Source organism: Anaplasma capra (assembly GCF_025628805.1).
GTDB classification, from domain to species: Bacteria; Pseudomonadota; Alphaproteobacteria; order Rickettsiales; family Anaplasmataceae; genus Anaplasma; species Anaplasma capra.
Genome location: NZ_JAOTBG010000003.1, coordinates 1 through 103246 on the forward strand (window position 1 = coordinate 1; position 103246 = coordinate 103246).

82 protein-coding genes, 6 tRNA genes and 1 pseudogene are annotated in these 103246 nt (G+C 46.0%); 37 read left to right on the top strand and 52 right to left on the bottom strand.

Going from position 1 to position 103246, the window contains the following annotated elements; all coding sequences use genetic code 11:
* Positions 1-53: 4Fe-4S binding protein (locus OC187_RS04535; protein ID WP_396124692.1), on the bottom strand; the 53-nt coding region annotated here is incomplete at its 3' end.
* 315 nt (positions 54-368) lie between these two features.
* On the opposite strand from OC187_RS04535, the gene OC187_RS01105 reads away from it, so the two are divergent.
* The 4 genes from OC187_RS01105 (at position 369) to OC187_RS01120 (ending at position 13364) form a co-directional block, all read left to right on the top strand.
* On the top strand, positions 369-1139 hold the full coding sequence (locus OC187_RS01105) for a hypothetical protein (protein WP_262998072.1): 771 nt from the start codon (positions 369-371) through the stop codon (positions 1137-1139).
* Positions 1140-1810: 671 nt separating this feature from the next.
* Complete coding sequence (locus OC187_RS01110) at positions 1811-8713, top strand: hypothetical protein (protein WP_263008502.1); 6903 nt, start codon at positions 1811-1813, stop codon at positions 8711-8713.
* Between the two features lie 123 nt (positions 8714-8836).
* On the top strand, positions 8837-10699 hold the full coding sequence (locus OC187_RS01115) for a hypothetical protein (RefSeq protein WP_262998070.1): 1863 nt from the start codon (positions 8837-8839) through the stop codon (positions 10697-10699).
* Between the two features lie 535 nt (positions 10700-11234).
* Positions 11235-13364, top strand: coding sequence for a hypothetical protein (locus OC187_RS01120; protein ID WP_262998069.1), 2130 nt, complete (start codon positions 11235-11237; stop codon positions 13362-13364).
* Here OC187_RS01120 and thiL read toward each other — a convergent pair.
* Positions 13333-14430 (bottom strand): thiamine-phosphate kinase, encoded by a 1098-nt coding sequence (thiL, locus tag OC187_RS01125; protein ID WP_262998068.1) that lies wholly within the window; start codon positions 14428-14430, stop codon positions 13333-13335. The two genes, OC187_RS01120 and thiL, sit on opposite strands and share 32 nt — an antisense overlap.
* A 137-nt stretch (positions 14431-14567) precedes the next feature.
* Between thiL and OC187_RS01130 the strand changes: the two genes are divergently transcribed.
* From OC187_RS01130 to OC187_RS01145, 4 genes are all read left to right on the top strand, one after another.
* Complete coding sequence (locus OC187_RS01130) at positions 14568-15437, top strand: YihY/virulence factor BrkB family protein (RefSeq protein ID WP_262998067.1); 870 nt, start codon at positions 14568-14570, stop codon at positions 15435-15437.
* 159 nt (positions 15438-15596) lie between these two features.
* Complete coding sequence (bioA, locus tag OC187_RS01135; RefSeq protein WP_262998066.1) at positions 15597-16862, top strand: adenosylmethionine--8-amino-7-oxononanoate transaminase; 1266 nt, start codon at positions 15597-15599, stop codon at positions 16860-16862.
* A gap of 209 nt (positions 16863-17071) precedes the next feature.
* Positions 17072-17163 (top strand) — tRNA-Ser (locus OC187_RS01140).
* A 97-nt stretch (positions 17164-17260) separates the two neighbouring features.
* Positions 17261-17587, top strand: coding sequence for a DUF721 domain-containing protein (locus tag OC187_RS01145; protein ID WP_263008503.1), 327 nt, complete (start codon positions 17261-17263; stop codon positions 17585-17587).
* A 95-nt stretch (positions 17588-17682) separates the two neighbouring features.
* Here OC187_RS01145 and rsmA read toward each other — a convergent pair whose 3' ends face one another.
* Positions 17683-18489, bottom strand: a complete 807-nt coding sequence (gene rsmA, locus OC187_RS01150; RefSeq protein ID WP_262998064.1) for a 16S rRNA (adenine(1518)-N(6)/adenine(1519)-N(6))-dimethyltransferase RsmA — start codon at positions 18487-18489, stop codon at positions 17683-17685.
* A 118-nt stretch (positions 18490-18607) separates the two neighbouring features.
* Here rsmA and OC187_RS01155 point away from each other — a divergent pair.
* From OC187_RS01155 to tsaD, 4 genes are all read left to right on the top strand, one after another.
* A tRNA-Thr gene (locus OC187_RS01155) sits at positions 18608-18681 on the top strand.
* 22 nt (positions 18682-18703) lie between these two features.
* On the top strand, positions 18704-19423 hold the full coding sequence (locus OC187_RS01160) for a triosephosphate isomerase (RefSeq protein ID WP_263008504.1): 720 nt from the start codon (positions 18704-18706) through the stop codon (positions 19421-19423).
* 6 nt (positions 19424-19429) lie between these two features.
* Positions 19430-20428 carry a TAXI family TRAP transporter solute-binding subunit gene (locus OC187_RS01165; protein WP_262998062.1) on the top strand — a complete coding sequence of 333 codons (999 nt, stop codon included), beginning with the start codon at positions 19430-19432 and terminating at the stop codon, positions 20426-20428.
* 15 nt (positions 20429-20443) lie between these two features.
* A complete protein-coding gene (gene tsaD / locus OC187_RS01170; RefSeq protein ID WP_396124687.1) occupies positions 20444-21490 on the top strand; it encodes a tRNA (adenosine(37)-N6)-threonylcarbamoyltransferase complex transferase subunit TsaD in 1047 nt (348 codons plus the stop codon).
* On the opposite strand, the gene OC187_RS01175 is transcribed toward tsaD, so the two are convergent.
* A complete protein-coding gene (locus OC187_RS01175) occupies positions 21440-22084 on the bottom strand; it encodes an RDD family protein (RefSeq protein WP_262998061.1) in 645 nt (214 codons plus the stop codon). The two genes, tsaD and OC187_RS01175, sit on opposite strands and share 51 nt — an antisense overlap.
* A 68-nt stretch (positions 22085-22152) precedes the next feature.
* On the opposite strand from OC187_RS01175, the gene OC187_RS01180 reads away from it, so the two are divergent.
* From OC187_RS01180 to OC187_RS01190, 3 genes and pseudogenes are all read left to right on the top strand, one after another.
* Positions 22153-22515 carry a dihydroneopterin aldolase gene (locus OC187_RS01180; protein ID WP_262998060.1) on the top strand — a complete coding sequence of 121 codons (363 nt, stop codon included), beginning with the start codon at positions 22153-22155 and terminating at the stop codon, positions 22513-22515.
* A gap of 43 nt (positions 22516-22558) precedes the next feature.
* Positions 22559-23515, top strand: coding sequence for a malate dehydrogenase (mdh, locus tag OC187_RS01185; protein WP_263008505.1), 957 nt, complete (start codon positions 22559-22561; stop codon positions 23513-23515).
* A gap of 464 nt (positions 23516-23979) precedes the next feature.
* Positions 23980-24309 (top strand): annotated as a pseudogene (locus tag OC187_RS01190) (tRNA (adenosine(37)-N6)-threonylcarbamoyltransferase complex transferase subunit TsaD); the annotation flags it as partial.
* Between the two features lie 15 nt (positions 24310-24324).
* On the opposite strand, the gene ubiG reads toward OC187_RS01190, so the two are convergent.
* Both ubiG and rpiB read right to left on the bottom strand, forming a co-directional pair.
* Positions 24325-25023 carry a bifunctional 2-polyprenyl-6-hydroxyphenol methylase/3-demethylubiquinol 3-O-methyltransferase UbiG gene (ubiG, locus tag OC187_RS01195; RefSeq protein ID WP_262998058.1) on the bottom strand — a complete coding sequence of 233 codons (699 nt, stop codon included), beginning with the start codon at positions 25021-25023 and terminating at the stop codon, positions 24325-24327.
* Between the two features lie 103 nt (positions 25024-25126).
* Complete coding sequence (gene rpiB, locus OC187_RS01200) at positions 25127-25579, bottom strand: ribose 5-phosphate isomerase B (RefSeq protein ID WP_263008506.1); 453 nt, start codon at positions 25577-25579, stop codon at positions 25127-25129.
* Between the two features lie 204 nt (positions 25580-25783).
* Here rpiB and OC187_RS01205 point away from each other — a divergent pair, with 204 nt between their 5' ends.
* Positions 25784-26077, top strand: a complete 294-nt coding sequence (locus OC187_RS01205) for a hypothetical protein (RefSeq protein WP_262998056.1) — start codon at positions 25784-25786, stop codon at positions 26075-26077.
* A 437-nt stretch (positions 26078-26514) separates the two neighbouring features.
* On the opposite strand, the gene terL is transcribed toward OC187_RS01205, so the two are convergent.
* From terL to putA, 6 genes are all read right to left on the bottom strand, one after another.
* Positions 26515-27930, bottom strand: coding sequence for a phage terminase large subunit (terL, locus tag OC187_RS01210; RefSeq protein ID WP_262998055.1), 1416 nt, complete (start codon positions 27928-27930; stop codon positions 26515-26517).
* An 803-nt stretch (positions 27931-28733) separates the two neighbouring features.
* Positions 28734-29168: a phage tail protein gene (locus tag OC187_RS01215; RefSeq protein ID WP_262998054.1), complete on the bottom strand. Its 435-nt coding sequence runs from the start codon at positions 29166-29168 to the stop codon at positions 28734-28736.
* Positions 29149-29532, bottom strand: coding sequence for a DUF3168 domain-containing protein (locus OC187_RS01220; protein ID WP_262998053.1), 384 nt, complete (start codon positions 29530-29532; stop codon positions 29149-29151). The genes OC187_RS01215 and OC187_RS01220 overlap by 20 nt, the downstream gene beginning before the upstream one ends.
* Before the next feature lies 1 nt (position 29533).
* Positions 29534-30091 (bottom strand): head-tail connector protein, encoded by a 558-nt coding sequence (locus OC187_RS01225; protein WP_262998052.1) that lies wholly within the window; start codon positions 30089-30091, stop codon positions 29534-29536.
* 8 nt (positions 30092-30099) lie between these two features.
* Positions 30100-30429, bottom strand: a complete 330-nt coding sequence (locus OC187_RS01230; RefSeq protein ID WP_262998051.1) for a hypothetical protein — start codon at positions 30427-30429, stop codon at positions 30100-30102.
* 364 nt (positions 30430-30793) lie between these two features.
* Positions 30794-33934, bottom strand: a complete 3141-nt coding sequence (gene putA, locus OC187_RS01235; RefSeq protein WP_263008517.1) for a bifunctional proline dehydrogenase/L-glutamate gamma-semialdehyde dehydrogenase PutA — start codon at positions 33932-33934, stop codon at positions 30794-30796.
* Positions 33935-34207: 273 nt separating this feature from the next.
* Between putA and fabG the strand changes: the two genes are divergently transcribed.
* Complete coding sequence (fabG, locus tag OC187_RS01240) at positions 34208-34951, top strand: 3-oxoacyl-ACP reductase FabG (protein WP_262998050.1); 744 nt, start codon at positions 34208-34210, stop codon at positions 34949-34951.
* Between the two features lie 615 nt (positions 34952-35566).
* Here the strand turns inward: fabG and OC187_RS01245 are convergent.
* Positions 35567-35638: transfer RNA gene (locus OC187_RS01245), tRNA-Met, on the bottom strand.
* A gap of 362 nt (positions 35639-36000) precedes the next feature.
* Between OC187_RS01245 and OC187_RS01250 the strand changes: the two genes are divergently transcribed.
* On the top strand, positions 36001-36921 hold the full coding sequence (locus OC187_RS01250) for a hypothetical protein (RefSeq protein WP_262998049.1): 921 nt from the start codon (positions 36001-36003) through the stop codon (positions 36919-36921).
* 96 nt (positions 36922-37017) lie between these two features.
* On the opposite strand, the gene OC187_RS01255 is transcribed toward OC187_RS01250, so the two are convergent.
* The 3 genes from OC187_RS01255 to OC187_RS01265 form a co-directional block, all read right to left on the bottom strand.
* The gene (locus OC187_RS01255; RefSeq protein ID WP_262998048.1) at positions 37018-37638 is read right to left on the bottom strand and encodes a septal ring lytic transglycosylase RlpA family protein; all 621 of its coding nucleotides are present in this window, start codon (positions 37636-37638) and stop codon (positions 37018-37020) included.
* A gap of 223 nt (positions 37639-37861) precedes the next feature.
* Entirely contained in the window at positions 37862-38695 is an 834-nt protein-coding gene (xth, locus tag OC187_RS01260) for an exodeoxyribonuclease III (RefSeq protein ID WP_262998047.1), read from the bottom strand.
* A 127-nt stretch (positions 38696-38822) separates the two neighbouring features.
* Positions 38823-39551, bottom strand: a complete 729-nt coding sequence (locus OC187_RS01265) for a hypothetical protein (RefSeq protein ID WP_262998046.1) — start codon at positions 39549-39551, stop codon at positions 38823-38825.
* Between the two features lie 301 nt (positions 39552-39852).
* Here OC187_RS01265 and ykgO point away from each other — a divergent pair, with 301 nt between their 5' ends.
* Positions 39853-39981: a type B 50S ribosomal protein L36 gene (gene ykgO / locus OC187_RS01270; protein WP_262998077.1), complete on the top strand. Its 129-nt coding sequence runs from the start codon at positions 39853-39855 to the stop codon at positions 39979-39981.
* Positions 39982-40029: 48 nt separating this feature from the next.
* On the top strand, positions 40030-40341 hold the full coding sequence (locus OC187_RS01275; RefSeq protein WP_262998045.1) for an FtsB family cell division protein: 312 nt from the start codon (positions 40030-40032) through the stop codon (positions 40339-40341).
* Positions 40342-40366: 25 nt separating this feature from the next.
* Here the strand turns inward: OC187_RS01275 and OC187_RS01280 are convergent, their stop codons facing one another.
* From OC187_RS01280 to rplU, 4 genes are all read right to left on the bottom strand, one after another.
* The gene (locus OC187_RS01280) at positions 40367-40810 is read right to left on the bottom strand and encodes a hypothetical protein (RefSeq protein ID WP_262998044.1); all 444 of its coding nucleotides are present in this window, start codon (positions 40808-40810) and stop codon (positions 40367-40369) included.
* Between the two features lie 178 nt (positions 40811-40988).
* Positions 40989-41061: transfer RNA gene (locus tag OC187_RS01285), tRNA-Ile, on the bottom strand.
* A gap of 6 nt (positions 41062-41067) precedes the next feature.
* The gene (gene rpmA / locus OC187_RS01290) at positions 41068-41337 is read right to left on the bottom strand and encodes a 50S ribosomal protein L27 (RefSeq protein ID WP_262998043.1); all 270 of its coding nucleotides are present in this window, start codon (positions 41335-41337) and stop codon (positions 41068-41070) included.
* Between the two features lie 3 nt (positions 41338-41340).
* Entirely contained in the window at positions 41341-41640 is a 300-nt protein-coding gene (gene rplU, locus OC187_RS01295; protein ID WP_262998042.1) for a 50S ribosomal protein L21, read from the bottom strand.
* A 404-nt stretch (positions 41641-42044) separates the two neighbouring features.
* Here rplU and eno point away from each other — a divergent pair, with 404 nt between their 5' ends.
* Entirely contained in the window at positions 42045-43322 is a 1278-nt protein-coding gene (eno, locus tag OC187_RS01300; RefSeq protein WP_262998041.1) for a phosphopyruvate hydratase, read from the top strand.
* Between the two features lies 1 nt (position 43323).
* Positions 43324-44376, top strand: a complete 1053-nt coding sequence (cgtA, locus tag OC187_RS01305) for an Obg family GTPase CgtA (protein ID WP_262998040.1) — start codon at positions 43324-43326, stop codon at positions 44374-44376.
* 125 nt (positions 44377-44501) lie between these two features.
* Here cgtA and ftsL read toward each other — a convergent pair whose 3' ends face one another.
* The 3 genes from ftsL to OC187_RS01320 all read right to left on the bottom strand — a co-directional run bounded on the left by ftsL (position 44502) and on the right by OC187_RS01320 (position 46508).
* A complete protein-coding gene (gene ftsL, locus OC187_RS01310; RefSeq protein ID WP_262998039.1) occupies positions 44502-44807 on the bottom strand; it encodes a cell division protein FtsL in 306 nt (101 codons plus the stop codon).
* Positions 44808-44810: 3 nt separating this feature from the next.
* Entirely contained in the window at positions 44811-45683 is an 873-nt protein-coding gene (gene rsmH, locus OC187_RS01315; protein WP_396124689.1) for a 16S rRNA (cytosine(1402)-N(4))-methyltransferase RsmH, read from the bottom strand.
* 201 nt (positions 45684-45884) lie between these two features.
* Positions 45885-46508 (bottom strand): 5-formyltetrahydrofolate cyclo-ligase, encoded by a 624-nt coding sequence (locus tag OC187_RS01320; protein WP_396124690.1) that lies wholly within the window; start codon positions 46506-46508, stop codon positions 45885-45887.
* Positions 46509-46658: 150 nt separating this feature from the next.
* Between OC187_RS01320 and OC187_RS01325 the strand changes: the two genes are divergently transcribed.
* Entirely contained in the window at positions 46659-50072 is a 3414-nt protein-coding gene (locus OC187_RS01325) for a hypothetical protein (protein ID WP_263008507.1), read from the top strand.
* Positions 50073-50270: 198 nt separating this feature from the next.
* Positions 50271-51803 (top strand): hypothetical protein, encoded by a 1533-nt coding sequence (locus tag OC187_RS01330; RefSeq protein ID WP_262998037.1) that lies wholly within the window; start codon positions 50271-50273, stop codon positions 51801-51803.
* Between the two features lie 153 nt (positions 51804-51956).
* Here the strand turns inward: OC187_RS01330 and OC187_RS01335 are convergent, their stop codons facing one another.
* From OC187_RS01335 to OC187_RS01360, 6 genes are all read right to left on the bottom strand, one after another.
* Complete coding sequence (locus OC187_RS01335; RefSeq protein ID WP_263008508.1) at positions 51957-52562, bottom strand: hypothetical protein; 606 nt, start codon at positions 52560-52562, stop codon at positions 51957-51959.
* A gap of 150 nt (positions 52563-52712) precedes the next feature.
* Complete coding sequence (locus OC187_RS01340; RefSeq protein WP_262998035.1) at positions 52713-54461, bottom strand: hypothetical protein; 1749 nt, start codon at positions 54459-54461, stop codon at positions 52713-52715.
* A 400-nt stretch (positions 54462-54861) separates the two neighbouring features.
* Positions 54862-55878 carry an NAD(P)/FAD-dependent oxidoreductase gene (locus OC187_RS01345; protein WP_262998033.1) on the bottom strand — a complete coding sequence of 339 codons (1017 nt, stop codon included), beginning with the start codon at positions 55876-55878 and terminating at the stop codon, positions 54862-54864.
* 80 nt (positions 55879-55958) lie between these two features.
* On the bottom strand, positions 55959-57293 hold the full coding sequence (locus OC187_RS01350; protein ID WP_263008509.1) for a TldD/PmbA family protein: 1335 nt from the start codon (positions 57291-57293) through the stop codon (positions 55959-55961).
* A gap of 9 nt (positions 57294-57302) precedes the next feature.
* Complete coding sequence (gene folE, locus OC187_RS01355; protein ID WP_262998030.1) at positions 57303-57896, bottom strand: GTP cyclohydrolase I; 594 nt, start codon at positions 57894-57896, stop codon at positions 57303-57305.
* Between the two features lie 5 nt (positions 57897-57901).
* Complete coding sequence (locus tag OC187_RS01360) at positions 57902-58768, bottom strand: F0F1 ATP synthase subunit gamma (protein WP_263008510.1); 867 nt, start codon at positions 58766-58768, stop codon at positions 57902-57904.
* Between the two features lie 308 nt (positions 58769-59076).
* Between OC187_RS01360 and OC187_RS01365 the strand changes: the two genes are divergently transcribed.
* From OC187_RS01365 to dnaQ, 3 genes are read left to right on the top strand one after another with little or no spacing between them, the layout of a single operon-like run.
* Entirely contained in the window at positions 59077-60264 is a 1188-nt protein-coding gene (locus tag OC187_RS01365; protein WP_262998028.1) for an NADH-quinone oxidoreductase subunit D, read from the top strand.
* Between the two features lie 5 nt (positions 60265-60269).
* On the top strand, positions 60270-60779 hold the full coding sequence (nuoE, locus tag OC187_RS01370) for an NADH-quinone oxidoreductase subunit NuoE (protein WP_262998027.1): 510 nt from the start codon (positions 60270-60272) through the stop codon (positions 60777-60779).
* On the top strand, positions 60769-61473 hold the full coding sequence (dnaQ, locus tag OC187_RS01375) for a DNA polymerase III subunit epsilon (RefSeq protein WP_262998026.1): 705 nt from the start codon (positions 60769-60771) through the stop codon (positions 61471-61473). The genes nuoE and dnaQ overlap by 11 nt, the downstream gene beginning before the upstream one ends.
* Positions 61474-61491: 18 nt before the next feature.
* On the opposite strand, the gene OC187_RS01380 is transcribed toward dnaQ, so the two are convergent.
* Complete coding sequence (locus tag OC187_RS01380) at positions 61492-63042, bottom strand: YifB family Mg chelatase-like AAA ATPase (RefSeq protein ID WP_262998025.1); 1551 nt, start codon at positions 63040-63042, stop codon at positions 61492-61494.
* 325 nt (positions 63043-63367) lie between these two features.
* Between OC187_RS01380 and OC187_RS01385 the strand changes: the two genes are divergently transcribed.
* On the top strand, positions 63368-64069 hold the full coding sequence (locus tag OC187_RS01385; RefSeq protein WP_262998024.1) for a hypothetical protein: 702 nt from the start codon (positions 63368-63370) through the stop codon (positions 64067-64069).
* Positions 64070-64434: 365 nt separating this feature from the next.
* The gene (locus OC187_RS01390) at positions 64435-66303 is read left to right on the top strand and encodes a hypothetical protein (protein WP_263008511.1); all 1869 of its coding nucleotides are present in this window, start codon (positions 64435-64437) and stop codon (positions 66301-66303) included.
* Positions 66304-66485: 182 nt separating this feature from the next.
* Here the strand turns inward: OC187_RS01390 and OC187_RS01395 are convergent, their stop codons facing one another.
* Both OC187_RS01395 and OC187_RS01400 read right to left on the bottom strand, forming a co-directional pair.
* Positions 66486-67019 carry an invasion associated locus B family protein gene (locus OC187_RS01395; protein ID WP_262998022.1) on the bottom strand — a complete coding sequence of 178 codons (534 nt, stop codon included), beginning with the start codon at positions 67017-67019 and terminating at the stop codon, positions 66486-66488.
* Positions 67013-67885, bottom strand: coding sequence for an RNA polymerase factor sigma-32 (locus OC187_RS01400; protein ID WP_263008512.1), 873 nt, complete (start codon positions 67883-67885; stop codon positions 67013-67015). The genes OC187_RS01395 and OC187_RS01400 overlap by 7 nt, the downstream gene beginning before the upstream one ends.
* A gap of 119 nt (positions 67886-68004) precedes the next feature.
* Between OC187_RS01400 and OC187_RS01405 the strand changes: the two genes are divergently transcribed.
* Positions 68005-68583 (top strand): sigma 54 modulation/S30EA ribosomal C-terminal domain-containing protein, encoded by a 579-nt coding sequence (locus OC187_RS01405; RefSeq protein WP_262998020.1) that lies wholly within the window; start codon positions 68005-68007, stop codon positions 68581-68583.
* A 404-nt stretch (positions 68584-68987) separates the two neighbouring features.
* Complete coding sequence (locus OC187_RS01410; RefSeq protein WP_263008513.1) at positions 68988-77627, top strand: ankyrin repeat domain-containing protein; 8640 nt, start codon at positions 68988-68990, stop codon at positions 77625-77627.
* 28 nt (positions 77628-77655) lie between these two features.
* On the opposite strand, the gene nuoH is transcribed toward OC187_RS01410, so the two are convergent.
* The 4 genes from nuoH to gyrB form a co-directional block, all read right to left on the bottom strand.
* Positions 77656-78717 carry an NADH-quinone oxidoreductase subunit NuoH gene (gene nuoH, locus OC187_RS01415; RefSeq protein WP_262998018.1) on the bottom strand — a complete coding sequence of 354 codons (1062 nt, stop codon included), beginning with the start codon at positions 78715-78717 and terminating at the stop codon, positions 77656-77658.
* A 1-nt stretch (position 78718) separates the two neighbouring features.
* Positions 78719-80791 carry an NADH-quinone oxidoreductase subunit NuoG gene (nuoG, locus tag OC187_RS01420; protein WP_263008514.1) on the bottom strand — a complete coding sequence of 691 codons (2073 nt, stop codon included), beginning with the start codon at positions 80789-80791 and terminating at the stop codon, positions 78719-78721.
* Between the two features lie 7 nt (positions 80792-80798).
* Entirely contained in the window at positions 80799-81014 is a 216-nt protein-coding gene (locus OC187_RS01425) for a hypothetical protein (RefSeq protein WP_262998016.1), read from the bottom strand.
* Between the two features lie 155 nt (positions 81015-81169).
* On the bottom strand, positions 81170-83551 hold the full coding sequence (gene gyrB, locus OC187_RS01430; RefSeq protein WP_262998015.1) for a DNA topoisomerase (ATP-hydrolyzing) subunit B: 2382 nt from the start codon (positions 83549-83551) through the stop codon (positions 81170-81172).
* Positions 83552-83875: 324 nt separating this feature from the next.
* On the opposite strand from gyrB, the gene OC187_RS01435 reads away from it, so the two are divergent.
* Positions 83876-84445 carry a UbiX family flavin prenyltransferase gene (locus OC187_RS01435; RefSeq protein ID WP_262998014.1) on the top strand — a complete coding sequence of 190 codons (570 nt, stop codon included), beginning with the start codon at positions 83876-83878 and terminating at the stop codon, positions 84443-84445.
* A gap of 148 nt (positions 84446-84593) precedes the next feature.
* Here OC187_RS01435 and OC187_RS01440 read toward each other — a convergent pair whose 3' ends face one another.
* The 9 genes from OC187_RS01440 to OC187_RS01480 all read right to left on the bottom strand — a co-directional run bounded on the left by OC187_RS01440 (position 84594) and on the right by OC187_RS01480 (position 92798).
* Entirely contained in the window at positions 84594-84998 is a 405-nt protein-coding gene (locus tag OC187_RS01440) for a cytochrome c-type biogenesis protein (protein ID WP_262998013.1), read from the bottom strand.
* A gap of 377 nt (positions 84999-85375) precedes the next feature.
* The gene (locus OC187_RS01445) at positions 85376-86554 is read right to left on the bottom strand and encodes an RING finger protein (protein WP_263008515.1); all 1179 of its coding nucleotides are present in this window, start codon (positions 86552-86554) and stop codon (positions 85376-85378) included.
* Between the two features lie 28 nt (positions 86555-86582).
* Entirely contained in the window at positions 86583-86936 is a 354-nt protein-coding gene (locus tag OC187_RS01450) for a ferredoxin family 2Fe-2S iron-sulfur cluster binding protein (RefSeq protein ID WP_262998011.1), read from the bottom strand.
* A 25-nt stretch (positions 86937-86961) separates the two neighbouring features.
* Positions 86962-88767 carry an Hsp70 family protein gene (locus tag OC187_RS01455; protein ID WP_262998010.1) on the bottom strand — a complete coding sequence of 602 codons (1806 nt, stop codon included), beginning with the start codon at positions 88765-88767 and terminating at the stop codon, positions 86962-86964.
* The gene (locus tag OC187_RS01460) at positions 88755-89204 is read right to left on the bottom strand and encodes a Fe-S protein assembly co-chaperone HscB (protein ID WP_262998009.1); all 450 of its coding nucleotides are present in this window, start codon (positions 89202-89204) and stop codon (positions 88755-88757) included. The genes OC187_RS01455 and OC187_RS01460 overlap by 13 nt, the downstream gene beginning before the upstream one ends.
* A complete protein-coding gene (locus tag OC187_RS01465) occupies positions 89197-89586 on the bottom strand; it encodes an iron-sulfur cluster assembly accessory protein (protein WP_262998008.1) in 390 nt (129 codons plus the stop codon). Before OC187_RS01465 ends, OC187_RS01460 begins: the two co-directional genes overlap by 8 nt.
* Complete coding sequence (iscU, locus tag OC187_RS01470; RefSeq protein ID WP_262998007.1) at positions 89576-89980, bottom strand: Fe-S cluster assembly scaffold IscU; 405 nt, start codon at positions 89978-89980, stop codon at positions 89576-89578. Before iscU ends, OC187_RS01465 begins: the two co-directional genes overlap by 11 nt.
* Positions 89981-89988: 8 nt before the next feature.
* Positions 89989-91221 (bottom strand): IscS subfamily cysteine desulfurase, encoded by a 1233-nt coding sequence (locus tag OC187_RS01475; protein WP_262998006.1) that lies wholly within the window; start codon positions 91219-91221, stop codon positions 89989-89991.
* Positions 91222-91241: 20 nt separating this feature from the next.
* A complete protein-coding gene (locus tag OC187_RS01480) occupies positions 91242-92798 on the bottom strand; it encodes an aminotransferase class V-fold PLP-dependent enzyme (RefSeq protein ID WP_262998074.1) in 1557 nt (518 codons plus the stop codon).
* 200 nt (positions 92799-92998) lie between these two features.
* Here OC187_RS01480 and OC187_RS01485 point away from each other — a divergent pair, with 200 nt between their 5' ends.
* The 3 genes from OC187_RS01485 (at position 92999) to OC187_RS01495 (ending at position 96042) form a co-directional block, all read left to right on the top strand.
* Positions 92999-93706 (top strand): alpha/beta hydrolase, encoded by a 708-nt coding sequence (locus tag OC187_RS01485; RefSeq protein ID WP_262998005.1) that lies wholly within the window; start codon positions 92999-93001, stop codon positions 93704-93706.
* Between the two features lie 303 nt (positions 93707-94009).
* Entirely contained in the window at positions 94010-95560 is a 1551-nt protein-coding gene (locus tag OC187_RS01490; RefSeq protein WP_262998004.1) for a lysine--tRNA ligase, read from the top strand.
* A gap of 47 nt (positions 95561-95607) precedes the next feature.
* On the top strand, positions 95608-96042 hold the full coding sequence (locus tag OC187_RS01495) for an outer membrane protein assembly factor BamE (protein ID WP_263008516.1): 435 nt from the start codon (positions 95608-95610) through the stop codon (positions 96040-96042).
* A 67-nt stretch (positions 96043-96109) separates the two neighbouring features.
* On the opposite strand, the gene truA is transcribed toward OC187_RS01495, so the two are convergent.
* From truA to OC187_RS01525, 6 genes are all read right to left on the bottom strand, one after another.
* Entirely contained in the window at positions 96110-96850 is a 741-nt protein-coding gene (truA, locus tag OC187_RS01500; RefSeq protein WP_262998002.1) for a tRNA pseudouridine(38-40) synthase TruA, read from the bottom strand.
* The gene (locus OC187_RS01505) at positions 96847-97749 is read right to left on the bottom strand and encodes an aspartate carbamoyltransferase catalytic subunit (RefSeq protein ID WP_262998073.1); all 903 of its coding nucleotides are present in this window, start codon (positions 97747-97749) and stop codon (positions 96847-96849) included. The genes truA and OC187_RS01505 overlap by 4 nt, the downstream gene beginning before the upstream one ends.
* 154 nt (positions 97750-97903) lie before the next feature.
* Positions 97904-98566 (bottom strand): fructose-6-phosphate aldolase, encoded by a 663-nt coding sequence (gene fsa, locus OC187_RS01510; RefSeq protein ID WP_262998001.1) that lies wholly within the window; start codon positions 98564-98566, stop codon positions 97904-97906.
* Positions 98563-98949: a hypothetical protein gene (locus tag OC187_RS01515; protein WP_262998000.1), complete on the bottom strand. Its 387-nt coding sequence runs from the start codon at positions 98947-98949 to the stop codon at positions 98563-98565. Before OC187_RS01515 ends, fsa begins: the two co-directional genes overlap by 4 nt.
* Before the next feature lie 89 nt (positions 98950-99038).
* Positions 99039-100430: a F0F1 ATP synthase subunit beta gene (gene atpD / locus OC187_RS01520; RefSeq protein ID WP_458693105.1), complete on the bottom strand. Its 1392-nt coding sequence runs from the start codon at positions 100428-100430 to the stop codon at positions 99039-99041.
* Between the two features lie 149 nt (positions 100431-100579).
* Positions 100580-100662 (bottom strand) — tRNA-Leu (locus tag OC187_RS01525).
* A gap of 288 nt (positions 100663-100950) precedes the next feature.
* On the opposite strand from OC187_RS01525, the gene mgtE reads away from it, so the two are divergent.
* Positions 100951-102297, top strand: a complete 1347-nt coding sequence (gene mgtE, locus OC187_RS01530; protein ID WP_262997998.1) for a magnesium transporter — start codon at positions 100951-100953, stop codon at positions 102295-102297.
* Positions 102298-102421: 124 nt separating this feature from the next.
* On the opposite strand, the gene OC187_RS01535 is transcribed toward mgtE, so the two are convergent.
* A tRNA-Pro gene (locus OC187_RS01535) sits at positions 102422-102495 on the bottom strand.
* A gap of 322 nt (positions 102496-102817) precedes the next feature.
* Between OC187_RS01535 and OC187_RS01540 the strand changes: the two genes are divergently transcribed.
* Positions 102818-103246: RlmE family RNA methyltransferase (locus OC187_RS01540; RefSeq protein WP_262997997.1), on the top strand; the 429-nt coding region annotated here is incomplete at its 3' end.

Below are 103246 nucleotides of genomic sequence, written 5' to 3' on the forward strand. Positions count from 1 at the left end.
GCATCAACTGGACAAGCCTCCTGACAAAAACCGCAGTATATGCACTTGGTCATGTGGCGGCCCGCAACTTGTTTTGCTGCTACCTTTGGGTGGGCATGGCGGCGCACCCACACTTTACTTTAATCAATAAATCTTATATACTGCTTTAGTTGAATTTCTTTTTAGGAATGCTCTTGCTTCTTGTGCTTCTGGAGAAGTATGAGAGGGATAAGGGAGAGAGTTGCCTGTTTGTTTCGTCAACGTAGATGTGCCGGAAACTTAATGCCTAGCTTTAAGTTATCTTCCAGATGTTGAGTGGGCTTTTGTCTTGTAAAACAGGTTGGGACACGGGCACTGCTGTACTTTAACTTAGTAATGTGTGGTTATAAGTGGAAAGAGTAAGTAAGGAAAATATAGCTCCACAACCCTCTGATCAAGAGGAAAAGAAGGGCCAAGCTTCTATAGGTGATACGTCTCCGGGGGAGGTTAAGGGATGGCCTTCAAGGAATGGAATAGGGGCTGTTTCTTATGTGGAGAGGGCTGCTTTGTTTCGCGACATTGATACCCTTATGCTGGTCTTCTTAACCAGCGCAACGTTCTGTGTTCTGGTGTATGGCTTTGTGAGTACTGCGCGTGCCGCTTCTGGGGGGATGATCTTCTTGGAGATCATGTTGTCCGCGTTGCTCGCCTTTGTGCTCGTTGCCTTACCTCTTAAAGCGCTCACCGATCCCAGTTGTTTTGATTTCAATGGTGAGGATTATCGTGTGCATTTTCAATACGATGAGGATCGTTGCGCAATAACAAATAGCAAAACCGATTCTGTGTCGTGTGGTTCTGTTTTGCTTTGCGCACTTTGTTTTAGTGCGCTTACTTACGCAATACTTTATGCTGCCGTCGGGCATGCTGTGTATTGTCTCATAGCGGCTACTGCGGTTTTTTTATTATCGAGCTTACCTCCACTGTTGATGTTGGTGACGAACCATCGGGGCACTGAAAATGCGGGTGCGCAGGTGTACGAGGTCAGCATAGCCGTGGATACTACTCCGAAAGATGAAGAGATCGATCCTCTTTCTGGCACGGAACCCGTGCCCGATACTTTGGTTTCAGAATCCAAAGCCATGCCTGCAGCAGAAGAGTACGGCCATATGGAGGTGGTGTAGGACTACCGGGTTATCGCCGTTTTTGTGGTATATAGGAGAGGGAGTCCCAGCAACATGCCGAATGCCCATTTGTATGGGGCATCACAACTTTCACCCGGATTCGCAAATCTTCTTTGTTACAACGTTCGGGACAAGTGATCGAGGTAAAATCTGGTAGCTGTGTATGAGTTACCACATTCTCGAGACGAGATAGCCGCGCTTCGTGGCTTGCCTCTATATGTAATTATTCAATATTTGGATATTTCCATCCATTCTTATTCACTACTGCGTTGCATGGGTTTTTTTGTCCTTTGTTTAGTGTATGCGCGCGGTATATGTTTTTCCATGCGTTCATTTTTTTCATCTAGCGTTACTTACATACCATTATAAAGTAACAGCCCTATTCCCTGTGAACCGCGTTCTATTGCCGTATAAATCCATCATCTAGTTTTTACAGCTCTCCCTAGAAAATCAGAGTGTAAATAGTTATGTGCATACTTGCAATTTTGGATATTTCATGATAAATAGTTAATGTATTTACGTTACATAGTATATGTTATTATAAGCGCATAAAATTTCTGGATCTTTCCTAAAAACGTTTCGTCGCTACATATCCTCATGTACCGCTATGCAACTATGTGCTGCGCTCGTTCCCGCAAGGACACAGCGCCGTTTTATTGTGTTTATTTATTGTGAAATATATGCCAGACGACTCTTCCCAAAGTTTACCCCATCTTAATAAAACTGACTCTGCAAGTGATTCTTCTACTATTCCCGTTGATGATCTGTCACCCGAACCTGCAGCTACTCATGATCCGTCACCAGAGTCTGCAGCTGCTCATGATCTATCACCAGAGTCTGCAGCTGCTCATGATCCGTTACCAGAGCCTGGAACTTCTCGTGATTTGGCCAATCCTGATGTAGTAGCCACAACATCGCGTACAAGAGTTTTGGCCGCTGTTGTTACAGCATCTGTACTTGCCGTTTTGCTTGCTTGTTTGGCGCTAACGATCTTGTACTTCGATAGCTTAGGGAAGTTCTTTGTTCCAGTTGTTGCTACTAGTCTAATCATATTTTTGGTTTGTATAGTCAAGTTTTGTACTGCTGCATCAACCGAAAGAACAATAGCTACAGCATCTGAGCTAGAAGAAAGTCGAGATTTGCAGCGGGAGGTTGCGCCGGAAATAAGCCAGGACTTGCAGCAAGGGGTTGTTACGCCGCAACGGGAGGAGTCAGATCAACCTGGGCAAGTGCAAGGCAGCTCACAGCCTCAAGATACGGCTGGGTCTGATACACGTGCTGTTGGCAGAGATAGTTCAGAAGCAACGCTAAGCAGGTCAGGTGGGACGAGTCAGAGCAGTGCAATAAGGACTGACCGCGAGCATGAGATGTCAGTATCCCCTACTAGTCTCTGTACAGATGGAGATTGTGGTGGTGTGTTACTCAGCTTTATTCCGGTTAAGAGATCTAGCATCAAGCAAAATGCAAGTACCCAAGGTGTTTTTGATATATGGAATAGCGGGCAGGAATTGCGCTCCCTAATGTTTTTTTCTTCACGCAAAAATACCCTCTACGTACTAGACCGTTGTGGTAACCCATTTAAGATCACTGACATGCGCGTTATGCCTCCTGGAGCGACAGATGAGGAAATATTGCAAGCGCGCAAATCACCCTATTGGGCCTTTATCCGGCCACGTTTTGGAAATAGGGGTATTGAAATTAAGGGTATGCATGTTGGCTATGACTGCGGACTGTGGACATTTGAGAGTACTTTTTCTTTCTCTTTGAGCTACAGAGGGAAAATTGAACACGTTATTAAGAGGATGACGTTTGGGCCTAATTTTCCCAATGCGAGCTCAAATGTAGAAATTAGGGTAGCGCTCCTAGCTAGGTATATTGCCCTACAGCGTAGCTTAGCGTCTGAGGTCCTAGAGGCACCTGTATTTACGCTGTCGGACGACCAAATAGCTGAGTTTATATACTCTCCTTCTGGAGCGAGGTTTGGGCGCGATATTTTAGACCATTATACAGCGTTTGAGGATACCGTATATTCAAGTCATAGGAGAATTTCTGAGGAAGACCGTGAGTTTTTGAAAAGTGCACTGAACGTTATTGATAGTTTTGGTGGGCAAGGGATTCCAAGCCAAGGGACGCCGGAAGGGACCATGTGCATGCTGTATCTCTTATCTGATGACGTCCCTCTTTCTTCTCTAATTGAACGTAACCCGCCCGAGTATAAGGAGAAGCAGTGTGTTAAGGATGCAGTTTGTTACTTTTTAGCTGATCAAGGCTTTAGAAGCGCATTAATAGCTATTGTGATGCGCAGAGCGTTGGCAGTCATGCGCAAGCTAGATGGCTCAGGTCTCGGATCAGAGAGGTGGGCAGATTCTCAATCGCCTGTATCTACTATGAAGCAACGGATTGAGAAAAAGATTCCTTTCATTTGTACAAAAATTCCCGGACTCATAGAGAGCGTCACTACCGCCGTGTTGGGATGTTGTCTGAGAGGTGGGAATACCAGTAATGATGCCAATGAGGACATAGTGTGCCAGCTGCTTGTCATGCGTAATTTTGCCGTGGCGGCAAGAAGAATGTTTCACAATGATAAAACTGCCAGTTGGGTGGAGACTCACGCACAATATTCACTGCTCTGTGACGAGACAGCCGACGCGGGACATATAAGGCCATTGCTTGTTGCATCTGCAGCGTCTACTCATAGCCGAAAAATGTTTGTGGGTAAACGCACGAAAGAGGACTTTTTCAAGGATGCTGTGCTGAAGTATAATGCAGGTCGGAAAATACCTATGGATCTTCGTGGGCGCATTGCAATTGCTGAGGATCATGTTCCCAAGATTAAAAACCTTGATGAAGTTGTTGCGCACACGGTTGCTTCCGAGCTTACGCGCATGCTTGGTAATGAGAGGGGGAATCCCTCTCTGATAGCATTTGAGTGTATTGCTGAAGATGTCAATCGGTATATCGCTGAATTTTTACGCGGGATAGATCCAGATTACACGCCTCCTCTTGCATCCATAATTTCCGGCAGGGTTCAAGGTATGTTTTGTCCGATGGGAGTCCAAGGTCTTACCATAGCAGGCAGCGTGCCCCGCGAGCTTCTTGATGTTTTGGTTACATTGTATCCTGCGCAACACAGTGAAAAATCCGCTCATAGCACTCTACCCGTGAGTGCAGAGGGTACAGAATCGGTGGTGAGTCAGCAGCAGCCGGTGTCGCCCCCTTCTCCACAGGCTGTACGCAGGGGTAGTGAATCTGCGGAAGATGAGCAGCAACACAGTGAAAAATCCGCTCATAGCACTCTACCCGTGAGTGCAGAGGGTACAGAATCGGTGGTGAGTCAGCAGCAGCCGGTGTCGCCCCCTTCTCCACAGGCTGTACGCAGGGGTAGTGAATCTGCGGGAGAGGACTTTTTCGAAGATGTATTGCTTAGCTTTGTTATGGTTGAGACGACTCGGATTCATGTATCCCAATTTGAAGCCGCTCCTCGCGTTTTTAGCATGTTGCAAGGTACGGAGCCAGTACGTAGTCCGGAATTTCTGGTCATAGGCGGCGACAAGATCTATATGCTTGCTCAGGCCCAAGACGGTGACGTCCATCTCTTCAAGTGTAGCGGAATTACTAGACGCTGCGTAACAATGAGAGGCAGTTCTTCAATTGGAGGAGATGCATGGGTTTGCGTACGGTTCTCAGGTATCCTACCAGAGTCCGTAACCGGCATAATGCATAGAGCTTTTAGATACACTGTGGCCGGGAAAAACTGCGCTTTACGCATGACAGATAGCGATGCGAGCGCGCGTGAGTTTGCAAATGATATTAAACTGTACGTTCTCAAGCCTACTGCACCTGCACCATTGAATGAAAAGGTGACAAAGGGGTACTTTAGTAGATACTTAGGGCTGCAACGCCAATTGATACTTGATTTTTACAACCACAGTCGGCAATCATTGGGACAAGCGCCGTTGTCTGTGTTGCCTACATCTGAGTTAGAGCAATTCCTGCCGGAATTCATGAATAGCCCCGTGGGTCTGAATTTTGCTAGTGATCTTACGTATTATAATGAAAACTTTTCAGAGGCTTTGCAGAAAGGCGATTCAATAGGGCTCAGCGGGGAAGATCACGCATTTCTTGTTAGCGCACTATCTGCTCTTTCTCAGGTAGATCAGCAGGCCTTGCAGTTCAACACAGGTGTCCCTACAGAAGTTATGTGTAGTATATACACTTTCTCGGGTGGCACATTGCCTTTCAGCGCGAGCGGCGCCAGAGTTCTCAACCAGGGCTTGACGGAACTAGTATGTGGATTTCTGGGTAATCAAGCTTTCAGGAGGGCGCTTGTATCCCGTGCTTTACAAGAGGTAATTGCTTCGTATGGCAGTGGGGAAGACTCTGGAATCTCGCAAATTTGTGCTTGCATTCCCGGAGTTGTTGAAAGTGCCAAGATCGTATTAGAGGCGTTCGGATTCCAGGGGAGTGCAAAGCAGTGCGGTACTACAGACAATCCAGGGATGCAAGCACAAATGCACATTATTCCTGGTTTTAGTGAGACAGGGCCAGGAGTCACCTCCGCTTTTATGAGAGAGGGAATTCTAAAACTTCATGATTTTGTAACTTCCGAGCCCCTTGGAAATGATAGCGTTGCGTACATGCAATCTGCGTTGTTGGCTGCGAATTCAACTGCCGCTTTAGCCCTAGCAAGACAAGAGCAGGGTGCTGGCACTGATCATGCAGCCGTGATTTCTAAATTGCCTGATAGCTCGTCCTATCGAGATCTCAGTGTTCGTATGTGTTCTACTAGGATTAAGGAGTGTATATCTGAGCTTCGGTATGAGCACTTAGAGGAGGTGATTGCCAATGCTTTCGCTTCTGAAGTCAGCTCCATGCTAGGTCGCACGCAGCAGTGCTCTAAGGACGCGCTTACCGGAATTTCGCGCAATACTGACATTTTCACGGTCAAACTACTTACGAATCGCGCGCATAGCGCCACATATGACGACTTTTCCCTAGCTTCTGCTTTAGGGTTGGGGTTCACAGAAAATTTTGCGGCGTGCAACCCAAGGGTTATTGGTGCTTCAGCTAATTTGCGTGATGGATTAGGAAAACATGCATTTTGCTCCCATATAAGCTTCTTTGAAACTGCTTCTCAAAAAGTAACAGATGCTGCGGCATCTCAAGATCGTCAACAAGTTGCAGGGAATGCTGATTATTTGTCTAGTACCATTTCTGCAGGGAGTAGCAAATCAGACGAGGCTGACGCCGAACCAGCGGTGATAAAATTTGCGGAGGCACCTGGTCACGTTACGGCCGCATTAGCTTCTGAAGAGGATATATCGCGTGGGGAATTCCCTGAATTTCCAACACATGCTACAGCAGGGGATACTTTGTCTGACGGGGCTTCTACGGCCAGTACGTCGAGGTCTGCGTCTAATTCAAGTTTGGGTGATTCCGCGCTTATGGAACCTCTATCCTTGAATGCTTCATCTGCAGATTCTGTGGGATCCTCTTTCACAGAGCGAATTGGTACTACAGCTTTGCCACAAGGTTCCGCATCAGCTTTAGGGAGTTCTATTCCCCCTCATGAAGCACCGCGCACCATTTTGGATATATCTTCAACTAGCGCTGCACAAAGCACGCCTTCAGATCATGCAATGCGTTTACATGGAGAAGGTGCTGCGAGTGTATCCAAGATGAACGCGCAGCGTTTTACCAGCAGGGATGCCCTAAAGGAGAGTGATAACACTAATAGTTTTCGCATTTTGTTGGTTTTGACAGAGTTCGATCCTGACAAGCTACAAGATACAAACCCCATAAAACAGAAAATGCTGGTAGGTGCTGCAAATTTCAATAGTGAAATAAGGTTTTATCAGCAACGTGTTGAGGGTGCTAGTTATGGAATAGAAACTTTTTGCACGATGTATGGTCGGAGTTTTAGAGTTTCTTCGAAGGCACACGCCATACCTCCAAGCAGACACATTAGTTCTGTTATGAACAGCATCGACTACTCTCCGAGAGACACTATCATTGTCGTTCAAGCCCCTAAAATGCGAAGTGGAACTTCGCCAGTGGATGGCACATTAGCTTTTTGTGGGCAGGAATTTGACATTAAAGATTTAAAATTTCCTGCCGTACATAAGGCGGATTACCATTCATTCATGCTTATGATGCTATATGGCTATATTAGCTACAGTGGAGGTGAAGACCGGCTTGGTTGCAGGTCCTTTGACACGTATATAAGACTGCAACAACAGCTCGTAAGTGATTTTGCCGCATCCTCTGAAGAGCGCGGCGATGCACTAATTCCTGCAGGAGAAGAAATTACCAGATTTATCAGTTCACCTGCAGGTTCAAGGATTGTCAACGACGTTTCAAATTATGTGCAATTGTTTCTTGATGTGTGCGCAGCAATGCCGGAATCAGATGCTAAGGAATTTCTTGATGCTGTCATCAAGAGTGTGCTCACTCTCGGTGAGCAGAAGGGTGATGCGGACCAGGGAACTCCAGCTGAGACCCTATGTGCGCTACATGCGCTCTCATCTGCGCACTATATTCCCACTGCGTCGGCACGAAATGAAAATGCGATTATCAGCAAATTTCTTTCTGATGATGAGTTTGGTCTTGCCCTTATCATGGCAACAGCGGAATCGTTGGTTACTTCAATGCTGAAGATTGCGGAAGATGCGAGAGACCATGGCATAACACCAAGTGTGAAGAGCATTACTCCCAGAGAGTTGCCGCAGATTTGTTTGTGTATTCCCGGGTTATTAGCCAGTGTTTTTGAGCTATTACGTGAACTCATGATCAATGTTGAGGGCGGTGACAGACTGCACGCAAATATACTGAACCAGTTGAGTATTGTAACGCAGGCCCATTGTTTGCAGGAAGGCAGCTCAGACGAGCCCACACCTTCTATGATAAAGAGCATTAGGGCAGATGATATGTTAGATCAAAACGAGATTTCGCATGTACGTAATGCGGTTACGGTACTTGCAAAGAGGAAAGCAATTGAGAGCGTTAAAAATTCTGCAGATCAAAAAGCATGCGCACCGAGTAAAGAAGATCTTTACGACGATATTATAAACGGTTTCCTCGAAGGGTCCGGTAAAGTTCCTGATGTTGCAAAATGTGAGCAACTTATAGGGGAATCTGTGGCTTATCTATCAACGGATAGGGAGCACATAGAAGAACTGGTTGCAGATTCTGTAGCACGTAGAGTCTCCAGTAAGTTCCTTAAAAGTGGCACTCCATTTTCTGGTGGTATGGTGGGTTTTATGAATGCACTAAAGGGCCGCTTTCTGAGACACGAACCTTTGAGTGATATAGAGTCATTTGCGGATGATGTGAAGGCCTGTAGCAGTGATGTCATCAGCAAATTCCTTGCGGAAGGGAGAGAGATTTTAAGGGAAGGATTTTTCCCAAGTGTCATGAGCAATTATGTACACGTTCAGTCCGAAATTGAAAGGGAGACTTCCCCTTGCGCAGTGTCAGTGTATATGCCTGTACACCAGAGTGATTTGGCTGCGACATTGCAGCCAGGTAAAGGGGTATCCAGTGCGCTGACAAATACCTCTATGCAGTCGCGATGAGCGATCGGCTCTGATTTAAAAATCCACAAAACATACATGCTTCGCGCTTGTGGTGCGCGGCTCTCTGATTTTTCGAGATACGCGCTTTTCATGTTTTAGCTTCTTGAGAATGAGTATAAGTTTATGACAAATGATTCAGTAAAATTTCAAAGTTCTGCACGGCCACATACCAGAGCAGAAAACATTGCACACCTATTTAGGGCTGGAGAAGCAGCTATTGACGGTGATATGGCGCGAGATTGCTTGATCATTACTCTGAAACCTGTTGATGTTAAGGATATTGATGACACAGATGCCGCGCTTAAAGCAGAAATGCTGGAAAGCATTGCAAATGTTGGAGGTAATGCGCTACGCAATACAAGGCCAGAAGTCAAATTCTATGTTCCTTCACGTGAAGGAGGCCACAAAAAGATATATTGCAATCTGCATCAAAGCTTTTTTCAAGTTGTTTCTTACGATGTTGCGCACACAGGGCAGAGCCTACCTCCTGTACCCAAAGGGGTTGTACACATGGTGTTGTGGCTAAATCTTTTTATGAGGGGAGCAAGTGTTGCTCCGGCATCTAATGATCAACTTGCCGAAATTATAAGTGCGTTTCCGGAAGGATTTCGCATTCCTGTTACAACCCGAGCTGACAACAAACATGGCCTACTGGGACTGATGCTGCTTGGAAAAATCGAAGATATGCTAAGTGAAGATGGCATGGTCGCCATTTATGCTGAAATTCAGTTACGGAAGTTCAAGGAGTACTTGCGCTCATTCTACGGACATGATGCTGACGACCCGTTAGGTGGTAATCATAAAGATGCAATTGCTGCGTATATTGAAAATGGTGGGGGCAACAGAGCTATTGCAGATAGTGTAGGCTGTCAAGCTGTTTTTATGATATTTTTCTCTGCTGCCGCCGCTGCGTACGTTTTGGGGTCTACTACAAGGTCTGTTAATGACTACCTGCGGCTTATGGATAAGTTGTTTGCGGTATCGGCAGAGCGCGATATACCAGACGAAATATTAGAGAAAAATTGTACAGAATTGTCGGTTATGGCTGCGCTACACATGCTTGCTTACTCGCAGACTAAGTTCACTAAGGATTTGACTGACTTAAGTCTGCAAAAAGAGATAGTTACCATGTTGTTGCACGATACAAATCTGAGAACTGCGGTAGTATTTGGCGCTGTGAGAGAGGCGTTCGATGTACTTGAACGAAGTCCCGATGAGCCTGTAGATCACGCAACTTTTACGCAGCGCTTTCCGCAATTGGCGCTTGGAACCGCAGGACTACCTGAAAGCATACGTGCAATTTGCCAGGTATTGTACTCATCTAGTGGGCTACAAGATGCCAGCAAAAATGTAATGACTCAGCTATGTGCTGTTACAGAATTTCATGATGCGGTCATGCCTAGTATTGGTCGTAGCTCCATTGATAAGCGTTCAATCTTATTAAATGATGCAGTTAAAGGTGTTATAGCTAGCGATCCGGATGTGGGTCTTGCCATAATGGCAATGGCAATGGCTCAGTCTAGACGGAGTGGTAATTCTGATATCGAAGGTCTATGCGAAGATCTGGTAGAGAACAGAGTTGAGGAACTGCGTTCCATGTCTGCGGACGAGAGGCTGGCCCTCATAAGAGATTCTGTTGAGCATCTTAGCCGACCAGATTTAGAAACACTTGTTGCAGCTACTGTTGCGTATATTTCAAGTATGTTTATCGCAGCACGGCAATGTTCCTATGGTGCTTCAGACGGTGAAGGTATTATTGATGTACTGAAGATGCGCAATGATGCAATTATTGATATATGCATAACCAGAGACAGTAACCTTGATGCATTCTTTCTCTCTCTAGTGCCTGAAACCCTGTGTCATAGTGCCGGTGGTGTGGTGGTGAATTCGAGGCGTAGTATGCTCAGATTTCCCGATACCCTTCCCACTTATGTTAGTGATATCACTTCCGTTGAAAGCCAACCAGGTCCTAGTATAGAGAGATAACGCGTAGGGGGTGTAGCGGGGGTTCATTACTCACCAGAAATGAGTGACATGCTTGGGGTTTTTTGGCCTCAAGACATACATAGCCTGGGGCCGTATTTTTGTCCGTTAGGGCCGTAGTAAAGAAGTAGTCGGTGGTCAGTTCGGTGATTTTGTTTATTAGCAGAATTATGTTGAATATTGACAGCTAAATTGTGCCCCAGGTGGTGGATGCGTTGGCCAGGCCCTAAGGTAGACTATGGGGATCAGCACTTAGGGATAAACTGGTCTGTGCACGGTATATAGCTTGCTCTAATTCCAAATGTACCCAACTCTATGCATGTCGAGCGCGTTTCTTGCGAAAAAGGTGGACTTGGAACCCGCTCAGCAATAATCTGCGTATGGTTACATGTCAATAAGTCTGTGCACAAGTACGTGCGCTTTCGGCCTAGGATGTTTTTTGCTTGATGTGGAGTGTGTATGGAAAGAGCTCCAGTTAGTGCGTTCTTCTGTGCTGCAGTTATCGTGGTACGCATGGCATAAACAGGTTCAGTAGTTAATGTCCAATCAGTTTAGCTGCGGCGTTGCCTTGCATAGCGCTGTCGTTACACATGATTCAGACAGCAGCCGTAGCTCTAGTGTACTAAAAACTACGGCTCTGGTGACGGTTACAGTAGGCATTCTTGTCTTGCTGCAATGGATAGAAATGGCATTGGTAGTCAGAATCGTGCTAGCCGTTACCACTGTTTTTTGTGCATTGTTTGCATATGCACATGTAGCTCGAGCAGTGGACCGGGGTTCTACAGAACCTGCAAGATTGCCCTTGGAGGCGGTAACTGCTCCTCTTGAGGGACGCTTGTGTTATCGAAATTCAGATAGCTCTGCCTCTACCGTAGCCGATTTTCCTGCTTGCGTCGATCAATCCGTTCAACAGGAGATTGGGGACGCGGACAATCGCTTATCTGAAATGAAAGATATACTTTACAAATTTGGCATTCGTGAAATATGTGATGGTCAGTCTGCCGACCACACAATTTTAACTCTAAGCTATTGCGGCAAATTCTGCGATGTGATGTCTCAAGCACTGCCAAGGAGTGACGCCTGCGTGGCGTTTTACTTGAACAAGCAACAGGAAATCCTGTGCGTGTTGGGGGAGGGGGTTTTCAGGGTTGATGTGTTGGCCTCGCGACGTTCGAGGCCTGCTGCACCTGGAAGCATTCAAATTGTTTTGCGTGCAAAATTTCCTCAGGGCATGCACGTAACGCGGCAAGAGGCAAAGTTCAGGCGTAGTGGACCAAATCAAGCTAAGCTTGTGTACCCACTAAAAGTTGAGGTTACGCCGGAAAATCTACTTTTAGCGATGATAGAATCTGGTGTTTGCTCTAGAAAAATTGGGGGATTGGAAGCACTAAGAAGCTACCTGGAGTTTTACTCGCGCTCATTTCTAAGTGGTACCTCTGGTTACTCAAGTAGGTACCGTGAGGGAAGATGCAGTAGGCTTACACAGGGCCCCTCATTGCAGATGCCCAATGGTACCAAAATGGCAAGATTTATGCATGATATTATTGAGCATAAGAGGGCATTTAAACGACTTTTAACATCTGAATCCATTACAAAATTAGAAAAGAAATTCCTAGATAGCACTTTGAGGTCTTCTGATACATATGGTGCTGAGGCTGCAAGCACAGAAGGCACTTCCCTTGAATTTATATCTGCATTATACGCGCTAACGTGTACGCACGAACAGTTCTTCAAGGACTTAGATAGTCCGCACTATAAGCGGGAAGTAATCCTGAAATTCCTTACTGACAAGAACCTAAGAGTTGCAATGGTAATAAGAACGTTAAATGCAACATATAAAGCGATCAGGAGAATTAAGAAAAAAGGGGCTCATGCGGCGATTGATTCGATAATCAATGAGGGAGCTATCGAAAGGGATCTACCATATCTATGCAGGCAATTGCCTGCACTGTTTGAAAGTGTATATGCCATTTTACTCACAATTTCGTGTAGCTTCGTTCACAGCGGAGATTGTGATACATCTTTACTCAAGTGGTTTAATGTCGTTCCAGGATTTGGGACGGCGAAGGCTGATGATGTAGTAAAATTGGTCAGTAGATGTGCGGAATTGTGTGGCATAACATCCACTGATTCGGGATGTGAGCTCTTTCTAATAGCAGCAGAAATTGTAGCCAAGCTGGAACTGGGCGGTGACCCATTTTTGGGTGATTCAATCCCAAAAGCCATTCAAGCGCTGTTGAAGATGTCTGAAGGCGAAGATGGCCGACATTTAGTGGTACTGAAAACCTCGTTGGCAAAGTTAAGCGACGATAGCCTCAGGCAGGTAGTTGCTTTTGCGGTGGCTTGCGAAATTGCTGACTTGGTTGCTCAGAGGGGAGAATGCTCTATCTCCGCGTTAAGTGATATTTTCGGCCCCGAAATAAATTCCCAAGCGATTCTGGGGGTATTGGATAGCGTTGGAGAATGCCCCGGTTTTTTTGCATCGCTCATGTCTGAGGTTGTGTACGTACACTATCCCCCCTTGGATTATGAGTTAATTGGTATGCGATCTTCCTTGGCAGCTACAGAACAGCCTTCTTCCTTGATGGATTCGGGGGGAGGTCCCGTTACTGGCAAAGAATCTGCACTGACGCGACCTAAAATCGGTGTTGGTACCCGCGATCGGTAAAGCGCGTGATGTTGCCATAATTGTCGTATACCCTAACCCCGGGCTGCTCCGTCACTATTCCTATTTCAGTAATCTTAACATTAATATCTGCTGCTATAAGCATGATTTTTTCGCGATTTTCTACTGCAGCGGTGAAGGCTAGCTCATAATCATCTCCTCCGCTTAGGATACGTTCTGCCAATTTGGGATTGTGTTGTAGTACGTGACGGGCTTCGTTAGAAACTGGTACCTTGTTCATTTCTAGGATTGCACCTACATTGGACAGCTGGCATATATGTTCTATGTCTTGAATCAATCCGTCTGAGATATCTATACATGCGGAAGCTATGCCACATATTTTTCTCCCCAGGGAAACTCTAGGTTCCGGCAAGTCGTACCTGCGCTTTAAGTAGCCGCACTCTCCAGCTATTAAGCCCTGGTAGGCCATTAATCCTAAAGTAGAATCCCCTATATTACCGCTTACATACAGTAAATCTCCAATTTGTGCTTTAGATCTTGTCATACTACATGTGTCTGGGATGCCCATGGCTGTGACGCTTATGGTAATTGCACCTGTACCGTTAGATGTTGTATCACCACCAATCAGGTCTATGGCGTAGGTTTCGTTATCCTCTTTTAGCCCCTCACTAAATTGTTTCCACCACTCTTCAGTGATTCCCTGAGGTAGCGAAAGGCCAAGTAAATAGGCATGCGGCCTGGCCCCCATTGCCGCAATATCGGATAGGTTAACCCTTAATGCCTTTTGCGCCAGTAGTCTGGGGTTGCTAGAGCGGAGGAAGTGTATTCCCTCCACTATCATATCCTGTGTTACTATAAATGATTTATTAGGAGAGGATACCTGCGCTGCATCATCGTTTTCGGTTCTGAATCCACTGCGCATCAGAGGACGTATGTATTTTTCTATGCATGAGAACTCATGTGTACCCGAAGCACCAGACATCACCGAAGGTACAGCATTTTGGTAAGTGGCCACTGAGCTGTGTCCTCTGTGTAATAACTGTATAACGATCTGATGTGCTCTAAATTCATCTCCATGCGTAAACTTATCATGATTCAGGTTAAACACGCGCTACCACTCTACTTTATAGCGAGTAAATCTCTAAGTCATTTACTATTAGTATTGTTAAATTTTTTATTGCCAGACTTTCGGGTTAAGCAACAAGGTTGTTTTCTTGCAAAATACACCGAATAATATAGGGGTTTATGGGTTTGGTAAGTGTTTTGTGTGTGTACGGGTTCTGTGCTGCAGTTTTTGGAAAGATAGGTTCATTCGTAAAGTGCGCAGGTCTGGCTGTCGCAGATTTTCGTAGGCATGATGGGTTAGTATACTCGGGGTACTTGTCATTTATTCTACTTCTCTCCGCCTTTCCGTTTCTTGTGTTCTTCACTGCTATCACTTCCACGGCATTGCATATGCTGGATAAGCAGGAGGATTTTTTGCGAGTGCTAGTAAATTCGCTGCTCAGTGAACTGCCGCACGAGACGATATCTGCGCTTTTACCTAGAATCAACGAAATACTATCAGGGCCACCGCAGAGTCTACTAACTGTAGCTATAATAGGAATAGTGTGGACCGCTTCTTCAGCCATAGAAGGCATGAGAACTGTGCTTAACAAGGCATTTAGGGTGTCCGCCCCGCCGCCATACATTCTGGGTAGGATGCTGAGTATTCTGCAGTTTCTGGTGATAATCCTAATGATGATGCTCAGTGTGTTGTTTATAGTCTTGGTGCCCATCATTCTTGATGTGCTTGATAGGCGCTGGGGGTATTGGAGTTACATAAAATATACTGTCAGCGAAGCCGTGCTGTGCCTCTCTGTCGCGTTTATGTATTTTATAGTGCCAAATACTAGGCAACGCATCGGAATTGTACTTCCGGGAGCGATTGTGGTCACTGTGTTATGGACTTTATCTTCATTCACCTTCTCTTGGTATCTATCGAATTTTAAAGTGCTGCATACAATGTACGGCAATCTCTCTGGTATTGTCGCGTCCATGATGTTTTTCTACATACTCAGCATCTTTTTTATCTATGGGGCAGAGTTGAGCTACAGGTTATCCAGGCGATGCTAGTCAGCCCCTAGTTCGCGCTGATTGCTGCAGGCTTTCGTTAATACCCGAGGAATTTTTTCAAATGGCTTCCCAGACACTATGCAATTTATTAGAATGCTGGGGGTTTGCTTGTTGGCACAATTGCTTTGAAATAGGCTGTGGTTCGAGTTAGTTATATGTATGTTTGAAAATCTTTGGTTGCCCTACAGCAGTACGCAGCCACCAGTTGCTGCTGTAAAGGTTGTATCTGGCAGTGGATGCTATTTGCAATTGGAGAGTGGCAAAAAGCTGTTAGACGGAATATCTAGTTGGTGGAGTGTATGCCACGGGTATTCGCATCCCTACATAGTTGAAAAAATGCGCGAGCAGGTAGGGAAGCTTTCTCACGTTATGCTGTGCTCCGGCTTGGTTCATGAAGGGGCCAGCACGCTTGCTTCTCGGCTCATAGCGTTGTCGCCACGCGGGTTGCACAAGGTTTTCTTTGCTGACTCTGGATCCATGGCTGTGGAAGTTGCAATGAAAATCGCTGTACAATACTGGCGCACAATCGGCAAACCACAAAAAACAGGTTTTATAGCGTTCAAACACGCATATCACGGCGATAGCATGGGGTGCATGTCAGTTTCTGATCCTGCTGCTATACATGGTCTGTTTTCTGGCTACTATCAGGCTCAGCACTTATTTGATTTACCAGTAAATGAGCGTGATGTTATTGCACTACAACACGCAGTGGAGCGGATTGCCCACAAAGTTGCTGCGATAATAGTTGAACCAATCTTGCAGGCTGCTGGGGGGATGCGAATTTATTCTCCAGATACGCTTGCGCTACTACGAAAGTTAGCAAAGGAAAATGGCATTCTCTTCATCGCAGATGAGGTGGCAACTGGTTTTGGTAGAGTTGGTACCATGTTTGCATGCGAACAGGCGGGAATTTTGCCTGACGTCATGGTGCTAGGCAAGGCTATTACTGGCGGGATGTGCCCGTTATCGGCAACTCTAGTGTCCTCAGAGGTCTGCGAGCCGTTTGAGTTGCATGGTGAAAAGCTAATGCATGGTAACACTTTTGCAGCGAATCCTCTGGCGTGCGCTGCTGCGAACGCCTCGCTGGACTTGTTTGAAGATGGGTCGCTGATAAATAGGGTTAAGGTGATTGAAAAACGCCTGAAGCACGGATTAAAGCCGCTTGAGAATTTAGGTTATGTTCATAATATCAGGGTCAAGGGGGCAGCTGCTGCCATGGAGATAGAGCAAGATTACTCCGATTGTCTCCAAGAGGGTTTCTTGGAGAGACTGATGGGCTTCGAAATCTGGATTAGACCAATCAAGAATACGGTGTACTTAATGCCACCCTTCGTGATCTCTGATGCAGAGCTTGATCACCTCCTGAACTCTGTGTGTGCCCTTGTATGCGATTCTAGAAGACACCTGGAGTTGTTAACTACCTAGCACTTTGGCTCCTATTGATTGGTCAAGTTGCGTGCGGCGGTGACGTGCCAAGGTTGGTTGAGAGCGCGAATTCTGATGAGCGTGCTCGTCGCATATGCAATATGTGCTCGTGATATATCTATTGCACTGGTAGAAACGTGCGCAGGTATATTGAGTGATTACTATTGATATTTTACGGGAAATGGAGAATAATCCTCCAGTTCCCGGCGGGAGAGGTGGCCGAGAGGCTGAAGGCGGCGGTTTGCTAAACCGTTATACAAGTAACATTGTATCGAGGGTTCGAATCCCTCTCTCTCCGCCATCCTGAAGGCGTCGTATGTTTTTGGTGTCTCGATATCGACTCTGCGGTAAGATGGGGGCACCTGTTCCAGTTGCGTTAGTTCACTAACTGAGAAAGTATGCATCTTTTGACAAGAAAACGTGGGTGCAGGAGCATAAGATCTGTGATGGAAAGCTTCGTATTACAAAAATGCGATACATGGCGGCTGAGCAAAACAGAGATTCGTATAATGCTCAATTGGAAAGACATAGTGGGGGTAGGAATTGCGGAACTTGCGCAACCAGATAGAGTGGCCTTTTCTAAAGACAATTCCGGAGTATTGTATCTACGTGTTAACAACGGCGGACACGCGACGTTTATTCAATACGCGGTGCCGGGTATTATTGAAAGAATTTCCGTGTATTTTGGCTTTAAGGCCATATCGTCAATAAAAATTAGGCAGTAACTTTTTGAACTTAGATCGTTAGCACATCATGGGAAAAGCGATTCCTACCCATGGACAGTGCACCATTGTCATACTGGGAGTCCGGGACTGCGGCACTATGCAGGCTGGTATTGTCGGGATTGCAGAAAGTTTGACACTTCACAGAGTTGTTTAATAGATAAATTTTCTGCCCTTATAGAAGGTGATACCTTACATACTTCAAGTAATTCATCAAATTCTTGGGCAGAGAGCTCCAACGAGTTGCGCATGGTCTTGCGCTTGTAGTTAAAGATCTTTCTAAGTACCTTGGTCGCATATGAGTAATCTACTGGAAAGCGCGTTGTTCCCAGAGGCGTGATGTTCACCACAGATGAATGAACCTTCGGAGAGGGAGAAAACATGCCGGGATGCAGGTCTTCTACCTTTTCTACATCACATAGCAATTGTACAAGAGCGGAAAGTGACGAATAACTTTTAGTGCTGGGTTTGGCTACCAGCCTGTCGGCAACCTCTTTCTGGAACATTAGAGTCAGCCCTTCGAAATGGTGTATGTATTGCAGCATTTTTAGTAAGAGAGTTACAGATATGTTGTATGGCAAATTGGCAATCATCTTACTTGGCGCTGAGATGAGTGTGTTCAGGTCTATATCTAAAACATCGCACTGTACGTATCTATAATTTGGATATTTTGCCATTAGACTCTCGTGTATACGCAAGAGTCTGCGGTCTTTCTCAATTGACACGAGGCTTTTTGCTTTGCTCTTCAAAATCGCTTCGGACATAATTCCAAGCCCAGGACCAACTTCTATTATGTTGCGTCCCTCTATGTCTCCGGCGTGGGAGACTATTCTTTCAGCTATAGAAGATTCTAAGATAAAATGCTGCCCTAACGATTTACGGGCCTTATGTTTGAGGACGCACATCCCACAATACAGCTCCAAAATCACCAATGAAACGGCTTAAATTAAGCTTTTGACTTTTATCCTAACACGTATATCATTCTACCACTAGCTGTTTTTGGGCTTGGTTTCTTGCGTGTTAGCCGGCTTAGCTTTAACTGGTAGAGCGCCTGACTTGTAATCAGGGGGTTGTCGGTTCGAGTCCGGCAGCCGGCTCTCTGTACCTCTTGTGGAGCTTATGTCCTTTCTTGTCGTGGCCAATTGGAAGATGGGTGGGAACGCAGTTTTGTTGCAAGATTTCCTCACCGCAATAGGTGGCCGCTTTGCGTTGAGTAGGAGCTCAATTGAGATAGTAATATGCCCTCCCTTCACTGCGATGTTGGCATTTCACTCCATAAACTCATCAGTTAAACTCGGTGCGCAGAACTGCTTTTTTAGGGCAGATAAGGGCTGCACAGGCGAGATAAGCGCCAAAATGCTGAAGGAATGCGGGTGTGACTATGTAATTCTTGGACATTCTGATAGACGTGGCGGGCTTGGTGAAAAAAATTCAGATGTTAGACTCAAAGCTGAAGTTGCAATAGAGGAGGGTATTATACCGATTATCTGCATGGGTGAGACGCTTGAGGAAAGGCGTGATGGTATATCTGGAGATGTACTGATTGAACAATGTAATGAATGTCTTCCTAAGTATGGAGAGTTTGTGATCGCATATGAGCCTATTTGGGCTATAGGAGGCTTGGACATTCCTGATTTAGATGTCATAAAGGAATCTTTTGATATCATACAATCTCACAGTCCGGTGGCGTGTCCCATACTCTATGGTGGGTCAGTGAACCAAGACAACGTGCGCGTTCTCAAGTCTGAAATTTGTAACCTGTCAGGTGTGCTAGTCGGAAGTGCAGGAACAAAAATTGATGCGTTTTGCGGTGTCATAAGCAATTTGTTAGAGTTGTAGGTTTTTATGTTTCGAGTGATAGTTGCTGGATTCATCACAGTTTGTAGCTGCTCTTTTTTGTTATTTGGTAGACCAGCTTTTTCTGGACCTCAGAGGAGTTTCATATTGATTGGGTCAGGGTCCATGACCAATGTGTACTATTCCATAGGTGGTGGGGTGTGTAAATTTGCTGTGCTGGGCTATAGCGAGGCAGACACATCTGGGCGGCAGCTAGTTTGCTCTACTTCTACAACTGCTGGCAGCGTTTATAATTTGAATTCCATACGCAGGGGTGCCATGGACATAGGCGTTGCCCAATCCGATATAGGGTATCGCGCATATGTTGGGGATGATATACATTCTGACATCCCGCCCATGAGTAACCTAAGACTGCTGGCTTCCATGCACAGGGAATATCTTACAATAGTGGTGCGAAGAGATTCAGGCATTAATGCCATTGATGATATAAAAGGCAAGAGGATCAACATAGGGGCGCCGGGTACGGGGGTTAGGGCTGCTGTACTCAACCTATTTAAGGTTAAGAAATGGACTACTGGAGATTTTCTTGTCGCATCTGACCTTAGATCTTCTGAGCAGGTACAAGCACTATGTGATGGCAAGATAGATGTAATCACAGACTTTGTTGGGCATCCAAACGCTGGTATGCAGGAAGCTTCAGCAACTTGTGATGCCGTTACTATTCCTCTAGATAGTAGCTTGATAGCAGCACTTGTGGAAAAATACCCGTACTACGATGCCGGTGTAATACCTGGACACATGTACAAAAATAATTCAGAGGACGTGAGTACGATATCAGTGCGAGCTTCCATGTACGCCACTACGGCTTTATCGGATGATATAGCGTATACAGTAGTGAAGTCTATAGCATCAAATATTGACAGATTCCGTGAGCTTAGCGGTGCTCTTGCGGGGTTTAAAGTTGAAGACTTACTGACCGGTGAAAGTACGGTTCCTCTGCACGATGGCGCGACCAGATTCTACAAAGAAGTGGGTATGCTGAAATAGCAAGGTAGTCTGTCAGTGAACGGCGCGATTCTTGGGATAGAGACTAGTTGCGATGAAACCGCAGTTGCGGTTTTGGGCGAATGCGGCAGTGTGCTGTCTCATGAAATTTTATCACAGAAGGATCACTCCTTCTTTGGCGGTGTTGTGCCAGAAATTGCAGCAAGGGCGCATTCCGACTTTCTGCATGTGCTAGTCTCCAAAGCTATGGATAATGCAGATTTAAAGTTTTCAGATTTGGCCGCAATTGCAGTTACTGCAGGTCCTGGATTGGTGGGATCGCTGATAGTTGGCATTATGCTCACCAAAGCAATTGCCTATGTAACGCGTAAACCTATCATTGCTGTGAATCATCTTGAGGCGCATGCTCTGGTAGCTCGTATGATTCGGGATGATATTGAATTCCCGTTTCTTGTCCTAATAATATCAGGAGGACATTGCCAGTTCTTAGTTGCTCAAGGTGTAGGTAGATACATTAGACTTGGAGAGTCAATTGATGATTCACTAGGAGAGACTTTTGACAAAATAGCTAGAATGCTGGGCCTAGAATACCCAGGAGGACCAGAGGTTGAGTGCTGGGCGCTCAAAGGCCATGCGGATAGATTTTCCTTTCCCAGAGCCCTAAAAAACAGGCCGGGTTGTGACTTCTCATTTTCTGGATTAAAAACTGCAGTGCGCAACACAATAGTCGCCATAGCCAAAGAGAAAGAAAATCTGAATGAACAAGTTGTGCATGATATTTGTGCGTCATTCCAACAGTGCATCAGCGAAATATTGGCTAGCAGAATTGTTAATGCGATAGCCATGGCCAGGGCTATTGATGATAGAATCAGTAAAATCGTCGTCAGTGGAGGAGTGGCTGCTAATAATTTTTTACGAAGCGGCATACTTAAGTGTGCTAGTGAATGCGGAATCGACGCAGTCTTTCCTCCACAAGAACTGTGCACAGACAACGGGATAATGGTTGGATGGGCTGGGCTTGAGAATCTACGCAGTGGCAGCAATTTCGCATCTCTAGAGCTCGTCCCTAGGGCTCGTTGGCCCCTTGGAACCCGCCTTATGTAGCTCCTTGTACCGTTTCAAACTTTTATTGGTTACGACTACGGTTTTCGCTATCATGTCGTGCCACGCTCTCTTGCGTGAGTCAAAGTTTGACCACAAAATTCCCAATCCAAGCGGAATTCCTGAAAGTACTGTGCTGAAGAATCTCTTTGTTGCCTGATGCAGGCTCATAGCCTCCAGTTTTTCTTCATCTACTACTCTAAGTCCAACTAGTAACTTGCCCACGGTTCCGGAAAAATTTATCCACATATACACATTGTATACGAACACAATCACCAACTGTGCCACCTGCAGCACAACTGCCTTGTATATGTATTTGTTTCTGAGAATTTTTTCTTCTTTAGTGAGTGTTGCGCCCATTTTATGTTTCTCAATGGCTTTGAATGCGGCTTCGCTTTTTGGGAGGACAAGAAAAAAGATTGCGTGCGTTAGCTGCAGCGCTAGCACCATAATAACTAGATCTACCATAGTGCCTATGCACCGTCTTGCGCCTGAGACATAACATAACTCGCCATCCTTGAGTTTTTGTGATCGCCCAAAAGGGAAGAACAACAATTTATCTGTGATCCAGGACAAAACCTTCTGTAAGCGCTGCATTCCAAACTCCTAGACATTTATGCTTGCTCATTATAAAACCTTGAGCGGTTTTTTCATGAGGAATTTTTGTGCTCTTTAAACTGGGTATAGTTGACCTTCCGGTTTACATGCACGTGGGAATTTACAGCTGGGAAAAAGTTATAACGCAAAAGGTGTTGGTGAGCGTCCATCTTGTATATTCGGCACAGCACGATGTGATATGTTATTCCACATTGAGCAAGAGAATAAAAATGATTCTAGAAGAGCGGGAATATGATCTCCTTGAACATGCAGCAAAAAGTCTCATCAATTGCATCACAAAGGAGAATTGTGGGGTGCGTGAGTGCAGCGCGGAGCTATACAAACCTACATCCTCGTACATGCAAGCGAATAAGATTTTCGTTGCAGTTGTTTGGCAAGAGGACCCGAGTATGTTGCTTGACAAATCATAGCAATTTGCTAGAGTGTAATGGTCTGTAGTTCACTGTTTCTCATATGCACGGTTCCTCCCGATTGGCTAAGGTCTCGCTCGTTGGTGCTGGCAATATTGGGAGCATGTTGGCGTACATGCTGGGTGCCTCCCAAGTCGCTAAGGAGCTGGTGTTCGTTGATGTTGTTGATGGCATGCCGGAAGGGAAGGCCCTAGATATAGGGCAGGCCTTAACCGTGCTGGGGTCTGATGTTTCCATTGCTAGTAGTTCTGATTGCGCTGCAATAGAGGGTTCTGACGCCATAGTGGTGACAGCGGGAATTCCTAGGAAAGAGGGAATGAGCCGCGGGGACTTGCTGAATACAAACGTTTCGGTGATAAAGGGCATTGCTGAGAATATAGCCAAGTACTCCCCTGGAGCCTTCGTCATTGTTGTAACCAACCCACTTGATGCTATGGTTTGGTGCATGCACAAATACTCTGGTTTACCTTCGAACAAGATTGTTGGAATGGCTGGAGTTCTGGATTCTGCGAGGTTTTCTTTCTTTTTGGCTCAGCACATGAACGTTTCGGTCAAAAGTGTTTCTTCTATGGTGCTAGGCGGGCACGGAGACCTAATGTTGCCGTTGTTGCGGTATTCTACAGTTGATGGGGTGTCAATTGAGAGCTTAATAGGGAGTGGCCGTTTGAGCAGGGAAGACGTCTCCGCGATTGTAGAAAGGACTCGCAAGGGGGGAGAGGAGATTGTTAAATTGCTAAAAACCGGTTCTGCTTATTGTGCTCCAGCAGCCTCTTGTGCGCACATGCTAGAGTCGTATTTCCGAGATCAGCGCTCCGTGGTTCCGTGTTCTGCGTACCTGGATGGCCAGTACGGGGTACGGGGCCTGTTTGTAGGTGTTCCTGCGATCATAGGCAAGGGGGGAGTAGAAGAGGTTGTTGAGTTCTCCCTGACCAAGGAGGAGCAGGATGTGTTCAACCAGTCTGTGGAATTGATACGCAGCTCCGTGGGCGCAATATCCTAAACCAGAACTCCTCTCAACAATAGAGGGGGGTCGTGTATTTCTCCCGCGTGAGGCATCATGGTTAGGTACCTTTGAACAAGAAGTATGCTCATTTCCGAATTCTGAACACGACGACCAAATCGACAGCATGGTACAATTCTTATCATGGGCACGCGATACTATGACAGTACAAGAAGTATTGGTTCCTCAAATCAGAGAAATCCAGTAGGGAAGGGTTGTGTATAGGGCGCAATGTCAAAGTATATAAAACTCTAAGTTTAAGTATGAGTGTTACTGATAAAGTAAGATCTGTGATTTGGCGCAAGAATACCTGAATGCCGTTGTTCATATGTTCATGACTTGAGGAAATTTAAGAGCAGGATTTCTCATCAGCTAAATCCGTTCGATTACATAATATATATTATGGAAAATAAGTTTAAAGTGCCTCTGAAAGCGCAATCTATCTAAATTCGAAGCAAAAAGTCGCAATTGCAGTTACTGCAGGTCCTGGATTGGTGGGATCGCTGATAGTTGGCATTATGCTCACCAAAGCAATTGCCTATGTAACGCGTAAACCTATCATTGCTGTGAATCATCTTGAGGCGCATGCTCTGGTAGCTCGTATGATTCGGGATGATATTGAATTCCCGTTTCTTGTCCTAATAATATCAGGAGGACATTGCCAGTTCTTAGTTGCTCAAGGTGTAGGTAGATACATTAGACTTGGAGAGTCAATTGATGATTCACTAGGAGAGACTTTTGACAAAATAGCTAGAATGCTGGGCCTAGAATACCCAGGAGGACCAGAGGTTGAGTGCTTGAGAATGCTGCTATAGCTTTTTTGCAGTAAGAATGTAATTTACATCCACATTATCTACTATACACCATTCATTTCTCAGTGCCATATAGCCCATACCGCTGATATCTTGAACTATAACCCCTTTGGCGCGCAGTATGGAACACACTTCTGCCGGTTTGATGAACTTGTTCCAAGAGTGAGTGCCCTTTGGAATCCACCGCAAAACATATTCTGCAGCTATCACGGCTAATACCATGGATTTAAATGTCCTGTTCAGCGTTGAAAGGAATAGTATCCCTCCTTTCTTGAGCGACACACAAGCATGACTAAGGCAAGATTCTAAATCGTCAACGTGCTCAGCCACTTCCATCAGTGTGACAATGTCGTAAGTCTCCTCATGTCTTTCACAAAACTCATCAAGATATGTAGAGTGATATCTGATGTCTAGTCCAGATATACGAGCGTGTCTCGAAGCAACCTCTATGCTTTCTTGGCTAGGGTCTATTCCCGTAACGGAGAAACCTAACAGGGCCATGGATTCTGCAAATATTCCTCCGCCACACCCTACATCTAATAATGATAATTTAGGGGAGACGTTACCAAGCTGTGAAAGTACGTACCCCACCCTCACAGCGTTCACCTTGTGTAAAACAGAAAAGCTACTCCCGTCCCACCATTCAGAAGCTAAATCAGAAAACTTGAGAACTTCTGGATCGTCAACTCTATGCATGTACCAAAACCACGCAGCTCACACAGGCACGCACCGTATTAAAATCTAAAATCCGAACAAAGACTAGGGACTGGAAGACGAGTTTCAACTTCTATTTCTAATGTTAACCACAATCTCCCATCTCTCCCAACTTTTTTACCCTCGCTGCATGCCTGCCACCCAAAAATTTGGTAGTGAGAAATGTATACAACACAGATTTAGCCACATCAGGCTCTATATGCCTCGAACCGAAGCATAAAACATTTGCGTCGTTGTGCTCCCTAGCCAATCTGGCAAAGAGTGAATCGTGGCACAGAGCCGCTCTTATTCGCCTACTTCTGTTGGCCGCGATACTCATCCCTATTCCAGTACCGCAGATTAGCACCCCAAAACTACTCTCGGACACACAATCAATCACCCCAGATACATAGTCTGAGTAGTCCACGGAACTATCATTGGCATCACAGCCACAGTCAGCCACCTTACACCCGATGTCCCTCAGGTAGGAACTAAGAAGAAGCCGGAGCCCAACACCTGCATGATCTGAGGCAACGAAAACCTGACCCACCACTAACACGGCACGCGCCTAGGCTAAGAACCATAACAAACGGGGACAACCCCCAGCCGGAAGTCTCTCTCATATATCTAATAAAGTCAAAATAATTATGAGGATATCCCCTTTAGCATACCCTTCCTTACAGCTTACTTTCGCTACATTTTTCTTTACAATTAAACTTTTAGAGTGTATTACCGCCTGTGATGTTATACCGATAGTATATATGTGATGCCCGAAACGAGCCGCGATGACCCGGATACCATAATAGAGTCCACGTTGAGTCACTTGAGTGCCACTAGAGCTTACGCGGAGGCTTTTAAAGGAGATATAGTCGCTGCATTTAAGTCTGGTACTATTCCGGAGGTGCAGTTTCTGTATATGCAGGATCGTGTTGAAAAGTTCTTGAGCCAGATAAACCTGTACGAAAGCATATTTGTCAATATTAGGGACGCGTATTCTATGGCGAGTGCGAGTACGAGTAGAAGGGTACCAGCAGCGTCAGCCTCGTCTTCTTCGTAGGGGTTCGCTCATCGTATTTGTGACACTACTCTTGTGCTTTTGTATTGTATGTCCGGGGGCATATCTGTGGGTTGTGCGGGAATCCTTCCTCTAAGTGAAACGTAGATTCTTCACTAACACAGTTGGTTGGTCTTCTGGAGCTAGTTCCCTGTCAGGAGCTTAGAAGTTATACACATCGCCCAAGGCTATGCCCCCTAGTGATTGCGCGGCCCAACTAGTCAGTACCTAGTGCTCAGCCAGTAGCGCAGGGAGGTCCCCAGATAATTACCCGTTCCTGAGGTAAGCAGCTCCTCATACTCCGAGTTCTAAGACATCCATTGAACAACGGCATTCAGGTATTCTTGCGCCAAATCACAGATCTTACTTTATCAGTAACACTCATACTTAAACTTAGAGTTTTATATACTTTGACATTGCGCCCTATACACAACCCTTCCCTACTGGATTTCTCTGATTTGAGGAACCAATACTTCTTGTACTGTCATAGTATCGCGTGCCCATGATAAGAATTGTACCATGCTGTCGATTTGGTCGTCGTGTTCAGAATTCGGAAATGAGCATACTTCTTGTTCAAAGGTACCTAACCATGATGCCTCACGCGGGAGAAATACACGACCCCCCTCTATTGTTGAGAGAATCTTATAAACCCTGGTAACCTTCCCACCTGTTGGAATTATAGATACAATTGGAAGGTGTAATAGTTCTTGTATAAGCTGTAGGCCGCTTGATTTTCCTTCAATGAGCACGGTATCCGGCTTCCAAAGATTGTTCATATGCAACACTGACTGCTTAAGCATGACATACTCAAACCTGGCTCTATACACCTCCAGCAAAAAGAAGTTGTGGTTCTTGTATGCCCAAGTCGTGCACACACTAAAGTCACTACCACGTGTCTGGGTACTTGCAGTATCCCAGCTTTGCACAATGCACTCTCCGTGTACGGGCAATGAGCCACTGTAGCGCTTGAACCATTGGCGTTTTATAATGCCACCGCCTAGATTATTTATAGGGTTTTGCTGATATTGAGAGGAAAACACATACGTGCCGACATCTTTTTTCAGGTTTTCTATGTACCGTGTGCCCATATTTCTGCGTAGTGGCTCATTATCTTTTCGCACATACAACACTTTTCTTGACTTTCGGCCATTGCTGTGCAGTATAAGTGGCGGAGCAAAGGCGTAGACTTTGGATTTTTTTGTGGCTACAAGTGGTAAGGATAAATGATGCCACCCGCTACCATAGGCCTTTTTCGATAACAAGTATCCAGTCAAATCTTCGGTGTGCAGCCTATGCATCACCACAACCACAACCCCATTTTTTCTATCGTCTAGCCTCGTCAATAAACTTTGGCTGAACCAGTCGCAAACTCTCTGCCTATACATTTTACTTTCAGATTGCAAGGGATTCATTGGATCATCAACTATCAAAAAATTACCTCCCTCCCCAGTTATTGATCCCCCAACTGAAGTCGCAAATCTGTACCCTAGCTGTGTGGTTTGGAGCCGATTTTTTTGATCCTTGGCAATTTTTACTTCGGGGAATAACCTTTTATACCAAGCAGCTTGTGTTACATATTTAGTATCCATGGATAGTCTTTCGCTTAAAATCTGCGAATAACTTACCGCTATTATCCGAGCTTTTGGATTTAATCCTAAAATCCATGCAGGCCATGCTACACTGACACACATGGATTTCATGGACCTAGGTGGTATATTGATAATCAATCGCTTGATTTTCCCAGCTAAGGCGGCCTCCAATCTATCTGAGATTGCCCTGATATGCCAATTATTCACGTATAGGCCACCGGGAGTTACGGTCTCGAAGACTAGCTTCAAAAATTGATTAAATTTCATACAGTAAATGACTGATTTTATCTAATTTATCTAACAATAGATGCTGCGTGGCTACTCCTTGAGTGGCGAGAATGCTTTTCCTTATATTGCTGTTCAAGTCCTTTTAAAATGCACTCTATCACGATGTCCCCCTGGAGCATCATTGGGAAAATTAGCGTGAATAACAGATTTAATAAAAGTTTAAAAAATGACGCTTTCCCTCTGTTTTTCTCGGATCGTATCACCTGTGATGAGCGACCATACATTGCAGCTTCGCGTTCGTTTGATTCTTTGGTTTGCCCAGCTCTTTGTGTTGGATCCATACCATGTGCTACTTTTACCCTCCGCATGGTTATGAATGCTTTCTCTACCCCTCCCTGTGAGCGTGTTTTGTGCTGCAATGTTATGCGCGCTGGTACAGATACTTTCTCGCATTTGAACAGACGTGTGGTATTTGCCACGCAATGAGGATATTGCTTACCATGCAACACTATGCACCTAGAAGTCGAGCGGACTTTTGCTACCCAACTACCGCTCTGGTGAACTTTATTTCTCTCTAGGATGTAGATCTTGTGCTGCCAAGGCCCTATTTCCTTGTTTGGAAATGAATTTATGTGCAGAAAGGTTTTTAATACACCGCGTACGGCAGCCACTTGGCCCGGTGTGCCGTGTTTTAATATCAGCCTAATTGAATGCCGAACTTCCGGAGAGCATCTGCCCGCTATTTCACTTACTGCTAGGGTGTGAGACATTGTCTAGTTTGGCGTGAGGACATGCTATGCGCGCAATCCTACATATTCCTTGTGAATTTATAGTTAATTTTTTTATATTTTGGCTTCAAGAGATACGTTGCTGCTTTTCACTTCTCTGTAATATTCAATCAGCCCATTGCTAGTTAGGGTAACATTAAAACCGTTTAAATTTCCGGCCGCATAATACCGCTCGTATAGCTCAACAAAGCACTTCATAATTACTCGCTCTCTCCTTATGCCATCGAGAAGCAATTCGCAGTCCAAAGTGCTGCTCTCAAACGAGTGCTGTAACAGAATGCTGTCTGTAGTGGATTGTCCCGCAAGTAGCAGTCCCCCTACTCGCACAGTGACATTTCTATCTCCGGCACCGTTTAGGGAGTCTTTCCACCCTCCAGAAAGAACGCTTCTTGTTTCGTAGTTTTTACTTCGTAACGTCAGCCTGACGTTCTGGATACCTTGTAGAGTAACGTAACCACCGCTTCTTTCCTTAAATTTCAAGATAATCATCTATTAGTACCTCAAAGCTTACGGTAGATTGGAAAATCTCTCCCCTACGCACCGTTCTGTGCGTATTACTATTGAGCGTGAGTTCTGTTTCTCTGAGTAGTTTTCGCAATACCCTTTTGGTATGTTCTACAATCTCCAATGTCTCTAACATGCTATAGCTGAGGGTATAGCATACCACGTGTACCTTGGAAGTCAGCTCATCAAAAGTTGGTACACCCTTGGAATGATGTATGCTTAAATAAATATACGGTACGCTTGCCGCGGTGGGCTCTTGCTCGTACACGCGGCTTACCAAGTTTCTTATTGCATTATCTGACCTTAGGTGCTCTATAGCCAAAGAATACAGGCCTGTAGCGTTCATCATTTTACAGCACTAACTTTACTTCTCTGAAAGGCGTATATATTTCTTTGATAAATGTGAGGTGCTCAACAGTAATGGCATCTCTCCTCTTGTAGGACACTGCTACGTGATGCAGTATCCCATTCTTAATTTGCATAGGAACATGTTTTGCGTCTGTATATCCCGCTTCATAAGCTATTTCCATTCTTGTTGCTCCTAATGTTGCGGGAAATACTATGTTGGATTGCGGGTTGTTAACTAAATACCTTTCTGCTGCTATTATATCGAAGTCAGAGGCGTCACTGGCTGCTTTCACGTATATGACGGAGATAATAGGTCCGAATGGCAGATATATTTTGTTGGGAATACTACTTCCAGCATAAGACAGCACCCAGGTTTGCTTACTAAGGGACTGTTCTATATACCACTGGGCATACTCTGAAGACATAGATATTAGGCTTGTTAGTAGATCGTCTTCATTACTATTGCTGATTCCCAAGAAAGATTTTGCCTCCATTAAGGTGACTGGAAAACTTGTTGGAGGGGCTTTTCGTGCAACGTGAAAGGCGGGATTTTCCAACATACAGAAACCTATATTGCAGCAAAATTTTTGAGAGCTTCTTGTATAATTTCCGCTATTATCCTACTCATAATCTCTTGATTTTTCTGGTGTAAACCTGGTATACCAGTGGTGTGCAGATCATCAAAAGTAACTCCGCCAAAAAGCTTTACGTATTCCTTTTGTAGTAGCGCGATAAACTCTTCTCCTAGTGTGTGGCTGATCCGCTCTAAGAATGAGCGCAGGATACTATCCAAAATATATTGAAACTGCTCTTCTTTTTCTTTGAGTAGCTCATCAACGCTTGCCAGGGCAGAGTCCAATAGGGCGGTCTCATGCTGTACTTTGTGGTTGTGGGTCATGTAGAAAGCTCAAAGTGGATATGAGAGAATTGTAGGGGCAGCGTACTTACCCAGGAAGCAAAAATTCTGCCTAGGTTTTCTACGCCTAGTCTACTGCACCGATAAAAGCATTGACGGAAATGCGCTCAGGCGCACGGGACTGGCTATAACTTTAAAGTTGATATCCTTCTGTAGCGGGGGCTGCTGACACTCTGGGACTACTTAAATGCGCGATGCCCCACCCCCAAGGTCCATGTTCATACGCTACCCCAGGGCAGCAGCATCCACCGTCCAGTGCCGAAGGTCGTGCTGCACTAAGTTGCACATCCGCTGCGATACTCACACAAGTTGCGAGTTAATGCCACTGGGGTAAGACCCCAAAGTTTTACTCATCTTCCAGGCATACAAGCGAAACGCTACCCCCTAAGGCAGCAGTATTTACCGTAACGGCCTTTTCTGTCACAAATCTATGTAGGTAATAGGGCCCCCCTGCCTTGGGACCGGTTCCTGACAAGCCCCTACCCCCGAAAGGCTGCACTCCTACCACTGCACCAACCTGATTCCTATTAACGTACACGTTACCAGCTCCTATCCTGTCAGTGATGTCGTCGATACTACTCTGGATTCTACTTTGTACAGCAAAAGTAAGCCCGTACCCGGTACTATTAATGTCATCAAGCACACTCTGAAGATCGGGCTTTTTGTACCTCACAATGTGGAGCACAGGCCCAAAAACCTCTCGCTCAAGCTGAGAAATTGACTCAATCTCAAAAATATGTGGGGGAAAGAAATAACCTTCCTCCTCTCCAGATAGATAGCTAATATCTAGCTTACACAGAAGCTTGACCTGCTTTTTTTGCATTTCCGCCGCATAAGCATTCAGCATATCAAAGCTTTGCTTATCAATAACCGGACCTATATCTGTACTAATGGCCATGGGATTTCCCAACCGAAGTTCCGCAGCAGAGCCACAGATCTTTTCTATCTGCCTGTCCGCAATTTCTTCTTGTAGGAACAGCACCCTTAAAGAGGAGCATCTCTGCCCAGCACTCTTAAACGCAGAGGCAATAACATCATCAGCAACTTGCTCTAGCAGCGCAGAGCTATCAACGATCATAGCATTAATACCACCGGTCTCAGCTACCAGCGGGATGATGTCCCTACCGCGGGCGGCTATAGCCTGATTTATTATGTTAGCAGTCTCTGTAGAACCCGTAAATGCCACCCCAGAAACTTTCTCATTCTTGAGCAGAGTCGCACCCAACACTTCCCCTCTTCCGGGAACAAAAAGCAATACATCTGTCGGTATACCAGCCCTATGCAGCAGTTTTACTGCCTCATACGCTACCAAGGAGGTCTGCTCAGCCGGCTTAGCCACGACTGTGTTTCCAGCAACTAGAGCCGCCGCCACAGGGCCCAGAAAAATGGCTAGAGGGAAATTCCACGGCGATATACAAACAAAAACACCTCTACTTTCAAAGTAGAGATAATTTTCTTCTCCCGCCGGTCCAGGCAGGCTAACGGGGTCAGTCAGCTGATTTCTGGCGAGCATTGCATAGTACCTCAAGAAATCTACCGCCTCTCTGATCTCTGCAACAGCATCTGGGATTACTTTGCCTCCCTCCCTGATAAGAAGGGAAAAGAACCTACCCCTTTCCTTTTCAAGCAAATCCGCGGCGTGCTCCAATATAGCTGCACGCTCGTCTACGGAGACGCTGCTCCACTTACGGAACGCACTGTGCGCAACATCCACACTCTGCAGGGCGTGCTCTTCGGTAGCGAATAACACCTCCCCCACCTTGGTGCTCAGGCTAGCAGGAGAGAACACCTCATAAAGCTCTCCACCCTCTACGTCCTGACCGTCGATTATCGGGCACGCTTTCCAGCATGTGTTGTCAAACGCACCTACCTCTTCACTCAATGCGAGCATGGCAAGCGAATCAGAGGTATTTACTCCAGCAGAATTCACCCTACCATCTGGAAACATCTCCGAAGGCAAGGGAATAGACGGGTGGGGAGCGTACTCCAAAGATTTCGCCTTTTCCAGAGGGTCAGCACACAAGTGTTCAACCGAAATATCAGCATCGTTAATCATGTTGACAAAAGAGCTATTAGTACCATTTTCCAGCAATCTCCTTATCAGGTAAGGAAGCAACTCCTGATGCTGTCCTATGGGAGCGTATACACGACACCTCACGTTCGGTGCAACCTCTTTGGTCACGTAGTCATACAAGCCCTGAGCCATACCATACAGACGTTGGAACTCAAACCCTGGGTGGCCCTTGTCAGCCATCTCCAGTACCAAGGAAAGAGTGTACGCGTTATGTGTTGCAAAGCAGGGATAAAAGGTGTTCGGCTTGCTTAAGATCCTTTGTACGCAGGCGATATAAGAGACATCCGTGTATGCCCTTCTGGTAAACACTGGATACCCCTCCAGCCCCAGCTCCTGCGCATACTTGATTTCATAATCCCAATACGCCCCCTTAACCAATCTGAGCACCATTTTTCGATTTGCCCGTATGGCTATATCTTCCACAAAGTCAATAACTGACAGCGCCCTCTTCTGGTAAGCTTGAACCGCTAAACCAAGGCCCTCCCAGCCACTAAGGGAATTGTCTGAGAATACGGTATCTAACACCATGAGAGACAGCTCCAATCTTCGAGCCTCCTCAGCATCTACTGTCAACCGGATATTGTACTTCTTTGCAGCTTGGCAGAGCTCCAACAGTTTTGATGATAAGTCCTTCATGATGTAGTCAGCCTGTCCAAACTCGTACCTGGGGTTCAGAGCAGAAAGCTTGACTGATATACCATGGCGTGACTCCAAGCCGGCCCCAGCATTTGGATCAGAGCCCAGCGTTTCTATCGCATGCATGTAAGAGGTGAAATATTTATCTGCCTCCTCCTGGGTTCTGGCCGCCTCTCCCAAAACATCGAAAGAGCAGACCCGTTTTTGCTCGTGACTTCTCGTAATTGCCTCTTCTATTGTTCTTCCAGACACAAAGTGCCTACCCAATACCTGCATTGCTTGCAGAGCAGCCTTCCTGATGATGGGCTCACCCATATTCTTGAGCAGATTACCTAGAACACTATACCACCGCGAGTCATCAATCTCTTTAAGCATACACGAGCCTATGCTCAGCGCCAGAGTGGACGCGTTCACGAACATTGACGAAGAACGACCTATGTGCTTATTCCACGCAGAACGCGTGACTTTGTCTCTTATCATGCCATCCACAGTGCAGTCATCTGGGATTCTTAGCAAGGACTCTGCCAAACACATCAGCGCCACGCCCTCCTCGGTTGAAAGCCCATACTGTTGCATGAAAGCGTCTATTATAGTGGAGCTCTTGCCCGCGCGGACCTTCTCTATAATCTGCTTGGCTAGGCTATATATCCGTATTTTGGAATCTTGCGATATCTCAGTACGTTCAGTAAGGTACCTTATGTAACTCTTCTCATCGGTACTGTACAGCTCCTGCATGCGTCTACGCAGCTCGCTAGGCGACTGCAATGGGCTAATCATCATACTAAAACCTCCGCAAAACACAAGTAGACAGCAAGCCACGCGCACGGGCTGCAGACCCAGGAGCCAGAAAGAAGACGTGGCCGAGCTTTAAACCCTGAGAAGCAACGCCCGTCCGACAGCGCAAAGGACCCCTAAAACGCACCTACGCAACACTAAAAGCACTGGGATAGTATCAAATGATATTGCGCTAATCAAGTAAAATTAGTTAGTATCGGCTGGGTGCTGGGTCGCATAGAATTTGGATGTTGTGCAGATATCGTTGGTGTATGTATGTTTAATTTGTCTGGAAAAAAGTTTCTTGTTGTAGGGGCATCCGGAGGTATAGGAGCGGCCATCTCCGTTTTCTTGTCAAAAGCAGATGCAAAGTTGTGTATATCAGGCACGAGGATGGATGCGTTGCATGATGTCGCGTCTAAATGCGCTACAAGTGCGACACACGTGCTGCAGTGCAATCTACTCAATGGTGAAGAGGTAGACACTCTAGTAGACAGGGCGGCTGAAAGTATGTCAGGAATCGATGGCGTAGTTTGCAGTGCAGGCATTACGCTGGATAAGCTTTCGCTTCGCATCACCGACGAGGATTGGGACAAGGTCATAGCGGTAAATCTGACTTCCGTGTTTAAGATTAACAGGGGTGCGTGCCGTGCAATGCTGAAAAACAAAGGTGGTGGTCGGATCATCAATATATCTTCAGTTGTTGGTGTTACTGGGAATGTAGGGCAGGCAAACTACTCAGCATCTAAATCCGGCATAATAGGGATGAGTAAGTCCATTGCGCTAGAATTTGCGTCGCGCGGAATAACTGTAAACTGCGTTGCCCCCGGTTTTATAGATACACAAATGACGGCCCAGTTGTCCGATAAACAAAAAGAGAGCATATTGGGCAACATACCTATGGGACGCATGGGCACTCCGGAAGATGTTGCTTCGGTAGTTCTGTTTTTGGCAAGCAATGCCAGTAGTTACATAACTGGGCAAACCATACACGTGAATGGAGGTATGGTAATGTGCTAGGAGTGCGGGCAGACATGTGGTTGTAGTATCCACTGTATGTGGGCTCTTGTGCCTCCGCTGTGCCTTACATGTCGCCGTTGTGTTGGTATAGGTGAAACATAAGGAGTAAGTGATTGCAATTCCCTGGTAGTGCTCCAAGTATTAGGTTTTTCTCCATCCGGCTTGTTAGTACCGCTGTATGCCGCGTTCAAGCAAGTCTAGGGCGGGTGCCTCAAGGCTGTAGCCGCGCATCTCCAACTCAAGGACGTAGTGCGTGGTAGTGCTCCACAAATGGGCTGTGCAGGACACTTTTGAATATCATTGTAAGATACTCAGGAAGCGGCACCGCAGCGGCATAGCGGGCAAGACCTTCTATCTCAATAAGCTGCTCCGTCTCTGTGCATCAGTTTGTTACGTGTGATGAGGACGCAATCTTTGGTGTACTGGGGTAGATGCATCACGCAGTTACTAAGGTAATGCGACCAATGGCTGGGACCTGTTCTGAAGCCGCAAGCACGCTGTGCGAGTGTTGCTGATCATGGCGGAAGAGCACGAACTAAAAATGGAAAATCAAGGATTGTAGCCCCATAAACACGCACGCCAACAGGAAGCGCGGCACAGCGGCTGCGCGAGCTGTGGCTAAGGAGGGATTCGAACCCCCGACCCGGAGATTATGATGCTCCTGCTCTACCCCTGAGCTACCTAGCCTAGATTAGCCCGAAAACAAGGGGATATCACATCTTGTTCTACGTTGCAACCCGCATATTGCATGTGTATTGCAGTAAGTTTAATGTAACGCAAGCATGCAACTTACCGCATACCATAGAGGGAAGCTCCGCGCTTATGGTTGAGCTGTGCAACGTAAGCTATTGTTCATAGTACTCATGTATCCTTGCCGCAGGTGTTTTGCCGATTATAACATTACCCGGTATAACGCGATAAATTTCCGGTGAGATCCCACTCAGACCAACTTTTGATCACTTACACCAACCAACAGACTTAGCACACCTTGTGAGGGGACGAATTTGAGCAGGAAGAGAGACCAGAAAGGAGGCGTTTTGGTTACGCGTGTGCCACCCGAAGATACAGTATTTGTTATTCTGACTGCACAAGAGGGGAGTTCAGTGTCTTATGGTCGGGCTCCACACTTCTCACCCAGCAGATTGGAGAGCCGAAGAATAGACAATAAGCGCTCAATATTCACTACAGATAATGTGGGGGCTGCCGCGCGCACAATATTTATGTGCTATTGGGTCAGCGTAATTATGACCTATGTACTAGCGCTTTCTACGCATGGTGCGAGTAAGTCTAACGTTGGTGCTGCACTTCCTTTTGTAGTATCCGTGCTTGCGATTTTAGGATACGTGACCACCTTTGCCCTAAGCGCGCGTGGTTATGTGAAGAAACGCAGAGACAAGTTACTTGGACTCGAGGTTGTGGATGCAGTTGCCTCATGCTTGGAGGCAACAATTGTTGTTGGTCTATCAGCCGCATCACTGGGGTATATGATCTCTGGAATAAAAACCCCTCGCTACTTCCTGTTGTTAGGGTGTTTTGGGTCAATGCTTGCTATCATATCCAAGCTTGCCTCCCTCAGTGCCAACTATAAGATATTGCAACTGGAAGGCCAGAACATGAGCGAAGAAGAGTATCGCTCAAGGGTAAAAACGGCCAAAAGCCTTAGAATGCTTGGTGCTCTCTCTGTAACGTTGGGTGCCATGAGTATATGTATGAATATTTCGGCCTTCATTAGCACAGGTATTGATACCAGTGGGCAGGCTTGGAATATTGCAAAAACTATAGCAAGTTTTGGGTGGTTGACATGTTGTGTTGGATCCTTCGTTCTATTACGCTTGGCAAATCGCAATAGGTGCTATCATAGAGTTCTTCCCGAATGTGAAATAAAACCCGTTGCAGAAATACTTGAAGAGAAACACAAAAAACCCATAAAAGACGCCAGGGCTCTGTCAGTGATTCAGCGCCAGGTATAGGCATAAATTCCCTCCCCTGGTGCAACTCACATTTGAAATTAGGTGCTCCCATGCTGTTGCAGATGTAGTTGCCGCTCTTAGGTCTTATGTGGCGGTTTAGTGTGTATGTACTTGATACTCTCCGCTCTTAAACAGCACTTTAGTTCCCTTAATTCCTTGCCGTCTCAGCTTAGATGCAATTTTTTTCGCGTGTGATGCCTTATTAACTTTCAAAATATATCCGACACTAGTTGTCGCTGCGATCAGATCCTTTCTGTGGCTTTCTGCCAGTTCTGCATGCCTAATATGGTTTGAAAGCTGCTTGTGAAGCATGTTTTTAGACATTTTTCCCAGGTATAGTACCCTTACCTTTGCTGTGCCTTTGTCTCGGAAGCCAAGAGCCACTGCAGCTTGCTCTGAAAGGTCTATAATCCTTTTCTCAACAAAAGGCCCTCGATCATTAACTTTTACTATGACCCTTTTGTGATTTTCCAGGTTTGTTACTTCTACAAAACTGGGCATAGGTAAGGTTTTATGTGCAGCAGTAAGTAAAAACCTGCTGAAAATGTCGCCGTTGGCTGTGGATTTGTTGTGAAAGTGGTCTCCATACCAAGAGGCAATCCCAATTTCTTCGTAATGATCGTAATACTGGGGCTTGTAGGATATGCCATTTATAGAATAGCTGTTGCCAATCTTATAATATGGACCGCTACGACTAGGACCAGTGCTGTTGATCATACATCCCTGTAATAACCCTAAAACGGCGCATACCAGAAAGAAATTTATGAGATGCCGTAACATTAAATTAATGGAATAACGCGGATCTGACTAAAAGTCATGTCGATTTTAAAATCTACCAAACAACGGTATCATTTGGCTCGTACTCAAGTGCTTGATAGATGTACGCCCTACAGGAAGTGCTCTGCCCAGTTTAGCTCACACTGGCGATATTATCAGATGTTTATGTGGGATTATTTAAACTTAAGCTGCATATGACAGGTGCGTGATCTGAGGGAGAATCAAGCCCCCTAATCTCAGAGAGGATGCTACATTCAGCAAGTCCGTCTGTTGCACGTGGAGAGAGCAGTATGTGATCTATCCTCATGCCTCTGTTCCTTTGCCATGCCCCTTCTCTATAATTCCACCAGCTGAACTCTTGTTTGTTTTCGTGCAAAACGCGAAAAGCGTCCGTGAACCCCGAATGTAAGATCTCTCGAAATTTTGCGCGCTCCTTTGGATGAAAACACAGCTTTTCATGTAGCAGTTTTGCATCATACACGTCTATATCCTCAGGAGCAACGTTATAATCCCCGCCAACGATGACCAAATCCTCCATCGCGAGCAACTTTAACAATCTGGATTTGAGGAGCTGCAGAAAATCTAATTTATAGTCAAAAGTTTCCGTATCAACTTCTTGCCCATTTGGTACATAGACGCTCAAGATTTTTACCTTGATCCCACGAAAATCTATGAGACACTCCAAATATCTGGCTTCCGCTGCGGAATAACTTCCTGCATCTTGCATTGTGCCAGCACTCTCCGCATCAAAGAGAGTGTCACGCGTTTCGCCCACTACTGGGTATTTGCTCAGTATAGCTACTCCGTTTCTCGATTTTTGCCCATGTATATAGCACTTATACCCCAAGGCTTCCAGCTCCATGATAGGAAACTGATCGTTGGTACATTTGGTTTCTTGCAGTAGTGCGACGTCCACATTGTAATCAGATAACACGCTGCATAGGTGGGTGACCCTCTTCCTAATAGAGTTTACATTCCACGTTAGCACCTTGATCATAACACTCTACGCACGTAAAACCACGACAGATTAACCTCTTAATTGGTTTGTATGTCAAGCTGCAAATCACACAAGACAAAGCGGTGGGGTAAGGGCGTGAAGCCGATAAGGAGTGTATGAACCTTACTTAGGCAACCACTCCACCGTGATGCTGTATTGAAAACTTGAGCCCTAACTCCATTCCGTGGGAGTTGAAGACAAAATCCTGGAAATCATACAGTATGCTATTCCCGTCTTCATCGTATATCTCATCAGTTCTATATTTCCAGTGATGCTTACGGTAGTTATATCCCAGGTACGCCTCGAGACCGGGAGTGATTGCGTAAGAGACGCCTATTTTAGATTGTGTGACTATACCATATAAGCTCTCGGCATGCCGCCTGAGCCCTTGATACTGTGTCTTTGCCACTCCAAAACTAGAGCCAGCATATAAGCCAATTTTTCCATGTATTGGATAGTGGCCGTACAGCCCGTAAGATACAGACAATCTTCTGATCGAAAGTATATTCTGAGCCTCGCTTACCGTGATATTTTCATCGTCAAGCACCCTTCTGACTATTTGTACGGTATCACTGCCCGCTTCTAGCGCGGGAGATGCCAGCGAGTTGCGGAATTCAAATTCATGATGTAACGTGTCAACAAGAGTTGGCCAGACTGAAGACACGTAAATGTCCCAGCTGCCACTGAGGTGTGTGGAGTACTTTATGTTGAATGAGTTATCATAATTGACATTATGTACGTAACCGACCTTGCATTGCGGTGCTCTGGCAAGTAACTTGCTTAGCTGGGAAGTAATAGACGCTACGTTCGCAGAAGTAGTTCCAAACACAAGACCTAGTATCGACAGAGCCATCATACGCGTCCCAGGATATATTAATTACACCACGGCTTTTAAATTAAAATTTTAATATTATCAACACAAATTTTCGCGATGCACGAAGCCAGATTTGAAGAGGTTGATTACTCGTTAGCGCGTTCATATTAAGTTGATATTGCTACTGGAGATAGATTGCGCTTAGTGACAATACAAAGAAGCTAGATTCGCTCAACGCTTTACACTTGGTTGTGCATTATTGGAACAGGGTTAGGTTTTACTTGACGGAATGCAGTAAATATAGAAACATTCCCACCTTGTGGCACTGATAAGGAAGAGAGCAGTGAAAGTTATGGGGTCTTTGAAGTCGGCAAAGAGTCGCGACAGGGATTGCAAGGTGGTACGCAGAAAGGGGCGTGTATACGTCATAAATAAGAAGCGGCCCAGGTTCAAGGCGAGGCAGGGGTACTAGGCTGTCGCTTCGCGCGCGTGGCCGCATATAGCTCGGTAGGTTACGTACATGAGGGCTGTGGTCAGTTCTTCTAGGGCCAGGTTGTATGTCGTTCTGGTTGCATGTGGGGTTACTTGCTACCTTGGGGCTGGTGCCATGTTCGGCGATCGTGGCATTCTTGCAATGCTGAGGCTGCGCCAGGAGCTTCGCAGGTATGAGCGTGATTTGAGTGAAGTGATCAGGCTAAGAGAAGAGCTAAAGCGAAGAAATGCTCTGCTGCACGAAGATACGCTTAATCTTGATTTGCTTGACGAGCGCAGCAGAAGTGTGCTTGGCCATGCTGAGCCAGATGAGTTTGTGGTAATATTAAAACCACAGTAGGCTTATACTTGAGAGGTTTACGCTTCTACACATTGCGGCATGGTGAGCTCAGTGTAGTTCGGAATTTTGTTCTTGTTGTAGTACGGTTTTCGTAGTTGATCTCTTCTATCTCGCAGCTGGTCCCAAGGCCCACTGCAGGCAGGAAGGAAGTACCGGCCTCACCAGCAGCATCTCTATTGAGTATTCTCTCCCTATCTTTGTACATGCGCATCAAAGTGGAGGAATCCCGAAGCAGGGACATTATTGCTATTACGGCAAAGAACCCTCCCATATTCATGATAAAGAAAAGCGTGGATCCGTCTTGGATGCTTTCTATTGCACCATGTACCAAAAAAGAACCGAGAGTTATGCTAAGGAAAATCATGCACCCAAGAATGACTTTTTCCTTGTGTGACGACACGTCATGAGACCCCCTTGTACATTTTTCAGACCCCTCCCCTTCGGCCTCATTAGCATATTCGACATTCATTGCTTGTCCCCTACCAAAAGCTGAGCAAATGGCCCATGCGCTGAGAAATCTGCATGATAGAACACCTGCTACACAACACAGGGCCCACCGCACCGCGCATGCAACACAACTCCGTTCACAAAAGGTGCAAAGCTCACCAAAAAAAAAATTTATAACTAGAAGGCGCGATCCTACGCGGTGGGCCTGGGAAGAATCGAACTTCCGACCTCACGCTTATCAGGCGTGCGCTCCAACCGCTGAGCTACAGACCCCCTGATTCACGCTGATAAGCAAGACTGAGTAAGAACATCAACGAAGACTCTACCCCCTTTCCTCCTACGAAAGGAAACCACTCCGGCAATCTTGGAAAATATTGTGTGATCCTTCCCTATGCCAACGTTTCTCCCGGGATGATACTTGGTGCCACGCTGACGAATTATTATGTTACCGGGAACGACAAGCTCGCTTCCAAACTTCTTGACTCCGAGCCTTCTACCTCTCGAGTCTCTACCATTAGAGGAACTACCACCGGATTTCTTAGTAGCCACGACCTACCCCACCTTAAGTACACGCAAAACGGTCAAGTCCTGCCTATGACCCATCTTCCTTCTGTAGTTTTTGCGGCGCTTCTTCTTGAACACCACTATCTTATCGCCCTTGCAGTGGGCGACGACTTCTGCAGTAACTGAAGAGCTCTTCCTCTGAAACACAGGATCTTTCTCCCCCCCAAAAGTTGCAAGACTATCTAACGAGACCTTCTCACCTATTCCAGCGCGTACGGACTCCACCTTGATCACATCGCTTTCCTTAACTCTATACTGCTTTCCGCCAGCTTCAACCACAGCGAACATATCGAAAGCCTCTGACCGATATACTGCAAACACCGGAATTCTGGTTCATATGAGCCTTTGTGTCAATAGAATTCTGACGCTGACATAAGCTGCGTCCGGCACACTAGCGCACTAGCCATTTGAAAGGATGCTTGCTGTGCCACAGTTCTTACCATGTGATACTCATACCTATGAATATGGCCGATAAGTGAAAGCTCGCGGACTATCCAGTTTAGGAGATAGGTCCCCACCCGTCGGGAAGTCAGCTGTATAGGCACACGCAAGCTTCTAGCATCGTAAACGTCCTGCGTGGCTTCCAATGGTCAATATCTCACTTTTGATACTAGCTCTGGTTGTGTTTACTTTTTTTAAAAGATTGTTTATCCTACCCGTGGCTAGGGTGCAGTTAGGTGTGGGGTTTTGTCGTGTTAGGTGCCAGATCAGCAATTACGGTTAGTAGGGTTTTCGCTAGGCAGATTCTGGATAGTAGGGGACGCCCTACGGTTGAAGTTGAGGTTATTCTATCTGATGGCACCTTTGGAAGAGTTGCTGTACCCTCAGGGTCTTCAGTTGGGAAACTGGAGGCTTTGGAGATCAGAGATGGTGACCCCGCTAGGTATGTAGGGTACGGTGTAACCAAGCCGGTTCAGAACATTAACTCGAAAATTGCTGACGCTCTGACGGGAATTTCTCCTTTTGATCAAAAGTCCGTTGATGAAATCCTACTCTCGCTAGACGGAACTCCAGATAAGTCTAACTTGGGGGCAAACGCCACCATAGGAGTTTCATTAGCTGTGGCGAGAGCCGCTGCAGAAAGCCTGGGTATTCCCTTGTATAAGTATCTCGGGGGAGAAATCGCGCGGGAGATGCCAGTACCCCTTGTCAATGTGCTCAATGGGGGGCTACACGCGGACAATTCCCTTGATTTTCAGGAATTTATGATAATGCCCGTGGGGGCGCAGACGTTTGCTGATGCGGTGCGCATGTGTGCGGAAGTATTCTTCAGGCTCAGGGAAGTGCTAAAAAAGATGGGCCACCCCACTAATACGGGTGACGAGGGGGGATTTGCCCCGAACTTTAAGGATAATTCTGAGGCGTGTGACGCTCTAGTGGAGGCTATTGAGAAGTCTGGATACAAAGCTCCTGGTGATTTTTCTATTGCAATGGATGTTGCAGCTTCGACACTTTATGACGGCACTTCGTACAAATTCTCTGGCAAGAGTCTTACAAGTGATGAGCTAATTTCATATTACGAAGAAATGGTTTCCAAGTATCCTATAGCTTCCATAGAAGATGCTATGGCGGAGGATGACGTTGCTGGATGGAAAGCGATTACTGAACGGTTAGGACAGAAGATTCAATTGGTAGGGGATGACCTCTTTGTGACTAACCCTACCCTCATAAATAACGGTATAAAACGTGGATTGGCTAATGCAGTGCTTGTCAAGCCGAATCAAATTGGTACCCTAACCGAGACCATAGATGCAATAAGGTCTGCCCAGCAGGGTAACTACAACGTTATAGTGTCCCACAGATCCGGTGAGACAGAAGACGTCACGATCTCGCACATAGCGGTTGCGGCAAATTGTGGCCAGATAAAATCTGGTTCGTTTTCCAGGTCAGAGCGCCTGGCTAAGTATAATGAGCTCTTGCGCATAGAAGCGGATCTTGGCAAGAGTGCATTGTTTAGCGGCGTGATCTAAGATGAGTTTCATTGATGAGGCGAAGATTCACGTAAGAGGCGGCAAGGGCGGTGACGGATGCGTGAGTTTTAGGAGAGAGAAGTTTATAGAATTCGGTGGCCCTGATGGCGGAAATGGCGGGCACGGAGGATCCGTGATTTTTGTAGCCGATAGCTCTGTAAATACATTGCTATACTTCAGATACAATCAACACATAAAGGCAGAGAATGGCAAGCCCGGATCTGGCAAGAAAAAGTCTGGGGCTTCCGGACGCGACTGTATAGTGGAAGTGCCAGTGGGGACGCAACTATATGATGAAGATGGCATAAGCCTGGTGGCGGACCTAGATTGTGTCGGACAGAGGTGCGTCGTAGCTGCAGGCGGAAAGGGGGGCATTGGCAATGCGCAGTATAAGAGCTCGATCAATCGAGCACCCACGCATTTCACATATGGAACCTCGGGAGAGGAGCATTGTATGCTATTGAAGCTTAAGATAGTCTCCGACGTTGGAATAATAGGCATGCCCAATGCTGGAAAATCCAGCCTATTGTCACGCTGCACCATGTCTAAGACTAAAGTGTCCGATTATCCCTTTACGACGCTGGAACCTCACTTGGGGGTTGCGTATACCAATGGGTGTGAGCTGGTTCTAGCCGACATTCCAGGCCTTATAGAAAATGCGAGCCTGGGTGCAGGTTTGGGGCATAAATTCCTTAAACACATCGAAAGATGCGCAATACTTCTCCACCTTGTAGATTGCTCCCTTCCCGATGTGGTGGGCGCATACAGATTGGTTGCTCATGAGCTCAGACAACACAGCGAGGTGCTTGCTACTAAGCAAGAGGTGGTGGTGTTGAACAAGTGCGACCTAATTTCGGAGGAAGAGGCGCTCAAGAAAAAACAACTTCTCTCGGCATCGGTCGGAAAAGAGGTGATGACTCTCTCCATGGGCGATTCGCTAGATCCCCTTGTTGCCTTTTTGTATTCGCAAGTAAACAAAGGGGATGGGGACACTGTGTCACCAAGAGAATTTGATCCATTTTTATACGTTCGTTACAATCGAAAAACAGACTGAGAGCTGCCCCTATCCCGCAACTTTCCCTGTTTTGTGTATTATCAGGCGAGCTTGTGGCAAAGCGGAGTAACAGTGCAAGTATGTGAACTGCAATAACCATGTGGAGACCCCTAGAGTATCTGAAATTAATATTTAATCTGCAGCTCTTTTTTCTGCGCTTCATAAGATGGTATGTCTTTTTTGATCTGCTCGGAAAGGAGTACACGATTGTCTCGCTGTAGGTATTTTGACGCCAGCGCCGTGAGCCTTTCTGGGCTATTTAAAGCTGTCCACTCCGCTTTTAGTGCGCTTATCTCGCAATTAACCTTTTCTATTTCTTTCTGCGTCTGTGCAAGAGATCTCTGCATGCCCCGAACATAAAACTTCACCCTAAATACTCCGATGGTCAATGCACAAACCACACAAAAGCATAGTATGTATGCGCTTTTCATTATCTACTCTATCCTCACAATAGCCCGTAGCTTTCCCGATCTAGACCTTGGATTATCTTCAATTTCCTGATCCGTTGGCGTGATAACTTTCTTATGCACTAAGCTGAACCCTGCGTTGCACAGAGATCTAAACTTGTGTTTCACTACTCTATCTTCCAAGGAGTGAAAAGATGTCACTAAAATCTTTCCACCTATCTTTAGTATTTCAGATGCTGCTTCAAGACCGATTTGTAGCTCCTCCAACTCGTTGTTGACCCATATTCTAATTGCTTGAAAGGTTCTAGTTGCTGGATCTATAGGATGTATGCGACTTCTTGGTACAACAGACCTCACAATTGATGCCAGGTCTCCAGTGTTGTTTATGCCGCGTTTTTTGCGTGCATCTACTATTGCCCTAGCAACTCTTCTGGAATACCTTTCTCCCCCGTAGTAGTAGATTATATCAGCCATTTCTTTTTCCATGATCGTATTCACAAACATGGATGCACTTCTTTGTGAAAAGGAGCCCATACGCATATCCAAAGACCCACTCTTCATGAATGAAAATCCCCTACTGAAATCAGCAAGCTGCGCCGCGGATGTACCTAAGTCGAACACCACTCCATCTACCCTCTCAATCCCAAAAGAAAGCAGAGTCTCTCTCAATCTACTGAATCTACTGATAGACAGGCTTACTCTGCCAGGAAAGCTTTGCGATAACTCTTCAAAGTATTTCTCTACTACTGTATCCTGGTCAATAGCGTAAACCGAGCATTTTGCCATTTCAAGTATTCTCCTGCTGTATCCTCCGCTACCAAACGTTGCATCAACATATATTCCACCATCTCTTGGAGATAAGGCCCCAATAACTTCATTCAGTAGTACAGGTTTGTGCACTATACTTCCTCTAAAAGCTTACTCATGACACCATAATCTCTGTTTACGCACTGTGCTTCAAACCTTTTTTGGAATGCTTGCGTCAAAGTCTCAGTAGAAGGAGTTTGAGTTATGCCAGTTTTTAGCAGCCGATTTACCACCTATGGCTTCCAATGCGGACAGAGACTCTGTCAGTCGGCTATGTGCTCTGCTCATAGCTCTTTATCCTTTGTACACAGTATCTTCAGTTACTATGAGATCGAGCCTCTGGTCGTGTACAACAGTCGGAATTTTGCTGCAAAGCTGCGCATTGTACGCAACTCCTATGCATTGACATCGAAAATTCTTCCTTAGAAACGATATTGTGCAATCGTAGTACCCCCCACCGAAGCCCAATCTGTTCAAATTTCTATCAAATGCCACAAGTGGAACAAATAGTATTTGTGGGATGGAAGCTCTCTCGTCTACGGTGTCATCATTCCACCGCTTGAAAGCCAAAATCCTGCTCCCTTTTTCTATGACTGGTACGAGTACTATACTCCCCTGCTCCTCTGCAAACTTCAGTAGTGGTAAAATATCTATCTCTCCATCCATGGGTATATACCCTGCTACTATCCCGCCCCTTTTTATTTTCACATTACGTATGCAGTTGTTTTTCAGCATTTCTGCTGCTTCGTACACGTTAGAGATATTTCTTCTGAGACTGCGGTAGTGGCTCCTCAGGAGTTGCTTTTCTTGCATAGCGTCATCATCTCCGTAACACAATGGTGAGGAATTCGATGCCATGGTAACAGTTTGTGTATAAAAATCTATCCAGTGCTCACACAAAATTATCACCCGGCCCATAGCTAAAGCAAATAGCCTGGATGGCCTCACAGCTATCCACATATATGTGGCAATAAAAGCACATTTTAAAATAAAATATTTTTTTGTTAAACATGTGATATATTTAACAAACTTAGGTGTATAGATTAGACATCACGTTCCGTTATAGCGATGAGCGTGATGCGTGTTTCAAGAGTGATAAATATCATAAAAGGTTCGATAATGGCTAGAACAGGCAGAAGAGTTGTACAGCGCTCTCGGCAATGCAGCAACTTTCAGGAAGAGAGTTTACCGCAGCTGCAACATAATGAAAAATCAGGAGAACAACAACGGGCTGTATCCACTAATTACAGCATAAAAAGTGTCTCCAAGCTAGTCGTTGCTACAACTCTCCTTGCAGCGTGCATAGCCGGATCTCTCTATATAGCAACGGTTATGCTTGCAAGACGGTGGCTGTATCTAGTCATAGCCATAGACGCCTTAGCCACTATGATTTTTGGATGTATTGTATTTGCAATCTTTAGAAGAAAAGCCCCTGCCATTCCCACAAGCGCCCTCATTGCATCTTTTTACGGAAAGCTGTTTGAATCAACAAATGCAGATTCTCAAGCAATGCAGAATTCGTCATCCACAGGTGCGTGCGAGACTATATCAGGGTCACAGCAACCAGTACGCACAGCATGTGCTTCAATGGGGGAACAATCTACTGGAGTGCAGGATGTAAAAGACCACAGTGATGACAGTCTAGTTAGAACGTATGCGTTGGTGCACAGAGCAGAAGAGTCTGAAGATCTGTGTTGTCTTCCTTCTTCGTCTTCGCTATCAGCACAGGATAATACTAGCTCTACCCCTAGTAGCGTATGCACCTATTCTCCAGGAAGAGCTCGCAGCGCGTCCTTGACTTTGCAAACTACAACTCTACCCGAGGGGCAGTTTAGTGGTGCTCTGAGAGCTAGCACTTCAGTAGATAACGTGGCACCGGTCACTACTGCTAGACCAAAAGCCTCGATGCAAGGCGATGCGGTGGAATTCAGGCCTGTTAGCCAGTCAAAGCTAAAATACAGTCTTGGTGTGCATAAAACGAAATTTTCAATATCTAAGAAGATCTCGAAAACTGTTAGACAATTCGGGAGGGAGCTGAGCGAGGCATATATTCCCCGCAGATTGCCAAAACTGAAAGGGATAAAGCATTCAGCGTTTGCACAAATAGGCCATATTGGAAAAGTCATGACCCAGTCCGGTGCGCAACGGGGTGCATCACATAACCCAGATGATATGTCCAGGCCGGGTACCCAAAGCCCTGCTGTAAATTCCGGTATACAACAAAAAGATATGCTGCCCATGGGCAATGGTGCCGTTATGAGAGGATTTGAGGAAGGTAAGGTTGCTTCTGACGGATTTTTGCAGCCAGATACGCATCCCAATAGTGGCGGGAGCGGTATTCGCGCTCATGACACAAGTGCTGCCGCGCCGAAACGGATTGTGGGCACAGAAGTCGAGGGTGCATGCAACGATTTAGGTGCAAAACCCACGGATTTTAGCAGAAGTGGTGCGTTGCCGGGTGATTTGCGTGAAGTCAGCGTGACTGACGAGAAGGAACAAGTGATGGCAGAGGATAGCGAAGGACGGAGCGCGGAAATGTCCGATACGGCTTCAGTGCGCTCTTTATCTTCCGAAATCTCTCATCACTCAGATGCGGTACCATTGGTAACTAAACGCACAACTTCTTCTCTGCAAGCGCTGAAGAAGAGGGTGAAGAGTGTGCGCAAAGTCACTGGCCACATTCTCGGTGGTGTCGTTTTATGGACGGAACAGGCACTTGGAATAAACGACACGGCACCCTCCCGAAAGTATGGCTTTCAGCTTGTATCGGAGTTTTGCGCAGAAGGAGACAATCTGTACCTATTTATAGGAGAAAATACCTATAGACGTTCTCAAGGGCCTTCTTTGACCCAAATTTTAGACACTGCAACACGTAGCTTCTGGTTGCAATCAGGTTCCCTTTATACCGAACTAGGGCGTGTTCCCACTTCAAATCTAGAATATGCAATTTTCCATGAGACACCCGGTTATTCTTCTGGTCATATGGTGGTAAAACTCAACGTATCTGGAAATACCATCCGAGCCGTACTTATGCACGCGTGTGTATGTCGTACACTCTCCATACTTCAAAGTGGGCGTACGGGTAAGGATCTGATGCTATCTGTGCGCACCAACACTAATGGGAGAGTAGGCGTCTTCAAGTTAATGTCTTTAAGCTCTACCTTACAGGATTACAGGCAAGCCTTCTTCCACGCGTATACCGAGAATATGATCCAAGCTGCGGTGAGTTACATAAGTGGTGCAGTGCATAGAAAGCTTTCAGTATCCCGAAGAGAGCAGATTGCAATTCATGATCCATTTGGTGAGTATGCAAAACAAGATCCTGCAGGCATGTCAGGTGTAATTGATGATTTTCTATCACTCAATCCGCTGGGCAAGGCATTATTACACGATGTAGTGGTATCTATAACGTATATAGAAGAGTTGATTAAGTTTAGCATCAGTTCCGGTCACTACCCTGAGCACCATGCACTCTTTTGGAATGTCATGGTAAAACAAAGGTCCTGTGCTAGAAATGCACCCACCGATATACGAACTGCTAGTGGAAGAGATTTTGTTGCAGATCTACATCTCATTTGTGCACTAATATGCAAGAAAAAGGAGATCACAAATAGGAAGCAAGTACGTGCCTTCATAGATAAAATCATGTCTACTTACGATGAAGGCTTAGACGCCAATAGTACACGCGTTGCTCAATATCTGGCACTTGCAACGGTTGCAAGCCCCAAACTTCGAAGGGGAATTAAGGCTTTGCCTGTGTCTAATGGAAGATGGAAGACGCTATTGCAAATTATCGGCTGCACCCTTGATTTGTACATGCAGAATTCCAGGAATTACCACAAGAATATGCTTAGTGTCATAAGTGGAGAAAAACACCCATGTCGTGTTAACGCAGTACTTTTAAGTAATTTTATTCACACTACATCGTATCAGAGAGCTCTGAGTACGGATCGCAAGCTATCTGCACTGCACGATACACTAGGCCCTCAATATACTCCTCATCAGTTTGCTAATAAACCACAATTGAAGCGACATACGCGCACAAAGAGGGGCGCCCTGCGACCCTATGCTATACTTGTTGCAAATCTTCAGAGAGTCTACATGCACGTAGAACAGGGGCGCTATTCACGGAGCATTGTTCCAAGGCTACTAAAAAGTTGGGCGCTTCTTCAAGCAAAGCAGGAGGTAAATGCTGAATCTGAGCCGAGTATTTGTGAAGCGCTGAAATTGCTCCGGTCCAGCCAGAACTCCAAGATGCATTGCGCACAAGACAAAGTTTCAACGCTACCTGACACTGTACTTGCTTCCTGCGTAGTAAATCGCACGAGTTATCCTTTCTCCGGTGCAGTACTAGAAGAAATAGGAGACGCAGCTCTCACTGGATTTTTATCCATAGCAAGTGTTTCTCCAGCCTGTCAGGAATTTTCTTACCTGAGGGAAGTATGTGGTACAAATGTCAGCATAGGTAATGCAATACAATAAACCGCAGTGCGGCAGATAGGGCTTTATGGATCTTGTAAAGTCGAAAAAACAACTCAAAGCAAGGGTGCACGCTGATATATCCTGCATAAATGTAGGAATACTCCTAAGCTTTTAGGATATTATATAAAATAAGATATATCATTTAATACATAATTTAGAATTGGTCCTTAGTGTACTTTGCTAAATGGCTTTTAGGCGATGAATATGAATCTGCTCAGCAAGAGAGTATTTGAGAGTGTACTACCAATTCGAGAATTATTAATTACATCGATTGCCACTGCAACCACCGTCAGCCTAATGCAAAGGCATAATGATGGAAAACACGCTGTATGTGTCTGTGTCTCTTTTATGGTTGTAGCATTTCTGATGCAAAACAAAGGGAAGTTCTTCCGCGACAACATACAGATTTTCTTTTCTGAAAGCGAAAAAAAGGGAATTGTTACATTTGAAGAAGCATCAGTAACTAAAATCTCTATCATTGCTGGTAATAGATACAATGCTGGTATACCGTACGTCATGATCGCTGAACTCAGCAAATCTACAATATGTGTCCAAGGAGAAAAAAAATATGCTGAAAGAAACATAGGCTTACAAGGCTACAGCCATAGCTGGGAACATGAAACCAATTCATCCGACGTGCCTCAGATGACAGTACTAATATCTGGCAGCAATAAGAAAAGTGCTATAGAAGCTGATTTTTCTCATTTTCAAGGTAGAAACAGCCTGGTTATAGATATTAAATCTAAGAGATATAAGGAGCATATGCCACTCTGCCGGATCCGCAGCACTCATGACTACATAAATGGGGCGTTAAACATATGCTTAAGGAAAAAGTCTTTTCTTCAGGTGTTACTAGAAAAATATTTGTCAGAAGAGAATTTTTTTGCCAACAAAGCAAAGGTCATGTACCTAATGTATAACTACGGCAGTACGCTGCAGAAAAGCGTTTCTGTGGCCATGAATAAAACTCTTAAAAGGTTATTGCAATTTGAGCTATCACAATCTTATTCGGAAAGTATAGTAAAGCCAATCATGCCAGAGGAAAGTCTTTCTGGTGCATTTGGTTATCTTGAAGAGGAACAATTCAAATCTTTAGAGTCCGATATTCTCACACTCGTAAAGATAAGAGCGTGTGAATATGAAAATTTGCATGAATCTCTCAGTCACCAGATATACAGGGACATCATAAGTCCAAGTGTGGAGGAAATAATTGCATGCTATCCAGATAGATCAAATCAGGAAACAAACACCTTTTTTAAAAAACACATCTCATCCACTAAAACCTTGATACCAAAGATGAGAGCCATACATAAGTACATAGAAGCCTGTAAGAAATATAATGGTAAGCAGTTACAATGCGCTTCCATTCGCAATGGTGCCGATGCAATGGATACATATGCCTACCACGCCCTTTATAATTTTGCTGGACGGGAGGGTATAAAAACGGACGATTTAGACGCCGTGATTAGGCGAGCTAGGGATAGAATTTGCAGAAAGTACGGAGAGCTATTTGTAGATGATATAGTAGGAATTGCGAAGAAGGTTACTGCACACACTGGTAAAGTGAGGGTAAAAATCAAAAGGCTAAAATCTCAAGATACAGAGGATGACAAAATATACGATGATGATGCAGAAGATTATGCGTTATGCAATAGTAGCGATGTTAATACCCTTCAGGATGAGCTGATCAGTGTCCCACTATCTGAAAGTAGTACCCGCGGTATTTGCTGAGAGGTTCTTAAATAACGTATTGTGTGCGGAGCATGTGGGTAGCCAACTCTCCTTTGGGGAGCGCGCTACCCCTTTCTCTTACGCTCCCCACGTTAACAATACGCGAGTCAGCTTCAGGATTTACTGCTTTTGTGGATACAAAGCAGACACAATCTAGCCAATACGCTGCCCCGTTGGGCGCGGGTCTGCACCTCGTGGTTTTGTGGTCAGAATGTATCCCCCATCATCTAATGCTTGATCATACGACGGATGAACTGCTAGCTGGCGTTCATCCGCTGCAGGTTCGGGCTCTGCTGCAACAACCATGACCTTCCGCGCACTCTCTTCTCTCATCTGACACTGTACCATCGTAACCGGAGATGTAGCACTTGTTACGTTAGGCTGGTCCAACAGTGTGGTGGTATGCTGCAATCTTGGCACAGAAGAAGATCCTGAACTTTGTTGTGGTACACTATCTGACTCCATAGAGGCACTTTCATTACGGATGGTATGCCCGCTGCAGTACCCCCCAGAAATGACAATGTCAATGAGCATTATGCTACAAGCAATCGTTATACACAGTGCTGCAGCCGCAGAAAATGCTGTGATACACCACTTGGAAATGTCGCTAGGAACCGTAGCAGAAGGCAGCGTAACGGAGACGATAATACCAGATACACACAAAAGGGCTAAAATAAATGCAACGTTGGCCACTATGACGCGTGGCCCTGACTCAGAAGCGCAGCTAGCCATAACCTCCTCATCATAATCCTCATACACTATGCTACCTCGCAACTATGGATGGCGTTACCTTGCACCATATTAGCATTAATATGACATTAAAATACAGGGAATCTGTGTACTACATATTGTGGTATAATTGCAAGACTTACACATAAGAAAGAGCATTACAAATGCGTGAAACAGGCATTAGCCGCGGTATATAGCTCCTACATCTGACAACTTATAAAAAGATGCGTGTTCCATTACGGTTTCGTACCGACGCCCCGTTATGCCGACGCACCTCCAGTTGTCAACTGCAGGAATTTCTATCTGGCAATCGTAAGCGCACAGAATTTTCTCCATATGAAGGCTTCCCAATGCGTCTCTGTACAGGCGTAAAATTGATTTTGCAATAACCGTCGACAATGCTTCATATGTTATGGATCTGAACCCCAATGCATCACACATATAGTACAGCATGGAAGAGGCTCTTTTTATTACTACACCCTCACGTGCACGATTCGACTTTAACATATTGTTTGCATGTGTAGCATCCAGTAGATCCATCCCCGTATCTTCTGTAAATCTCTTAGCCATAAACGAATATGCAGCGCAACTTTTGAGCATTGGAAATTCATGAAATGCAAACATGCACTCAATCAGATTGTTTTGATACAGTTCTAGCATTTGATCATCAGTCGTAGAGGAGTGAAATAACAGCCCGAATATTCTAAAACACCAGCTATATGCGTATCCGGCATCCTGAAATCTTTCACACAACACACTGCCAATGGTGCGGTCCATACATGCGGCGATGTACCTTATCTCCCGCCGTTTCCTTAAAAAGTCTCTGAACTGCTTCCTTAAGGCTTCCATATCCACCGCCATACCGGCACAACATCTACTTTCCTCGGGCAATAGTGCATATATCAGGGCAAAAGAGCCCAGTTTTCCGGTGCTATCGCCTATTTTTCTACCATGCAATCTTGCTGTAAGTGCCCTGTCTTTAATTAACTTGAGTAAGGCCTTCAGAGTTTGAATTTCTTCATTTGGGTAGTTGCCCGGGTTTTTGCTCCAAAATTTTAAAACATAAAAAAATAGCCCTCTATTATGCTCAACGTCTGCCAATATGTGTGCGATTTCCGGTTCTATAGGCGCCAGTCCCCCGCCCCTCATCGCACGTGCTGCATCATGATTTTCATTTGATTTCCCTGTATACAGAATGCGCAATAGGCTTTTGTATATGCGAAGGTAGTAGATAAAAAACAGGCTTCCAGGGCCGCTTGACAGCGCATCAAAACTGGACATGACTCTCAGTATATCAGCTCGTGTGCTTATACGAAGTTCGAAAAACAGTATTGGAGGCAAGGATTCTTGTTTGGGAAAGGCAATCACCAAATTACTAGCTCTGCGCATAACATTCTTGAGTTGCTGGTAGCTACCAAACTTATGCGGTACATAGCCTTTGGGAAGCCTAATCGCTACAGTTGTATTATCACGTACTAGAGAGACTTTTTTGGGAAATCTCCCTCGGGCCACGACGTACCATGAATGATCTTCAGATGAAAAGGTCAGTTTAGCACCGCTTCCCAGCATATCTTTCCACTTTTCTGGAGAAAAGACATCTCGAAAAAGCGACACTAATCCATCATCTGGAGAATCTATCCTCAGAAGCAAAGTGGGGCCCACGGAACTCACGACGCGATGCACCACAAATAGAGCCATAAATAACCCTAGTATTACGCTCAATACAAGCGAACAGGCCGTTCTAATTTCTACTGGATAAATTCTCAGATTTGCCGTACCAACGCATACTGCGATCATGACTGCACAAATCGCAACCAGCGCCAAAGCTGTTTTAGCCGCATATAATACTACACCTTCTCTTGACAATAGAGGTGCACCGCTATTCCTTACTTCTTTTAGACTATGTGACAAACTCGCTTGCTCTTCCATGATCTCCCTACTCTACACTACAAGATATTGCATGAGAAAGCGCCCTCCCCTTCCAGGTTACAAAACACTGCATACTCACACGTTCAGGTAGGATAGTTGATAGCAAAAGTTGAGCGAGTGCTTATAATTAAGAAAAATATATATTAGCGCTCCGGTAGCATAGGTAACGATGTTTTAATTATTTAGGAAATTCCCTTACCCATGAGCCCGCAAATTGGCAAGAAACTGGTAGCTTGGCTTTACACCTTCATCATGCTCGACCCAGTTACGTAAGAAGTATTTGAGAACAGTGAAAGGATACCTGCAGCGTGTTGTGCCTGACATAGTTTTAGGAAAAGCCCTCCACCGCTCAGTTGACCGTGAAATCCCCCTTCCGGTGCCCTCTATAAAAGTGTGACAATTAGGGAGAAGGCATCTCTTTTGAAGTTGAATATTGGAAGTTTAAAGGAGTATCCGGGAATAACACTTTGTATATGTCGTGGCACGCGAGCGCAGATTCAGAAAACCCAACTAGTATAAGTTTCAACTTACCCTGGTAATACGCCACGTCTCCTACGGCGTATATTTTAGCGCGTGCTGTTCTGCATGTTGATTGATTTATTGGTATATGAAAATTCTCAATATTGAGCCCCCAGTGAGCAATTGACTGAAGATTGGCTGAGATTCCAAAAAATGGTAATAGAAAGTCAGTATCTATGTGGATTTCCTCTTTAGAGGCTATGTTCCTAACCATTACTCCATCTAGTATGCCATTTTTGCCCACGAGCCCTGCTAGTTGGTAAGGGACTAGTAGTTTGATCTTATTGCACTCGGCCAAGCTTTCCAAGTTACGTAAAGTATTTGGGGAGCAACGAAAGGCGCGCCTTCGGTGCACCACGTGTACCGAACTTGCAATCTGAGATAAGCTCACTGCCCAGTCGGCTGCGGAATCTCCTCCTCCCGCAATAACCACACGCTTTCCGTCAAAGCGTGATTTGTCGCTCACGTGGTAGAAAATGGACTTACCTTCATATTCTATGATTCCATCCAAAGGTGGGCGATTGGGGCCAAACCCTCCAGAGCCCGCAGCAATGATAATTGCCCTGCAGCGCACTCCCACTTTCTTATCTGTGACAACGACAAAGCACCCATCTTCCTCGAGCACTTGCTCTGCAGTGTGCCCCAGTATGTAAGTGGGCTTGAACTGATCAGCTTGACTTTTAAGGCAATTTACTAAATCTCTAGCGAGGATTACGGGATACGCCGGTATGTCATATATTGGCTTTTCTGGGTAAAGTACAGAACATTGGCCTCCCACTTCGCCTAAGGCGTCGATAACACAAGAGCTCATACCCAGCATTCCGGCTTGAAAAACTGTAAAAAGCCCAACTGGACCTGCGCCTATGATCGCTACGTCGCTAGTGGCACATATTTCCACACCAGCTCCTCTTTCACCCTACCAAACCAGCGTGCCATGAATAACAACACAGCACACTTCGAATAAAGCACGAAAACGTGCTAATTAACTCCAGAAACCACCAGGGTATCGAACCTCAAAGTTGGGGCGTTCACAGATCTTAAAAACAGCAAATCGTTTGCCACACGCATGTCTGCGAACATTTCTAACAGATTTCCAGCAACCGTTATGCCGTGCACTGGGTGCGTGATTTTGCCATTTTCGATCATAAACCCAAAGGCTCCCTGGCTATAATCACCCGTAGCCAAATTAACTCCAGATCCAAAAATGTCAGTTACATATACACCAATCCTAATATCCGACATTAACTCTTCAGGAGAAATATCGGTACCCTGCACGTAAAAATTGCTAACATCGGGACTGACCGATGCGTTGCTACGCCTCACAGCGCTTCCCGTAGTCTGCAACCCTAGCTGCTTTGCTGTGCGCATGTCTAACAACCAGCTCTTCAGTACTCCATTCTCCACAACGTTATTCCTGCGGCTATCGATTCCTTCTCCGTCAAATGGTCTTGAAGAGAGCCCTTTTTGCATCAAGGGATCATCGATTATATTAACGCTGTCACGAAAGACGCTACAATTCATGCTATTGGCGAGGAACGACGTTTTGTCAGCTATAGAATCCCCACTAATCGCGGTTGCAAAACTCCTCAACAAGGAAGATGCCACACGATTTTCAAACAGCACAGGAACCTTGCAAGTCTTTAGCTCTCGGGCATCAAGCCTTCTGAGCGCCCTAGCAGCGGCGTCTGCGCCCAAAACTTTAGGTATCTCCAAATCAGCAAAGAAATTCTTTGCCGAAAAGCTATAATCCGCCTCCATTTTCCCGTTAAAAGAGGATACAACAGAAACGGAGGTGGAAAACCGAGACCTCTTGTATGAGCCCCTAAATCCGTTGGAAGTCGCGAGCACTATATCGCTTTTTGAGTGGGAAAAGGACGCGCCTTCAGAATTGACTATTTTGCTATCGTAAGAAAGCGCAGCTTCCTCGATGTCGGTAAGCATTTTAGAAATATTTGCAACTTCAACTACAAGATCATCAAATAGCATCATACCGCTGACATCCTTGCTGTATTCACCGTCTACATCACTTATTGAAATGTATGGATCTTCCGGTACAGACGACGCTATGGAAATTGCAGCATCTATTAAATCAGAGACTTTACTCAGGTCATTAAAAGAAACGCAAGAGTATCGCTTGTTATCAATTATAATTCTTATGCCAACTTGGCAATTCCGCGAATGAAGAGTTTCCTCAGGTTTTAACAAACGCTGCGAAACCACGGTGGACTCATCAACGCAGGCAATCACTTCCCACGCCACACCCCTTGACTTTACAGCACTGATGACTCTATCGGCAATATCATGGGTATTCAAACCATACTCCTACGAAAACTTGTGCCCTACTCTGCAAAAAAACTCGCTGCGTACACTACGATCATCCTGAAACATACCCAGCATGCAACTAGTCTGCAATCTGAAGTCGCGCTCAATCACCCTTCCAGAACATTGAAAACACCAGTGTCCGGCCTCCATAAGCACAGCAACGCCAAGGGGATTTAAAAGGCTGTTCAAAAAATGTGCAACTTGAACAGCTAAGCGCTCCTGCAGTTGTAGGCGCTTAGCAAAAATGTCTACTATCTTAACCATCGCACCGACTCCCAACACGGTAGCTCTAGGTATGTATGCAACGTCAGCAGTTCCAGTAATTGGAACCATATGGTGCTCACAACTGGAAGAAAAGCTCACTCCCTTGAAGAGTATCATGTCGCAGTAGCCTTCATTCGCAAGAAGAGAACTGCTGAAGTCAGATGACTCGAGCTTGTATCCGCTGAAGGACTCCTTGTACGCGTTTAAAGCCCTTTTAGGCGTAGAGGCCAGACCACCCCTGTCCGGAGAATCACCAATCCACCTTATTAGAGTCTTAATCGCCTCCTCAGCGTCTCCATCAGAGGGTCTATCAATAGGATCCTTGCGCATATACCCTAGCCCAGAGCCTCACACCCACTGACAACTTCTATCAAATCAGTAGTAATAGAGGCCTGTCTCGAGCGGTTATAATCTAATAGAAGGCGATCTAGCATGCTTTTTGTATTGGAGTTGGCGGATTCCATGGCAACCATGCGACAACAATGTTCACAGGTCAGGCTATCGCATAGGGCTAAATACAACCTCCCTATGCAGTGACTCAAGCACAGTTTTCTGCGCACAGACGCAAGATCTGGGTCGTAGCTACACGTCACTTTATCTTCACTGACAACACCGAAATCCCTAGAATCCTCAGAGCTGCTTATTACCAAAACATCCTCCATTACCGGTTCTTGCCGCGAGAAGCTATGAAACTTGCTATAAAGCGCAACCACCCTGCTGTAGGATGCGAGATCCACACTCAAACCGTACAGCATACTCTTAAAATTCAAAAAACCGAGACCCTTGGGCTGAGGCACTACCCCAATGACCTCACCAAAAGCTTCTAAGTATCCCTTACCTACTGACTCGCACGCCTTTGTCCCCACAAACAGGAAATGCAATTTCTCCTGTGCGTTACTAGAAGCTACGGAAGCAAGATACTCACGCAGAGCCCTTGCGATTAGGTGATTAAAGCCCCCACAAAGACCTCTATCAGACGAAAACACCACCAACAAAACCCCGGAGGATGCCTCTCCGGTACCAACCAGGCATCCATGCTCAGTAGCTTCTCTATCCACCCTATCGCAATAGTCCCGTGCGCGGGCAACACCCTCTTTGGCAATGCGAAACTTAGATGCAGAAATCATCTGCATGACTCTGGTTGTCTTCTGTATGGACTTTACACTCTTTATTCTCGAAGAAAGGGCCTTGAGATTGGCCATAAGCACACCCAACTATTACGCTACGAGTATATTATCTTTTGGTGTTTGCACAAGCTCTAAAAGCAATGCCAAGAAGGAATGGTATAGAATCTAAAAACCCACGGTGCAACGTTCCTTCACAAAAATGCGCTCGATGTGGTTACTAGTTTATGCTGCACAATTATCATCGCATATTCTGGTTTAGTGGTGGGAAGTTATGTACTATCCGCCTAAGTACGCCCTTTAGTCTTACTTGCTTATGCTCAAAATTTGAACTTGACATCTATGTCTGTTGAGGGATACTTGAGCTTATCCTTTGCTCGCTCCAGATGTCTGATTTCCGCAGCGGCCAGATTAAGCCAATGACCATAAATTTCGGTCCGCAGCATCCCGCAGCCCATGGAGTCATGCGCCTGGTGTTGGAAATGAGCGGCGAGATTATAGAACGGATAGACCCGCATATAGGCTTGTTGCACAGGGGCACTGAGAAGCTCATAGAGTACAAAACTTACCTTCAGGCACTTCCGTACTTTGATCGTCTAGATTATGTCTCCCCGATGTCTCAAGAACATGCATACTCCCTGTGTGTGGAAAGGCTGCTGCAGTGCACTGTTCCACCTAGAGCAAAGTACATAAGGGTAATCTTCTGCGAGCTTACGCGAATCTTGAATCACTTGCTGAATGTCTCTAGCCAAGCACTTGATACAGGCGCTATGACACCACTTTTGTGGATGTTCGAAGAAAGAGAGAAGATACTCTCCTTCTATGAGAGGGCTTCTGGAGCCAGATTTCACGCAGCATATATAAGGCCCGGAGGGGTGGTGGCAGACGTACCGGATAATCTATTGGAAGATATATACGCGTTTACAGAAAGCTTTCCTAAATTACTAGATGATGTGGACGGTTTACTGACGGAAAACAACATATGGAAGCAGCGCAATGTTGATATCGGCGTAGTGTCAAAGTCGCAGGCCATTGATTGGGGGTTCTCAGGGCCAATGCTCAGGGCATGTGGCGTACCATGGGACTTAAGAAAGAGCCAGCCGTATGAAATATACGAAACCCTAGATTTTAAAATCCCCGTGGGTAACAATGGGGATTGTTATGACAGATATTTGGTGCGCATGGCTGAAATGCGCGAATCTATATCAATAGTCAAGCAATGCCTAGACGGTATACCCGATGGTCCTGTGAAGACTGACGATCGCAAGATCTCACCACCAAGAAGAGAGGAATTAAAATACTCCATGGAAGCGCTCATCCACCATTTTAAGTTATTTTCCGAGGGTTATAAGGTTCCTGAGGGTGAGGCATACGTGGCAGTGGAAGCTCCCAAAGGCGAATTTGGAGTCTACATAGTATCAGATGGAACTAATAGACCTTACAGGTGTAGAATAAGGGCGCCGGGCTTTGCCCACCTACAAGCGATAGATGCAATGGCCAGAGGGCATATGCTTGCGGATCTAACTGCGATCATAGGTTCGTTGGATATAGTGTTTGGGGAAATAGATAGGTAGAGTTCATGGATCAGAGCGCGGAGAAGTTCGAATTTACGGATAGTAATTTGGAGGAAGCTCGCAAGTATATTAGTTATTACCCAGAGGACAAGAAATCTAGCGCAGTCATGCCACTTTTGCACATCGTACAGAACCAAGCCGGGGGTTTCATACCGCAGTCTGCCATAGGCTATATAGCGGATCTTCTAAGCATGAGGCCAGTGCATGTACGTGAGGTCGTTGAGTTTTACTCTATGTATAACACCGCTCCAGTTGGAAAGTATTTAGTGCAAGTCTGCCGTACGACTCCATGCTGGCTGTGTGGTGGAAGCGATGTGTTGAGCGCGTGCAAGAGCGTGCTAGGAGTTGGTGTGGGTGAGAGTACCAAGGACAACCTTTTTACCCTCAGAGAAGTTGAATGTCTGGGAGCCTGTGTTAACGCTCCAGTAGTGCAGATTAATGATGACTACTATGAAAAATTGGATTCCGCAAAGATACAGAAAATTTTGCACGAGCTAAAACAAAGTGAGAAGTAGAGAGATAGTTTTAGATACAGAAACCACAGGTTTAGATGCAGCTAGTGGTGACAGGATAGTAGAAATCGGCTGCGTGGAACTCATAGACTCAGTGATGACCGGGCAGGTTTTTCATGAATACATTAATCCGGAGCGCGTTATTCCCATTGCAGCAACAAAAATCCACGGCATTACCAACGATATGGTCAAGGATATGCCGAGATTTGCTGAAGTAGCAGATAAGTTTTTCAACTTTGTTCGGGATAGCGTGCTGGTAATACATAATGCCGGGTTTGACCTCAAGTTCATTGAAATGGAAATGGAGCGCATTGGTGGAACAAAAAAGCTGAATAACCCCGTAGTGGACACACTGGAGGTGGCGCGTAGAAAGTTTCCCGGCATGCCTGCTAGCCTGGACGCCCTGTGCAAGAGGTTTGATATTTCCACGAGTAGTCGCAAATTCCATGGAGCACTGAAAGATGCGACCTTATTGGCACGGGTTTATGTTGAACTGTGTGGTGGTATACAAAGAGCTCTAAACTTCACAAATGAAGAGTCAAATCAAGAATCAACAGTGGGGCTTTGGCGCTCATCTAAACCTGTGCGAAGGGCTCCACGTACATTTACGATCAGTGATTTAGAGCGCAAATTGCACATGGAGTCCATAAGCAAGGTAAAAAATCCTATATGGAACATGTATCTAAAAAGCGAATAGTAGCGGTGCTGCATTCCCTCATACCGAGTTTTCGTCGTTTCCGCAGCGATAGCTAGAAAAACCCACAGCCTCTGCCACATGATCTTCAATTATCGCTTCTTGCGCGGCCAAATCCGCAATGGTTCTGGCGACCTTTAAGATCTTTGAGATATCTCTATTAGATAGATTACCATCCTCGAGGACTCGCATTAAAAGCTTTTTTGCCGCTTTATTCATACTACGTACTATGAACTTCTCAATCTCGCTGGCACCCAATACTGCATTGTGCTTTCTGTTATGATTGTACCTTTCCCCCTGCAGATACCTGGCCTTAACAACCCTTGCTTTCATTGATGCAGAATTTGCAGAGCTATCATAAACCTTTTGTGCAAACACGCTTACATTTTCTACTTCTACTTTAATATCTATCCTACTCATAATCGGCCCAGAAATCTTACTCTGATATTCTGCGCCACATCTAGGTGCCCTAGCGCATCTTCTGTTTAAATCATTTAAATATCCGCATCTACATGGATTCATTGCAGCTACAAGCTGAAAGTTGGCTGGATAGGTGATATGAGCGTTGACCCGTGATATAACAACTTGCCTATCTTCCATGGGTTGCCTAAGAGATTCTAAAACCGATCGAGAAAATTCGGGTAACTCGTCCAGAAATAGCACACCATTATGAGCCAAAGTGATTTCTCCGGGTAGAGCTTGCCTTCCTCCTCCAATCACTGAGGCCAGTGAGGCAGAACTGTGTGGCTCACGGAATGGTCTAGAGGTCACAAGATGGCGCATACCTTTTTGTGTTATGCTAGAAATGACATTTATCTCTATCACCTCTTGCGTATCTAAATCTGGAAGTATTCCTATTAACCTCTTAGCTATCATCGATTTACCCGAGCCAGGAGGGCCGATCATCAAAATGTTATGACCTCCAGCAGCGGCTATTTCCATAGCGCGTTTTACAACAGAATGCCCGCGCACATCTTGCATATCGGGAAGGACTTGGGTTCCACTTCCTCCGGGTGCCTGTACCGGAGAGTTTGAGTGCTGCAAAGATTTATCTGCTCCTTCAACACCGTTGAGATAGTCCACAAGTGGTAGGAGATGCTTTGGCCCCAACACGGGGACATCGTAAATTAGCTGAGCCTCCGTTGTATTCGCATATGGGCATATCACTCCCTTACATAGATTTTTTGCGTTTACTACGGCAGCTAAAACTCCGGATACAGGAGTAATTCTGCCGTCTAAAGCCAGTTCACCAAGTACGATATACGCCTCGAGACCTTCTGGCTTCTTCACCATCCCAGTGGCGACTAATATCCCAAGTGCAATTGGCAAATCGTAGTGGCTACCTTCCTTAGAAAAACCCGCTGGCGACAGGTTAACGGTAATCCTTTTTGGAGGAAGTGAGATCTGTATTGAGGATAACGCGGCTCTAATTCTTTCTCGAGATTCCGCCACAACCTTGTCAGGCATTCCTACAATGTTGAATGCTGGAAGACCATTAGCCACATGTACTTGCACCACAACATCTACTGTACACACTCCAATAAACGCCACTGTGTGTACATCAGCAAACATTGCGATAAAGACCTATCGGGACCACCATTTTAACAAAAGTACCTTAAGTTACCAGAAAAATATTAATATGTTAAGCACTTGCATCGTCGCCACGAACAACGCAATACAGGGGCTAGAGGGGGAGCCCAGCTGCCTCTTCGATTGTGATTATGAGTCAATGGACCAAGACTTCCCCTTCTTATCGATATTAAAGCCCCAGCTACGACTACACCTCCACACACGTATTCGTATATATCAACTGCTTTTTACTATATGCAAATATGAAAATATTTTTACTACTCTCGTTAAATAATTACACTCTCTAAAATTGTTAGTAGATTTCTGTATGAATAAACATTTAGACTCATCCTCAGTGTTTTACAGTCTTACCTTTTTGTCGAGAGTACTCCTTATGAAACCCTATATATCAAGATACACACGGCTCTTTTGTTTTGCCGCACTCATTACCGCAGCACTACCAGGAACATCCGCACTTGCAATGGAAACAATAGAAAAACCTACAACCGCTGATCTAGGCATACGCCTAGGCATGTACCATGAAGGGGATAGACTTCCATTGCGATCCAAAAGCAGTGACGAAACCTTGCCAAATACAAAAAACTACAGCGCTCTGGCTGGAGTGAGGTATGTGGTAACGACAAAGAAAGTCGGTAACCTCTCCGCAGAGATTGGATATGTATACCGCTCCGAACAACTTTTGCAGAGCTACAGCTTTGTAGAGATGAAAAAGCGCATAGAAAGCTCTGCATCTTTATACGCAGAGGCACGTTGGGGCACTAAAGGATTGCTATTGGTCCCCAACTTGGAATTCAGCTTAGGCGCCAACGTTGGAGGTGAAAAGGTTGAGCAGGGCACTGTTCCCGTGCGCTTCATGGGTGGTTTTACGTACAAAGTTGGTGGTATAACTAGTGTATATACCGGCCTCCAATACGTAATGCATATGAATGTCAAATCACCTGTGAGCCCTTCTCTTGTAAATGGCAAGGGAATCTCAAGATACGTAGTAGGGGTGGAGTTTGCCATATAGCAACGCGATAACGCAACTTCACCCACAGAGGGGCGCGTTTAGATAAAGTGCACAAAGTTTCGCAGTGCACATTACAGGGGCGCGCTTCTCTCATTCTGGCCTAATATCTAAATTCACTACGGCTTAAAGCTATAAAAGTATATATCTGTCATTTGGTGATAATCCCAGTATCGGAGACATGTTCTCAAAATGTCTTTCATGGCGGATGTTTTTACTACCTCATATCCACACGTATCACCACATAGTTATACATTTAGTATCTACATTTTGACTAATCAGGTAGTTCTGTGATAAAGTATAACGTGTGTGCTTATCTATGGAATACAAGCACATGTATGTAGCTTACTACTTATCTTGCTAATGTCATGGGAAACAATCTGGTTAAAGGCATCGCAAATGAGATTATAGGCCAAGGGGCCGATCATCGCGTAGTCAATGAAGTTGTTATAAGGGCGATATTGTTCGCATTGCTTCAGGGAAGAGCTCCGAAATACCGATTGAGGGTTCAAAGAAGGGCTAGGGGCTTCCGGTACCTATACGATGTAAGTAGGGCGGGTCACACCGTTAGATACGAAAAGCTTCGGGAAATGTGTGCCCGTGACACGGTAGTTAGAGACGTTGCAAGTGGTGACGGCCTTGAGTCGCTGTGCAGATATGCTTTCTCAATAGTTGCGTTCATGCCTGAGCATGTTGGTGATCTGCTGTTCTCCTTGGGTGCTGGCTCTGGCAACTGTTCAGAAATTGTTGACACCATCGAAAAGTTGCATGGCGCAGTTGCGCGCCTAAAGAAGATGAGGAAATGTGGCGGAGATGGGTGCCAGATACAATGGGGCAAGGTATACACAATTTTCAGGAGGTCCTTCTGTAAGGCTGTGGATTCATCAAGCCCAGCGGAGCTAGAGTGTTTTGCATATAAGGTATTCTCAAGCAAAGCTTGTGATGTGGTTTCCGAAAAGCTGAGCAACCTTTCCCACATACTTGAGCAAGAGTTGATTGAGGAAAATGCAGCCGAAGTTTCAAAACTGCTTGGTTTCCTGTCAAACTTCGATGCTAGGCTTGAGGGATATCACGAGCTGTGCAGCACAAGCGAGGAGTCCTGCAAGGAGTTCTTTTTGGGGATAGATATAGCAGGAGTACAACAAGCCATCAAAGACTGCGGCATGTGGCATCGCTCTGTGGGCTTGATAACCGCTGAACGGATACGTAAGTGCGCTCGGGTGAATGCTAACACGCTAGCGGCCATATCCATGCTGCTGAATATGCATCTGGAGATATCTTCGTGCAATGTGGAGGCAATTATCCACTGCGACGGTAGCATTGCATATACATTCGCGCGCGATTTCTCCTTTCCTTTCATGAAGACGCTACACTATGGGCACATAGATGAGGGAATCCTTGCGAGCCCTGCAGGTAGGTGCCTAGTGGATTTAATGATTAAAAACCACAACTCACGTGAAGTGTGCAAGTTCCCGCTGTCTTACAGTGAGATAGCCGCAGTCATAAGGTGCCTAAATGAGATGATGCAGGATCCTAGGGCACGTGAGCGTGTTGCGTACTACATACATGAAGCCCTGTGCAGGAACCCAGAGGGTAGTACAAACGTGTATAGGATGTCAATGGAGCTTGTTTCCCAAATACATGGGAGATTGCAGTTTTTGCAAAAATTCGTTGATAGCCCTGATTATAAGTGTTTGGCTGAGTTTCTTATGCAATCTCAGTGCTCAGATACCAATGAGCATTTCCGCAGATTCCTAGTTGAGAAACGAGGGTACGCGGTGCTTCCTTCTGTATCAAAACAGAAAGCCAAAGCGTTATCTGGTAAGGCAGTTACCACTCTGATATACGTGGGATATGCGGCTTCCTTGCTGTTACTTGCTGGTGGTATTGGGGCCATCGGAGTTTACTGTGTTTACGCCTCAGGTCTCCAGGGTGATTTAGCGATAGCGATCGGTGGGGGTGCACTACTACTACTGGGTATCGTGGCAGGTGTTGTGACGAGGCTTACAGATTGTAGGAGGGAAAAGGCTGCAGATGAGCACCGTGCATCAGAGAGAGGAGCTTCATGCTGCCACCCAGAAGAAGTCGAGCTTGTTGAACATGACGCTGAACACGATGACTGCGCTGAAGAGGAAATTACGCCACCAATGGCGAGCAGCAAGCACCTAATACCAGTTACTATCGAGTGCAGCGCAAGCATCAATAACTCGATAGGATCAGTGGGACAAGGAGCGTAGCCCGGCGCACAACCCGAAGTGCTTGCGCCAAAAAACGCGGGCGGGCGTTGTCGCGCCGACACCGGGACAAGCTATCAGTTGCCAGGCCCGGGGAGACTCTCCAAGGCTCTAACCCCCCTCTACTGCCGCAAGAGGGCGCGTGGCAGCGCCCTCTTGTACTTAACTCGTGAAAGCGGCGGCTTTTAGTCCCCGCCACTGCACACCTTTCTCATTCTCTCGTAAGACTTACTGAACCCCCTGAGAGAGTACACACTTTCGACTTTCCTACCATCTTCGGCATATCCCACAGCAGACATACTCAGACCTCGCTTGAAAGCGTCTATGAGAGCGGAATCAATATCAGCATTTTCAGCCCACGCTACTTGGTCATCGATGATAGATACGGAATATGACTTCTTCTGGTCAACGGTGAGCACCACAGGCTTATTCCCGTACTTAACACCAAATGTAACGCTTACCTCATCAAAAACGTCACTGACCCTCGTTACCATTATCGCCGCATCACCGCGAGTCTCACCATCACCATGCTTGGTAGGAAAGGACAACAGATAGCAGAATCTCTGACCTTCCTGCACCGCAGTGTATATGCTCCAATCTTTATTTTTCTCAACGAGATACACATTCCCTATTCCAGCGAGCAAAGCGTTGGAAGACCACCCAGAAGAAGGTAAGCAACACAAGACACAGAAACAAACCAAAAACCTCACGATTAACATCCCACATTCACCCTATTAGCCTCAATAAATGCCTTGATCTTGCCGAGCGCCTGCAACTCGATTTGCCTTATCCTTTCCTTAGAGACGCCGTATTCCTCACTCAGTTTCTCCAGAGTGTCTGGACGCTCCTGTAGCCTACGCCTAGCAAAAACATCGCGATGCCTCTCATTCAGAGTGGAGAGAGCAGCGTCAAATATAGCCTTCTTAACAGTACTTTCCTCATCTGCAAGATACACAACCTCCTGGCTGGGCAGCGCAGAGGGTATAAGGTCCTGCAGCTCCACAGAACCTTCACTGTGCACACGCTCATTGAGCGAAACATCCCTGTTTGCAAAAAATCTATCCATTTGCTCTACCTCCTCTTCCGAAGTGGAGCACTCCTCTGCAATGGCTTTGATTTCTTTTTTGGTTATTTGTGAACCATAACTCAGCAATCGCTTCTTTATCTTTCTCAGGCTAAAGAACAGCTTTTTTTGTGCTTGTGTAGTGCCAACACGTATGCAGGACCACGAACGCAGAATATAATCCTTGATTGAAGCTTTGATCCACCATATAGCATAAGTTGCAAGCCTAAAGCCAAGATCAGGGTTAAACCGCTTCACTGCTTGCATCAGGCCTATATTCCCCTCCATTATGAGCTCCATCATAGGGAGTCCATAGTTCTTGAAGCCCATGGCAATCTTCACCACCAACCTCAGGTGGCTGGTAACCAACTTGTGAGCATCTGCAACTGACCCCTTCCTGTACCAATTCTCGGCCAGGCGCCTCTCTTCTTCTTCGGAAAGGACAGGAAAGGTGCGCACTTGGTCAATGTACGAAAGCAGATCATCAGACCCAACACAAGAAAAAACCGACGCTGCAAGCATACTAGCAACACCCCCTATTTACAACCAACCGCCAGCGGCATGTGTATCATATAGGTAGAGTATAGTAAATTTTCAAGATTTTGCTAGTACAATAGTCGCCGGTGTACAAGAGATATTGCATGAACATAATTATCGCGTGTAGAGGCTATAAGGCAACAGCAAGTATAAAATCCTATGTTGAAAACAGCATTGCATCCCATATGGGTAAATACCTACAAGGTAATCCAGGAACAAGTGCAAGGGTTGTGCTCGCAAAAGAGGCGCACATGCTCACTTCTTGTATCTCCATATGTGCAGATCATCAAGAATTTGTGCGAACATCAAGAAGCGCTGACACTGTTTACAAAGCTATAGACGACGCAGCAGCTCATATAGCCAGCAAGCTGCGTAAGTACAAGGGGGAAAAAATAGACAGACATCGCAAACTGCGATCTATTCGGGATGAAGCAAAATGTAAGGGATATTCGTTCAGTAACAAAGAGGCTGGCAGTCCCGATATCGAAGACTCGCGCTTCATAACGGAAGAAGAGATATCGCTGAAGAGAATGTCTGTAGGGGAAGCTGCGATGGAGCTTGAGCTTATGTCAGTGCCAGCACTGATGTTCATAAATGCAAAAACCGACAAGGTAAACATGGTATACGCCAAGGGAGAAACCATTGTTTGCGTTGACCCGCTGAATGTAGTAATGGGAAAATAATCGGTAATGGTACAAACAATATTGGAGAAAGCTTCCAATAGTGACCTTCATCTCAACTCTGGTGTCGTAGCGGCGTGGCTTAATGCTCGGTGTACGCGCAGGTCTGTGAACTCATATTAAAAAATTAATTTCTTTTGCGATGTAGCAATTGCGTGGTATTAGTACCCCAGAGGTGTATTGGAGCACACATATGTACAAGTATCCAGACCTGTACTTTTGGCGCAATGAAGATTGCTGCAAGACCTTCAGGGGTAGATGTCTGCCTATGGTTTGCGCCCACCTACAGCCTACTGATGTTCGTATCCCCCAGCGTGACCATCGCCACCCTAGAGTATAATTAATACTGTGGTAAACCATTAGCGTGTAATGTCTGCATTAATTAAAGTGCTAAGGAATAATAACAAATGCCTGGAGAAACCGACATTCGCAGCAGGCTATTGAATGCAATAGCGGATGATGATGCCTCAGCTGTCAAGGAAGTATTGAAATCACTTCCTGCCGCAGACAGGGCCGCTGCCATGTTCCGCCCGATTTTTGACGGCAGGCCACTGTTGCAGTATGCACTGATTAAAGGCGGGGAAAGACCCAGCGTAAATGCATTCAAAGAGATCTTGAAATTTTGCAACTCTGACGTCCTCAATACAGCAGACAATAACGGAGATCTGCCGGCGTTTATGGTGCTAAACGCCCCAGTAGAGTACCTAGATGCCATGCTAGACACTGAGAATGTTAACTGGGGTGCAACTAATGCTAAGGGTGACACTCCCCTCTCTCATGCACTAAAAAACAAAGACATAGCGTTCAACAGGAGGTCGTTTTCTAGGCTTGCAGAGCTGCATCCACAGGTTCTATATCGTTTGGACAAATCTGGTAATAACATTGTACATGCCGCGTGTAATTCTGGCTCTGCGGAGAAGTTTGTATTCGCTGCGGATCTTCCTACCCTAATCGCAAAAAACAATCCTAGATGCGTTAGAGATTCTAGTGATTTGCTAAGCCATAAGAATGGTATGGGTCAAACCCCAGTTCACGTACTTTATGACACTTGCAGCCAGCCCTTAGAATCACTTGGCGCATATATAAAAAGTTACAGCCCTGTCCAAAAGAAAGTGGACCTCCTGGCTAAAGACAGCGAGGGTAAATCAGCAATATATAAGGCATTAGAGCGCGATGATCTTGAGATTTACGAATTCTGCCAGCCCGGCAGCGATCCTGACCGTGCCGGAGAGTTTTTCGTTTCAGCTGCGGAACTCAATAATCAGGAAGCAGTAAATAAGATCATTGATTCGCAGGAATTGGACCCAGTTTTTGCGTATATGCGCACACTCTTGAAAGAGGATCCCCAAAGATTGGTAAAGTGCATCAACTCCGACACGGTTGCGGACGACTTTTGGAACTCTGCCTACAACAGCGATACCTATACGCATGAGGATCGTGCTGCGCTACTGTTCTGCATAGCAGCCTCTGATGAGCATCATGACTTATTACAGCAACTTACTCAAGATCCAGACGACACCATGCTACGCGTATACGATTTCAATGAGATGACGCGTAGTTTCCTAAATCGGAATATGTATCTGCAAAATCCCGACCTGTTTTTTAAGGTGGGATCTAATTATATCGATCTTGATATCTTCACCACAGAGGGTGTGATGCCAGTTGTTCGGGCAAACTCAGCTCCTGACACCTTGCAAGAGGTGTTGAATAGCTCTCAAGTCCCTGAACTGGCCAATATGGTTTCGAAAGCAATGTCACAAAGGGATTGCTTTGGTACCTCAATAATTGGCAAAGCAATAAGTACGTGCGACAAGGAGAAGATCCCTACACTTCTCCATAATGTGCTACAATACGCGCAACAATACGCAACAACAGATATCGCACGGTCATTAAAAGAAGAGATATGTCGCTCCACGATAGATCTCGCTGCAGCAGGTGATACAGACAAAATACTTGCAGTACTTAAAGTAGTGCCAGATGCCGTATATTCAGAGGAACCCAAATCGGGCAGGAGCGTACTTGAAGTGGCTTCTGACAGCGGTAATACACAGGCAACATATGCCCTTCTTGAATTCCATAAAAAGGTCTGCAGAGATGCTGAGATGCGCCACAGTAGCGCAGATTTACAGCGCACCATAGAGCATAGCATAGCACAAGTTGCAAGAGTTAACCCAGAAGCAGCTGGCGTCATGGCCGTGGGTATACTCAATAGTGACAAGCACATTTCCCTTAATGCTGCAAGAAGAATACTGCAGTACGCAGCTCCAACAAACAGAGGCACCTTAGAAAATGCTCTTAAGACGGTACATCCATCTCTGACAGAGGAGATATTGCCATTACCACAGCACAAAACATCAAAAAGCGTGGCTGAGCTGTATGAACCCAAGCAAAGTAGTACAACGGGCGATCTAGCACCAGATAGTAGTGCTACAAGCGACGACAGAGCACTGCAAAACTATGGGCTCCTATACAAATATGCGGACATGCTGGAATCACTGTCGAGCGACGCACACAAATTCAAGAAGGAAATTGCACAAGATTTCAAGACCTTAGGGGCTTTGAGGCAAACATCTTTTCCAGATAAAAAGGGGCATAGCTTATTTACACTTGCGGCCATGCATGGTGTGCCAGCGCAGATGGATATCGTGGTATCCAGATTCAATGATGCACGCAGGGAAAATTTGGCCTTCAGAGCTGATTACAAGAAGATCTCTTCCCTAGGCTCCCCTCTTCAATGCGCAATAAAGGGCAATAATGTTGCCATGACAAATTATCTCCTGGGTAAGATGAAAAGTTCGGAGATATGTTCACAATACGGCAGCAGCGAGGACAACCTGATACACACTCTCATTAAGACGGGCAACCTCGATACTCTCTTCTCCCTACCGCACACAACACAATCCCCTACCAGGAGCTCATCGAGGCAGGTTATACAGGCAATCTCACAGAGGGACGCTGAAGGAAGAACACCAGTGGATGTTGCATTTTCCATGGGCGAGGAATCGTGCAGCGCAATGTGCGCCTTTATATCAACTGCTATAAGTGAGCAGGACATAGAGCGTTTACTGGTAGACGGGTCAATAATGAAGCAGGCGCTAACGTACGATAGTCCTTCCGCGCTGAAATGGGTATTTGACCTCGCAGACGGGCTGAATAGCCAACGTAGGGCACAAAACCGCGGGAAAAAGATCAACATACTAGGTAACGAACGAAACCTCCAAGGCTTAGTGGAGCAAGCAGCTAAAAATAACAACCCTGATGTGCATAGTGCCCTCTTGGATAGAATCAAGAGAGATTATATAGGCAATGATGCGGGGCTTCAAAGCCTGTGTCAGCGGTTGCTGGTGAATATGGCTGAAAATAATGTGTACAACGCGGAGTTATTCAAAACTTTAAGTAGGTTCGCCGCTGAACCGGATAGAGAAAGCAGCGACTATCTTGACTATAACGCTCTTCTGATACAACACGCAGTATCGCACGACAACCCAAATCTTATAGCACATGTATCAAACAACCCTGGGTTTGAGTGGCCAGACGGGAATGGCCTGCTAAAAGATTCTAAAGATAACATGCTTGCGTTTTTGCTCGAGACTGAACGTGTTTTTACACTAGATGATGACCTAATCCCCGAAATAGTGAAGCCTGGGCTCATGCCCAATGCGTGCGAAGCGTATATAAATACGCTGCATATGCCACGGCTGCAAACAGAACGTGGGCATCGTATGCTGTATTGCGCCATTGAAGCGGGTAATGAGCACGCAATAGAAGCGCTGCTGAGGCACAATTTTGATGTCCTAATATGTACGCAAAACGCGGGCCCGGACGCTCAAGAGCGCACTCAGAACCTCATATACGATATTGCGGTTAAGACATGCCCCAACAACGAGGCAGGAAAAGGCGTGTTAAGATATCTAGCACATCAGACTGTAAATGCGCTACTAGAGGAAGATAAAAAAAATACCGGTTTTGTCCCGAACTCGGAGTTCTCCTACACTCTTAGAAGTATATTGCTTCGGTATAACCCGGACTTGAATGCGGAAGATCTCGAAACGCTCAAGAACTACACAGAAACTGGAACTTACAATGTGATGCAGCGGCGAGGCACCGACAATCTCCTACGCATAGCGTTAGAATCTCGGAATCTTAAAGAGGCAGAAAAGCTACTCGAGGATCACGCCACCTACCTGGAAGCACAGCAAGATGTCGGTGGTGTTGATGATATCATCAACGAGCTCACAGATGGCTGCTCCATACTACACTTAGCTGCCTTGCATGGTAACCATAAAATTCTCAATAGGCTCATAGAACTCGGAGGCGATCCATCTATTCCCACATCGCAAGGAGAAAATGTGGCGCACTTGTGTGCACGAAGTGGTATGAAGACAGATGATGGAAGATATGTTTTTGAAGCACTAATCACCAACTCTGCTACAGGAGATAAGCGCCTAAACACAGTTGACCAAAAAGGCATGGGCATACTCGCACACGCATCCAGATGCAGCAATGAATCCAGCACCACAGAGATGCTGGAGCTCATACGCAAGAAGCCGGAGCTTGACTCTCAGCTTGGTACACTTTCAAGTAAGAGCGACAAAAAAGGGAGAGATTTCTTTTACAGCACCGTGGGAAGTGCAAGCCTGGAACGGCGGGACAGTGCCATTAGTGCCTTTATAGCCAGCGATTCCGGGATACATGCTAGTGCACAGGAAAATACACTACTTCGGGAATTAAAAAAGGCTGAAGGAGCCAAGGCTGTTGACAAGATGGCCTTGACAAACCTGCTTACGAGTTTGTCCCTACAATCACACACCGAGGTACAGCCGCTAGAACCGGCAAAAACCGTCGTTGGTGGTCCTAGAAAATTATTAGTCCATCACCAAAAGACCTTATTCGACATAGTAAATTCCACATCTATCGGACAGAATGACCTAGAACACTTGCACAAAATACCAATGGATGCGTTTGTAGCAAAAAATTGGAAGATAGGAATGTCTCCGATAGAACACGCGATTGCCGTAAAGAATCTAGATTTTATCGGGTATTTACTCAGGCATAGGGCAGATGATCTCAGACCGAACGTATGTAATACAGAAGGGGATAACCTACCGGTGCAATTGTCGAAGCTCGTCGCCGAGGACGCCACAATTCTGGAGCAGAATAGTGACTTCGCTGAATTGTATGGGAACCTACTTAAACAGTGTAATTGCACTACACAGTCGCGGAGTCACGCCTCTGTAATTGGGGCTTTAGAGCGCATAGAAGGGCACGACGACTCAGCAACGCTCACAAGCTTGCGAGAGGAGTCTCGTACTGCCACAAACAAGGAATCAGAGCTAAAGCATCGACTTCTCTCAATTGAGTCAGAGTTACAGCGCAGCTACTATCCCGGAGTGGTAAACTCGCTCGCGCAATTTGTGCGAGAAAACCCTGCATTTGCCAGGAATTCGGCCAACACGTTCCACACCCTATTCTCGAATGCTATATCAGATGCTGTGTCAACGCGAAGTCTCACGGATGCCCACAGAAGCTATATAAAAGAGCTCATTAAGAATAGTGATACAAGAAGTCTGCTCGCTAACGTAGACCATAATGGGAATAACGCACTACAAAGCGTTCTGCAAGAGCTATCAGAAAGTAAAGTTGGTATAGGAATAGCTAAGGCGGACGTACTGCAAGAGATACTCGCAGAGCTCTTAGTAAACTTAGGTAAGGAGGATCAAGAAACGCTTAGAGATGTGCTTCTGAAGCACAGGAACGCGAACGGGGACAACTGTGTGGAAATGCTTGCATCAGTCAATCCCTCATACGACTTGTTCAGAGCGATAGAAACGAAGTTGAGCAGCAACAGCATAGCCGACTTTTGTGATCTCAACACAATACTAGTAAGAGCGGCAAGTCAGGGCGCACTGCAACGCCATATATATGAGAATTATGCCGTATTTCCAATCGGTGGGTGCGACATTGAACAAAATTCCCGTATACACAATGCTACCGTTTCCGGCGATTATGGCGCGTTCATTGCCGCAATGCAGACAGGGAGTAATATAAATCAGACCGATAAGAACGGCAACACACCTATACACAGCTTGCTGATCCACTTGGTACAAAACAGGGGAGACATCAAGAGCGGACACCTGAAAATTTTAGAAACTCTAGTTTCTCACGGGGCCGCTCTGCACCACAAAAACAATGACAATCTCTCTGCGTGTGACATAGCGAAAGACCTGGAGGGGTCACTCTTTGAACCTAAAAATGGCTGTTTGCAGCTACTCGCACAACATAGGTTGCGATACCATGAGCTCAAAAGAAAGACTCAAGAGGAAGTAGAAAAGAATTTCGTCAAATCCAGTGGTGGTAGGAAGTTGACTCAGCCATACTGCGACATATCCGGCGCAATCGTGGCAGTCAAATTGGGCAACGAAACACTACTGGTTAGCAAGTTGCTCAACAGTGGTTTTTGTAACGACAACAGTCTGAGCAGAGCGCAATTCAGTTTCAATGAAGACCAGGATCAAGGATATGTAGAAAAGGTAGGCAATAAGCGCAACTATACGGTAACAGAAGGTATTGTGAGGCTGAACCTTACTTGGAAGCCCACGCAGGGTAAAGAACAAAAGGTCTCCGTGGCAATATGTGCAGACGGAACGATAAAGGTAGAAGATAATTTTATACAAAAATGTGGCGAAAAGGGAGAGCGGTTGAACTTCAATAACTGCAAGGTATTCGTTGGAGGGTTCTCGCTAGAAGATGCGCTCAGAAGCGGTGTATGGAAGAACGTATCGGAGAGGTCAGCAGGGGCAGGCATAGATAGGAGCGTAGAGCATAGTGCCGAACAGGGGATGGGACCAGCACCAGAGAGCCCAGGTAGCACCATGGAACAGCGCACATCTGGGGATGCCGGTACATCAGCACACATCGAAGACCCGGTAGAGCCCATAGCAGCAGATTTTCAGCATCCACAGCCAGCCACAGTAACCGAACCAGAGATCAATGCGCTAGATTATTACTTAAGAAATATTGAAGGACGCGCAATCCAAGCGCATGAGAGCGTGGAAGCGGGAGTGCAAGAATGGGCTGATATAGTCAATATATGTCACAATTTAGAATTACATTACTCATTTGATGCCAGTGAAGAGAGCAACGTATCAGCAGCTTGCGCCTCCTTCAAGGCAACACATGCAGCTTTAGTTGCAGAACAATCTGTGCTCGAATCCCTCATTAAAAATGATGACTTGGCTACACATGTTGGAGACAGCATCGACCATGGTACTACCGGAATTCGATGCACGTATCTAGGTAAGAGCACTGACGCTGTGCAGGTAGACAGTAGCGGGGCAGTAAAATTTACAGGGAGTGGTGCCGTTATACCTACTAACTGCACTTCTCCTTACGGGTTCGGTAATAAGCTAGATGCAGAGATAAAGGATTCATTGGAATTCATAAAGACCATCTGTGACAACGTGCAACAAACCGAATATGAGATCAAGTTGCCAGCCATAGAGTACCTACCCATGCTAGCAGTAGCTGTACGAGACGCTAGAAATCAGCTAATCAACAACAAACACCCAGATGATCTGAGCCTCAGCGAAGGAAAGCGCGCGCTAGAGTTCGTCGCCGACACGGTAAATGACTATGTCACAAAATATGGATCACAACTGGGCATTGTCGGGGGAGTTGCACCAGGAATGACTGGAGAGCTAGCAGAGGAACATGGGTCAGGAGTCGCTGATTATGACCAATCCATATCGGACTACGCAAGTGATGTGAGCTCAGAAGAGGAGATAGAAGCACAACCTTACGCGGGTAATGGTCAAACCCTATTATGGGACTATACAGAATTAGGAGGTGATATAGCGCCACTGGGAGAAACACCACCAATACGGACAGGTGGCATACCTATTGCAGACATTAAATTACCTCCATCATCAAATCTTTCGGAGAAGACCGCTGCCATTTTGCGCGAGCTTGGAGTGCAAGACAGTAGCAACGCGTTGGCTGCGGAGAACGCAGAACCCTTACAGAGCGCATCCGGGACGGAGAGAGCTTGGAATAACGTTGTGAGTGTATGCGAAAGAGCTGGCCATTTTTACGCGTTTGATGTGCCCACAACAGCGAATGTTGAACAGTTCTCAAATGATCTACTCCTCGAGTATTCCAAAATAGAGAGCGCACAACAAGGCGGTAACAATGCTGCGCAAGTTGATAATGCAATAGTATCAGTGGCACAAAAACACAATGTGCGGTGCGCAGTCTTGGGAACTGAGCTAAAGATACAAGATAGTGAGGTACAACACGGTTTGGAACGAGGATTTAGTTCACCGTACGGATTCGGACATGACGTTGATCAACGTATCCAGTCCTCACTGGAAACAATGCAAAAGATTGCTAGAATTTCCAACACAAACTTGAACGTGACGATACAGCGTAATAATCTTCCAGGAATAGTATCAGCAGTGAACACAGTAAAAAACACGCCTCCATCAGGCATGCAATTTCCCGATCTAGAAAGTGAAACATCTATCAGTCAAGATCATGGACGGCGTATACTCATGGAGATTATGAATGAGCACATGCTAAATGAAGGAAGAAGTGTTACTGCAATGTCGCACTATGCAAGCGGCTCAGTAAGAGAGAAGGTGCAGTATTTCGAGAAGCGTGGCAGCATGAGCGCAGACGTGGCTACTGAGCCCGAAAGTCATGAACCTACTACACAGCAATTTTTCGGATCAAACACCGCTGCACTAAAAGACCTAAGTGCAAGCACGATAGACAAAGAGCTAGAAGATGCTGCAGAAGGGCTTGCTAGCATGCGGCAAGATACATCCGTAGGCGCACAAGGATCAGGGCCACGCATGCATGAAACTGGCCAACAATCCCCTGATTCACAACTTAGCAAAGAAGACGTGGGTGAAGATCCGTGGACAACACTGCAATCTTGCAGCGAGGATATTAGCGCACTTACGCTCGAAGGTACAAGCAGCAGTCTACCTATGACACCAACCCATACCCCATCAACAGAAACACAAAAAGGAGGGCCAGGAAAGTAGCACAGGTACCAAAAACATCTGCCACCCTCTACTTGGGAAGCTTATCAAAATACAAGAGAATCCCAGATATCACAACAACCCACACGCAAGAAAACGGAAGAAATATTTTCCATCCCAATCTCATAAGTTGATCATACCGATAGCGAGGCACTGTTGCTCTAATCCATATGAAACAGAACAGCAGCAGCAGAACCTTTAAGCAGAACCACACAAAGCCGGGTACTAGGTATAACAAACCTATATCCAGCGGTGGATACCACCCGCCCAGGAAAAATATTGTCATCATGGCGCTGACAAGGATCATATTGGCATATTCACCCAAAAAGAACAGAGCAAATGGCATTGATGAATACTCAACGTTATACCCAGACACCAACTCCGACTCGGCTTCTGGCAAATCGAATGGGTGGCGATTTGTTTCAGCAAGTATTGAAATGAAAAATACAAATGCCATGGGTAGCATGAGCAGATCCATCCAATACGGCATAGAATGGCGCGCAATGACGATATCAACCAGTCGCAAAGACCCCGTAGACACCGCCACAGCAAGTACAACCAGTCCCATGGATATCTCGTAGGAAATCATCTGAGATGCAGATCTGATGGCACCCAAAAATGCGTACTTGGAGCCGCTGGACCATCCCGCCATAATGATTCCATAGACCTCCAGAGAGGATATAGCGAAAATGTACAAAACCCCCAAATTAATATCAGCAATGGACCTAGGAATGACGACCTCAACACCATTTACAACTTGAACGCTGGCACCAAACGGTATAACCGCCCACCCAGATAGCGCTAAGGTAAACATGACAATAGGGGCAATAAAGAAGGCAAAATTTTTCGACTGCAACGGCAAAATGCTTTCTTTTGTTATGAGCTTGAGCGCATCAGCAAATGGCTGAAGTAAGCCAAAAGGCCCAACCACGCTTGGACCGTGCCTTAGCTGCATAAAGGCTATAACCTTGCGCTCCATGTACACAAGATACGCAACGGAAAGCATAACCCCTATTATGACAGCAAGCATAACAAAGATCATTGGCAATTCAAAAGAAAAAAGTTGCACAAAAAAGCCCTGGAGAACACCCATATCAACAAGCTTTGTCCATAAAAAACCTAGTACACTTCGCCATAGTTGCAGATGCTCTACTGATGGGATCTGTCATATAAAAATTCCTCTTTGCAGCGGTAAACTCCCGTTCGAATGCAGGCAACTCAAAACTTTCGGGCGGAGAAAACCATTCCTGGGCAATCAAATTCCCTATATTCTCCTCCTTAAACTGGGCACCAACACTAGAAAGCTCATCCCAAATATCAAACACAGAGCCATAACCAAAACCACACCCCATGCGCTCTGCCAATGCATTCAAGATCATCCAATCTTCCATGGAATCTCCTGGGGAGCGAATGGCAACCTCCGTTCTCTGCACCCTACCCTCAGTGTTCACGTAAGTAGCTCTCTTTTCTGTATATGCAGCCCCAGGTAATACTACATCCGCCACATGTGCACCGTGGTCCGCATGGTGCCCCTGATATATTACAAACGGCAAGGCACCCGAGGACTTCTTAAGAGACTTAAGATCGAGTTCATCAGCGCCCAAGAGATACAACACTTGAAAACCACCGTCAGAGGCCTGACGCAAAATCTCGTGCACTCCAACTTTACTCGGATCCCTAGGAAGAAAGCCTATATCTAACCCTCCAACCCTAGCAGCCGCTCTGTGAAGCACATTGAATCCATTCCAGCCCTCCTGTACCATGTCAAATTTCTCAGCAATGCGCGCGGCCAGGAGCAGCACTCCCCCTCCATCTTCCGAGAGAAGAGCATCCTGTCCAAGCACAATCATAGGCCTTTTTGCAGCCCGTATAGCTTTACAGAATTCATGTTGCCCATCGTAAATGTCTTTCAGTACCTTGAGCTCCCTACCCAAACTCTTCACCGCATATGTGTACTCAAAGTCATGCCCCACAGTAGCAATCACCATATCACCACTCAGGTAACGCTTGCGCATTCTGGCATTTATTATGGGAGCATCAAACCTCAGATTCGCATTCACTAATAAACACAGATCCGCCTCTTCTATCCTGGATATGGACGTATTGAACAGGTACATGCTCCTAGGGTATGGTAGCAACTTGGCACCATCTTGCCTGCAGTCCATAGTGTCACTACCATGGTGCAGCATAAGCTTTTTCAACAGAAGCATAGATTCACAATCGGTAATATCTCCGGAAACTGCGGCAACTTTACCAGGAGATGCGCTGCGGAATTTCTTAGCAACTAACGAGAGTGCCTCGTCCCAACTGACGCCCACAAGCTTACCGCCCCTTCTCACGTACGGCCTGTCAAGGCGCTGAACACCTAGACCATCACACGAAAACCTCGTTTTATCTGATATCCACTCCTCATTGATATCCTCGTTAAGCCTGGGCAGGACGCGCATAACCTCCAAACCACGGGAGTCAACTCTAATATTACTGCATACCGCATCCAAAACATCTATGGTATCACAGTGAGAAAGCTCCCACGGCCTAGCTTTGAATGAGTACGGTTTTGACGTAAGCGCACCTACGGGGCACAAATCTACTATGTTACCAGACAATTCTGAAAGGATACCCTTCTCAACGCAAGAATCGATCTCAATGTTTTCACCCCTACCAAAAGTGCCAAACTCATACGTTCCCGCAACATCCGATAAAAATCTCACACACCTAGTGCAGTGTATGCACCGATTCATTGAATTCTCAATTAATGGCCCAAACACCTTCTTTGACACGGCACGCTTACTCTCGTCGTACCTACCAATACCGCGCCCGTAACCCATTACCTGGTCCTGTAGGTCACATTCCCCGCCCTGATCACAGATTGGACAGTCTAGAGGGTGATTTATGAGCAATAATTCGAGGACGCCTTCCCTAGCTTTTCGAACTTTTTCGCTATTAGTGCTTACTTCCATACCCTCGGATACGGGCATGGCACAAGAAGCCGCCAGCTTTGGCTGACCAGAAATCTCCACCAGGCACATTCTGCAATTGCCTGCTATAGCCAGACGCTCGTGATAGCAAAACCTGGGAATTTCGACCCCGGCACTTTCACACGCCTGCAGGACAGTGACGCCATCCTCTACTTCAACCTCAGTAGAGTCTACTACCACTCTAACCACAACAACCCTATATACTTGACCACTGCAACGGAACTCCGTCAGAACCCTCAACTAAACTGCCATCATCAAACTGAGCCGCCATAAACACGTGCCCTGCATCCCTATTAACGTACTTCACAGGCCTCACCGCCTTACCCGAATACGACTTGGTTAAGCTACCCTTTTTACGCTGGCTAGGGTTGTTCTTACTCGCGGTCTTAGCGACCTTACCACCTTTTGCCATAACCACCCTCAAAAAAACAACGCTATTCTACCAGGTGAAACCACCCCGTCAATAACAATAACCAAGACAGGTCAGGTACCGCAACGCACAGTTAAAAATGACAATCTCAACCGGTAAAACTACAAGCACAGGACATCAGCAACGCCGAGTCTGATTTATGAATCAATATTTTCGACCCTTAGTGCGTTATCATTGATAAAATCTCTTCTAGGCTCAACAAGATCTCCCATAAGCACAGAAAAGATAGAGTCCGCTGCAGCGTAATCCGATATCTTAACCTTTAGTAGCGTCCTAGTCTCCGGATTGAGTGTAGTATCCCACAGCTGATCGGCGTTCATCTCACCAAGACCTTTAAACCTCTGGAGAGCCATGTCCTTACGTCCAAATTCCACAACGCTACTGGCCAGCGCACAGGGAGAACGCACTTTCACCTGGTAATCTTTGGCGGACAGCATAGCATTTTCGACAAACACGTCCTCTATGCCATCTAGCATACTGAGAACTCCTTGCACATCCCTGGTATTTATAAAATCCATCCCTATCGCGTACTTATCAACCATGCCCTGAGATAACCTGAAGATTTTCAGCACGCCGTCCTCAGATACATCAACATTCCATTGATATTCCGAAAACACCCTATTCAAATGGGCAGCAATGTCTGCGGGAGATCCCAGACCAGCTCTTTTATACTGCACAATGAGCGACTCAAAAACCTCTTGCGGTATGATCCTAGCGTAGGATTTGGTTACATTTGAAATACGCATACACTTGCGCAGTATGGACTGCAACCCTGCACCTGAGTGTTCCGCTCCCCCGCTGAGAACCAAGCTCCGGGTCGCATTACCCACAATGTAGTCACTCAGTGCCTCATCATTCTTGATGTACGTATCTCTCCTATGTCTAGTAAGCTTATATAGAGGAGGCTGAGCGATGTAGAGATACCCCTCACTTATAATGTCCTTCATGTGCCTAAAGAAGAAAGTGAGCAGCAAAGTGCGTATATGTGAACCATCAACGTCGGCATCAGTCATTATGATGATCTTGTGATACCTAACCTTTGACACATCAAAGCTGCCTATCCCTATGTTGCTACCTATAGCCGTAATAAGCGAAGCAATCTCACTAGAGGAAAGCATCCTGTCCAGCCCTACGCGCTCCACGTTGAGGATCTTACCCCTTAGTGAAAGCACTGCTTGATATCTACGATCCCTACCCTGCTTCGCAGAACCCCCAGCAGAATTACCCTCAACTATAAATAGCTCAGAAAGTTCGGGAGATTTCTCCTGGCAGTCAGCCAATTTTCCGGGTAGAGCTGTAAAGTCAAGTGCACCCTTATTCTTAATTACCTCGCGGGCCTTCCTAGCTGCTTCCCTACCCTTAGCTGACCTGATGACCCTTTCCACCACGCTCATCGCCAGCTTAGGGTTGGTCTCAAAAATCGAAGAAAGTTTTTCAAAAACTATGCTTTCAACAACCAACCTCGCCTCTGAACTGACTAACTTATCCTTGGTTTGGGATGAAAACCTAGGATCAGGCATCTTGATTGACAACACGCAAGTCAATCCTTCCCTTACGTCTTCCCCTATAATAGAAACCTTCGCCTTTTTCAGGCACCCCTCACTAGTGGCATAGTTGTTAACACACCTGGTAAGTGCTGAACGAAATCCCGCAAGGTGTGTACCTCCATCTTTTTGGCGAATGTTGTTTGTAAAGCACAGCATGTTCTCATAATAAGAGTCATTCCAGCACATGGAGAGCTCTACAGCTATCTCGTAGCCACTCATAATCCCCTTGAGAGAAATAACCCTGGTCACTGGAGTCTTATTGCGATCTAAATATTCGACAAACGCCGCAGTACCGCTACTACCCTCCTCAGAAACATTACCGAAGTTTGACTCAACAACAGGGGACTCTCGCAAATCCCTAAGAGTAATCACTACGTTAGAATTCAACAGAGAAAGCTCTCTAACTCTGTTCTCCAAAGTAGAGTAGCTAAAATCGGTGTGAGAAAACACGGAAGCAGATGGCATAAAACTCACCTTGGTGCCCTTCTTACTGCCACATTCTCCTACCATCCTTAACGGGGAAACAGCAGCCCCGTCTTCAAATCTCATAAAGTACTCTCTGCCTTCTTTCCAGATCGTTAGCTCCAACCAGCTTGAGAGCGCATTAACCACGGATACACCAACACCATGCAGCCCACCTGATACTTTATAGCTGTTGTGATCAAACTTACCCCCTGCATGAAGCTGCGTCATTATAACCTCAGCAGCAGAGATTCCCTCTTCCTCATGAATGTCTATAGGAATACCGCGACCGTTATCCGTAACGGAAACAGACCCGTCGGCCTCTATTGCAATATCTATTTTGTTACAAAACCCCGCTAAGGCTTCATCGATCGCATTATCTATAACCTCATATGCCATATGGTGAAGCCCAGAGCCGTCATCCGTGTCTCCAATATACATACCAGGACGCTTCTTGACCGCATCGAGACCCCTCAAAACAGTTATTGAGCTCGCGTTATAACTACCCATTCTGACACATTCGCAAAGAATCACCCGCCCAATGATACAAAAAATCCAGTAAATGTAAAATCCAATAAGCTCACAGAAGCGTGCAGTGCAAAAATGTCGCTTATGGCATACTGACAAGTTTCCATTTTCGGGATTTTTGCCAGAAGATACCTAGCACAACAAAGAGGAGTGACGAGAGCTCCGGGATGGGGACATAACGAGCCTGGCCACAGATAAAGAAAACATGCAGAGCACACAAACTAATGGTTAAGCATATTAAGAAAAACGCATTGTACTTCGACACTTCTAATTCTAGAATGGGGCCATGTGCGGGGAGCATCACCTATGCAAAAAAGAATAATTGTGGGAATTAGTGGGGCATCCGGAGCGTTGTATGCAGTACGTATGCTCCAAAAGTTGCGTCAGACCGGGTACGAAGTGCACCTAGTAGTGAGCGATGCAGCAAAGGTAACTATAGCCCATGAATGCGGCCATCTGATCACTGTAGAACAGCTTTGCTCAGAATACTGTACGTATTACCACGATGCACACAATGTAGGCGCATCAATAGCCAGTGGCTCTTTCAAGACCACAGGAATGGTTGTAGTACCATGTTCCGTGCGCACCATGTCCGAAATTGCATCAGGTATAACTTCTAGCTTGCTTACCAGAGCTGCGGACGTAATACTGAAAGAGCGAAAAAGACTGGTGCTCATGCCAAGAGAAACTCCTTTGCATCTTGGGCATTTACGCACAATGGTGTCGCTAGCAGAAATGGGGGCAATAATAGCTCCACCCATACCTGCGTTCTATCACCATCCCAAATCTCTGGATGACATAGTCAGCAACTCGGTAGATCGTGTGCTAGACATACTAGGTGTACAAGTAAGCTCCCAGGAATGGCAGGGAATTTAGTTACGCTTCTCCACACATTTAGGCAATTGCGGGAATAGCGTATACAAGAACAAGTTTTGACCGAATTTTGTGCCGATAAAATTCCACATCAACTTCACACATGGCTATGGTATAAGTACAAATCTGGCATCCCAAGCAACATCCGGTACTAGCCGCCCCCCTGGCTCTTTAACCGCCGTAATTTTATTGCCACCATTGCACTGAGTGCGACAGAAACCAGCAGCGGCAGCATCCACAAGAAGTAAGTGCGCCCCTCATATGGCGTAGTACCGAGTATCTGTTCCCCATACCTATCCCTGAGATCAGCTAGTATCTCATCATCCGTGCGACCATTGAGAATTTCACTCCATATAAAGCCCCTGATACTAACCGCAAATGAGGACTGGGACTCACGTATTGACTCCCCAGCACATACCAAACATCTTGTCATCCCGAAAATTCTGTTGGCACGGTGCTGTATCCTGGGCGGCAATCCCTCATCATCAGCGACAGAGGAGCCCGCGTGGCACGCAAGGGGTGCTAAGAATAGCAAGAGAAAAAACAATCTAACCATAGGCAAATCACGTGCATACGCCTCACACTACAGTAAAGTCTTTATGTGAGCAAGTAACTGTGGCACGGCACTATCGCAAACAAGCTCACAACATCATAAGCAATAGCGACTATGCAGTCAGAAGACATTTTGCACGGTAACCATGACCTACAAAATCTAAGCTTGATCGTAAAACTAAGCAGCGCCACGCAGCTAAAGTAAAATCAATAAAGTAAACTTACGCAATTAAAGTAGAATATAACATCCGGTAAATCTGCGACTTTTATAATATGCTAATTCACATCCTTTACAACATTAGCTAATGTCTTTGTTTACATATCCCCCACAGACCGTTTTTATCGCTATTTTCACAACTCGTCTCTCTACCCAGAGCGCTTTCATGGAGATATTTGGTTAAGTGCGTCCTCAGTTGTGCCTTCGGTCCGCCCCTTGATCTTTTCCGCAAGCAACTTTGAGAATTCTAAAAATGGCATATTACCTATAGTGAGACTTTTGCCATCGGATTTCACGGCAAAAGTCAAAATATCAGAACCATCTTCGGTAAGAGGAGTTGCACTTTTAAGCGCACTAATCACTGCTTCAAAGACAGTGATGTAGTCGTTTGCCATATGAACCTTTGCCTTATTATCTTTTTTGGCTTGCGCTTGAACCAGCTCGGATATAAACCGCGAAAACTTAGTAAAACCTTTAAGTTCAAAATTGAGATCTGACTTACATTTCGCGGGAAAGGCAACCATACAACTCTCTGATAAGAAAGCACTTCCGCGCACTGACAAACCAAAGTCATCACTGCGTAGCTCCATGGATGGAATGCTTACATCTAGAGTCTTCCCCTCAGCGCTCGTAGAGCCGGGTCGCTGAAGAAGGGAAAAATCTTTAACTTGAAAGAATACCTCCCCCACTCCATCCGCATTTTTATTTCTCGAAAATTCTGAATTTACAGTGACAATGGACCCCTGCTCACCACTCACCAAACCTTTTTCTTCCACAGATAGATACGCTTGGTCATACAGAGGCACATACTCACTAGATGCTTGATCAAAACAAGCAACACCCCTATCATCCGCGTACGTAAATTCCGCTACTCCGTTCTTAACCGCCTCTCCCAATATCAGTTTCCTGAACATGTGTGTTAGCAAATTGCCATGAAACACCGCACTATAACTGGCTCCTGTCCTGCACTCCACCACACCAGTTGCGTCTTCTTCCATCTCCTGAAGCCCAAACACCCGCACCGTCCCGTTAGGCAACGCAAAACCTAGCGTGTTTTTAAATGGGTTATAGGATAGCAATAAGGACTCCGCCACAATCGACGCGCCACCTACCTTTACCTCAAAATTCCGCAACGTGATTTGATTAGGTGCAGTTACCTTAACCTCAAAATCCTCATAGCTGACTGACTCTACTGGAAAGAGGCCACTACCAGAATCGCGTACAGCGTCCACAAAAGACAATGAAACTTCTTTCATAAACCACAGAGAGAGCGGATAGGCCGCAATAAGAGGACCGCAGACTAAAACGAGAAAAGCCACACAAACTAATTTTGATCTAGTCATACTCCCTCCCTCTCAACAAAATACGCAATTACTCCTCACGCTCAGAAAAGGATACATTTCTGGTCTCACTGGGTAGCATGACGCGCAGACCGTCAAGCTCTTTGGTAACTACAATCTGACATCCAAGCCTAGATGTCTCAGTAAGACCAAATGCCAGATCAAGCATATCATTTTCTTCATCGGACAATGCGTTATGTGCCTCTACCTTGTCGTACCACTCCGGATCAACTATCAAGTGACACGTTGAACACGCCAACGAACCCTCACACGCGCCCTCTAAATCAACCTTGTTTCTATGTGCAAGAGTAAGAAGAGTTTCTCCCTCATGGGCTTCATACGTCTCCTCAACCCCATCCTGGGATACAAAAGTTACTGATGGCATTTAGAGACCCCCTAAATCGTAACCATTACTCCTTTTCGTATAAAAAGTCATCTCTCCTTCCAAGCTCAACAAACCTTTCTCTAAACCTTTTGGTAAAGGCACGCATCTTTTCCGCATCTCCCTCATGCATCAACCCCCTAGCCTCAGACAACATATCATTAATGACCTGCATCTCAACCTCAGAAAATCTCTTATTGGCCAGCTCAGTCTCCAGCAGCTCTATTACACGCGCACATTCCAACTTTCTTGCGCTTAGATCTCTAAACGCCATATCTTCATCAAAGTGCTCTACGGAGCCAAGCACTTGTCGCTCTATATCAGCCTCTGTCACGCCCTCTAGTTGATGTACTTCTACACATCTTTCTGAGCCAGTGAGCTTGTCTTGCACTGAAACAACTAACAGGCCATCCATATCAACTCTGAATTCCACTCCAATTCTAGCTTCACCTGCAGGTAGGGGCGGCACTTTAATATCAAATTTAGCCAAGGACCTATTCTCACTTACCACTTCTCGTTCTCCTTGACACACATGTATACTTATAGCAGTCTGACCGTCAGTATAAGTGGTAAATTCCTGCGCCACAAGCGCGGGCACTGGGGTGTTGCGCGGTATTATGGTTTCAACTACTCCTCCCATTACTTCAAGGGACAACGAAAGGGGCACAACATCTACCAACACCTTCCTACCCGTAGCACCTGGATTCGCGAGATAATAAGCCTGAAGCGCAGCACCAATGACAACAGCTCTTTCTTGATCTATGCTGTCAAACACTCTCCCCGGAAAGATGGAATCCAGCGCAGCCTTTATATTCGGGATTCTAGACGACCCACCTACAAGAATGACTCTTGAAATATCACGAAAGTTAAGACTGGCATCAGAAATCGTATTTTCCAAAATCCTCATGGTCTTGGAAATCACTCCATCCACAATATCAGAGAATTCAGAATGGGTTATGTCGCACTTGAAAACATCGCCACTTATCCTAAACTCAAAAGTGCCGTCATCACCCGAGCTAAGCGCTTCCTTAGCACGGCAAGCATCGACCATAAAATCCCTATCATCTGCAAAATCGCAGATCTTTGCGCGCTTACAACTCTCGTATTTTGCCAAGACCAACTCTGCGAGCAGCGCATCTATATCATCACCACCTAGGTAGGTATCCCCACCAGTGGCCAACACTTGAAATACCCCATCATGAAGTCTCAGAACAGAGACATCAAACGTTCCACCTCCAAAATCGTATACGACACATGTCTCTGTATCACCTGTCTGTTCAAATTTATACGCAAGCGCTGAGGCAGTAGGCTCATTAAGTAACCGCATCACCTCAATACCAGCCAGTCTCGCTGCTTTCCTAGTTGCTTTTCGCGCAGCCTCATCAAAATATGCCGGCACAGTAATAACGGCGCGCTTCACATCTTGACCGGTGGAACTCTTGACTAGTTCGGCAAGACACCTAAGCACTTCCGCAGCAACCTCAACCGGTGTCACTACTTTACACTCGTTGGCAGCCAGTGCCAGATTGCCGCTCACTTCTGTAATACGTGCACCGTAAAACGAACCTTCTACATCTCCAGCAAGCTTGCCCATGAGGCGCTTTGTAGAGCGTAAGGCACACCGGGAATCGGCGTCATGCCCTACTTTTACCTCCATATCACCAACATATTCAACGATTGAGGGAACTAAGGACCTACCACCGGGATCATCAAAAATCCTCACGGCTCCGTCCGGGCAGACAGTAGCTATTAGAGAGTTAGTGGTACCTAGGTCTATGCCAAACACGGAGCCCTGCTCCACTATAACCGGCTCGACTATATCTAGAAGTTGCATGCATCCCCGCTCTTATCTAGCTTTTTGAGGTATTTTAGCTTTTCAACCTGCAATGCAGCTTGATACATATCACTCTCTGCAAAAGACCTCTCCACGCGCTCCCAACATTTCGATATCTCCGACTTGATACCAGACTCTGGATCCTGAGAGTCAAACATTGTAAACACCTCTGATACGAGGCCACGACGATCTTCATCTTGCAATGTGGTACCACTGAGTTTCAAAATATACTCGGCCCGCGTCAACGGGGATTTTAGCGCCAGATAGGCCTCGTTTACCTTGGCGATATACCTGGCAGCAGAGTCCCTATCTGCAGGACTAGAAAAACAATCCGGATGCCTGCCACTATGTTCAGCTATATAATTCCTCTCCATGGCCTTAACATCAATAAAAAAACTGACTTCCAGACCAAGTAAAGAGAAATAATTCTCAGACATAGAAGCTATCTCCGCATCCGCATCTACCTTTTTCGTTTGGATTCTTAAAGACAAAGCCTGACGAGAGCTTATCGCTGTAGTAATCAACCGTAGTTCCACAAATGAACATCATAGCCTTTGGCTCAATAAGTACAACGACCTTGAACTTACCAAAAACCCTCTCCATTCTTACCTCGAACGGCCTAGTATCATACGCGTACTCTATGTGGTACTTAAAACCGTAACATCCCTTCTGCTTGACCAGAATTCTAATCGCAACATTGTCCCCTTTGTTCATCAAGAGGGCTTTCATTCTATTCCAGGCCGCATTGGTAATGACAACAGGAGAGTCACCGCTACCAACTTTTTCAGCATTTGATCCCACGGGAACCTCAAGACTCATTCCTATTCTCGGATGCGCGTTGCTTGCTCTTATAATCGTTTACTGCTGCCTTAACGGCATCTTCAGCCAGTAAGGAACAGTGTATTTTCACTGGGGGCAAAGACAACTCCTTGGCCAAAACAGTATTCTTCAATAGGCACGCCTCTTCTATTGTCTTGCCTTTTATACGCTCCGTAGCAAGAGAACTCGCAGCAATCGCAGCACCACATCCAAACGTCTTAAACTTAGCATCAACTATCGTGCCGCTCTCATCCACCTTTATCTGCAATTTCATTACATCACCGCAGCTTGGGGCCCCAACTAATCCGGTTCCTACGCTTAGATCGTCATTAGGCAAGGAACCGACATTTTGTGGATTCCTATAACGATCTAACACAGCATCACTATAACTCATACAACCTCCTATGCATCCCACTTTATAGTCTTCAAATCTATACCCTCTTGAACCATTTCCCAGAGAGGGCTAATCTCACGCAATTTTTGTACGCTACGCACCACCAAATCTGCAGCATACTCAACATCCTCAAGGGTGGTGAATCTGCCCATCCCAAATCTTATGGATGAGTGCTCTAAATCGTGTTCTACATTCAGAGCGCGCAGCACGTAAGACGGCTCCAAAGAGGCGGACGTGCATGCAGAGCCTGAACTCACCGCAAGATCATTTATAGCCATAATAATGGACTCTCCCTCTACGTAGGAGAAGCTCAAGTTCAGATTTCCAGGTATCCTCTGAGAATAGCTTCCATTCAGAACCACATGGGAAAGCCCCTTCGTAATTTTGTCATACAGCACATCCCGCAACTTGCGTATTCTCTCATTTTCAACTTCCATCTCCTCCACAGCTATTCTTGCTGCTTCACCCAAACCCACGGCAAGCGGAGTCGGCACAGTACCGGACCTCATGCCGCGCTCCTGCCCCCCTCCACTAATTAGGGGAGTTAGGCGCACTCTTGGATTGCGGCGACGCACATACAACGCACCTATTCCCATAGGGCCGTATATCTTGTGCCCAGAGATACTTAGCAGATCTATATTCATACTATTGACGTCTATAGCTACTTTGCCAAGAGCCTGAGCCGCATCAGTGTGAAAAAACACATCTCTGCTTCTGCATATCTTACCTATTTCGCCTATGTGTTGAATTACCCCTATCTCGTTATTCACCGTCATAACGGAGACGAGTATTGTATTGTCCTTTATTGCGTCTTTCAGGGTATCTATTGCCAAGATACCATCCTTCTGCACATCAAGATAGGTTACCTCGAATCCTTCGGCTTCCAGAGAGCGACACGAATCCAGCACGCATTTATGCTCTGTTTTGAGAGTGATGATATGATTCCCCTTATTCTTGTAGAAGCGCGCAAGCCCCTTTATTGCTAAATTGTTGGACTCTGTCGCACCAGATGTAAATATGATCTCCTTTGGGTCAGCCCCAATGGACTTGGCCACCTGCTCCCTAGCAATCTCCATAGCAGATTCGGCTCTCCACCCAAAAGAATGGCTACGCGAATGCGGATTAGAAAATTGCCGAAAGTAGGGAATCATGACCTCAAGTACCCTATCATCAACCCTCGTAGTGGATTGATAATCAAAAAATATAGGAGGCCGTACTCCATCTCCATTAGCTGATGTCATTACCATAACCTCCAATACAACTAATTTATCGAATGAAAATTGCGATAGATCCCGTACCAACAATCAGCAATCTTGCAAATCTGATCGCCAGTTACATCAGGATCCAGGCTAATCCTAACTGCGTTTCTAGCATGCTCATCACTCGCTCCTATCGCAGATAACACGTGAGATGTGCCCATCTTCCCAGACGAACACGCAGACCCAGCACCTATCGCCACCTTTTGGCTATCAAAACCCATAACCTGTAACTCGTTACTCACGCCAGGCATGGAGACGCAAGTAGTGTTGGGCAATCTGTCTGCGTCGCGTCCAAAAATGATGCACTCGGGCACAAGCTCGCTCATCTTACTCTCAAGTAGGTCACGCATAGGCCTTACATTCGCCATCTTATGTACACAACTTTGTATGCCTTCTAAGGCTATGGACAGGGAACATATCGCAGTCACATTCTCCGTGCCGGCACGCAACCCCTTTTCCTGCAACCCACCAAGTATCATCGGCTTCACCTCGACGCTTTTACCGTTGAAAAGCAGCGCACCAGCACCCGGAATTCCACCAACCTTATGCGAAGAAATAGTTACACAGTCCACACCAAGCTTTAGCACACTAACCGGGATCTTTCCACAAGCCTGCACCGCATCAGTATGCACTATCGCTCCATACTTATGCGCAAGCTCTACAACCTCCCGGACAGGCTGTATGGTCCCTATCTCATTATTCGCCATCATGACAGATACCAGTGCTCTTCTGCCGTCCAGGGCAATTAAAATATCCTCTAGAGCACCCATCGATATGACGCCTGAGCCGTCAACTGGAATTATTATCGGGTCAACAGCTGCGTTCATGACGGAAGGGTGCTCTACAGCCGAGATGATATGAGCACATCCAGGGTTGCTCCTGAATACCAGATTGTTTGCCTCAGTACCAGAAGAGGTAAACACAACATCGTATCCAGAAGCGTCCAGCCCATTCACAACCACCCTGCGTGCGTCTTCTATAACCCCCCTAGCCTTCTGCCCCAACCCGTGCACGGAGGACGGATTGTAGAAACTTCCAAACAACAACGCATTGCCCAACTTATGCCGGACTCGTGCATTCACCGACGCAGTCGCATTGTAATCTGCATATATATAGCAGTCATCACCGCTCACAACATTGAGATTGTCGTTAAATACATCCAGAATAGAAGTATTTTTCAGATAGTGCCTTACATACTTCTCTATGCCGTCCCACAAATTATGGCTGTTACACCTGACTCCAGGAGGTGACAGGCAACTCCCACGCCCTGCCTCGCACCTCACCATTTTTACCTTATCCCCTACAGAGTCTAGCAGTAAATCCAATGTTATACGTTCGGGTGGTGCCCCCAGAGCGTATCCACCACCTGGCCCTCTAACCGACTTAACAAGCCCCTTGCCCTTTAAGGAGGCTATCACTCTTTCCAAATAACCCTCAGAGAGAGACTGATTACCCGCTATGGAAGAGGCGCTCTTAGGTTTAGCCGTCTCAGAACAATCTTGATTCAGCAACCCCACCATGAACATTACAGCGTAGCGCAATCTCGTGGTCATCAGCATGGGCAACCTCACAAAAGCGCGAACAGCGGCAAAAAGCAACAACCAAAATCTAGCAAAACACAAAAAACCCTTGGTAAGAAGGAACTTTTTAGTTAGCATCTTCGTGGTGTACAGTGAATAGTTGATAATACACCCCATGTCAAGTAGGTTTTTCCTGCAGGGTGGCTGTGGCGGTATAGTAGGAGTCTGGGTAAGTTGGAATGCGAGAGGTTTTTCTTAATGGGCCTGCAGGCAAGATAGAGGGCAGGTATACGGGAAGTAGGGATGTAGACGCCCCGTTGGTGCTGATACTGCACCCTCATCCGCAGTATGGTGGCAGCATGGATAATAAGATAGTTTACAATCTTTACCGTGTGTTCGCTACAAATGGCTTTTCTGTCCTGCGAATAAATTTTCGTGGCATTGGCAAGTCAGCAGGGACTTTCGATAAAGGGATTGGAGAGCTTAGTGACGCCGCAGCGGCGGCAGATTGGCTACAAAACAACAGTCCGTCAGTCTCTTCATTCTGGGTTGCTGGCTTCTCCTTCGGCGCGTGGGTAGCCATGCAGCTGATGATGCGAAGACCAGAGGTTGATGGGTTCGTTGCGGTGTCCCCGCCGGCGAATAGGTATGATTTTTCGTTTCTTTCTCCCTGCCCCGTACCCGGCTTGATAATACAAGGAGATAATGACAGCATAGCTGAGGAAGCCTCTGTGTCCCAACTTGCGTCGAGGCTCAGCGCCTCTATCAAAAGCGAACATATGCAGTATTACATCGTAGAAAAAGCGGACCATTTCTTCCGTGATCACATGAACCAGCTCAATGAGGTGGTTGACGCGTATATAAAGTCCAGAATGTCGTCAGTTGGAAAGACACAAGTGTTCGCCACTAAGAAGGTCAAAAGTAAGCGGCCTGCATACGCTGGGTAGCGTGCAAACTTAGGGACCGGCTCCCCGGGGACCCCTTGAGGTCAGTACGTCATGAGGTAGTGTCCCGCCATGGCAGTCTAGGTACCTCGCTCACCAACAGTTGGCTATTGTAACTCGGATCATCCACGGCAGCGCAGAGTGTTAGACGGGTTAGGTGCTTCTACAGACAAGTAAATTTTCCGTTTCTACGCTTAAGTAAGTAACCGTGGGTAACTTGCAATTTGTCACACTCGGCCATAGAAGTAGTAATTGAAGGCAAGGATTTTGTATTGTACAATCTTCAATGATCCCATTGGGAAAGCTATGGCGCACAATTCCTGGCCCTTCAGGGAAGCTGAAAGGATTCTGCAGACATTTGGTGAGGAGCGGGAGGTAATTTTTTCCGTTGGATATGGTCCTTCCGGGCTGCCTCACATAGGGACCTTCGGTGAGGTTGTGAGGACTGCGTTTGTCGCTAACGCTCTACGCACGATCTCTCCAAACACTTCAACTAGAATCCTGGCGTTCTCAGACGACATGGATGGGCTGCGTAAGGTACCCGAAAACATACCCCAGTACGATATGGTCGCAGAGTGCTTAGGAAAGCCCCTGACATCTATCCCTGACCCATTTGGCACCTGTCAGAGTTACGGACACCACATGAATCATGTATTCTGTGAATTTTTGGATAGACTCGGGATCGAGTATGAATTCAAAAGTGCTACTGAGTGTTATAAATCCGGTGTATATGATGCTACGCTATTGAGGCTACTCCAGAATTATGACAGGGTCACCGAGGTATTGCTCGCTACAGTAGGAGAGGAGCGCCAAAAAACCTATAGCCCCTTCTTACCTATATGCACGAAAACATCCAGGGTGCTGCAGGTACCCATAGTGAAGGTGGACATTGCCGGTGGTACGGTGTTCTATGAGGATGATGAAGGAAATCTTGTTGAAACGCCAGTTACCGGCGGGAGATGTAAGCTGCAATGGAAAGCAGATTGGGGAATGAGATGGGCAGCGTTTGACGTGCGCTATGAAGCCCATGGAAAAGATCTGACTCCTTCTGCAAGACCATCTTCGGAAGTGTGTAAGATTTTGGGTAAGACCCCTCCTGTCCTGTTTACATACGAGCTTTTCCTAGATAGGGAGGGTAAGAAAATCTCAAAATCCAAAGGCAATGGTTTCTCTGTGGAAGAGTGGCTGGCTTGTGCCCCATATGAAAGTTTGGCACTGTACATGTTCCAAAACCCGGGAAGGGCTAAGCGCCTGTATTTTGATATAGTACCAAAATTTGTTGATGACTATCTATCCTTAGTTCAGGAGTATAACAACGCCCCCAGCGTTGATAATCCCGTTTGGCACATACACAGTGGAAAAGTGCCAAAGATTGAGTTGTGCGAATTAACATTCTGCCTCCTGATAAATATAGCATCTGCGTGTAACGCGGAGGATGATGAGATGTTATGGAAACTCATTAGACAGTACAGGGGGGATATAGACACAGAAGCCGATATGGTAACGCTTGGCAAGTTAGTAAGTCACGCCATAGCCTACTGCCACATGTTCGTGATTCCAAATAGATCATACAGGATCCCGAACGAAGATGAGCGCATTATGTTTTTAGACCTGGCAGACACCTTGGCTAAAGCTCAAGATAATGACTCTTTTAACGAGATACAAAATCTCGTTTTTGCTGTTGGTAAGAAATACTTTCCACCAAATAACCTAAGAGAGTGGTTTAAAATGCTGTATGAGGTGTTATTAGGACAAAGCGATGGACCGAGATTTGGATCATTTGTGAAACTTTACGGGGTAAGCAACACAGTAGAGCTGATCAGAAAGGCCGTGTCCGCAGCGGGGGGTAGTAATTGACAGCGTCAAATGGTGTGCTATCCTTGGCATGTTTTCCGGAGTCTTAAATGTTGAGGTTTTTGGTACTGTGTTGCGCTATGCTGTCCCTGGGCGGCTGCTGGTCTTTTACCCAATATAACGGATACCCGGCCACAGGAGTACAGTTCTGGAATGAAGTTAAGGTAGGCACAAAAAAGAGTGAGGTTGTAAAACTTTTGGGATCTCCCGTAATCGTCGATGACAAGGGCACCTGGCTGTACCCCTCTTGTGAGGTCCGCGGGGTTGTGGCATCTGTGATCAGAAAGTATAGCTGCGCTGTTCTTAAAGTATCTTTCGAGGAAGGTGGTAACAAAGTGTCTGGTGTCGAACGGATTGCAACACCTATGAGGCGCCTACCGCGGATAGAAAGCACTAGCACACCCATTACCGGAGTAAATGACGGAGCTTGGCGTAAGATCGGGAATATGTTGAACAAGCTTTCTCTTAGGAGCAAGACGGAGTAGCAGTGTAACATCTCGGAGGGCTATCCTTGCTTTGTCCCACGCTCATCCCCAGAGCCGCAGCCGGTCCCTAGTATTCTACCAGTGTTAAGTACAATCCATAAGGGGGTGCGGTAACCCCAGCCACTGCCCTGTTTCTACTCTCCAGCACCTCCAAAATGTGGGAAGGCGCGGATGTGCCGTTGCCACACCTAACAAGCGTACCCACGATTATTCTGACCTGCTTGTGTAAAAAAGAGAGCGCGGAAACATGGACGAGTATGTTACTTCCTTCTCTAACACATTCAATTCTATCTATCGTTCTAATGGAAGACTTCGATTGACATTCCTTGGAACGAAAGCTGGCAAAATCCTTTTTTCCAATCATGTAACTTGCAGCTTCGTTCATATCGGATACATTTAACTTCATGGGTATGTGCCACATGCGCAGGCGATCTAAGCACAAAGGCGCATCCCTATTTGCGATCTTATAGGTATAATGTCTCTTCTTGGCGGAGAATCTCGAGTGGAAGCCCTGCTCAGCTTTTTCTAGCGAGAGAATTGAAACCATATCCGAGCGTAAATAGTGGTTGAGCGCATTCATGATGACATAATCCTGCAGCGAAGTGTTAAGATCAAAATGAATCACCTGACCAAGTGCGTGAACGCCTGCATCAGTCCTGCCAGCAGCGAAGACTGTTACAGACTGCTGTGAAAGGCTGTATATTGCAGCCTCTATAGACTCTTGTACTGACTTCCCAGCCACTCCCTTCTGGCGCTGCCATCCTATAAAAGCAGTGCCGTCATACTCCACGACAGCCCGGTATCTCATCCCAGCATATAGTGAAGAATAGCCTTGCGTACTGCCGCCCCCATTTTTACCTGAAAGAGCGTTGATGAGCGTTTATCAGCCACTTCATCAGAAATCTCAACTCCTCTGTTCATTGGACCGGGGTGCATGACGATTACATCATCTTTAGCAAGAGAAAGTCGTTTCTCATCAAGCATATAAAGACGCGAATATTCCGTATCTGACATAAAATCTCCGATAGCCATTCGTTCCTTCTGTATTCTTAAAAGCATTATAACGTCAGCTCCCTCTATCCCCTTCTCTAAATCGTGTGTCACCAACGAAACCCCTTCCAACCCGGAAGTGACAGACAACGGCGTTACCACCTTAATTGTTGCACCATACCTAGACAACAACCTAATGTTTGACCGCGCAACCCGACTATAAAGAACATCCCCGCATATAACAATATTGAGCCCATCAACCCTGCCACCTTTCAAGAAACGTATAGTTGCATAGTCTGTGAGGGCTTGTGTAGGATGTTCATGATTCCCATCGCCGGCGTTTATTATGCAACAATCACCCATTTTCTTAGCAAGTTCATCAATAAGGCAACTATGGCCAGAACGTATAACTACTAAATCAGCTCCGATAGCACTTATAGTAGACATAGTATCAGGTATACTCTCCCCCTTACTAATCGAAGACATAGTAACGTTCAGCGTCACAGATACTGCACCTAGGGCCTTTTCTGCAATCTCAAATGCAAGTAAAGTTCTGGTAGAGCTTTCGAAGAACAGGTTGATCACGACCTTTCCGCGCAGCACACTACTGTCACTGCTCTCCTTTCCCTCCAAGTACCTATTTGACAAGAGGACTAAATCCTCCACATCCTTATCACTCAGATCCGAGACTCTAAGCAGCTTCTTTAGGATTCCCATATTGTCCATATACTCAGTAACAACCGGTGACTCTAACATCATTTGAGGGCGAAAAAAAGAAATTATCAGCACCGTAATTTTGCATAGGCCTACACACCTATAGCTGGAGAATGGCACCACTGAAACAACTTCTTGATGAATGCAAGCATCCCGCTCAGGAGTCAAGTAAGCTCTTCCCAGAGCTATCCCACGCTTTTAAAAAGTCCTCTAACCCGCGATCGGTCAGCGGATGTAAAAACAGCTGCTTAAAGACTGCCACAGGTACCGTAACTACATCAGCCCCCACCTTTGCAGCTTCAACCACATGCATGGGGCTCCTAACAGAAGCAGCTAAAATCTGAGTAGAAAAACCGTATTGCGAATATACACAGCTTATATCCTCAATCAGTGAGGCTCCACTTCCTCCTAAATCATCTATTCTACCCATAAATGGAGAAACAAAATGCGCTCCCGCCTTGGCCGCCAATATTGCCTGAGCCACCGAAAAACATAGAGTCACATTTACCTTAATCTTATGCACGCCTGATAAGACCTTGCATGCGCATATGCCGGCAAAGGTCATGGGCAATTTCACCACAACATTCTCCGCAAGCTGAGCTAGCTTCAAACCCTCGCTTACCATGCTTTCAGCACTGGTCGAGACCACCTCTACACTCACAGGACCCTCTACCAATCCGCATATCTCAGCAAGTAGCTCGCTACTAGGCCTTTCAGATTTGGACAGTAACAACGGATTTGTGGTTATGCCATCCACAATACCGGTCTTGCATAGGTCAGATATAGACTCAGTGTCTACTGTATCCAGGAATATTTTCACTCCTTCATCACCTCGTCTATAAATTCTAAATCGGCCCTCGCAAGCTCGTCGAACAATCCGCCACTCCCAACCGATTTCGACATCGCATCGCTGATGTCTTTGAGCTTTTCCTTATCGCAATCCCCAGGCAACAGCAGCACATCCGCCGTTATGGTGCAAACATTATCCCTAATGCTCATAATAGCATTAGATACCATCACAACCCCGAGAACACTAGTTGCGTCCCTTAGTGTAATTTTACCGGGCAGCAAATCCATCACAGTTCTTTCATGGTGCGCCATAACCACCAACGCCCCAGTGGCAGTACGCGCGCACAGAGAGCGCACACCAGTAAAGTCCAGCCTGCGATCCGGAGACACAAGCTCAACACTAAAACACTCCATGACCACTCCACACAAACAGCGAGCGGAAACACGCACACCAACCAACTATGCTACGGACAATGAACTCCACTCAGAACCTCGACTGTGTATTATTTCATGGATTCTGCCTTCTTTAAGGCATCATCTATGCCACCCACCATGTAAAAAGCAGCTTCCGGCAAATCATCATACTTCCCCGCTACCAATTCTTTGAAGCTGCGCACCGTATCTTCGAGTGACACAAAGCTCCCAGGCTGCCCAGTAAACACCTCCGCCACATGAAACGGCTGTGACAGAAACCGCTGGATCTTCCTGGCCCTAGCGACTAATAGTTTATCCTCTTGTGACAACTCATCCATGCCAAGAATGGCTATTATGTCTTGTAGCGACTTATATGTCTGCAGTATCCGCTTAACCTCTTGAGCAACTTCATAATGTTCATCACCAACAACCTCAGGAGATAGGGCCTGAGATGTAGACTCAAGTGGATCAACCGCAGGGTATATACCCAATTCGGAAATCTGCCTAGACAAAACAGTAGTCGAATCCAGATGTGCAAAAGATGTAGCAGGAGCTGGATCTGTCAGATCATCCGCAGGCACGTATATAGCCTGTACTGAGGTTATAGACCCCGAATTTGTAGAGGTGATTCTTTCCTGCATCATACCCATCTCAGTGGCAAGGGTGGGTTGATAACCAACCGCGGAAGGAATACGCCCCAAAAGCGCGGACACTTCAGAACCAGACTGCGTAAACCTGAATACGTTGTCTACAAAGAACAAAACATCCCGACCTTCAACATCACGAAAATACTCGGCCATAGTAAGAGCCGTCAGGGCTACTCTCATTCTGGCTCCAGGCGGTTCATTCATCTGCCCGTATACCAAAACAGCCTGCGACTCTTCAGGTTTGTCTCTGTTGATAACCCCGGACTCCATCATTTCACGATATAAGTCATTGCCTTCACGAGTACGCTCCCCTACACCCGCAAAAACTGAGAACCCCTTATGAGCTTTAGCAACATTATTGATAAGCTCCATAATCAAGACGGTCTTCCCAACACCAGCCCCGCCAAAAAGCCCTACCTTGCCCCCCTTAAGGTACGGAGCCAACAAATCTACCACCTTAATGCCGGTGACCAGCACTTCAGCAATAACCCTTTGCTCGGACAAGCTCGGGGCCTTGGCGTGAATGGGACGCAACTCTATGTCAGATTTAACGTCTCCCAGACCATCTATGGGCCTACCTAGAACATCAAAGACCCTACCGAGAGTACCCCTACCAACAGGAGCTAACATCTGACTCCCCGTGCCGACAAACCTATCTCCCCTAGACAAGCCGTCAGTGCTTCCCATAGCCACACACCTTACGACGCGATCCCCCAAATGCTGAGCTACCTCTAGTACCAGTTTCTCACCCGCGTATTCCGATTCGCTCTCCAGAGCATCCAGAACCTCCGGCATGTTACCGTTAGCAAATTCCACATCGACCACTGCGGGCATCACCCTCACAACTTCACCGACACCAGACGAGTCGGAAGCGGTGCGTCTCTGAGCAACCTTCTCTTTCACTTAGTACCCCAACAACTCACTTAGAAGCAGCACCCCAGCCAGCTAGCCGGCACGCTACAGATCATCCAAAGAGCCCCACGTGCCCTTAGCCGGACTCGAACCAGCACGCCCTCGCGGGCAGTAGATTTTGAGTCTACCGCGTCTACCATTCCGCCATAAGGGCCGCATCACGCACTAGATTACAATCTATTTTACGCAAGTCAATCCCTAATAGGAGTCATATATCGACTTGCCGTCGCATACTATCCAACGCCTTTCACCTTACTGGTAAAAATCTCAAATCTTCCTCTCGCAACGTTATAGAAAAGCGCAGAAATAACTCCTTTTAGGTACCACCTACCGTCTTACTAATGAAGTATTGAGACGCAATTTCGGGATATACAAAGAAAAAAAAATATGTTAGGAGTGCACCACGTTGTTTCATGTCAGTCAATGGAGTGTCGGGCGTATTATGTCGTACCATTTGCTGGATAAACAAACGAGCGACTTTTTAATTAGTGCAGTAGAGGAAGGCAGAGCTTCAGACGTTAAAGAAGTTATAGATCGGGTGGACGGCGTGCAGCTGGCCTACTTTCTTTTGACGTCAACTCCTCAGCATCGTAGAGAGTTGCTCAAGTACGTTGAAGACGGCCTTATACCGGAAATTTTGCTGCACCTTGTTCCGGGTTTGCGTAAGGAAGTAATCGGGGTACTTGGAGCGGAGAAAGCCGCTCTCTTGATAAGCAGGCTAGATAGCGGAGATATAGTCGAGATCGTCGAGGATTTGGATGAGGAGTACCAGAACTCGATCATAAGTTTACTACCTGAGGCGCAAGGCGCGCTAATAAGCGAGCTACTCTCGTATCCGGAGAAGAGTGCCGGTAGGTTGATTCACAAAGACATAACCATCGTACCAGAATATTGGAATGTGGGACAATTGATTGACTTTCTGTGCAATCACGCAAGATCTAACAAGAAATTCCATGAGATCTTCGTGATCAACCCTCAGTTGCAACCTGTGGGAATACTGGCCTTGGATGACATAATACGTGCCAATCGGAACAGTATGGTTAGGCAGCTTATGAACACAGATATCAAGATCATAAGACCTGGAGCCAAACAAGAAGAGGTATCTGAAATATTCCGCCAATACTCCTTGCTGTCCGCGCCTGTCGTCAACAGAGATGGGCGCATAATAGGTTCAATCCTGGTGTACGACATCATAAATGTGGTGCACCAAGAAGTGGAAGAGGATGTCTTACACATGGGTATGGTGTCAGACGGGGATGTAACCTCATCAACGATGAGCACGGTGGTGAAAAGGTTGCCGTGGTTGCTGGTCAATTTATTGGCTTCCACCGCAAGTTCCATAGTCATAGGTTGGTTCAGTGAAACTATACGGAGCTTTATTGCCCTTTCCATCATTATGCCTATGATAGCATCAATGAGCGGGAATTCCGGATTGCAGGCTCTCACTGTAACTATACGTGCTATAGCAACAAAACAGCTTACTTACAGGAACTCACGCAGGTTACTCTTCAAAGAATTGTGTGTGGGGTTTATTAATGGAGCAATACTGGCGGCCATAGCATCCGTTGCCATCATAGTTAGATTTCATAACATGTCTATAGAGCTACTATTCGTAACTTCTATGATAATTACCTTCTCCATAGCAACTTTATCTGGGGCCGCAGTACCCATGTTGTTGAACTTCTTCGGCGCGGACCCAGCAGTGTCGTCATCTATAATAGTGTGTGCCGCAAGTGACATAATGTCATTCCTCATATTCCTAAGCTTAGCAACAATATTCCTAATGTAATCGCGCACAGACAAGCCTCTTGAGAACAGAGGAACACCGCTGTGGGAGAGGGTTACGGAGACAAAGCACCTAGATGCACGGCAGCCTTATCAAGATTCACAAAGTTCAACGACGAGCCGTAGCGTCGGGGTGGAGAGATTCGAACTCCCGACCCCTTGGCCCCAAACCAAGTGCGCTACCAGGCTGCGCCACACCCCGAGAGATCCGGCTAGGGTATAGCATATCACCGCCAGTGTCAATATGACCAATAACAGGGGCACCAATATATTTTCTACTATTCTCCTTACCAGTGTAATTATTGGTATTACTGCTGCACATACATGCCATTGCCTGGCCAACCCTAACTCGCAAGTTAAAAAGTGTAAGTATCTCTTCACTATGACGTGTAAATTCCTTACTATCTCCCAGTTAGGAGTGTTTAATTGTAGGTAGTGTTATAGTTAACGTAAGGACTGCAAAAGGCCGGAAAATTTCCTCTACCAACTGGATACGCAGGCAGATAAATGATCCGTATGTTGCATTGGCAAAAAAGCTAGGGTACAGATCCCGCTCCGCATGCAAGCTTATAGACATAGATGGCAAATTCAAGATCTTGCAACCAGGAAGATCCGTGCTAGATCTTGGCTCGTACCCCGGAGGCTGGGCTCAAGTTGCATCGGAAAGAGTCGCAAAAGGAGGGAAAGCTCATGTAGTTGCAGTAGATACCCAGCAAATGGAGAAAATCCCCAATGTGGACTTCGTACAGTGTGATGTTGAGCATTCGTCAGATTTGCTGCGCGAAGCACTGGGAGATAGAAAGTTTGACGTTGTGCTGTCGGACATGTCTCCGAAATCTTGCGGACACAAGCAAGTCGATCACGCGAATATTATCAATCTATGCGAAATAGCGCTGGACCTAGCTGTGCATACCTTAAAACCTGGAGGGAGCTTCGTAACGAAGATTCTACAG

Bases quoted from the DNA above. Each gene is read 5' to 3' on its own strand.
- OC187_RS01115 (WP_262998070.1), top strand. From the start codon at position 8,837: ATGACAAATGATTCAGTAAAATTTCAAAGTTCTGCACGGCCACATACC.
- OC187_RS01120 (WP_262998069.1), top strand. From the start codon at position 11,235: ATGTCCAATCAGTTTAGCTGCGGCGTTGCCTTGCATAGCGCTGTCGTT.
- OC187_RS01130 (WP_262998067.1), top strand. From the start codon at position 14,568: ATGGGTTTGGTAAGTGTTTTGTGTGTGTACGGGTTCTGTGCTGCAGTT.
- bioA (WP_262998066.1), top strand. From the start codon at position 15,597: ATGTTTGAAAATCTTTGGTTGCCCTACAGCAGTACGCAGCCACCAGTT.
- OC187_RS01145 (WP_263008503.1), top strand. From the start codon at position 17,261: ATGCATCTTTTGACAAGAAAACGTGGGTGCAGGAGCATAAGATCTGTG.
- rsmA (WP_262998064.1), bottom strand. From the start codon at position 18,489: ATGTGCGTCCTCAAACATAAGGCCCGTAAATCGTTAGGGCAGCATTTT.
- OC187_RS01160 (WP_263008504.1), top strand. From the start codon at position 18,704: ATGTCCTTTCTTGTCGTGGCCAATTGGAAGATGGGTGGGAACGCAGTT.
- OC187_RS01165 (WP_262998062.1), top strand. From the start codon at position 19,430: ATGTTTCGAGTGATAGTTGCTGGATTCATCACAGTTTGTAGCTGCTCT.
- OC187_RS01175 (WP_262998061.1), bottom strand. From the start codon at position 22,084: ATGCAGCGCTTACAGAAGGTTTTGTCCTGGATCACAGATAAATTGTTG.
- mdh (WP_263008505.1), top strand. From the start codon at position 22,559: ATGCACGGTTCCTCCCGATTGGCTAAGGTCTCGCTCGTTGGTGCTGGC.
- ubiG (WP_262998058.1), bottom strand. From the start codon at position 25,023: ATGCATAGAGTTGACGATCCAGAAGTTCTCAAGTTTTCTGATTTAGCT.
- terL (WP_262998055.1), bottom strand. From the start codon at position 27,930: ATGAAATTTAATCAATTTTTGAAGCTAGTCTTCGAGACCGTAACTCCC.
- OC187_RS01215 (WP_262998054.1), bottom strand. From the start codon at position 29,168: ATGATTATCTTGAAATTTAAGGAAAGAAGCGGTGGTTACGTTACTCTA.
- OC187_RS01220 (WP_262998053.1), bottom strand. From the start codon at position 29,532: ATGATGAACGCTACAGGCCTGTATTCTTTGGCTATAGAGCACCTAAGG.
- OC187_RS01225 (WP_262998052.1), bottom strand. From the start codon at position 30,091: ATGTTGGAAAATCCCGCCTTTCACGTTGCACGAAAAGCCCCTCCAACA.
- OC187_RS01230 (WP_262998051.1), bottom strand. From the start codon at position 30,429: ATGACCCACAACCACAAAGTACAGCATGAGACCGCCCTATTGGACTCT.
- putA (WP_263008517.1), bottom strand. From the start codon at position 33,934: ATGATTAGCCCATTGCAGTCGCCTAGCGAGCTGCGTAGACGCATGCAG.
- fabG (WP_262998050.1), top strand. From the start codon at position 34,208: ATGTTTAATTTGTCTGGAAAAAAGTTTCTTGTTGTAGGGGCATCCGGA.
- OC187_RS01255 (WP_262998048.1), bottom strand. From the start codon at position 37,638: ATGATCAACAGCACTGGTCCTAGTCGTAGCGGTCCATATTATAAGATT.
- xth (WP_262998047.1), bottom strand. From the start codon at position 38,695: ATGATCAAGGTGCTAACGTGGAATGTAAACTCTATTAGGAAGAGGGTC.
- OC187_RS01265 (WP_262998046.1), bottom strand. From the start codon at position 39,551: ATGATGGCTCTGTCGATACTAGGTCTTGTGTTTGGAACTACTTCTGCG.
- OC187_RS01275 (WP_262998045.1), top strand. From the start codon at position 40,030: ATGAGGGCTGTGGTCAGTTCTTCTAGGGCCAGGTTGTATGTCGTTCTG.
- OC187_RS01280 (WP_262998044.1), bottom strand. From the start codon at position 40,810: ATGAATGTCGAATATGCTAATGAGGCCGAAGGGGAGGGGTCTGAAAAA.
- rplU (WP_262998042.1), bottom strand. From the start codon at position 41,640: ATGTTCGCTGTGGTTGAAGCTGGCGGAAAGCAGTATAGAGTTAAGGAA.
- cgtA (WP_262998040.1), top strand. From the start codon at position 43,324: ATGAGTTTCATTGATGAGGCGAAGATTCACGTAAGAGGCGGCAAGGGC.
- ftsL (WP_262998039.1), bottom strand. From the start codon at position 44,807: ATGAAAAGCGCATACATACTATGCTTTTGTGTGGTTTGTGCATTGACC.
- OC187_RS01320 (WP_396124690.1), bottom strand. From the start codon at position 46,508: ATGGGCCGGGTGATAATTTTGTGTGAGCACTGGATAGATTTTTATACA.
- OC187_RS01325 (WP_263008507.1), top strand. From the start codon at position 46,659: ATGAGCGTGATGCGTGTTTCAAGAGTGATAAATATCATAAAAGGTTCG.
- OC187_RS01330 (WP_262998037.1), top strand. From the start codon at position 50,271: ATGAATATGAATCTGCTCAGCAAGAGAGTATTTGAGAGTGTACTACCA.
- OC187_RS01340 (WP_262998035.1), bottom strand. From the start codon at position 54,461: ATGGAAGAGCAAGCGAGTTTGTCACATAGTCTAAAAGAAGTAAGGAAT.
- folE (WP_262998030.1), bottom strand. From the start codon at position 57,896: ATGCGCAAGGATCCTATTGATAGACCCTCTGATGGAGACGCTGAGGAG.
- OC187_RS01360 (WP_263008510.1), bottom strand. From the start codon at position 58,768: ATGGCCAATCTCAAGGCCCTTTCTTCGAGAATAAAGAGTGTAAAGTCC.
- OC187_RS01365 (WP_262998028.1), top strand. From the start codon at position 59,077: ATGTCTGATTTCCGCAGCGGCCAGATTAAGCCAATGACCATAAATTTC.
- nuoE (WP_262998027.1), top strand. From the start codon at position 60,270: ATGGATCAGAGCGCGGAGAAGTTCGAATTTACGGATAGTAATTTGGAG.
- OC187_RS01380 (WP_262998025.1), bottom strand. From the start codon at position 63,042: ATGTTTGCTGATGTACACACAGTGGCGTTTATTGGAGTGTGTACAGTA.
- OC187_RS01385 (WP_262998024.1), top strand. From the start codon at position 63,368: ATGAATAAACATTTAGACTCATCCTCAGTGTTTTACAGTCTTACCTTT.
- OC187_RS01390 (WP_263008511.1), top strand. From the start codon at position 64,435: ATGGGAAACAATCTGGTTAAAGGCATCGCAAATGAGATTATAGGCCAA.
- OC187_RS01395 (WP_262998022.1), bottom strand. From the start codon at position 67,019: ATGTTAATCGTGAGGTTTTTGGTTTGTTTCTGTGTCTTGTGTTGCTTA.
- OC187_RS01400 (WP_263008512.1), bottom strand. From the start codon at position 67,885: ATGCTTGCAGCGTCGGTTTTTTCTTGTGTTGGGTCTGATGATCTGCTT.
- OC187_RS01405 (WP_262998020.1), top strand. From the start codon at position 68,005: ATGAACATAATTATCGCGTGTAGAGGCTATAAGGCAACAGCAAGTATA.
- OC187_RS01410 (WP_263008513.1), top strand. From the start codon at position 68,988: ATGCCTGGAGAAACCGACATTCGCAGCAGGCTATTGAATGCAATAGCG.
- nuoH (WP_262998018.1), bottom strand. From the start codon at position 78,717: ATGGGTGTTCTCCAGGGCTTTTTTGTGCAACTTTTTTCTTTTGAATTG.
- OC187_RS01425 (WP_262998016.1), bottom strand. From the start codon at position 81,014: ATGGCAAAAGGTGGTAAGGTCGCTAAGACCGCGAGTAAGAACAACCCT.
- gyrB (WP_262998015.1), bottom strand. From the start codon at position 83,551: ATGGGTAGTTATAACGCGAGCTCAATAACTGTTTTGAGGGGTCTCGAT.
- OC187_RS01435 (WP_262998014.1), top strand. From the start codon at position 83,876: ATGCAAAAAAGAATAATTGTGGGAATTAGTGGGGCATCCGGAGCGTTG.
- OC187_RS01440 (WP_262998013.1), bottom strand. From the start codon at position 84,998: ATGGTTAGATTGTTTTTTCTCTTGCTATTCTTAGCACCCCTTGCGTGC.
- OC187_RS01445 (WP_263008515.1), bottom strand. From the start codon at position 86,554: ATGACTAGATCAAAATTAGTTTGTGTGGCTTTTCTCGTTTTAGTCTGC.
- OC187_RS01450 (WP_262998011.1), bottom strand. From the start codon at position 86,936: ATGCCATCAGTAACTTTTGTATCCCAGGATGGGGTTGAGGAGACGTAT.
- OC187_RS01455 (WP_262998010.1), bottom strand. From the start codon at position 88,767: ATGCAACTTCTAGATATAGTCGAGCCGGTTATAGTGGAGCAGGGCTCC.
- OC187_RS01460 (WP_262998009.1), bottom strand. From the start codon at position 89,204: ATGTCTGAGAATTATTTCTCTTTACTTGGTCTGGAAGTCAGTTTTTTT.
- OC187_RS01465 (WP_262998008.1), bottom strand. From the start codon at position 89,586: ATGAGTCTTGAGGTTCCCGTGGGATCAAATGCTGAAAAAGTTGGTAGC.
- iscU (WP_262998007.1), bottom strand. From the start codon at position 89,980: ATGAGTTATAGTGATGCTGTGTTAGATCGTTATAGGAATCCACAAAAT.
- OC187_RS01475 (WP_262998006.1), bottom strand. From the start codon at position 91,221: ATGACATCAGCTAATGGAGATGGAGTACGGCCTCCTATATTTTTTGAT.
- OC187_RS01480 (WP_262998074.1), bottom strand. From the start codon at position 92,798: ATGCTGATGACCACGAGATTGCGCTACGCTGTAATGTTCATGGTGGGG.
- OC187_RS01485 (WP_262998005.1), top strand. From the start codon at position 92,999: ATGCGAGAGGTTTTTCTTAATGGGCCTGCAGGCAAGATAGAGGGCAGG.
- OC187_RS01490 (WP_262998004.1), top strand. From the start codon at position 94,010: ATGGCGCACAATTCCTGGCCCTTCAGGGAAGCTGAAAGGATTCTGCAG.
- OC187_RS01495 (WP_263008516.1), top strand. From the start codon at position 95,608: ATGTTGAGGTTTTTGGTACTGTGTTGCGCTATGCTGTCCCTGGGCGGC.
- truA (WP_262998002.1), bottom strand. From the start codon at position 96,850: ATGAGATACCGGGCTGTCGTGGAGTATGACGGCACTGCTTTTATAGGA.
- OC187_RS01505 (WP_262998073.1), bottom strand. From the start codon at position 97,749: ATGGGAATCCTAAAGAAGCTGCTTAGAGTCTCGGATCTGAGTGATAAG.
- OC187_RS01515 (WP_262998000.1), bottom strand. From the start codon at position 98,949: ATGGAGTGTTTTAGTGTTGAGCTTGTGTCTCCGGATCGCAGGCTGGAC.
- atpD (WP_458693105.1), bottom strand. From the start codon at position 100,430: ATGCCCGCAGTGGTCGATGTGGAATTTGCTAACGGTAACATGCCGGAG.
- mgtE (WP_262997998.1), top strand. From the start codon at position 100,951: ATGTCGTACCATTTGCTGGATAAACAAACGAGCGACTTTTTAATTAGT.